Consider the following 115,343-nt stretch of genomic DNA (forward strand, 5'->3'; position numbering starts at 1 on the left):
CCCAACCGACGCCCCGGATTGTCCATCGGATTCGGACTCAACGGCACCGGCGACGACTCAGAAGAACCACCCGAACGCGGCTCCCTGGCCGGTACCGGCTTCCCGTCGCCCAGCGTCCGGCCGGGATTCGCCATCGGGTCGGAGTGCAACTGCGACTCGCCGGAACCCTGCGGCTTCGTCTCCGGCGCGGGGAACGGATTCTCACCCGGACCACCCAACCGACGCCCCGGATTGTCCATCGGATTCGGACTCAACGGCACCGGCGACGACTCAGAAGAACCACCCGAACGCGGCTCCCTGGCCGGTACCGACTTACCGTCGCCCAGCGTCCGGCCGGGATTCGCCATCGGGTCGGGGCCGGTGCCGCTCGAAGCCGGGGGTTTCGATGTCCCGCCCTGACGGTTCCCGCCCTGAGAGTTCCCGCCCTGGGAGTTTCCGCCCTGCGGATTTCCGCTCTGGTGGTTGCCTCCCTGCGTGTTGCCGCCCTGGGAATTCCCTCCCTGCGGGTTCCCGCCCTCCTTGCCGGAGGGCACCGGCGGTTTGAGCGCGGGGGCCACCGGGGTCGGCGGGGCCTCGCCCGGAGGCGGTGCGGTCTCCGTCGTCTCCTTCCGGGGCGGCGGCGCGCTCTGGCCGCTGTCGGAGTGACTGCCCTTGCCGGAACCGGAGTTCGTGCCGGAACCGGGCTCGTGCGGTGGCGGCGCGGTCTCGATCTGCGTGTGGCTGCTGTTGCCCTGGTTGGACCGCAGATTGCCGCCGCCGTCGCCCGAGCCCGCCGCGTCGCCGCCGTTCTGCCGCCCGCCCGGCTTGTCGCCGAGCGTCGCGGGCTGGTCATGGCCGGGCCCCGTACGCGCCGGGGCCTTCGGCGCGGGCGGCGCCGTCGATCCGTTGTCGCGCGGACCACCGCCGCGGTTGCCAGAACCCGGTTCCTTCCAGAGGCTGTTGGGGTCCGGCTTGCCGCCGCCGAGGCGGTGCCCCGGCCCGTCCATCGGATTCGACCCGCCCGGCCCGCCGGGCTTCCCTTCGGTGCCCGATCCGGACGATCCGTCGGAGCGGCCGTGGGAACTCGTCGCGGGATAGTCGTAACCCGGCCCGGTCGGCTGCGCCTTCGACGGACCGTTGCTGCCCGGCGCGTCCGGATTCGGTTCCTTCCAGAGGCTGTTGGGGTCCGGCTTGCCGCCGCCGAGGCGGTGGCCCGGCCCGTCCATCGGGTTGCCGGAGCCCGAACCGTCGGGACGGCCGTGGGAACTGGTCGCCGGGTAGTCGTAACCGGGCCCGGTCGGCTGCGCCTTGACCGGCCCGCCGCCCTCGGCCTTCGTGCCGGGACCGGGGAACGGATTCTCGCCGGGACCGCCCAGCCGCCTGCCCGGATTGTCCATCGGATTCGGGCTCAGCGGCTTGGCCGACCCACCGGACCCCTTGGACCCGTTGGAACCGTTGGAACCGCTCGAATCGCCGGAACTCTCGCCGTACGGGCGGTCCTTCACGCCGTGCGGGTTGCCGGGCGGAGCGCCCAGCGTCCTGCCCGGGTCCTTCGCACCTCCCGGTGAACCGTCCCCCTTGCCCGAAGAGCCCGACGACCCGTTAGAACCGCCGTCACCGTACGGGCGGGACGTCACCCCGTGCGGGTTGGCGGGCGGAGCGCCCAGCGTCCTGCCCGGATCGGACTCGCCCTTGCCCGACGAACCCGACGAACCCGATGAACCCGATGAACCGGACGACCCCGACGACCCGTTCGAACCGCCGTCACCGACCGGACGGGTCTTCACCCCGTACGGATTGGCCGGCGGAGCGCCCAGCGTCCTGCCGGGGTCCTTCGACCCCCCGGCGGAGTCGTCGCCCTTGGGGGCGGGCGCGCCGACGTCGCTGCTGTGGTGGCCGCCGCCGGGTCCGCTGTTGGTGCCGCTGAACTCGCCGCCGGAGGAGTTCTTGGTGACGATCGGTCCCGAGTCGGGGGCGGGACCGCCCTTGCCCGATCCGTCGGTGATCGGCGTCGCGTGGTCGCCGCCGCCGATCCGCGACGGGGGCGGACCGATCGGGGACTTCCCGCCGCCGCCACCGCCGCCCAGCGGTTTGCCGCCGATCGGCGTGGGAGGCGGAGGTGAGACGGGCGGTGGGGCCCCGGTCTTGGGGCCGGAGCCCGGCTTTCCCGGACGCGGGGTGTAGTGGAAGGCCCCGAGCCCGCCGCTGATGCCGCCGAAGGCACCGCCGATGCCCAGGCTCCACGCCTCCATGCTCCAGTCGACCTCGTAGTCGGTACCGGCGATGTCCGCGCCGATCTTGCCGACGGCGATGTCGAAGGCGAGGTTGGACGCGGCGCCGATGACGGCGCTGCCGGTGATCTCGATGACCGCGGTGGCCACCGAGCCGATCCGGGCGGCCATCTGGGCCATGATCGGGATCAGCCGGGCCAGCAACTGGCCGATCATGGCGAGCAGTCCGCTGAGCAGCGGGCCGAGGGCGAAGAACACGGCGCCGAGCAGGGCGCCGAGGATGTCGGCCCACATCGCGGCGTTGAGCTTCTTCGCGTACTCCGCCGCGGCCTTGTGCAGTTCGTCGGCGTAGCGGTTGATCGTCTGGCCGATGGTCCAGGCGGTCTCGGCGGCGCTGTCGATGGTCGGGGCGACGCCCTCCTGCCAGGCCAGGCGCGCTTCGTCACCGGCTTTGCCGGTCATGCCGAGCTCGGAGACGTAGCCGTTGACGGCGACTTTGCGCTCGTGGAGGTCGTCGCCCATCCGGATCCAGGCGTTGCCCAGTTCGTAGATGTCGTCGAGCTTGATGGTGTTGAGTACGGAATCCGCGTCAGCCATGGTCGGGGCCGCTTTCCTCGGGCGTACCGCTGCTACTCGGACGAGTGCTGTTCTCGGGGCCGCCGCCCAGGCGGGTCACGGGTCCCGTGACGTACCGGGCCACGTCGGGCTGCCTGGCGGCGGGTTCGGGGGAACCCGGATCGTCGCCGTGCCCCGCCACGACGCCCGCGGGCACCGGCTCGGCGGCGGGGCCCGGTACGTTCACCGGCTCGCCGCCTTCACGAAGAGCCGTTCCGCCAGGGGCCGTTACGCCACGGGCCGTTCCGCCGGGGGCCGTTCCGCCGGGGGCCGTTTCGCCAAGGCCCGGTCCGCCAGGGCCCGTTCCGCCAGGGCCCGTTTCGCCGGGGGCCTCTTCGCCCAGCTCGTCGATGGCGACCTGGACGATGGCGGGGACGGCGGAGCTGCGCCGGATCAGCGTGCCGCGGCCCGGCTGACGCCGGTAGGCGCGCTGGTCGCCGATCAGGACGCCCTCGCGGTGGTCGCCGGACAGCAGCAGCCCGTCCGTGCCGATCTCCTTGAGCTTGCTCAGCAGGGGGTCGGACAGCAGGGCGCGGCTGGCACCGCCGACACGGCGGGCGAGCACGAGGTGGAAGCCCAACTCGGCGGCCTGCGGGATGAATTCGGCCAGCGCGGCGAGCGGGCCGTGGCCCATGGTGCCCGCGGCCAGGTCGTAGTCGTCGGCGACGACGTACAGCTCGGGGCCGTGCCACCAGTCGCGCGCGGCGAGTTGGGTGGCGGTGACGTCGGCGGGGGGCATCCGGGTGCGCAGTGTCTCGGCGAGGGCCTGCGCCTGGGCCGCGACCAGGTCGGCGTTGCCGCCGCGGGCGCCGATGTACTCGTCGGGCACGGTGCCCAGCAGGCTGTGCCGGTAGTCGACGACCATGAAGCGCAGGTCGCGCGCGCTGTACCGGGCGGCCAGGCCGCGCATCCAGGCGCGCAGGAACGCGGTCTTGCCGGAGCCGGAGTCGCCGAAGACGACGAAGTGCGGGGCGTCGGCGGTCAGGTCGAGGCCGACCGGGCGCTGGTCGGACTCGCGCAGGGCGATGGGCACTTCGCGGGCGCCGAGGGCGGGGCCGTGGCCCTCCCAGCGCTCGGCGGGCGGCAGCGCGGCGGCGGCCGTCAGCTCGCGGACGGTGATCCGCGCGGGCAGCACGCGCAGCGCCGGTGCGGCGGGCCGCCGCCAGCTCTCGGCGAGCCGGGCCACCAGCGCCTGCCCGGCCTCGGCGAGCCCTTCGACGCTGTCGACGGCGTCGAGCCGGGGCAGCGCGATGTGGTGGGTCAGGCCCGCGGCGGCAAGGCCCCGGCCGGGGATGCTCTGGCCGAGCACGCGGGCGGCGGGGCGGCTGATCTCGGACTCGGTGGGGTCGTTGAGCCGCAGTTCGAGGCGGCCGGGGATGCTGTCGCGCAGGCCGATCCGTACCTCGGCCCACCGGTTGGCGGTCAGCCAGAGGTGGACGCCGACGCCGAGGCCGCGGGTGGCGATCTCGGTGAGGGTGACGACGGCGTTCTCGTCGGCGGTGTGCAGGGCGGCGAGGTTGTCGACCACCAGCACGACGTCGGCCGACCGTACTCCGTCGGGGACTTCGCCCGCGGCGCGGCGGGCGCGCAGTTCGGCCGCGGACTGGATGCCCAGGTCGCGGAACATCTGCTCGCGCGCGGTGACCAGGCCGGTGATCTCGGCCAGCACCCTGCGGACCCGCTCGTCGTCGCGGCGGCCCGCGATGCCCGCCACGTGCGGTGCGTCGCCGAGGCCGTGCAGCGAGCCGCCGCCCATGTCGATCCCGTAGAACTGGAGCTCGTCGGGGGTGTGGGTGAGCATGGCGCTGAGCATCGCGGTGCGCAGGAAGGTGGACTTGCCGCTCTGCGGGGCGCCGACCAGGGCGATGTGGCCCTGACGGCCCGCCAGGTCCAGTACGAGGGGCTGCTGTTCCTGCCGGGAGGGCACGTCCAGCACGCCGACCGGGAACTTCAGCTCGCCGGAGTACGGCCACAGGGCGCAGCGCAGGCCCAGTTCCGGGTCGGCCTCCGGTTCGCCGAGCAGCGGGTCGAGGGTGAAGCGCGGGGGCAGCGGCGGCAGCCACACCTGGTGGCCCGCGGTGTCCTTGTCGGCCAACCGCTCGACGGCGAGCTGGAGTTCGGTCGAGCCGCCCTCCGGGTCCCAGTCCCAGCCGGGCGTCTCGGCCTCGTCCGCGGCGAGCGGCGCGAGGTCGCCGTGCACGGCGAAGGGCACGGGTTCCAGGGCCGGTCCCGCGCTGTCGGCGTCGTGGTCCTGGTAGGGCGCGGAGACGTACGCGACGCGGAAGCGTTCGTAGACCGACTCGTCCACCTTGAGGTAGGCGGAGCCGGGGATGGCGGGCAGGGTGTACGCGTCGGAGGTGCCGATGACGGCGCGGGACTCGGCGGCGCTGAAGGTGCGCAGGCAGATCCGGTACGACAGGTGGGACTCCAGGCCGCGCAGCCTGCCTTCCTCCAACCGCTGGGTGGCCAGCAGCAGATGCATGCCGAGCGAGCGGCCGACCCGGCCGATCTGCACGAACAGGTCGATGAAGTCGGGGCGTTGGGAAAGGAGTTCGCCGAACTCGTCGACGATGATGAGCAGATAGGGCAGCGGCTCCAGCGGTTTGCCGTTGATGTCGGTGGCGCCCGCCGCCTGCCGCAACTGGTATTCGCGGACGGAGTCGACGTTCCCCGCCTCGCGCAGCATCCGCTGCCTGCGCTGCTGTTCGCCGCGCAGCGCGTCGCGCATCCGGTCGACGAGCGCGAGGTCGTCGGCGAGGTTGGTGATCAGGCCGGAGACGTGCGGCAGTTCGGTGACGCCCGCGAAGGTGGCGCCGCCCTTGAAGTCGACCAGGACCAGGGCCAGGTGCTCCGGCGCGTGGGCCATGGCGAGTCCGGTGACCAGGGTGCGCAGCAGTTCGCTCTTGCCGGAGCCGGTGGCGCCGACGATCAGTCCGTGCGGGCCGATGCCGCCCTGCGCGGACTCCTTGAGGTCCAGGGTCAGCGGTTCGCCGGTGCCGGTGACGCCGATGGGGACGGAGAGCAGTTCCCTGTCGTCGGGTGCGCGGCGCAGGGCGGCCGGGTCGAAGTGGGCGATGTCGGGGACGCCGAGCATGTCGGAGAGGGAGACGTGTTCCGACAGGACCTGTTCACGCTCGCCGGTCAGCCGCAGCGGGGCCAGCGAACGGGCGGTGGCCTCCAGGACGCCGGGCGCGACCTCGTCCACGACGGCCTGCTCGACCGGGGCGTGCAGCGCGGCCGTACGGCCTTCCAGCGCGAGGCCGCCGCGGGCATCCGTGCGGGCGCGTACGTCCACCCGGCCCGGCTCGGAGCCCTCTTCCTCCACCAGGCACACCACGTGCACGCCGAGGTCGGGGCCCGCTTCGGTGAGCAGGTCGGACAGCAGCGCCGAGCGGGCCCACGGCGCGTCGGGCTCGTATCCGTCGAGGAAGACCACCACGTGACCGCGGGGCCTGGTGTCGCGCTGGGAGATCAGCCGGGCGTTGCGCTCGGCGCGGGCGGCGACCGCCCGGTCGAGGGTGGCCTGGAGGTGGTCCTGGAGTCCTGCGAGGTCGTCGGCGAGCAGCGGCACGACTTCCTGTTCACGGCGCTGGGCCTGGTCGGGCTGCTGGGCGTGCGGCAGCCACTTGGCCCAGTCCCAGTCGGAGTTGCCGCCGGTGACGACGGCGATCCGCACGTCGTCGGGGGCGTGCAGCACGGAGAGCTGGAGCAGCAGGGTCTGGGCGAGCTTGCGGGTGCGGTCGCGCGGGCCCAGCAGGCTCACCACGCCCGCGGCGCGCAGGTCGAGCCAGGCGGCCTGGTCGGCGACGGTGCCGTGCGCGCGGACCAGTTCGGCCGCGGCGTGCTGGCAGGGCGTGTCGACGTCGATGGTCGGGTCGTTCTGCCCCGGCATCTGGAGCGCGTCGGCCGCCGCCACCGTGCCGGTGCCGAGCCGCAGGTGCAGGAAGTCGTCGTCGCCCGGGCGGCGTTCCCAGACCCGGCGGCGGCGGGTGGCGATCGCCCAGAGCCGGTCCGGGTGCGGGTGCCGCCAGGCGTCGGCGGCGCGCTGGCCGAGCTGGGAGCGCATGACCTGCTTGCGCACCCCGGCCAGATACTCCAGGTACCGCTCCCGCTGCCGGTACTGGTTGCGGCGGCGGTGGCTGCGCAGTTGCATCCGGACGCCGATGGTGATGCCCACGGAGACCACGACGAAGGCGATGCCCAGCAGGATCATCCACGCCTTGCCGTAGGCGATCATGTACGCGGCCATGCTCATGCTGGACAGCAGGGGCAGCAGGAGCATCAGCCAGCCCGCGGCGCCCTGCGGCTGTGGCCGCTGGGGCAGGCCGGCCAGTTTCGTCCGGCCCTCCGGCATCGGCGGGGGCGTGATGCGGACGGGGCGGTGGAAGGGGATTCGACTCACGATGGCTGCCTAGCGGGCTGTCGGGGCGGTGGGGGCGAGGTGGCGGGGGCGGTGCGCCGGCACTAGAACTCCATGGTGACCGCGGTCTTGTTGGGGTCGGTGACCGCGGCGGGCGGCTTGTCGCTGGACTTCCCGTCGTCACTGGTCAAGGCCGTGCGGAACGACTTGAAGGCGTCGGCGATGCCGTCCTCGGCGGTGGTGTAGTTGTACGCGGCCATGCCGACCCCGTCGGCCAGCGCGGACAGAACTCCCTTGTGCGGGTCGTCCTCCGTGCCGAACAGCTCGGTCATGACCGACACCCACTTCTTGTTGACCTCGTCGGCGTCCGAGGCGGCCTGGCCCTGCCAGGCGACGTGCAGTCCCTCCAACTGGCCCCGGATGGTGGTGAGGCTCGACAGGACGGTCTTGCTGAGGGTGACCAGGTCGTTGGCGTCGGACTTCAGGCCCGTCGGGGAGATGTTGAGGACGGAGGTGTCGTAGTCGGCGGTGCCGGAGTCGGCCATGACGCGCCTTTCTCGGGGAGCGGATACCGGTGCGGCACCTGCATGCTGACAATTCCTCATATAAGTGGTAAACCTGGCGGTGTCCTGCCGGGCCCATGCTTGGCGAACCGGCCGTGCGGTCGGCGCGAGAGAGACGAGGCAGACGACGTGACCGATCCGATCACCTCGAAATACGACACCACTCCGCTGCCCGATCCGCCCGCGGACGGGTCGGAGACGCCCAACCCCGACCACGACAAGAACCTCGACGGCCTCGTGCCGACCGACAAGGTCATCTGGTCCACGCCGCCGTCCTTCAACATCGACCCGAAGGACAGCCAGTCCGACCAGGGTTCCGGCCCCGACCCGAACTCGTACGAGGCCGCGGCGGACCTGAAGATCGACCTGAGCGCGGTACGCGTCGCGGAGAAGTCGATGCTCACGGAGGCCCGCGGCGCGGTCGACCGGTACGAGGAGCTGCGCAAGCGGGTCATGGCCGTCAAGGGCCATGTCTTCGGGCAGGGCGCCCAGGACAAGAACGCGGAGGGCGAGGGCCACACCTCGCTCTCGTCCGGGTACGACCCGTCGGTCGGCAAGACGCACGACAACCCGTTCGCCGAGACCGGCGTGAAATTCGGCGCGGACATGAACCCGGCCCAGGACCGCGCCCTGCTCCAGATCGGCTCGACGCTGGAGAAGCTCGGCGAGTACATCGCGCTGCTCAACCACTCGGGGCAGGTGTACGCGCACACCGACCGGGAGTCGCGCTTCCCGCCGCCGCCCGCGGGCTGAACGCGCCGCCGCGTACCGCCCACGCGGTGCGCGGCGGCGGCACTCAGCCATGGGTCCCGCCGTCGCTGAGGTTGTTCAGATTGACGTGCTCGGAGTCGTGGTAGTTGTTGTACGACGTCGTCATCCGCGAGGCGATGTCCTTGAGCAACTCGTCCAGTTCGTGCTGGACCTTGTGGAACCACGTCATCATCGCCGCGAACGACTCGTGCGACGGGCTGGACCAGTCGGCGCCGATCTGCTTCACCTTGGCGTCGATCGAGTTCATGGTGGTGGTGATCGTGCCGGACTCGCGTTTCACCACGCCGATCGCGTCGTTCAGCGCCGCGAGGTCCGCGCGCCACTCTTCCGGGGTCGGTTGGTCCGACATCCGCGGGTCACCTTCCTTTCAGCCGCTCCGAAGTCCTGTGCCGAAGTCCTGTGCCGGGCCTGCGCCGAAGTCCTGTGCCGGGCCCGCCGCCATACGGTGCGCCCGCCGGGCAGCGGGGCGTACGTCCGCCCGCGCGGTCAAGCGGCGCCTCCCGGGGGGAGGTCGGCGGGCAGCAGCGTGGTGAGCAACTCCACGTCGGCCGCCGCGAGATCGACGGCGCTCAGGTCGAGTTCGGCCACGCGGTACGCGTGCCGCTCGGTCATCCGCTGGAACACCTGCCGCGCGCTGCGCCCGTTGCCGAACTGCTCGCCGCGCGGGACGGCCGCGAAGTAGTCGTGCAGCGCGGCCGTCGTCTGCGGCGCGAAGGTGTACTCGTGGTCGACGGCCTGGTGCTCCACGATCCGCACCAGCTCCTCCGAGGTGTAGTCGTCGAAGAGCAGGGTGCGGGTGAAGCGCGAGGCCAGGCCCGCGTTGGACTCCAGCAGCCGGTTCATCTCGCTCGGGTATCCGGCGACGATGACCACCACCTCGTCGCGGTGGTCCTCCATCAGCTTCACCAGCGTCGAGATGGCCTCGGAGCCGAAGTCGGTGAACTGCCCCTGCGGCACCAGGGAGTACGCCTCGTCGATGAAGAGCACCCCGCCCAGCGCGCGCCGGAAGACCGCCGTCGTCTTGGGCGCGGTGTGGCCGACGTACTCGCCGACCAGGTCGCCCCGGTCGGCCTCGACCAGGTGTCCGCGTTCGAGCAGGCCGAGCGCGGCGAGGAAGCCGCCGTACAGGCGGGCCACCGTGGTCTTGCCGGTGCCGGGATTGCCCGCGAAGACCAGGTGCCTGCTCAGCGGCGGCGCCGCGAGCCCGGCCTCCTGGCGGACCTTGACCATCTGCATGAGCTTGGTCAGCGTGACCACGTCGCGTTTGACGCTGTCCAGGCCGACCAGGCGGTCCAGCTCCACATGGAGTTCCGCGAGCTTCGCGCGGGCCGCCTCCGCGGTCGACTCGGTCTCACCGGCGGCCTGTTCGGCCTTCTCCGCGGCCGAGCGGGGCGCTCCGGCGACGGCGGGCACCGCGACGCGCCCCTCCTCCCCCGCCGCCGGGGGCGCGAGGGTCGGCAGGAGCGGATCGGTCGCGTCCTGGACCAGGCAGTCCTCGGCCCGCACGTCGGCCTCGTCGTCCCGCAGCAGGTCGGTGTCGGTGCCGTCCACGGTGCAGCGGCGCAGCAGGAAACGCGAGCGGGCACCGGCGTAGACGGCGGGGAAGCGGCTCTTGGTGAGGTGGCAGTCCTCGTACAGGCCCTCGCCGCCCTCCTCGACGAACAGCGCGTTCTTCGCCGCGCCCTCGACGGTGAGGCCGCGTACGCGCGGCCGGGCCCCGGCGCGTACGACGACGCCGCTGCCGCGCGGCTCGCGGACCGCGCCGCCCTCCACGACGGCCGTGCTGCCCTCCTCCAGCAGCAGGCCCGCGGTGCCGCTGCCGGTGACGGTGACGTTCTCCAGCCGGGCGCCGGTGTCCCGGCCGACCCGGACGCCGGTCTCGCCGGAGGCGGTGATCTCGCACTCCGCGAGCAGCGGGCGGTGCGTGGTGTGCAGGTGTACGCCCTCCCGTCCGCCGGACACCCGGCAGCCGCGGACGGCCGCGTCGCCGCCCTGCACGTACACCCCGGCCAGGCCCGCGTCCGTCATCTCGCAGTCGTCCGCGAGGAGTTCGGACCGCTCGGTGACCCGCACGCCGTACTCGGGCGAACCGCTGACGGTGCAGCCCCTGGCATGCAGGCGGGCCCCGCCGCCGAGGTGCACTCCGGTGTACGCGGTGTCCCGTACGGTGCAGCCGGTCAGCGTCACCTCCGCCTCGGCCACCGCGTACAGGCCGTTGGCGCCGCTGCGGGCGAAGGTGGAGTCGTGCGCGGTGGCCCGGCCCGCCCCGCTGACGGCCAGCGCGGTGTCCTGGCAGTCGACGGCCCGCACGCCGGTCAACTCGGCGGTGGCCTCGGCGGTGACCAGGATCGCGGCGCCGGTGGTGTGGTGCACATGGCAGCCGTCGAGCAGGACGGAGCTGCTGCCGTCGGCCAGTACGCCGGCGCCCTCGGTGCGGAAGATCTCGCAGTCGCGCAGCCGTACGCCCGGGGTGTCGTGGCCCGGGCGGGCGGCGGATCCGGTGGCGGGCGCGGCCGGTTCGGCGTCCTCGCCGTGGGCGAGGGGCCGGTGCCCCGTGCCGGAGGCCGCGCGGGTCAGGCGGCCCGCCGTCTCGCGGACCCAGACGCCCGCGGCGCCCGTCTCGTGCAGGCGGCAGTCGCGCAGCGCCGCGGTGGCGTGTCCCTCGACCACGACGGCGGTGCCGCCGCTGCCGCGGACGTCGCAGCGGGTCAGCGTCGCGTGCGCGCCGCCCGTGAGCAGGACGCCGCGCCCGCTGGCGCCGTCCACCAGGGCGTCGGTCAGCTCGGCGCGCGCCTCGTCCTCGACCACCAGGCCGTCGCCGACGCAGCCGCCGACGGTCAGATTCTCCAGTGTGGTGCGGCTGGTGCCGGTCAGCCGGACCGCCGCGCCCTCGGCCTTCCGTACCGAACAGCCGCTCAGCAGCGGGGCGGCGGTGCCCGCGACCTCGATCCGGCCGCCGGTGATCTCGCAGTCCCGCAGCACCGGTTCGCCCGCGCGCACCAGCAGCGCGGCCTCGCGGGGCACGGCGGACACGAGGGTGAAGCCGCGGATCTCGGCGCGGCCCGCGTGCACGGTGACGGCCGGGCCGCGGACGGCGACCAGCCGTACGGCGCCCTTCGCCACCAGGGTGACATCCTTGTCAAGCAGCAGGCTCTCGCTGTACGTGCCCGCCTGCACGGTGATGACGGCGCCGGTGTCCGCGCTCCGCACGGCCGCCGCGATGGTGCGGTGGCCGCCCCAACTGCCCGGCGCCACGCGCTGGGCGGCGGCCTTCACCGGGCGCTCCCGGGGGTCGCCGGCCGGGTCACGGGGCGGGTCGAGGAGAGGGTCCCGGGCCGACCAGACGCAGGCCGACCGGACGCGGGCCGCTCGTACGGCGCCCGCTCGACAACCGGCCGCCCGGCCAACGGCCCTTCTGCCAGGGGCAGTTCCGTCACCGGCCGCCCAGTCAAGGGCCGCTCCGTCAACGGCCGCCCGGCCACCGGCCGTTCCCTCACCGGCCGCTCGGCCGCAGGTCGCTCGGTCACAGGCCGCTCCCCAGGTCGGCCAGCCAGCCGAAGAGGCCGAACACCCCGGCGGCCAGCGGTACGGCGGCCACGAACAGAACGCTGGTGACGGCCGCGGGCCAGGTCGGGCGGTCCGGCTCGATGGGCCGCAGAGCCGCGCCGAAGGCGAGGAAGAGTCCGCAGGCGACCAGGACGGCGCCCACGCCGAAGGCGGCCAGCGGGCCCGCCAGCCGCGAGTCGAACGCGTACAGCGGCACCCGTACGGTCAGCGCCACGAGCCCCAGCACCCCGGCGGCCAACTGCGGTACCACCGCGCTCAGTACGCGTACGGTCGCGGCCTGGAGCAGCAGTCCGACGCTGACGCAGCCCGCCAGCACGAGCGCGTAGACGTCGAGGGACGCGCTCAGGGTGAGCAGGGCCGCCGCGAGGAACACCCCGCTCACCACGCTGAGCAGGGTGAGCAGCGCGTTGCTGCGGTGGACGACGGTGGCCACGGTCCCGTCGTCCAGCGCGGGCGCGCTGACGTCGGGTCCCGAGGGCACGAGCACCGCGATCTGGCCCGCGGCCCTGGGCAGCAGACCCGCGGTCAGGAACAGCGCCACGGACACGACGGCGGCGGAGCCGGTGAGCCCGGCGTGCGAGGCGGTCAGCGCCACGGTGAGCAGCGCGGCCACCAGTGTGAGCAGGTTGAGCACCACGGTGGCGGGCGACGGCAGCGCGACCAGCCCGATCACCGCGCCGAGCACGGCGAAGACGGAGACGAGGACGGGGGTGGCGACCGGGCCGTGCACCGGTCCGTCCAGGCCGACGCAGGCCAGCAGCGGGACGGTGGCGAGCGCGAAGAACTGCCGTACGGCGCGCGGCAGCGGCCAGTTCTTGCGCTCCGCGTACCAGGCGAGCAGCGCCGAGCAGAGCGCGGCGAGCGCGAACAGCGCCGCCCACGGGCCGGCCGGCCGGAGCGCGCCGAGCCAGGCCGCCGCGGCCACCATGAAGATCAGGCCCGCGCCCACGACGCACTGGGCGCGGCGGCGGGAGCTCCACAGGCCGCCGTCGTCCTGGGCGCTGGCGACCTGTTCGTCGAGGTCGGTGACGGTCAACTCGCCCAGTTCCGCCGCCCGCTGGTCGCGCAGGTACAAGGTGGCGCCGTCCACGATGCCCGCCGCCGACAGCGAGTCGCCGGGGGCCATCGGAGCGCCGCCCGACTCGGCGAGCGACCAGACCGGCGGCAGCGCCTCGGACTCGGACTGCCCGCACAGGGAGGCGAGTCGGGGAACGTACTCGGCGATCGGGGCCTGCGCCGGAAGCGCGAGGTCGATCCGCCTGCGTTCGCCGACCACAGTAACCCGGCAGCGTTCATCGGGCACGGATGTTTCCTTCGGTGTCGGACCTCACGGCCGCGCGTCCGCGGGCCGCGGTGGGTCGGTGCCGCCGGGGTTCGGAGACACCGACGTCAAAGACGGCGTTCGGCGGCGCCTGGTTTCGGTGGCGTGGGGTTTTTGTGACGCGTGGTCTTCGTGGTGCCGGTCTCAGTGGCGCCAGGTGGAGATGTTGGACCACTCGGCGTCACTGTAATTGCTCCAGTTCACATGCATCGCCTGGGCGATGCGGCCGAGCACACCGTCGGGTCCGAACAGGCCGTCGGCCGCCAGGTCCCACTCGTTCTGCATGTCCTGGTAGTAGGTGGCGGCCTGGCTCTCCCGCCACGCCTCCACCATCGGCGCCAACTGCGACTTCAGCGACTGGAGTTCGCCGGAGATCTCCCCGGCCCTGGCGTTGATCACGCCGCCCGCCGCCGCCAGTCCCTCACCGACGTAGATCGGCGTGCCGTCGATATCGGCCATGAATCGCTCCTCGTTGTGCGGCCCGGATCAGTTGAAGTTGGTGCCGGACGGTGCCTTCGGCAGGTCCTCGCCGAGCGCGGCGAGGTTGTTGAGGTTCTGCTGCTCGGAGTCCTTGTAGTTCACGTAGTTGCCCTGGAGGCCCTTGGAGATTCCCTCCAGGGCGTCGTGCAGCATCCGCGCGTAGACGTCGTACTCCGCCATCAGCGTCTGGAACTGGTTGTGGGCGATGCCCTGCCAACTCGCTTCCAGACTGCTCACATACGTCTTCAGCTCCGCCAACTGCCCGGCGATCTCGCTCGCCGTGGACATCGTGTTGCTGGAGGCGGTGGCCAGGTACTCGGGTGTGACCCGGTACGTGACGCCACCGACGCTCACAGAAGGCTGGTCAGCCATGGAATCCGCCCTTCCTCGCCCGATACCCCGGCAGTCAAACACCGTTTGGGCCCGGTCCGGGCCGCACGAGCCGCAGTGAGCAGAGTCTGAGCAGGTTCTGAACGCGTCGGGAGCGGGGGCCCCGGGCCGGTGTCAGTCGGGGAGGTGGCGGGCGAAGCGGGCGTGGGTGGTCTGGCGGCTGGTGCCGAAGGCGCGGCCGATGGCCTCCCAGGAGACGAGGGAGCGGCGGGCGGCGCGGACGGCTTCGCGGCTGAGCGCGGGGGCGGTCTCTTCGACGCGGGCGACGACGCGCAGCGCGGTGAGGGGCTGGTCGCGGGAGAGTTCCTCGACGCGCCGCCGCAGGGCGGCGAGCATCTGCTCGACGTCGTGGGGGACGGCGCCTTCGGTCGCGGTGACGTGGTACTCCCAGTCGGCCATCGGGCCGGTGCGGGAGTCGTTGCCCTCGGTGGCGTCGTCGTCGCCCCGGATGATGGGGTGGGTCTCTGCGCCGCGCCAGCCGCACTCGCAGGCGCCCTTGACGCCGATCGCGCGGGGGCCGTCCGCTCCGTTGTACGACCACCAGGGCTGACGGCCCTCGGGCGGCGTCGCCGGTTCCGCGCCGTCGGCCAACACCGCTGTCACATAACCGGTGTGGCGCCGGGTCTCGTCCACCCACTCCATGGCTCAGCCCTCTCCGCACCGGGAAAAACGTTCCTCAAGGTTCCCTGACAACGCGCTCGGCTGTCAAAGAATTTTGACAGCCGCGCCGTTGGCACCTGCCCCGGAGGCCCCAGGTGGCTCACGCCTCGCGCAGGGCCTGTTCCACGGCGGTGCGGACGCGGGCGTCCTCGGCGGCTTTGCGCTTGGTGCGGGTGCGGCGGGTGTGGAGGAAGGCGGCGACGGCCAGGGCGAGGAGGACGAGGACGAGGGCGCTGAGGGTCCAGGGGAAGGCCCAGGTGTGGGCCGTGGACTGGACGGTCTTGAGCTGGGTGGTGGAGCCGGAGGCGTCGGTGAACAGCGGGGTGAGGGTCACGGTCGCGGTGAGGCGGACGGCGGGGGCCACGTCGTGGACGGGCACGCTCACCTTCCAGCTCTCGCCGGGGAGCAGTTCGGGCGGCGTGGCCGTCTTGCCGCCGGTGACCGCGAACCAGCCGAACAGGCCCTTGAGCTTCACCGACTGACGGGTCGACATGATCGCGTTGCCGGTGTTGCGGATGCGGTAGGTGACGGTGGCGTCGCCCTTGGAGAAGGGGGCGGCCGTACCGCCGTAGGAGACGTGCAGGTCCTCCACCGCGAGCGTGGGCTTGATCGCGCCGCTGACCCGCAGCTTGATCTTGATGCCGAGCCGCCGGTCGACGTTGATGCCCTGCGCGTCGTCGGGCTGGGTCAGCGAGGTGAGGATGCCGCCCACGTAGTCGCCGGGCGTCGCGTTGGCCGGGATGGCGAGGGTGAAGGGCACCTCGACGGTCTTGCCCGGCTGGACCACGACGCGCTCGCGCGCCGCGCGCGCCCACACGCCGATCGCGCGGGACTTCTTGTCGGCGGGCAGCAGGTCGAGTTGGCCCTTGTCGGTGGTGAAGCCGTCGGCGGCGTACACGCCGAGGTCGACCGGCGCCTTGCCCCGGTTGGCGACGACCATCGCGTCCTCGACCTTGCCGCCGGGGTTGACGGCGTAGCTGTAGCTGGACCGGTCGGCGCCGAAGCTGTTCGACGCGGTGCGTACGGTCCAGGCGACGTCGCCCTCGGCGGCGGCGGCCGGTCGCGCGGACAGACCGGTGACCGCGAGGGCGAGGAGCAGCGCCAGGACGGCGGTACGGACGAAGGTGGCGACGACGGTCGTCCGGCGGGTCACGGGCACATGCATGTCGGGGTCCTCGGGCGTTCTGGTCGGAGCTGTCGGAGCTGAGGAACCGGTGGGGCGGGCGCCCGCGGGCGCCTGCCCCACCGGGTGGTGCGGGGTCACTCAGGTGGAGCGGTCAAGCGGTCGGGATCAGCTACTGAGCGCGGTGATCGTGAGAGTCGCGCGGTAGTCGCCCTTGGCGACGCTGCCCGGGATCTTCAGATCCAGGTCGGCGCCGAGCTTGGCCGTGCCCTTGGTGTGGCCCTGGTCCGCCCAGCCGAGGCCGCGCGAGACGGACAGGCCGGAGCCGCCGTCGTAACCGGAGTTGACCGTGCCGCCGGCCTTGGCACCCGCGCCGGGGGCGAGGATCTTCGGCGTCCAGCCGAGGTACGCGCCGGAGAACTTCTTGGCGCCGTCCGTGAAGTCGCCCACGCTGGCCGAGATCGACCAGGGAGCGAGCGAGCGGCGGCTGTCCGACACGACGATCGGGTTGATGGTGCCCGTCGCGTCGAAGTAGTCACCGTCGTGGTCCTTGGCGGTGCCGAGGTCCACCAGGCCGTTGTAGCCGTCGATGGTCCAGCCGAACTCGCCGGGGGGCGCGGTGGGCACCTTGACCGCGAGGTCCTGGCCGGTGCCGTGGTACGGGTGCACCGTCACCTTGTCGACGACCGAGCCGATCGGCTGGCCCTCGGGGGTGTTGACGCAGGAGACCTGGCCCAGCTCGACCGCCGCGTTGGGCGCGGTGCAGGTGCCGCTGCGCAGGTTCTCGACGACGAGCTTGTCGTTGCGCACCTGGACCTTGACGTAGGAGCGCACGTGCTCCTGGTTCTGCACCGAGTTGTACCAGTAGCTGTCCGGGTTCAGCGGGTCGGGACCCTGGCCCGTGACACCGGTGCCGCTGCTGTCCGGCTTGGTGATGTCGTAGTACTTCGAGCCGGACGCCGAGTTGGCCGTCACGTAGAGCACACCGCCGGGACCGGGGTACACGTCCGCCTGGCCGGGCTGCTCGGCCGCGTCCGCCTTCTGACCGTTCTTGATCAGGTAGCTGCGGGAGTAGCTGTGGTCGTGGCCCTGGAGGACGACGTCCACGCCGAGCTGCGAGAAGGCGGTGGTGAAGTCGGTACGGCGCTGCTTGTTGTCCGAGTCCTTGGCGTGGCTGGCCGGGGAGTAGATCGCGTGGTGGTACGTGAGCACCTTCCACTTGGCCTCGGAGCCGTGCTTGTTGATGATGTCGGTGACGTACTTGACGTGCGCCTCGTCACCGCCGCCGCCCGAGGAGGCGGCGTAGCTGTTGCTGTTCAGGTCGATGAACAGCACGTCCTTGTAGATGTACCAGTAGTCACCGCCCGAGGTGTTCGAGCCCGGGTTGCCGTTGGCGTAGTACGGCGCCGAGCGGTCGGTGTTCGGGGTGTACAGGTGCTGCTCGTACGCCTTGCCGCCGACGTCGTGGTTGCCGATGGTCGCGGCCCACGGGTACTGACGGAGCTTGTCGGGGGCCAGGAAGGAGTCCCACTGCGCCTCGGTGTTCGCGGTCTCGACCTGGTCGCCGCCGGACACCAGCAGTTCGGCGTTCGGGTTGGCGGCCAGCGAGACGTCGAGCGTGTCCTTCCAGCCCGCCTGGTCCTTGGCGAGGTTGCCGGAGGAGCCGATCTGCGGGTCGCCGTAGAACAGGAAGTCGTAGTCGCCCTCGAAGTCCTGCGTCTTGAAGGCGTAGGTCTGCGACCAGTTGCCCACGGAGCCGACACGGTAGGAGTACGCCGTGTTCTCCTTCAGTCCGGTGATGGTGGCGTGCCGGTTGAAGCCGCCGCTGGTGGCGATGTTCGCCCCGCCGATGGCGTCGAACGTGGCGGCGTCCGCCGGGAATTCACCGTTGACCAGGGTCGCGGTCGGGGCGGCCTGGATGACCTGGGCCGTGTCGGCCGAGGAGTACCAGGTCACCGTGCGCTGCGTCTCGTTCGCGCCGACACCGAGGATGATGCTGGTGAGGGCGGCGGGGTCGGCGGCCACGGCGGGGGAGGTGAGTCCCGCGCCGACGGCGAGCGCCAGACCCATGGTGACCGCGGTGGCCCCGGTGACCACGCGGCGTCGTACGGACCCGTGGGTCCGTACCGATCTGATCGATCTCATCTGTGTTTGTTCCTTTTTGGACGGAACTGCATGGAGCTGAGGTCATCAAGCTCCCATCGGTTGGTAAACAGGCGGCAAATGCGATCTTCGCCTGACCTGAACTTCACCTCAGTTGAAGGCTCAGCCACCGCCCACCCGTTGCAGGAACCACACAAGTCCCATAAGCGCTACACCTGCGGAAACGGTGCCGGTCACCCAGAGCCCCGCGGTCGGCGAACGGCGGCGCAGCAGGGCCAGCAGCGGGAAGACGACGGCGATGATCGACAACTGCACGACCTCGATGCCGACGTTGAAGACCAGGAGGGAGCCGAGCAGCGTCCAGGACCACGCCTGGTCGATGCCGAGCGCGCCCGCGAAGCCGAGGCCGTGGACGAGGCCGAAGCAGAAGACCACCGCGAGCCGCAGCCAGCCCGCCCGGTCGAGGGCGACGTGGTCGCGCAGGAAGCCGCGTCCGCCGGAGCCGGGCCCCGAGCCGGAGGCGCCCCGGGCCGAAGCGCCCGGATCCAGGTCGGAGGCGTGGCTGCCGCGCTGCCGTATCCGCCACAGGTGCCAGCCCGCGACCACCGCGATCGACAGCGCGATGACCGGCTCGACCAGCCGCGACGGCACGTCGACCGCCCCGAGCGCGGCGAGCATGAAGGTCACCGAGTGCGCGAGCGTGAAGCTGGTGGCGGCGAGCACGATCTCGCGCAGCCGCCGCGACCCGGCGATCAGCGCCAGCAGGAACAGGATGTGGTCGGTGCCGGTCAGCAGGTGCTCGGCGCCCAGCCGGAAGAACTCCCAGAACCAGGCGTACCAGGGCTGGTCGATCGAGAAGGACGGGTGCGCCGCGTCGAGCGCCGCGCTGCCGGAGCGGCCGTCCAGGTCGTACGTGACGATCGTCTTCGTACCGCGGACGTATGTCTCGCTGTCGGGGAACAGGCCGCTGCGGACCCGGTGGTCACCGGCCAGCTCCTGGCAGTCCCAGTCCAGCAGCAGGACGGTGTACGGCACGCCCTCCTGCCGGTCCATCGTGAAGTCGCCGACCTGCTCCGGCGCGCACGCCTTGCCCGCGGCGGTGACCGAGAAGCGCTGGGTGACATAGGCGACGGCCGACTTCTTGTGGGCGTTGAGGGCCGCGGCCTGCGCTGTGGTGTCACCGGCGTCGAAGGCGCCGTTGCCGGTGCGGAAGAGGTCGTCGTCATGTTCGGCATCGGCAGCGGATATGACAAAAAGGTCGTATTCAAGCTTGAGGGAAGTACGGACATGGCCTTCGTCCGCCGCCGTCACATGGACGTACGCGGTGGACGAGAAGCCGTGGGCGAACGCCGGTTGGACGGCGCCGAGGAAACCGATCAGCGCCGCGGCGATGCAGATGACGGCGCGACGGACCCGCTCTGACATGGGACTCCTTGGGTAGGAGGAGCACGCTGCACGTCACGGGTGAACTGAAACCGGCGGGTCGGCGAACCCTGGGCCAACAAGGTCCGCAAAGGCGTTCGAGGTTCCCCACGGAGGCGATCGGCGTCGCAGGATGGACCCGCGGCACCCGCCCATGGCTCTCACCAGGGCGTTCTCTCGTCACACCGTTCACAGCAAGCCCTCGGCACCTCGCTCACCCCTTATCGCTCAGCGCTCAGCACCAATCGCTCAGCGCTCACCGCTCACCTCTCACCGCTCACCACTCATCTCGGAGGACGATCGACGTGCGCCCCCCGCTTCGGGCCGTTGCCATGCTGGCGGCGGTCACCGCGCTGGCCCTCGGAACCGCCGGATGCGGCTCCGACGACGACTGGTCGCAGCCGCGCGCCAAACCCTCGCCCGTCGGCACGCTCGGCCCGCGCTTCGTGGACAGCGTGTCGCCGCCCGCGCCCGAGTCGACCGTCACCCCGGCGCCCGGCTCGTGGGAGGGCGTCCACCCGCCGAAGGGCTACCGCGTGGTGCTGCTCAGCGCGGGCACCGACCGGCCGACGCGGTCGCTGGTCGACGCGGTCGAGAAGTGGGCGGACGAGGAGCACGTCAAGCTCAGGACCGTCGTCGCGGACGGTGCGGCCGACCTGCTGCCGAGCGTCACCAGGGCGCTCGACATGCACGCGGACCTCATCGTCAGCGCGGGCAACGACCTGATCGACCCGCTCGTGCCGGTCACCGCGAACCACCTGTCGCAGCAATTCCTCGTCGTGGGCGCGGAGTTGGCCGAGCCGACGCACAATGTCACCGCCGTCGACTGGTCCGGCGCGTCCTTCCGCGGCGAAGGGCTCGGCATGTCCTCGACGTACGACGCCGGTTCGTTCACCGCCGCGCGCTGCGCGGCCTCGATCAGGGCGGGGGTCGCGGCCGTGCTCAGCGACCTGACCGGGATCGTGATCTGGCTCGACAAGGTGTAGGCGGAGCCGCGGCGACCGCCCGGAACCGCGAACGGCTCCTATACTCCCTGCTCATGACCGACATCGACGAGCAGGGCCGGCCGCTTCCCCCCGAGACGGGCGGGGAGACCGAGACACTGTTGGGCTTCCTCGACTTCCAGCGGGCGACGCTGGCGTGGAAGTGCGCGGGACTCGACGCGGCCGGGCTCGCGGCGGCCCTTCCCACGTCCGCCATGACGCTGGGCGGCATGCTCAAGCACCTGGCGTACGTGGAGCAGTGGTGGTTCTCGCAGTGGCTGGCCGGGCGGTCGCCGGAGGCGCCGTGGGACACGGTCGACTGGTCGGCGGACGCCGACTGGGACTGGCACTCGGCCGCGGACGACACCCCCGAGCAGACCCGTACGCTCTGGGAGGACTGCGTCGCGCGCTCGCGTGAACTGACCGCCGCGGCGCTGGCCGAGGGCGGGCTCGACACGCTCTCGCGGCGCGCGGACTCGGCGGGCCGGGCGCCCAGCCTGCGCTGGATCCTCTTCCACATGGTCGAGGAGTACGCGCGGCACGTCGGCCACGCGGACCTGATCCGCGAGTCGGTGGACGGCCTCACCGGGGAGTAGCGGGCACGCCCCGCGCGGCGGTGAGTTGGGGAGCCACGACGGGGGATGCCTGACGCCATGTCACCACGGCGACCGGCGGGGGCGTTCGGCGACGAGGGCCAGTGCCTGACGGACCGTCACATCGGGCCACCGCGGGCGCGCTCCGGACGCGCCGCCACGCCCGCGGCCGGCGCGGTCCCGCTACGGCCTCGTCCCGTCCTCGCGCAGCGCGCGGTCGACCAGGGCGCCCGCCGCGCCCGGGTACGCGGTCGGGTCGCACAGGGCGGCCAGTTCGTCCGGGCCGAAGTGGCCCGCCAGGTCGGGGGATTGGGCGAGGACGGCGGCGAGCGGGCGGCCGGAGTCGGCGGCTTCCGCGGAGGCCGCGGTGAGCAACGCGCGGGCGGCGGCCTTGCCGAGATGCGGGGTGAGGACGGCCACGATCCGCTCGGAAACGACCTGACTGCCCGTCATGTCCAGGTTGTCACGCATACGGGCGGGGTGGACGGCGAGCCCCTCGGCCAGTTCCGCCGCGGTGTGCGAGGCCCCGCCGACCAGCCGCAGGCACTCGCGCAGGAACTGCCACTCGGCGTGCCAGACCCCGGCCGACCGTTCGTCCTCCGCGACCAGACACTGCGTCAGACCGGCCGCCAGCACCGGGACTTGGAGCGCAGCGCTGCGGATCAGCGTGGACAGCACCGGATTGCGCTTGTGCGGCATCGCCGACGACGCGCCGCGCCCCGTGACTCCCGGCTCCGCCACCTCCGCGACCTCGGTCCTGGCCAGCGACTGCACGTCGACCGCGATCTTGCCGAGGACGCCCGCGGTGAGCGCGAGCGCCGCCGCCAGGTCCGCGACGGGCGTACGCAGCGCGTGCCAGGGCAGTACGGGCCTGGCGAGGCCGGTCTCGTCGGCGAAGGCCGCGACCAGCTCGTCCAGGTACTCCCCCGGGTCACCGGCCTGCCCGTCGCCGTCGACTCCCGTACCGGCGGCGGTGTCCCCGGCACCGGCGCCGTACCCGTCGACCCGCGCGTACGCGAGGTATCCGGCCAGCGTGCCCGCGGCCCCGCCGAGCGAGACCGGCAGTCCGTGGTCGAGCAGCGCGGCCAGCCGGGCGTCCGCGTCGAGTGCGCCCTGCCGCCAGCCCGCCGCCTTGAGGCCGAAGGTGGTCGGCACGGCGTGCAGCGCGAGGGTGCGGCCCGCCATCGGGGTGTCGCGGTGCTCGGCGGCGAGCGCGGCCAGCGCGCGCTCGACCCGCGCGAGGTCGCCGCGGATCAGCCGCAGCGCCCGCGCGGCGACCAGCATCATCCCGGTGTCGAGGACGTCCTGGCTGGTCGAGCCGCGGTGGACGTACTCGGCCGCCGCCGGGTCGTGTTCGGCGACCGCCCGGGTCAGCGCCTGGACCAGGCCGACCACCGGGTTGGCGGTCTCGCGGGAGGCGAGCGCCAGCGCGCGCAGGTCCATCAGATCGGTGTGCGCCGCCGCCGCGATGGCCGTGGCCGCCGACTTCGGCAGCGTGCCGAGCCTGGCCTGCGCGCGGGCCAGCGCGGATTCGGCGTCCAGCATCGCCTGGAGCCAGGCGATGTCGGACACCGCCGCCTCGACCGGGGTGCCCGCCCGGACCGGCGAGAGCAGCCCGGCGTCGATGAGGGTGTCCTGCTCACTGGGCCGGCTGCTCATACGATCACTCCGAAGGTGTGGGTCTCGGCCAGTACGGCGGGGTCCGCGCCCGAAGCCCCGGCGACAGCGGCGGAAGCGCCGACGCCGGAACCGGCACCCGTGGCCCCCTCGCCGGAAGTCCCGTTGCCCGCGGCCCCGCCGCCGGAAACGCCGCTCCCGGAAACACCGTTGCCGGAAACCCCACTCCCGGAAGCCCCGCTGCCCGAAGCCCCGGCCCCGGCCCCGGCCCCGGCCAGTCTGGCCGCGGGGACCGCGCCCCGCGCCTCCTGGTCACCGGCGCCCCGGCCGCCCGCCGCCAGCGCGAGCAGCGCGCACGCGATGGACTCCGAGTCGCCGAGCGTCACCGAGTCGACGCCGGGCCTGATGCCCGCCGCCGTGACCCAGTGCACGGACTCGGTCGGCACACCGTAGGCGAAGCGGCGCGGATGCGCCTGCCCGCGCGGGTCGAGCAGCCGGTAGGGGCGCTCGGTGACGGCGAGGCCGCCGGACTCGTATCCGCCGCCCGAGCCGGTCGGGATGCGGTACGGCGCGCACTGCTCGGTCGCCATCAGATAGTTCAGCAGCGGCTCGGCGGTCCGGCGCAGGTCCGGCTCCGGCAGCCGCGCCTCGATCAGCGCGGAGGCCACGACCGGCGGCCCCGGCACGACATGCGACGAGGCGACGAAGGCGGGCCTGGCCGGGTCGAGGCGCACTTCGGTGCCGGGTCCCGTGACCACCAGCACCCGCGCCTCGATCAGCGCGATCATCTCCTCGATGCGGGAGGCGGGGGGCCCGATGGACAGGAAGGCGTTCATCGGGGTGTACCACCCCTCCAGCTCGTCCCGGTGCGACGTGCCGTCGAGTCCGCCGTGGTCCACGGCCAGCCGCACCTCGTTGCGCAGATCGCGCAGCACGTCGAGCGCGGCCTTCAGCGGGCCGCTGACATTGCCCGCCCTGGCCTCGCGCACATCGCGCGCCAAGTACCCGAGCAGCCAGACCCTGAACTCCTCCCGGTCGGCGAACCGCCGTCCCAGGTAGGGCGTCAGCAGCCGCTCCCAGCTCCAGCGCTCCTCCGGCTCGACGCCGTACTTGTCGAGGAGTTCGGTCTCCTCGCGCGACCCGGCCGTCTCCAGGAAGCGCACGCCCAGCTCCGCGCCCTCCGCCGCGCGGTCCTGGGCGTGCAGCAGCGCCTGGTAGTAGACGCTCTGGACCTCCTTGGAGATCAGCGGCCACAGATGGGTCCGAAAGTGCAGTCCGGGACCGCCGGTCGCCCGGTCGCGGGAGGCCGCGATGTAGGCGGGGGTGAGCAGCCGCGGGTGGTAACGGCCGTACGCGCCCTTCTGGTTCTCGCCGCGCGCGTGGTACGGGACCCCGCGCCGGGAGGTGGCGTACAGCGACGGCTCGCGCCCGGAGGGCAGATAGACCAGCCGGTCGCCCTCCCTGCGGAAGGTGCCGCCGCGGCCCGCGGTGAGCAGCGTCATGTGGTCGAAGAAGTTCAGGCCGAGGCCCCTGAGCAGCACCGTCTCGCCGGGAGCGATCCGGGACAGGTCGACGTCGGCCGGGTTGGCGGGGGTGATGTACGTCAGCCGGTGGATCGCGGCCAGCGTCGCGGTGCGCTCCTCGCGCGGGGTCGGGCGCGCGGCGACATGGCCCTGGGCGAGGACCACCGCGTCCAGCCCGTGCAGCCATGCGCCGTTGTCCAGCCGGATGCTCTGCGGGCCGTCCGGGTCGCCCATGGCGTCGGCGACGGCCACCGCGCGCGAGCGGTGTTCCTCGACGGTGACGTGCGCGGGCGCGTTGCCGGTGATCCGCAGGAAGCAGGAGCGCAGGTAGCGGCCGTAGAAGGCGCGGGTGGGGTACGAGTCGGGGTCGAGCCGCCGGGCCTCGGCCAGGTCCTCCGGGTCGTGCGCGTCGGGCATCCGTCTCCCCGGCACGGCACCGCCCGGTGCCCCGGCCCCCGGGTCGCCGTCCCCCGGCCCCAGCAGGCCCTTCGCCCACTCGTACAGGCTCGGGCCCGGCTCGATGGGGCCGTCGATGGTCACCCGGTCGTCGGTGAAGACGGTGATCTGGGAGGCGACGGTGTTCATCAGCAGATGCCGCGACTGGTCGGTGCGCCAGACGCTTCCTGCCCCCGGCTCGGCGGGGTCCACCACGTGGACCGTCAGCGAGGAGCAGGAGGGCGACTTGCGCTCGTGGGCGCAGAGCCGCTCCAGTACGGACAGGCCACGCGGGCCGGCGCCGACGAGGCAGACGGCGAGGTCCGCCGCAATGCTCATGGGTCTTCTCCATCCGGTGGCCTGGTCCCCCGACCGGGCACGGGTGCGGGCGCGATACGCCGGTGGTGACCGGCGCGGGCGGTTGCCATGAGGGGAGGCGGAGGCGAGAGGGAACCTTGTGGGCGGGTGTTTTCGGGCAGGGCAAGGCGTACGGGCGGCTCGGGGCGGTGCCCCGAACCGCCGGCGTCGGGTCGTCACGGCATGGGGAGGATCAGCTCTTGCGGGTGAACTCCCGTACCGCGGTGGCGAATTGGGCGGGCTGGTCGAGCGGGAGGAGCGAGTAGCTGTCGGCGATCTCGACGAGGCTTCCCTGCGGCAGGATCTCGGCGAGCCGGCGGCCGTGCGCGGGCGGCATGACGCGGTCCTTCTCGGCCCACACCACCAGCGCGGGCCGGTCGAAGGAGGAGAGCCCCTCGCTCACGCCGACCAGCAGCTTCTTGTCGGCGGCGATACCGCGGAGCACCCGCACCGTGTCGCGCCGCACGTCGGCCTGGGCGAGGATCGGCTTGATCCAGTTCTTGCTGACGGCGTCGCCCCGCTTGGTGAGCCAGCCGAAGGCGATCGGCTGGCGCCGTACCAGCTTCAGCCGCATCTGCTGCATGAAAAGGCCGAAGAAGGTGGGCGACAACTTGCCGGTCATCACGACGGTCTTGCCGGTCAGCCCCGGCGGAAAGTTGTCGAATGCGTCGCAGGACGCCAGCACAATTGAGCCGACGCGCGGCGCGCCTTCGTCCACGAGCAATTGCACGACGGCGCCGCCGGTGTCATTGCCGACCAGGGTGACATTGTCCAGATCCAGCCGTTCGAGGAATTCCCCGACCAGCCGGGCGAGTCCGCGCGGCGAAAGGTCGGCGTCCTCCTTGACCGGCTTGGTGTGGGCGCCCATCGGCAGCACCGGCACCACGCACCGGTGGTCGGCGCGCAGATCGGCGACCACGTCCGCCCAGAGGGTCTCGTCCATCAGGAGGCCGTGCAGCAGGACGAGCACCGGCCCGTCGCCGCCGGTGTCCTGGTAGTCGATCGTCCCGGCCGAGAGTTCGATCTGTTCCATGGTCATACGTCAAACCCGTCTGTCGGCTCGCCGTGGCGGGGTTTATTCGACGGATGCTCCGTCAGCACTCCCCGCATTGGCCTCAGTTGGTGGTCAGCGGCTTGAGCATATCGAGCGGATTGCGCCCGCTCCAATGTCCGTCGACCGCGTACGGCCTGAGCCGCACGAACAGCGTTTCGTGGTGGAAATCGCGTTCCTCGTGCTTCTTCATCGCCCTGACGTGGCCGCCGGGGTAGGAACCGACCGTGTACTGGCGCATTTCCTTGACGCTGCGCCAGAGCGAGAAGGTCGCCACCTGATTGGGCGGCCTGATCAGCGAGGTGCCCTCGAGGAAGGCGGGGTGGTGGGCGGCGTCGCGCTCGGCGTGCGAGGCGGCGGCGACGAACGGCACCACCCGGTTGAGGCGTACGCGGGCCAGGGTGAGCACCCCGATGGGGTGATCGTCCACGGGTATCTCGCGGCGCGGCAGCTCCAGCAGGCCGGGCCAGGCGCCGAGGGTGCGGACCGGCTCGAACCGGGCCCGCCAGCCGTTCTCGTACGGCTTGGCGACCGGGTGCGACAGGAAGCGGTCCAGCGCCTCGTCGTTGTCCCACGCGGCGATCATCGCGGCGCCGGTGGGTTTGACGTCGAACATCGCGCTCTGCGAGCGCAGCGGGCTCATCAGGAAGGGGCTCGCCCAGTGCAGGCCCTCGTGCGCCTCGGGCTTGGGCCCGTTGCGCAGGGCGCTCATGGCCTTGGCGGGGCCGACCTCGGCGAGGTGCAGGGACATGATCATGCCCGAGCCGATACGGGGTGTTTCCAGGTTCTCAGGCACGCTGGCAGTCGCCTTTCGTCGCGTGGGCGCTTCCGGATCTCATCGCGTGGGCTCTTCGACGGGCACGGCGGTCTTCTGGGTCACCAGCAGCCGCCCGGGGTCCTCGCCGGTCTCGCGCCCGATGATCTCGGTGGCGACGCGGCGGCCGGAGTAGATCGCCCCGGACATCGACCCGAACTCGTGGGGCACGGACTCCGCTCCGGCCCAGTGGATCCGGCCGACCGGCTGCTTGAGCGCGGGACCGTACTCGGTGTACAGACCGGGCGGGGCGTAGGCGTGGTAGCAGCCGCGGGTGTACGGCTCCGCCATCCAGTTCTGCTCCAGCAGGTCGTACGGCTTGCCCGCGCGCGGTCCGAAGAAGCGCTCCAGCTCCCGCAGGACCAGGGCGCGTCGCTCCCCCGCGGGCAGCTTGGCGACCTGCCGGGCGGGCGGCCCGGTGACGAAGCCGGTGAGGACGCCGGGCGTGCCGTCGGGCGGGCAACTGTCGACCGTGGCGCGTACCGGGCTGGAGTGGCTGATCACATGCCCGGTGAAGCCCTCGGCGCGCCAGAACGGCTCGTCGTACAGGGCCAGGTACTTGATGGCGGCGCCCATCGTCATGCGCTGGCTGACGTGGTCGCGGTGCTCGGGCAGCGGCGGGTCGTACTCGATCCGCCCGGCCAGCGGCACGGGCACGGCCATCACGACCCAGCGGCCGACCGCCTCGAATCCGGCGCCGCGCACCCGGACGTGCTCGCCGGAGTGCTGGATGCTGCGGACCTCGGCGTTGAGATACGTCTCGTCGTCGACGGTCTTCGCCAGGGTCGTCGCGAGGTTGTGCGAGCCGCCGACGAAGCGGTTCTCCAGGGTGCCGCCGGTGATCTGGGTCATGGCCCTGAACCCGCCGGTGCCGTTGGAGTAGTTGAGGACGTGCAGCAGGGAGACGTCGGCCGGTGCGGCGGCCATGCCCGCCTCGATCATCAGCCGCATCAGGGCCCGGCCGCCCTTGGTGCGGACATTGCGCTGCGTCCAGGACCACATGGTCTCGCTGTCCCACTGGGTGGCGTGCGGGGCCTCCCAGGGGGCGTCCTGCGGTACTTCGCGGCGCATCCGCTCGATGCGCAGCGCCGCCTGCCCGAAGTCCAGCAGCGTGGCCGCGCTGACCTTGGGCGCCATGCCCTTCCAGGGCTGCATCTTGCCGCCGTCGTCGATCAGCCGGTAGCCGGTGTCGTAGACCTTCGCGGTCTTGATGCCGACGGACTGGGCGGCCCGGTGGCTGATCGTCCCGGCCTGGCCGTAGAACTCACAGCCCAGTTCGGCGACCTTGCCGTCCCCGAGGGGCTTGCTCAGCGACCGGCCGCCGAGGCGGGAGCGGGCTTCGAGCAGCGCCACGCTCTTCCCGGCCATCTTCAGTTCGCGCGCGGCCGTGATCCCGGCAAAACCCGCACCGACGACGATCACATCGGCTTCTATCGATGGGTACTCGCTGATGTCGTGCAATGCCCTCTCCTACAGTTCGGGTGTCGATCCGCGCTGGGTTCCGCCGTGCACCGGCCGTGACGTGGACCGTGGTTACGCGCCGTCGCGCAGCACCACGTCCTGGCTGACCGCCTCCAGACCGCCGTTGTCGCGGTTCTTGATCATCTCGGTGAGGAGGTAGCGCCGGGCCTTGACGGTCGCGGTGCGCTGGAGGTCGTCGGGCGTGACCTCCAACGGGACGCCCAGGCCGGTGATCCCGGCGGAGGCGGACTTCCAGACCTCGGGGTCGAGGGACTTCCCGTCGCGCATGCAGACCACCGGGACCGGCTTGCCCTGCTCGTCGGGGACGACCACGATCTCCTCGGCGTTGGGAATCCGCTCCAGCAGCACGTCCTCGATCCACAGGCAGCTCTCGACGCCCTCGATCCGGTCCGCGATGCGGTCCAGGATCTCGATCTGCCCGAGCCGGCCGCGCCGCCCCCAGTCGCCGGTGTCGAACCACTTGCCGTGCCGCCGCTCGGCGAACTTCTCCGGCGTGCCCACGAACGACAGCGCGCGGGCCGGGGTCTTGACCTGGATCATGCCCGGTTCCGACTGGTCGGAGCGGCGCTTGCCGGTCTCCGGGTCGGCGATCCTGGCCCGGATGCCGGGCACCTCCCAGCCGACGCTGCGGGTGTCGCGGCCCTTGAGCCGGCCGAACGAACCACGGGTGTACGGGCGGACCGACACCACCTGCGTCTCGGTCATGCCGTAGCACTGGAGCCAGACCGGGTACTTGCGCTTGGACGCGTCCAGCAGCGCCTGGATGGTGCGCGGGTGCATCGCGTCGAAGGAGTTGAAGTACAGCCGGATGCTGGAGAACGGCTCCGACGGATCGTCGATGATCCGCTCCCAGCCCATGAAGTTGTTGGGGTGCGACTCCAGGATCGTGGGCCGGTACTGGGGCAGCAGCCGCAGCATCGTCTCCTCGTCGGGCCTGGCGATGCCCAGCAGCGGGGTGCCGCGCGAGAAGGACGCCATCTGCGTGATGGCGGCCCGCACATGGACGTGCGAGATGGCGCTGGCGAACAGCTCGTCGGGGGTGTGGAAGCCGGGGAAGATCGACTCCATCAGGGCGTTGTAGGACACGCCCTTGGCGGACGCCTCGGCGAGCTTGGACACCCCGGTGGTGCTCGACGTGTGGGTGATCAGCATCGGCTCGTCGTCCTTGAGCGGACTCGGCGCCGGAATCCGGCCGCCCCACAGGTCCGCCACCGGTATGCCGCCGTCGATGTCGGCGATGGCGGTCATGCCCAGGTGCCGCAGCCGCTCGCCGTCCAGCCGGGCGTACTTGGCGACCTCGGGGTCGGTGACCAGGAACTTCGCCTGGAGGCGCTCCAGCAGGATGTTGATGATGTCCGGGTCCAGGCGGGCCGACAGCAGCGCGGGGATCGCGCCGATCCTGGCGGTCGCCCAGGCCAGCGCCTGGATGTCGTAGTTGGGCGACTTGACGATCGCGACCCGGTCCCAGCGCTTGACGCCCGCGGACTTCAGGACGGCGGCCATCTGGTCGACCAGGGTGGCGAATTCGACGAAGTCGAGTTCGACGCGCTGCTCGGGGTCCCAGGTGAACGGCTGGTCGAGGTAGATCGGCACCCGGCCGTGCTTCTCGGCCGCGCGCTCGGCGACCAGGCCGACGTTGAGCGGCTTGACCAGGGCGACCCGGTCGGGCTTGAACTGGGCCTTGAGCATCTTGGCCGCGTCCAGACGCCGGGCGGAGAGCGGGATCTTGGACCGTGTCCGGTCGCCAGCGATCGAAACCATACGACTCATCCCTTCCTGCGGGTTGCCGTGCCGACACCCGTGCGATCGGTGGTTGCGTACTTGCGGCGCTCGTCCGCCATGAGCCGTTCGTATTCGTTGGGGTCGACCAGCAGATGGCCGGACGAGTCGTGGAACCGCTTGTCCTGGCGGCGGCGGGCGTTCCTCAGCTCCGACCACATCTGCGCGCGCGAGGGGAGGCTGACGGTCTCGGTCAGCAGGTCGCCGACCCACTCCGACTGGAACTCGGCCAGCGGCATCAGCGACATCATCGAGTGCAGCAGGCCGATGAAGTACAGGCCCTCGGTCTCCGGCGGCACCACCTGGTGGTAGAGCGCGGGCGCGTCCTCGCCGTCGCCGACGAGGGTGTCGTCGAGGAAGGGGTAGTCGATCTTGTAGCCGGTGCAGTGGATGATCACATCGGCCTCGGTCTCGGTGCCGTCCGAGAAGCGGACGGTACGGCCGTCGACCGTGTCGATCACCGGCTTGGCGGTGATCCTGCCGTGCGCGATGGCGGGCAGCAGCTCGCTGCTGGCGACCAGCGGCCCCTGCCCGACCTTGTACGGCGGGTCGGGCAGCCCGTACGCCGACATGTGGCCGTGCACCAGCTTGATCATCAACGTCACCAGCGGGCGCCGCTGTTCGACCGAGAGCTTCTTCATCATCGGCGACAGCTTGTCGATCGGGCCGCCTTCGAGGATCTTCGGGACGACGTAGTGGCCGGTGCGCACCGACAGGTACGTGGCCTCCGCGACCCGGGACACCTCGGTGGCGATGTCGGCGGAGGTGGCGCCGAGACCGATGATCACGACCTTCTTGCCCGCGAGGTCCGCCGGACCCTCGTAGTCGTAGGAGTGCATCTCGGTGCCGGTGAACTTGCCCTCGTACGAGCCGAAGAGCGGCAGCCCGTGCCGCCCGCCGGAGGCGACCATCACCGCGCGGTACAGATGCGTCGTGCCGTCGCCGAAGGTCACCGCCCAGCCGCCGCCCGCCGCCTGCTCGACCCGGCTGACCTCGGTGTCCAGTTGGATGTGCTCGCGCAGCCCGTAGTGGTCGACGTAGGAGTCGAAGTACCGCGCCACCTGGGTGTGGTGGGGGTAGTCCGGGTAGTCGTCCGGCATCGGGAAGCTCGGGAACTGCATGACGGTCTTGGAGGTGTTGGCGAACAGCGCCGGGTACGCGCAGCTCTTGCCGCCCTGCGCGGGATACCGCCACAGGCCGCCGAGTTCCGAGCGCCGCTCGTAGGCGTCGAAGGCGATGTCGCGGATCTTCAGCGAGCGGCACATCGCGATGCCCGCGGAGCCCGCGCCGATGACGCAGACCTTGTCCCTGCGGTCCTCGGGCGCGGACGCGGCATCGGCCACCGGCTCGTGCGTGGTGGTCATCAGGACTCCCCCGCGCGCTCGGTGCTCGCCAGCGCCAGCAGGCCGAGCAGGGTCGCGGTGGCCGCGGCGCTGGTGTCGACCACCGTGGACTTCTTCAGCCGGCCCTTGCGGTGGCCGAGGATTCCGGCCGCGACGTCGAGGCCGTCGCAGAGGATCCCGGCCTTGAGCAGCAGCCTGCGGGTCTCGCCCCTGCTGGCCAGGACGCCCACGATCAGGGCGATGTTGCGGGCGGCGAACAGCCGGACCAGGTACTCGCCGTCGGCGTCCTCGTTGATGTGCAGCTTCTTCGCCCCGATGGCGGGCGCCAGGAACGCCGCCGCGCCGACCGTACGCAGGGTGCTGAGCAGAACAGCCGGCGTATCGCTCTTGTTCATAGTGATGCGAGTTCCTCTCGCGCCTCGGCCATCGACATCACGTCGTGGCACTGGGAGCCGGTGTCGGTGGGAATTCCTTGGCGAAGCCGGTGAGCCGGACGACGACTCCGGCCTGCCGCAACATCTCGATGTCCGTCTCGGGTTCCGCGGACTGCTCGGGGAACGAGATCCCGGCCGGCAGGTCCCGGCTCAGCACGCGCTCGGCCGCGCGGACCGCGCCCATCGCGCTGAGGTGGCCCTGGCCGCGGGTGTCGAGCAGATCGATGGAGACCGAGCGGTTCGCGCTGTGCGCGGTGACGGTGAGCCCGCAGAAGTCGCCGGTGCCCGCGCTCTGGAAGAGCGCCGCGCGCACCCCGTGCAGCGGCGGCTTGGTCAGCGCCCGCAGCGCGCCCGACCGCTTCAGCCCGATCATCGCGTACAGCGACGGCACGCTCTGGAGCGCGATGCGGGTCTCGACCGTCGGCACGCCGAGGGTGAGCGGCACGGTGGTCTGCTCCAGCGTGCTCACATACGCGGCGGGCCGCTCGTTGCCGTCGGCGCAGCGCACCAGGCGGCGGCCGGTCAGCGGGTGCGTGGGCTGCCGCCTGCCGTCGCGCATCGCGTAGTACGGCCAGGCCAGCCGTTCGGCGAAGCCCCAGGAGTCGGGGCCGACCTTGTCGTCGGACGAGGACAGCACCGCGATCTCCACCCGCTCGGCCTGGCCGAGTTCGCGGACGGCCGCGGCGGCCATCAGCGCGTTGAGCCCGGCGTACCAGGCGCCCGACAACAGCACGGGGGACGTGGGCCGTTCACGCGAGACCGCGACGGTGACGTCGAGAATCCCGGCGTGGCCCGCGCGGTTGATGTCCGCGATCGGGATGCCCCGGCGCATGGCGTCCACGATGAGGTGGTCGCCGGGGTCGCTGACCACGGCGAGGACGGCCGCGGGCCGCTCGGGCAGCGCCCCCAGCGGGCGTTCGGCGCGTACGTCGATGACGGCGGTGCTCGCGCCGATCCGCGCGGCCAGCGCCGTCGCCCGTTCGGGGTTGCGGCCCGCCAGCACGATCGGCAGGTCGGGGTGGCGCTGCCGGATCAGCCGCGCCGCGTGCTCGCCCACCACTCCGTAACCGCCCACGATGAGCAGCGGCGGCCGGGCGGCGGCGCGTCTGGGTCTACTGGCCATGGCTCACCGCGCCGCTGATCGTGGTGTCCGGCTTGCGCTCCTCGCCGCGCTCCTCCGCCGCCCGCGCGAACAGCTCGCGGGCCACTCGGCGGCCGGAGTCGACGGCGCCGCCCATCGAACCCATCTGGTGGACACCGCTCTCGGTGCCCGCCCAGTGGATCCGGCCGATCGGCTCGCGCAGCGCCTTGCCGTACGCCGTGTACAGTCCGGGCGGGCCGAAGCCGTGGTAGCAGCCGCGGGTGAACTCCTCGTCCAGCCAGTTCTGTTCGACGAATTCGCGGGGCTTGCCCGCCTTCGCGCCGAGCCCGGCGACCAGTCCGTCGAGTACGGCGGTACGCCGCTCGGACGGCGACAGGCGGGTCAGCGCGCGGGCGGCGGAGCCGGTGACGAAGGCCGACATCACGCCGGGGCTGCCGTCGGCGGGCGAGGTGTCGAAGGCGACCCGGAACGGGCCGTCGCTGCTGGTGATCTGGCCGCTGAGCCCGGCGGCGCGCCAGAACGGCTCGTCGTAGACCGCCAGGCACTTCATGGCGGCGCCCGCGGGCATCCGCTGCGCGAACTGGTCGCGGTAGCCGGGCAGCGAGGGCGCGTAGGTGATGCGTCCGGCGAGCGTGACCGGGATGGCGACGACGACCCACCGGCCGCGGTACTCGAAGCCGGGGCCCGAGACCACGACGGAGTCGGAGCGCTGCTCGATGGTGCGGACGGCGGCGCCGACGCGTACCTCGTCGGGCATCCGCGCGGCCATCTTCTTCGGGATGCTGTGCGCGCCGCCGTCGAAGCGGTAGCGCTGGATGCCGCCGCTGACCTCCAGCAGGTAGCGGAAGCCGCCGGAGGCGTTGGCGTAGTAGAGCACGTGCATCAGCGACAGGTCGGCCGGGCGGGCGCAGAAGGCGGCCTCGATCATCATGGTGATGAAGGCCCGCGCGGTGGAGGTGGTGACGTTGCGCTGCATCCACGACCAGAGGGTCTGGCTGTCCAGCTTCTCGGCGTTCGGCGCGTTCCACGGGCCGTCGGGCGGGACCGTGCGCGCCATGCGCTCGATCTTCAGGATCGCCTGGCCGAGGTCGGCGATGGCGGCCGGGCCCATCCGCCAGGGGAACAGGCCGGAGTACGCGTGGCGGCGGCCGTTGACGAAGGTGAGGCGTTCGCCCTCGTCGTAGCTCCGAAAGCCGGTCACGCCGACGGACTTAGCGGTCTCGGCGATCATCGTGCTCTTGTCGCCGAAGTACTCGCCGCCCAGGTCGACCGCCTTGCCGCCGCCCACGTCGAGGCCCTTGAGCCGTCCGCCGACGCGCTCGCGCGCTTCGAGCGTCTTGACGGTCCACCCGGCCTCTTTCAGCTCGCGGGTCGCCGTCAGTCCCGCCAGGCCCGCGCCGACGACGATGACATCGGCTTCCGCGCTGGGCTCGTCTGTCACATGCAGCACGTTCAGACCTCCGCGTTCTTCTGATCGGCGTCTTTCACTACGGAGCCGGCGGAGCCGTTGGAGCCGGTGGTCCCGTTCGCGCCGGCGGAGCCGTTGGAGCCGTTCTGCGGGGCCGGGACAGGGAGCGGGTCGGCGGCGGCGGCGGACGGGACGGGCCGTACGCGTACCGGCGGGGCCGCGGTGACGTCGGAGGACACCAACTGCGGGTGGCGGTTGATCCACCGGCGGCGCGGCTCGCGGGCCAGCAGCTTGACGGTCTCCCGCACCAGCGGCAGCCGCTTGTGCTTGCCGGACAGCATCATCCGTCCGGTGATCACGGCCATGTCGGTCAGCGGGAAGACCTCGTAGTACTTCGAGCGGTGGTGGTAGAGGTCGAGGAAGCGGCCGATCTCGCCGCGCTCGGCCATGCCCTTGAGCGCCTCGGGGACGGCGGCGGGCAGCGCACCCGCCTCGCCGAGGATGTTCGCGAGCCAGTAGTGGCCCTCGAAGCGGCGGTCGCGCCACTGCGTCCACAGCCGCAGCGTCTCGTCCTGGCCGAGCGCCGACACACCGGGGCCCGAGCGGCCGAGGGCGGCGACGATGGCGGGCGCGAGGCGCTCCACCTGGCGGAAGGCGTCGCCGATGCCGCGGCCGGCGGAGGGGTCCTTGAAGTGGCCCGCGTCGCCGACCAGCACCCAGCCGGGTCCGGAGGACTGCCGGAAGTAGCCCTCAAATTTGACGATCCCGGAGATCTTGGTGGCGATCTTCGCGTCGGCCAGCGCCTCGGCGGTCGGTTCGCAGGACCGCATGTGGGCCAGCAGGCCCGCTTCGGTGTTGCGGCGGAAGTATTCGCGTTCGTGTCCCTCGGGAGAGACGCCGACCAGGTACAGGCCGTTGTCCGCGGGGCCCGCCCACACCATCCGGTCGCCCCAGCGGTGGAAGACGAAGGTGTCGTCGGAGGACGGGTGGGCGCCCTCGAAGAAGGTGAAGTAGTAGGAGCGTTCGTTGGGTACAACGTTGTATTTGCGCGAGCCGACCATGTACGCGACCGTCGAGTTGCGGCCGTCCGCGCCCACGACGAGCGGCGCGCGCAGCACCGTCTCCTTGCCGTCGTGCTGGGCGCGCACACCGGCCACCCGGCCGCGCTCCCAGATCATTTCGACGACCTTGGTGCCCATCCTGACGTCGGCACCGGCCTCGACCGCGGCCTCGTGGAGGATCGAGTCGAGCAGGTGCCGACGCAGGAAGGTCGCGCCGCCCACGTCGTCGAAACGCAGCGGGAACTGCGAGACGACGTGGAAGTCGTTGAGCTTGGTGTCGGCGCGGCGCATGAAACGCACACCGGTCTTCTCGACGGAGTCGAGCACACCGAGGCGTTTGAGGAACAGGAGTCCGTCGGCCTCCATGAGGTGCGAGGAGAGCACCTCACGGGGGAACGTCGCCTGCTCGACCACGACGACCTTCAGGCCCGCGCGCGAGAGCAGCGTGGCGAGCGGCGACCCGGCACAGCGGGCGCCCACGATGATGACGTCGAAGTGCTCGGCGTCCGTACGGTTTCGCCGGATTTCGCTCCCGGCCAGGCCCTTGGTCGTCATGGTCTTAGCTCCGCGCCCTTTCGCCGGCCGGGACGATCTGCGAGTCCAGCGGACGCGGATCACCGTCACCCCACGAAATGCCCTGGAGGTGCGTGGTGCGCAGTCCCGCGTAGTTCAGCTCTCCGTACGGTCCGCCGGTGAGGCCGTTGCCACCGTGGGTGGAGAGGATGGAGTTGAACCCGATGTGCGAGTCGTTGACCTTCAGCAGGCCGCCGTTGGTCACGCCGTCGGCGAACCGGTGAGCGGTCTGCTCGTCGCCGGTCCACACCGAGTTGCGCAGCCCATATTTGTTGGCGTTGAGGAAGTCGATGATGTCTTCCAGCAGCGCGTCGTCGTCCGTGGTCGCCTCGGGCACCACGACCGGCAGCAGCGGGAAGAAGGTCTCCTCGCGTACGCAGGACAGGTCCCGCGACTCGGTGAGTCCGTCGACCCTGACCACCGTCGGCAGGCAGAACATCCCGGTGCTCGATGTCTCGCCGTCGACGTCCACGCGCGTGCCGCCGCAGAGCACGGACGCGCCCTTGGTCTCGGCCTCGGACAGGAAGTCGAAGAAGCCGTCGACCTTCAGTACCGGGCTGAGCAGGATCTCCGGGTTCTCCGGGTAGCCGGGCACGATGGCCTTGGCGCGCTCCACGAACACCTCGAGGAAGCGGTCGGCGACCTCGGGGTGCACGATCGCGTACTTCGGCACCATGCAGATCTGGCTGGAGCCGTAGAACGACTCCTCCAGGGCCCGCGCGGCGGCTTCGAGATCCGCGTCCTTCCAGACCACGAAGCCGTCGTTGCCCGCGAGTTCCAGGATCGCCTTCTTGCCGTTGCGCAGACAGTCCTCGCCGAGCTTGAGGCCCGCGGCGCTGTCGCCGAAGAACAGGATGTCGTCCACCAGCGGGCTGGCGAGCCAGGTCCGCAGCACGGCCTCGGTGTGACCGCAGATCACATTGAGCGTCCCCGGAGGGGCGCCGTGCTTCTCCAGGATCGGCGCGAGGATGTCGCGGTAGACGAACATCACGCTCAGCGGCGTGGTGCGCGGCGCCTTCACCACCAGCGTGTTGCCCGCCAGGAGGGCGAGCACGCCCAGCGTGGAGTTCGAACCCGCCGCGTTCTGCGGGGGGTTGACGCACACCACGCCGTCGGGCTTGCGCACCAGTTCCAGCGTGCGGCCCTGCGGCGCGAACTCCTGGTGGAGCTGGCTCTCGTACCAGCGGACCGTCGGCTCGTCGCAGCAGCGCAGCATGCCGCTGACTTCCCACTGGGCGAGCCGGCGCGGGTGCCCCTCGGCGATCAGGATGTCGATGAGTTCCTCTGACCGTTCGGCCAGCGTCTCGTTGAACTCCAGGACGATCTGGCTGCGGGTCTCCTGCGGGAGGAGCCGGAAGGTCCGGCTCGCCCTGCGGGCCGCTTCCAGCGCCCGGTCGTTGTCCTCGGGGGCGCCCACCGCGCACCGGGCCACCACGGCCTCGGTCGACTCCACGGGCCGCCCGAGTTCCAGCGCCCGCTTGAGGTTGAACGTCGGGCGGTTCTCCTTCAGGTACGCCGAGGCGCGCAGGACGTACGTCCATCGAGCACCCTCGACGTCCTTGCCGTCGATGTACTGAGGGTAGGACCTCATGCCTGGAGGCCCTCCATGCTGGGGGCGACGAAGTCTTCCTTCTCGACGTCGCGCAGCAGGCCCTCGTTGTACCGGCCGTACGCGCCCAGGTCCAGCAGGCCGTGGCCGCTGTAGTTGAACACGATGGTGGCTTCGCGCCCGGTCCGCTTGCACTCCAGGGCCTTGTCGATGACGGCCCGGATGGCGTGCGAGGTCTCGGGGGCCGGGAGGTAGCCCTGGAGCTTCGCGAACGTGGTGCCCGCGTCGAAGACGGACACCTGCCCGTACGCCTCGGCGTCGAGCAGCCCCTCGTGCCGCATGAGACCCACGATCGGGGCGCAACCGTGGTAGCGCAGGCCGCCCGCGTGGATGGGCGGCGGCACGAACTCGTGGCCGAGGGTGTAGGTGTGCACACCGGGGCCGCGGCCGTTGGAGTCGGCGAAGTCCAGCCGGTACTCGCCGTAGGTCAGCGGCGCGCACGCCTCCGGCTCGGCGGCCAGGATGGTGATGTCGGCGCCGTTGAGCTTGTCCTCGACGAAAGGCGAGGCGAAGCCGCTGAGGTTGGACCCGCAACCGACCGAGGCGATCAGGTAGTCGGGGGTCCGGCCGATCATCCTGAGCTGTTCCTTCAGCTCCAGGCCGATCACCGAGTGGTGCAGCAGGCAGTGGTTGGAGAAGGCGCCGACCGCGAAGCGGGTGCCCTCGTCGGCGTCGACGCACTCCAGCGCCTCGCTGACCGCGGTGGCCTCGCTGCCGGGGTGGTCGGGGTACTCCGCGAGGAGCTTGCGGCCGTAGTCCGTGGTGTCGCCGGGGCTCGGCCGCACCTCGGCGCCGTAGGTCTCCATCAGATTCCGGCGGTACGGCTTGGTGTGGTAGCTCGCCCGCACCATGAAGACCGTGAGGTCGAGGCCGAAGATCTGGCAGGCGATGGCCAGGGCGCTGCCCCACTGGCCGGCGCCGGTGTCGGTGACCAGCCGGGTGTGGCCGTCGCGCTTGGCGTAGTACGCCTGCGCGAGGGCGGAGTTGAGCTTGTGGCTGCCGCTGGGCGAGGTGGCCTCGTACTTGAACCAGATCTGGGCCGGAGTGCCCAGCTCCCGCTCCAGCGCGACGGCGCGGATCAGCGGGGTCGGCCGCCAGAGCTTGTACGCCTCGCGTACCGGCTCGGGGATCGTGATCCAGCGCTCCAGCGAGGTCTCCTGCGCGGCCATCGACTTGACGAACAGCCGCTCCAGCCACTCCCGCGTGACCTTCTTGCCGGTGGAGTTGTCGATGTACTCCTCGGGCAAGCGGGGCAGATCCGGGATGACGTTGTACCAACGGGTGGGAATCTTATCGACCGGAAGATCGACACGGTCGATTAAGCCGAGCGGCTTCATACCTTGCGTCCCCTTAAGAGCGTGGTTGCTGACGAAATGCAGTGACACTCGTACGGACCTGCGCATGCCTGACCGGGCCGGCACCCTCGTGGGGAATTGATTTCCGGCATGACAAAGTCAGGCATTGGGCTTTTGGGTGCGAAAAATCTCGGCGGGAGGAACGGTGAAGCGCGGTGGAGTCGTGCCTCGGCACAACGATTACCCAGTGCCTCGGCGGCGCGTCAGGCTCCAGCCGAAGTCACGAGTTGTGCGAGATCACGGATTGCTGTTCCCGTGGATTCGCGCCCGAAGGCACGGAGGGACGGGATGTCCGGACGTCACCGGCCGTACGGCCTGGTGGTGCGGGGTCGATCAACCGTGCATGAGAGGCCGACCAGGTGTCGGACCTCGAATATTCTCGTGCCAGCACTCGCATACCCCCGTATCAGTACTGGAATTGTTTGACAGCCTAGCGTCCGGCAGTTCCGATGGCAATACCATACTGGAACGCGTCCCGATGACCGGAACTCATCCCGGTGACCAGCGCATTTCCCCTGCGGGAGTCACAATGGGCTGGTCACCGGGACGCCGTCGCATTACTGACCAGATCGGTCAAAGTGAATTCCTGTGAAGCCCGGCGACAACGACAGTGGCGGCGGGCCGCTTCCGCGGGCCCGCCGCCACTGTCACGCTCGCCGTGCGGACGCCTGTCGTACGGCGCCGCGGGCGGTCCTCCTGAGCCGGGTCAGTGCCGCCCGGCGCGGTCCTCCTGAGCCGGGTCAGTGCCGCCCGGCGGGTTCCGTCAGCGCTGTCCGGCCGGCGCCGTCTCGCGGACGGACTCCTCGCCCTCTTCGGGCAGCTCGGGCAGGATGCCGGTCAACGCGCTCTCGTGCAGGTCCTTGTGGCGCAGCGTCAGCGCGGCGATCACCGCGGCGACGAAGGCGAACACGGCGCACAGGGTCATGGCGTCGTGGAAGCCGGTGGTGAACGCGTCGCGCCCGGCGGCCAGCACCTTGTCGGCCAGGCCGGGGCCCGCCGAGTGCGCGGCCTCGTCGATGCTGCCCGCGCTGATCCCGTTGGCGATCTTGTCGCTCTGGGCGCTGGTGAGCGTGGCCGCGGCGTCGGACGCCTTGAAGGCGCTGGTGACGTGGTTCTCGAAGAACGCGCCCGCGACCGCGATGCCCAGAGCCGTTCCCACCTGCTGGAACGTCTCGCTGATACCGGAGGCGACACCGGCCTTGGCCGGCTCCGCGACACCGATGGCGAGCGCCGCGCGGGTCGGGTTGAACAGGCCGAAGGCCAGGCCGATGACCACCAGGGCGGGGATGAGCGAGGTCCAACTGTCGCCCGCGCCGCTGAGGTGGATGAGCAACAGGCCGATGCCCAGGGCGAATTGGGAGGTGGCCATGATGACCCGGAAGGGCACCTTGCCGGTGAGCCCGCCGGCCAGCGCGCCGAAGAAGAACATCGCCAGCGTCAGCGGCAGGAAGCGCAGGCCGGCGGACCAGGCGGAAGCGCCCTCGACGCTCTGCAAATACGTCGTGACCAGGAAGATCGGCGGCAGACCCGCGGCGTTGGCCAGGAAGGTCGTCGCGGACAGGCCGAGGAAGGTGCGGTTGCGGAAGAGCTGGGTGTCGAACATCGCCTGCTCGCCGCGGGAGCGCGCGACCGCGAGGAAGACCGCCAGGCACACCGCGGCCACCGCGTACAGCGCGATGTTGCTGCCGGAGAACCAGCCGTCGGTGTTGCCGCGGATGATGGCCAGCACCAGGGCGGCCAGCGAGAGCGTGAAGGAGACCATGCCGACGAAGTCGGGGGCGGCGGCGCTGGGCAGCCGCGATTCACGGACCTGGCGCATCGCGATCAGGACGGTGATCAGGCCGACCGGCACATTCAGATAGAAGATCCAGCGCCAGCCGGGGCCATTGGTCAGCGCGCCGCCGATCAGCGGTCCCGTGGCGACGGCGAGACCCACCGCGGCGCCGAACGCGCTGAACGCGGTGGCGCGCTCCTTGCCGCGGAACTCATGACCGAGCAGAGCGGGGCCCACGGCGAACATGATGGCCGCGCCGACACCCTGGACTCCGCGGCTGACATTCAATACCCCGATATCCCCGGCCAGTCCGCAGGCGAGGGAAGCCGCGGTGAAGATGATCAGGCCGATCAGGAAGAGCCGCTTGCGGCCGGTCCTGTCCGCCACCGATCCGGCGGTCACGAGGAAAGCCGCGAGTGTCAGCGCATACGCGTCGAACACCCACTGCATACCGCTGAAGCTGGCGTGCAGTGAATCATGAATGCCGGGCAGGGCGACCGAGACCACACTCAGGTCCAGCATCAGCATGAATGTGCCGACGGATACCACTGCCAGGGTCCACCACCTTAAAGCAGCGGGGGGGTGGGGCGTTTCGGTCATGCCGACTCCAGAGTGTGGAAAGTCGCCGTATCCGGCGAATCTGGCTGCTGACTATGGATGGTGACCATGCCGTGGTGGAAGCACCGCTGCCGAGGCGCCCCGCGTCGGCGGACAGGCCGATCCAGGGTGCTGGCCGATGATCGCGGTCGGTGCCGGTGCCGTCAATTGCCCCATGGGGCATGGTTGAGCATGTGTACAACGTATACCCTACACATGCTCGCGCGCACCCGCACGAAGATGTCCGTCGGGTGTCGGCATATGCGCGCGGGTTCGCAAAGACAGCGTCTTTTTTATCCGCAACTCCTTTTAGCGCGACTGTATATGCTGTATAGGCGGTAGTCGCCGGCGGACGGCGCGGTGATCCGCGTCCAGTGGCCCGCGCGGCTCACGCATCCGCCGGTCACCCGGAACCAGGGCGACCAGGCGACGCGGACGACGGTGCTCCCGGCCTTCGGCAGCCGGACCGTCACGTCGGCCTCACCCGCCCGCAGCACGCGCGCGGGCGCCGAGGCCAGCGGCACCGGGCGCTCCACCGCGAAGACCGTCCAGTACGGGTCCCGCCAGACCGGCCGCAGCCAGTCGGGGCGGGCGGCGGGCGCGAGCAGCGCGGCCTCCGCCGCGCCGGGACCGCCCACGTCGCCGTGGGGCAGCACGACATACGCCACCGCCCAGTCGTCGAGCCAGCGGCGGTAGGCGGCGGCCGGAAGCTTCCCGTCCGGCAGCGTCCCGCCGTAGAACAACCGGTCCCTCTTCACGTCGAGTTGGCGGTTCCAGCCGCGGGCGATCTGGGCGACGTCGGCGAAGAGCGTCGACTCGCGGTGATCGCGGGCCGGAACGACCTCGATACGGTGCCGCTCGGCGCGCAGTCCGCGCAGCGCGCGGGTCACCCCCTCGGTGTGCGAGGCCCAGTCGGGGACGGCGGTGGACATGCGCAGTTCCCTGCCGGTCTTGGCCGCCAGCGCGTAGCCGTTGTGACCGAGCGCGCCGGTCAGCACGACGACGAGGACCGCGCCGAGCACGGGGGCGCGGCCGGCCGTACGGGTCGGGCCCCGGTCCAGGCGCACGTACGAGCCGCCGCGCGGGGGTCGGGCCACGCGTTCCATCAGCGCGGCGGCCAGCAGCGGCAGTCCGGCGATCCCGGCCAGCCGCTCGACGTTGGTGCCGACGGGCGAGGCCACGCAGGCGGTGAGCGCCGTGCCGAGCGCGTACGCGACCGCGCCCACCCGGACCGTGCGCCAGGACCGCGGCGCGGCCAGGGCCAGCGCCAGGGAGGTCACCAGCGGGCAGACCGCCGCGTCGGCGCTCATCAACTGCTCGCCCTGGAAGGGGAAGAGCACGTACACCGCGCCCAGCACCAGCACCGGCGGCGCCGCCAGGGCGAGCGCGGCGGCGCGGCGGCCCGCCGCCAGCAGGCCCGCGCCCGCGACCCACAGGAAGAGGGCGGCGACCGGGCTGGACATCGCCGTCAGCGCCGCGAGGACCGCGGCGCCCGCCCAGCGGTCCGGCGCCCGTCGCACCCGGCACAGCGCCAGCAGCCCGAAGGCCGCGCCGACCGCGAAGGTCGTACGCCCCGAGGCCACGTCGCACCACTGGCACACGGCGCCCAGCAGCGCTGGGACCATCGGCCGCCGCACGCCGGAGCGGACGAGGAGCACGGCCATCGCCCACGTCGCCGCCAGACCGGCCGCGACCGAGACGGCCCGGACCCCGGCGTACGCCATCAGCGGCGGGGTGAGCACGCTGTAGTCCATCGTGTGCATGCCGCCGTACCAGGCGAGGTTGTACGGCGTGCCCGGATGCCGCCCCGCGAAACCGGCCCACGCGACCTGGGCCGCGAGGTCGCCGCCGCCCGTGGCCAGCAGCCACGCCCAGAGCGCGTACAGCGGCGCCGCGCAGGCGACCGCCAGCGCCGGGACCGGCCAGCGCCTGCGTCGTGGGGCCGGCCGTACCTGTCCTGTCCGCTGCGTGGGCCGCGGCAGCACCGCGGGCTGAACGACCGACACATCACTCATAGCGGACGCCTTCCCCGGAAGCGGCGGGGACAGCGGGTCGGCAGGGAAAGGCCATACTCGGTATACATACTGAGTATGTATACCGAGTATGGCCGGGTGGGCGCCACCGCCTCCCCGGCGGGGCATGGCAGCATCGGGGACGGCCGGACCGGACCAGGAAGCGAGAGGCGCACACCATGCCGTTGCAGATCACCGCCACCGACGCGGAGCACCCGTCGGCGCTGCTCGACCTGGAGTGGAACCTGCCGCTGGAGGAGTGGCCGGACACCTCACTGGTCGCGCTGCCGCGCGGCATCTCCCGGCACGTCGTGCGCTTCGCGCGGGCCGGGGACGAGGTCGTGGCGATCAAGGAGGTCAGCGAGTGGGCGGCCGTGCGCGAGTACGGGCTGCTGCGCGACCTCGACCGGCTCGCGATACCGGCCGTGGACCCGATCGCGGTGGTGACCGGCCGGGCCGCCGCCGACGGCACCCCGCTGGAGCCCGCGCTCATCACCCGGCATCTGAACGGCTCGCTGCCGTACCGCTCGATGTTCGAGACGACGATGCGCCCCGACACCGTCAACCGCCTGCTGGACGCGCTCGCCGTCCTCCTCGTACGGCTCCACCTGGTCGGTTTCGCCTGGGGCGACTGCTCGCTGTCCAACACGCTCTTCCGCCGTGACGCGGGCGCGTACGCCGCCTACCTGGTGGACGCCGAGACGGGGCAGATCCAGCCCGAACTCACGCGCGGGCAGCGGGAGTACGACATCGAGCTGGCCCGGGTGAACATCGCGGGCGAGCTGATGGACCTCGAAGCGGGCGGCTCCCTGCACCCCTCGGTCGACCCGGTCCCGTTCGGCGAGGCGATCGTCCGCCGCTACGCCGACCTGTGGCACGAGCTGACCCGCGAGTCCGTCTACCCGGCCAGCAAGCGGCACTACATCGACCGCAGAATCCGCCGCCTGAACGACCTCGGCTTCGACGTCGCCGAGATGCAGATCGAGCGCTCACCCGGGGGCGACACCGTGACCTTCCTGCCCAAGGTCGTCGACGCGGGCCACCACCAGCGCCAACTCCTGCGCCTGACCGGCCTCGACACCGAGGAGAACCAGGCCCGCAGCCTCCTCAACGACCTGGAGTCCTGGATGGCCACCCAGGACGACCACGCCCCCGCCGACGGCCTGCCCGCCGCCCGCCCCGAAGTCCTCGCCCACCGCTGGCTGCGCGACGTCTTCCGCCCCGCCGTCCGCTCCGTCCCCCAGGACCTGCGCGCCCGCGTCGACCCGGCGCAGGTCTACCACGAACTCCTCGAACACCGCTGGTACCTCTCCGAACGCGCCCAGCGCGACGTGGGCCTCGACGCCACGGTCGAGAGCTACACCACCGAAGTCCTCCCCCACCTCCCCGACCCGGCGGCGGTCCTGGCGCCCGTCGAGGCGGCGGAAGCCGAGGAACCGGCCGAGCCGGTGTCGCCCGCAGCGGGCGACTGACCGTCAGGCGCGGTCGAAGGAGTCGGTGGGGTCGCGGAGGGCGACCGTGGCGTGGCTTTCCTGGAAGCTCTGTTCGGAGACGACGGTGAGGCGGGCGGTGGCCTGGAAGTCGCGGACGGTCAGGGCGCCGCAGGAGACCATGGTGGCCTTCATCTTGGCGACGGTGACGGCGAGACCTTCGCTGAGGTCACCCGCGTAGGGGACGTAACCGTCCACGCCCTCTTCGAAGACCAGGCCCTGGCCGCCCTGTTCGTAGCGCTGCCAGTTGCGGGCGCGGCTGGAGCCCTCGCCCCAGTACTCCTTGACGAAGCCGTCGCGGGTGGGGAGCTTGGCGCCGGGTGCCTGGTCGAAGCGGGCGAAGTAGCGGCCCATCATGACGAAGTCGGCGCCCTTCGCGAGGGCCAGGGACATGTGGTAATCGTGCACCAGGCCGCCGTCGGAGCAGATCGGCACGTACTGGCCGGTCCGCTCGGCGAAGGCGTCGCGGGCGGCGGCGACGTCGAGGACGGCGCTGGCCTGGCCGCGGCCGATGCCCTTCTGGTCGCGGGTGATGCAGATGGAACCGCCGCCGACGCCGACCTTGACGAAGTCGGCGCCCGCCTCGGCGAGGAAGCGGAAGCCCTCGCCGTCCACGACGTTGCCGCCGCCGACCGGGATCCGCGGGAAGTGCTCCTTCGACCACGCGATCGCCTGGGCCTGCCAGTCGCTGAAGCCGTCGGAGGAGTCGAAGCAGAGCACGTCGGCCCCGGCCTCGGCCAGTCGCGGGACGCGCTCGCGGTAGTCGTGCGTGTTGACGCCCGCGCCGACCCGCAACCTCTTGTCCTGGTCGACCAGTTGGTGGGGGAAGCGCTTGTTGTCCGAGTAGTCGGAGCGGAAGACCAGGTAGCGCAGGAGGCCCTCGGCGTCGACCACCGGCAGGCAGTCCAGACGCTCGTCCCACAGCCGGGAGTTGGCCTGCGACAAGGTGATGTCGTCGGTCGCGCAGGCGAGGACGTCGACCGGGACCATCCGGCTGGAGACCGGCTCGTCGGACCGGTGGCGCTGCGGGTGGAAGTCGCGGGAGGTCACCAGGCCCAGCAGCCGCCCGGTGCCGGTGCCGTCGTGGGTGACGGCGGCCGTGCTGTGACCGGTGGTCCGCATCAGCTCCCGCAGCCGGCCCAGCGGGTCCTGCGGCCGTACGTTGGTGTCGCTGACCACGAATCCGGCCTTGAAGTTCTTCACCGCGCGGACGTCCGCGACCTGGTCGGCCACCGGCCGGTTGTGGTGCAGGAAGCTCAGCCCGCCGTCGCGCGCGAGCGCGATGGCCAGCTCAGGAGAGCTCACCGACTGCATGATCGCGGACGTGAACGGGGTCCGCAGCTCGATCGGCGACGGCTCGTCCCGCGCGTGCCGGACCAGGGGTGTCCGCAGGTCCACCGCCTCCGGCGAACAGTCCGTCCGCGTCCGGTTGGGCAGCAGCAGGAACTCGTTGAAGGTGCGCGAGACCCCTTCGATGATCTGAGCCATGCACCCGGACTCTACAGGCGCCGCCCGTCCGCCGCGCGGCGCCCTGCCGCAGGTCAGTCGCCTTCCGCGGGTCCCCGGCGGGCGGATGTCAGAGCGCCGCCGCTTCCGCGCGCTCCCGGCGGCGGATGTCAGAGCGCCGCCAGCTCCGGCAGCAGGTCCACCGCGAGCGACACGTCGGGGGTCAGCGCCCGGTCCTCGGTGGCCGTCGGCAGCGCGGAGTCCAGGACGGCGAAGACCGGCGCGTGCGTACCGGCGCCCGCCGACAGCACGGGAAGCGCCGGGTGCAGCCGCAACGCCCGTACGGCGGCGACGAGTTCGCAGGCGAGCACGAGCCGGTAGGCGTCCACGGCGCGCAGCGCCTGCCGGGTGGCCTGGGAGGCGAAGCTCGCGGCCTCCTCGACCCCGCGCGAGAGCACCGCGTGCCCGGCCGAGGCCGGTACGGCGCTGGCGCGTATCTCCGCGAGGGCGGAATTGGCGCTGTACTCCAGGATCATCATGCCCGAGCTGGCCGCCGAGCCCCCGGCGAGGTAGGAGCGCAGGCCGGTGATCTCGGGGTCTCCGAAGGCGGTCAGCCGCGCGGCGGACAGCTGTGCGGTCTGGAGTACGGCGAGACAGAGGTGGTCGAGCGCGAGCCCGACGGGCGTGGCCATGAAACCGCCGTGGTGGTACGCGACCGGCCCGCCGTCCGGTCCCTCCTCGCCGATCAGCGGGTTCTCCGAGGGGCAGTTGACCTCGACGTCCAGAATCCGGCGCAGTGCCCAGGCCGCCTCCAGCGCCGGGCCGTGCACCTGCGGGAAGGCCCGGAAGCCGTACGGGTCCTGGATGCGGCGGCCGGTGGCGCGCGGCCGGTCGGGGACGCCGAGCAGTCTGCGGACCTCGGCCCCGGCGTGCAGCGCGCCCGGATAGGGGCGGATGGCGAGGGCGGGCGCCGCGTACGCCTCGAGCGAGCCGGAGACGGCGGCGAGCGAGAGGGCCGTCACGGCGTGCGAGGCGCGCAGCAGGATGTCCAGGTCGTGGCAGACCAGCGCGGCCTGCCCGAGGGTGAAGGCGCTGCTGCTCATCAGCGCGAGCGCGTCGCCCTGCTGGAGGGTGACGCGGCCGGGGAAGGGCGCGGGCACCGCGGCCGGGTCGAGCGCGACGGCCGGGTCCAACCCACCGGCGGACGGCGGCACTTCACCGTCGGGCGACGGACCGGACGACGGCGAAGGCGACGGCGAAGGTGCCCGCGAGGGCGACGGCGAGGACTGCGGCGACGGCGACGGCCACGGCCCCTCGCGGAAGGCGTCCGCGGGATCCGGCTGCCGCCCCAAGTCCTCGTGCAGCCAAGGCCGTTCGCCGATCAGCGCGAGACCGGTCTCGGCGAGCGCCGTCAGATCCCCGGTGCCGACGGCCCCGTACTCGCTGACCGCCGGGTGCACACCGAGCCGCAGCGCCTCCACCAGGGCCTGCACGACGGCCGGTTGGAGCGCGGAGCCGCCCGCCAGCGCCTGGTTGGCGCGGACGGCGAGCGCGGCACGCACCTGGCGGGCCGGGAGCAGCGCCCCGACCCCGCCCGCATGGCTGCGCAGCAGCCGCAGGTCCTGTCCCGCCTGGTCCTCGTCGCTGACCGGCACGAGCCGGTTCGCGCCGACGCCGGTGTGCCGCCCGTACATCCGGCCCGCGGCGGCGGCCTGCCGCGCGGCCCGCCAGGAGCGGTCCGCGCGGGCCAGCGCCTCGGGCGGCACGGTGGGTACGGCCGTCCGGTCCGCGATCCGCGTCACGGCGTCGGCGTCCAGGCCGGCGCCGTCGAGCACCACGAAGGCTCCCTCCTCGGCGGAGGGCGCCGTCGTGCGGTGCGTCGGCGTCTCGGAATCAGAGGCTGTACCCACTGCGCTGTATCGGTCCCGCTGCCGCGGTCAGCCGAGGCCGACGGAGGTCAGCCAGGTCTTGGCGACCTCCAGCGGGTCCTTGTTGTCGCTCTGCACCTGGGTGTCCAGGCTGAGCAGGGCCGCCGTGTCGAGCTTCGCCGACACCGCGTTGAGCGCGGCGACGCCCTCCTTGGACAGACCGCTCTTGTAGACCAGCGGGATCACGTTCTCGAAGCCGAAGAGGTTCTCCGGGTCCTGGAGGACGACGAACTTCTCCTTCTCGATGGTCGGGTCCGTGGTGAAGACGTCGGCGGCCTGCACGTTGTTGTTCTTGAGCGCCGCCGCGGTCAGCGGACCGCCCGCGTCGAGCGCCTTGAACGACTTCGGCGTGAGGTTGTAGACCGACTTCAGGCCGACCAGGCCCTGCTGCCGGGTCTGGAACTCGGGCGAGGCGCCGATGGTGATCTCGGAGCCGTACTTCGCCAGGTCCGCGATGGTGGACTTCTCGGTCAGCTTGTACTTCGCCGCGGTGGCCGCGTTGACCGTCAGGGAGTCCTTGTCCTCGGCCGGTGCCATGTCGAGCAGCGTCAGCTTCGGGTCGAGCTTGGCGAGTGCCGCCTCGTTGGTGGCCTGGGCCGTCTTGGGCGTGGCCTTGGCGTCCAGGTATGCCAGAAGTGCGCCGTTGAACTCCGGCAGTACGGTCAGCGAACCGTTCTTCAGCAGGCCGTAGGTGGTCTCCCGGCTGCCGATGTTCGGCTTGTAGCTGACCTTGATCCCCTTGGCCTTCAGGGCCTCGCCGTAGATGTCGGCGATGAGGATGCTCTCGGGGAAGTTGTTGGAGCCGACGACCACGGTGTCGCCGCTCGCCTTCGACCCGGCCAGCGGGTCCTTGGCCTTGTCGGAGCCGGAGTCACCACAACCCGCGAGCAGGGGCGCCGCGACGGCGGCGACGACGGCGACCGCCGCGAGGCGGCGTATGTGGCTCGGGCTGGACCAGGTGCTCTTCACGTGAGAGGTCACGATTTCCGCTTCCGGGCTCGGGGAGTTTCGGTCTCTGATCGGGCGTACTCGTGGCGTAGGCGCACCCACACACGCGGACGTACGTCGAGTACGCACACACGTGCGGTTGCGAGTGCTACCCAGCGATCCAATCCAGCCGCTTCCGCGTCAGTCAAGAGCAGCCTGATCACCGATCGGCATCGATGTCTGAACACCGGTGGATTGGTCGGTGATTCCCGTTCCGTACGGTCGTGTCCGTAACAAATTATTGATGGTGTGGTCAGGTAGTCGTGGTCAAGAGGAGGTAGTCTCCCCGACGTTGGTCAGGTGCTCGGACAACCGCGGGGAGTATCCGGTCACTTCATTCCGGTTACGTACAGAAGCGTTCATTATGCGCCACTGTCGTCGTGTCCGGTTGTCGGCGAGCCGGTAAGCGGTTCCGGAGGAGGCTTGGTGTCCGTGCACGAGGTGGACGGGTCGGCACGTCCTGACCCGGAGCCACACGTCAGGGGCGGGGTACGGAACTTCGCCGACCGCTGGCCGTTCCGGCGCAAGCTCAACGTCCTCGTCGGCGTTCCGCTTGTCGTGGTCGCGATGCTGCTCGCCTACGTGATCACCGGCCTCGTCGGCCAGGCCCAGGACGCGGCCTCGGCCGCGCAGCTCGTCCGCGACAGCCGCCAGGTCGCCGAACTCGTCGACCTGGTCGAGACCGAGCACCAGCAGGCTCTGCTGCTGTCCGTGCGCTACGAATCGGCCACCTCGGGCAAGCGCCCGTCGCTGATCGCCTACCGGCAGGCGCGCACCGCCGTGGACGCGCAGGTGGAGAACGTACGCGCCACCTTCGGATCGCGGCTGCCCGCCGCGGAGGCCCAGGTCCTCAAGGAGATCAGCGGCCTCGGCAGCCTGCGGAGCACCATCGAGCAGAGCTATCTGCCCGCGGACAACATCGACCCGGCGTACACCGCGACCGTGGACGGCCTGATCGACGGCCTCGGCCTCGATCTGAACAAGAACCTCAGCTCGACCCGCACCGGCAGCATGCTGGACTCGCTGCTGCGTGCGGAGGCCGCGCACGCCTCCTTCGAGACCAGCGTCTTCTCCGCGCAGACCGGTGACACCAACGCGCTGATCGAGTTCAACAACGCGGTCGGCTACCAGCAGCTCTACGTCTCCCAGGCCAGCCGCTTCGGGCGGTTCGCCAGCGACGCGCAGCGCACGGAGCTGGCCGGGATCGAGATGAACCCGGTCTGGAACGGCATCGCGCTCCAGTACGCTGGCCTCCAGATCGACCCGAGCGCGCTGGAGGCCAGCGGCCCCGCGCAGGTGCGGGCGGCCTTCACCAAGGCCCTCAAGTCCTACCCGGACTACCAGAAGCAGGCGCAGACCCGGCTGAAGATCACCGGCTCGCTGATCGACCAGATCGCGCACCGCGCCGACCGGGCGTCCGACGACGCCTGGTGGCGGGCCGCGTGGCTGCTCGGCGGCGCGCTGCTGGCGTTCGTGCTGTGGCTGGCCTTCTCCGTGGCCGTACGCCGCTCGGTGATCCGGCCGGTGCAGGTGCTGACCGGGGCCGCGACGGAGGTCGCCGAGGTGGCCGGGCAGGAACTGGCCCGGGTCGCCGACGACGACGCGGACTTCGCGGGGGCGCCGCGCCTCCAGGAGGTGCCGGTCACCGCGCACGACGAGATCGGCGACCTGGCCGAGGCGTTCAACCGCGTGCAGTCCACCGCGGCGGCGCTGCTGGAACGCCAGGTGCTCAGCCGCCGCAACGTGGCCGAGATGTTCGGCAACGTCGGCCGCCGCGTCAGCAACCTGACGGCCCGTCAACTCACCCTGATCGACGCCCTGGAGCGCGGCGAGACCGACCCCGCGCTGCTCGACCGGCTGTACCGGATCGACCACCTGGCCGTACGCCTCCAGCGCAACGCCGACAGCCTGATGCTGCTCGCCGGTATCCGCGAGGCGGGCCTGGACGCCAGCCCCACCGCGCTGACCAACGTCGTACGCGCCGCGCTCGGCCAGATCGAGGGCTACCAGCGGGTCTCGCTGCTCGCGGACACCGACGTCACGGTCGCGCCCGACATCATCGCCGACCTGACGCTGATGCTGGCCGAACTCCTGGAGAACGCCGTGGCGTTCTCCCCGGCCCGCAGCCCCGTCGAGGTGTCGGTGCGCGACGGCGCCGAGGGCGCGCTGATCGAGATCACCGACCACGGCCTGGGCATGAGCGCGGAGCGGCTGGCGGAGGAGAACGCCCGGCTGATCCGCCGCGAGCGCCTCGACCTGGTGCCGACGAAGGTGCTCGGCCTCTTCGTGGTCGGCAGCCTGGCCCGGCGCTGGGGCATACGGGTCACGCTGACGCGGACGCCCGGCGGCGGTGTCACCAGCCGGGTGACGATCCCGGCGACGCTGCTGCTGCTCATGAGCCCGTTCGCGGAGCCCGTCGCAGAGGGGGCGGCTCCGGCCGCCAAGGCCGTCGGCGGCGCGCGGGAGGCCGTCGCGGCTCCCCGCCACGTCGAGGCCGAGGAGACGGTCGCGCTGCCCGAACGCCGTACCGCGCCGTCGTGGGCCGGTACGCCCGCGGCAGGCTCCCCCACGACACCCGCGACACCCGCGGGCCCCGCCCCGGTGCCCGCGCCGCGCGCGCCGGAACCGGCGGCAGGACGCGACGACGGACGCGACGGATCAGGATCAGCCGGACCGGGCGAACCCGGCGGCACCGGCGGACCGGGCGACGGCCGCGACGGCCTGACCCCGCTCCCCCGCCGCGTCCCGCAGCGCCAGGCGGCCGAGGAGACCCCGGCCGCCCCGGCGCCCGCGGCGGGCGGACCCACCGCCCCCCACTCCGAGCAGGACCGGCCCCCGAGCGACGGCGAGGACGGCGGCGCCCGTCCGCTGCGCCGCCGGGTGCGCGGTGCCACGCTCGCCACCACACTGACCGACGCGGGACGCGCGGCCGCGCGCCGGGCCCCCCGTCAGACAGACGCAGAAGAAGTCCGCTCGGAACTCGACGAGTTCGAGGCCGCAGTGGAGCGGGCCAACCGTGACGTCGCGAGCGGCACGGCACCCGGTACGACGAACAGCCAAGCAGGGCTTCCGGAAGGAGCGGACCAGTGACATCGCCGACAGGTGGGACCCCGGCCGGACAGGACCCGCCCGCCGATCTGCGCGCCGCCGCAGCCGACTTCACCTGGCTGCTGAACCGTTTCGCCACCGAGACCGCGGGCGTGGTCGACGCCATCGCCGTATCCTCCGACGGCCTGCTCATCGCCGTCTCGCAACTGCGCGACGCGGCCGACTCCGAGCGGCTTGCGGCCATCGTCTCCGGCATCACGAGCCTGGCGGCGGGCGCGGCGGGCAACTACGGTCTCGGCGGCCTCAACAAGGTGATCATCGATCTGGAGGACGGCCATGTGCTGGTCTCCGCGATCGGCAGCGGCGCGGTGCTCGGCGTCGTCACCTCCAAGGAAGCCAAGCTCGGCAACATCGCCTACGAGATGACGGTCTTCGCCAACCGCGCGGGCGCCGCCCTCAGCCCGCAGCTCGTCCTCGAACTCAAGAACAGCGTCGCCGTTCCGTCCCCGCGCGGCCGGTCCTGGGACTAGCGAAAAGCGAGGAGAGCAGAAGGAGGAGGCAGGCACATGGCGGCCGGTGACACGCCAGTCGGCGAGGGGTCCCGTACGGGCTCCGCCGACGACCCGGTCGGCCGGGCACCCGCGGTACGGCCGTTCCTGGTCACCGCGGGCCGGGTGGCCGGCACCAGGTCGGGACCGCCGATCCCGGTCGAGACCCAGGTGGTGACGACCGCGGCCGGTGTCGGGGCGCTCGACGGGCTCTCCTTCGAGGAGCACGACATCGTCGCGCTCTGCCGCGTGCCGCAGTCGCTGGCGGAGATCGCGGCCAAGCTCCGCCTGCATCTGAACGTGGTCCGCGTGCTGGCCGAGGACCTCCAGTCCGGCGGCCATCTGTCGGTCTACGTTCCCAGCTCCGACATCGCCCAGGACATCTCCGTACTGCGAAGGGTTATCGATGGGCTCCGCACCATCCCCGACTCCAGGGGGGCATTACGTGACACCGAGTGAGCCGGCGGGCCGGGGCGCCCGCAGGACCGACTCAGGGCTGCCGACCGCCGTCCGGCCGCCGCTGCCGGTGAAGATGGTGATCGCGGGCGGCTTCGGTGTCGGCAAGACCACCACCGTCGGGTCGATCTCCGAGATCAGGCCGCTGACCACGGAGGCGGCCATCACCGAGGTCGCCGCGGGCGTGGACGACCTCAGCCACACGCCGCACAAGACGACCACCACGGTCGCCATGGACTTCGGCTGCATCACGATCGACGCGTCGCTGAAGCTGTACCTGTTCGGCACGCCGGGGCAGGACCGTTTCGGCTTCATGTGGGACGACCTGGTGGAGGGCGCGCTCGGCGGGCTCGTCATCGTCGACACCCGGCGGCTCGACGACTGCTACGCCGCCGTCGATTACTTCGAGCACAAGGCGATCCCGTTCGCCGTCGCCGTCAACGCTTTCGACGGGCACGTCGAGCACGCCATGGACGAGGTGCGCTGGGCGCTGGACATCGCCGAGCAGGTGCCGGTGTTCACCTTCGACGCGCGCGAGCGCGGTTCGGTACGGGACGCGCTGCTGGTCGTCCTGGAGCTGGCGCTGGCGCGCGCGGAGGGCTGAGCGGGGGCCGTTGCCGTACGGCCCCCGACCGTTCCCCCACCGCTCCCGCGTGGCTTCCCCCTGCTCCTTCGCGCTGCCCGGCGGTCAGCCGCCGCGGCGCACTCCCGGGGACACCACGAGCCGGTTGACCAGCCAGAACAGGCCGATCGTGGCGAGGGCGAGGCCCGCCACGAGGGTCGCCCCGCCGACGACCTTCTCGTAGTTGCGCTGGTAGAGGCCGTCGATGATGTAGCGGCCGACACCGCCGAAGCTGACGTACGCGGCGATCGACGCGGTGGAGACCACCTGGATCGCCGCGGAGCGCAGGCCGCTGAGGATCAGCGGGAGCGCGACCGGCAGTTCGACCTGGAAGAGCACGCTCGTGGTGCTCATGCCCATGCCGCGGGCCGCGTCGACCGGCGAGGGGTCGACGGTGCGCACGGCCTCGTAGGTGGTGACCAGGATCGGCGGCACCGCGAGCGCGACCAGCGGGATCATCACCGGGGTCAGGCCGATGCCGACCCAGACGGTGATCAGCACCAGCAGGCCGAAGCTCGGCAGCGCCCGCGCGGCGGTCGCGATGGCCGCCAGCGCGTTCCCGCCGCGTCCGGTGTGGCCGGTGAACATGCCGATCGGCAGTCCGATGGCGGCGGCGATGGCGAGGGCCATGAGGCTGTACTGGACGTGCTCGAACAGCCGGTGCGGGATGCCGTCGGCGCCGTGCCAGTGCGAGCCGTCGCTGAAGAAGGCGTTGACGAAGTGCAGGACGTTCATCGGGCGGCGTCCTTCAGGGTGGGCGCGGTGGGCGCGGGTCGTGAGGCGGGCTCCGCCGGTTCCGACAGCGGTACGCCCTTGCGCCTGGCCTGTCCGCCGCGCGGCATCCACGGCGTGAGCAGCATGCGGATCAGGACGAGTACGCCGTCGACCGCCATGCCCAGTACGGCGATGGAGACCACGGAGGTCACCACCAGCGGTGTGCGGTGGTAGAACATGCCGTCGGTGAGCAGATTGCCGAGCGCTCCCTGGTTGCCGATCAGGGCGCCGACGCTGACCAGGCTGATGCTGGACACGGCCGCGACCCGCAGCCCGGCGAAGATCGCGGGCACCGCGATGGGCAACTGCACCTGGAGATAACGGCGTCCGGGGCCGAGGCCCATGGCGGTCGCGGCGGCCATCGTCTCCTCGGGCACCGACCGGACGCCGTCCACGATCGCCGGGACCAGCAGCACGAGGCTGTAGACGGTCAGCGGGATCATCACGGTGGTCTCGGTCGCGCCGGTGTAGTCGATGAGGACGACGAAGAAGGCGAGCGACGGGATCGCGTACAGCACGGTCGTGACCCACAGCACGGGCGAGTAGATCCACTTGAAGCGGACGCAGAGCTGGGCGACCGGCAGCGCGATGAGCGTGCCGAAGAGCACCGGGAGCAGCGCCTCGCGCAAGTGCAGGCCGATCAGGCCGAGATAGGAGTGCTGGAGGTCGCTGGGGATGGTGAAGTACTCGCTCATCGGGCGGCCTTGGCAGCGGTCTCCGGGTCGGCGTCGGCCGGGTCCGCGGCCTTCGCGCCGGACCCGCCGTGCCCGCCGGACGCGGCGGTCTTCGCGGCGCCCCTGCCCGCGCCGCGTTCCGCGTGGGCGCCGCGGATGGCCTCGGCGATCGTCGTCTGCGAGGTGACGCCGACCACCCGCCCGGTGTCGTCCACGGCGACCGCCCAGCCGGTGGGCGAGAGCACCGCGCAGTCCAGCGCGTCGCGCAGCGACTCCTCGCCGAAGACGAACGGGCGCCCGTGCGGCAGCAGATCGGCGCGGTCCAGCCGGTCGGCGCCCTTGGCCGCGGCGGCGGGCTCGGTCCAGCCGATCGGCCTGCCGTCGGTGTCGGTGACCAGGAGGTACGGGGCGTCGGACGCCGCGGTGCGCTCGGCGACCTGGGCAGAGCTCGAGTCGACGGCGATGATCGGCGCGGTGGTGAGTTCGAGTCCCGCCGAGGTGAAGAAGGACAGCCGGCGGATGCCGCGGTCGGTGCCGAGGAAGTCCTCGACGAACGCGTCGGCGGGGGCGGTCAGCAGCTCGTCCGGCGGCGCGTACTGGGCGAGTTTCCCGCCGGTCCGCAGCACCGCGACCATGTCGCCGAGCTTGATGGCCTCGTCGATGTCGTGCGTGACGAAGACGATGGTCTTGCCCAACTCGGCCTGGATACGCAGCAGTTCGGCCTGGAGCCCCTTGCGGACGATCGGGTCGACCGCGGAGAAGGGCTCGTCCATCAGCAGGACGGGCGGGTCGGCGGCCAGCGCCCTGGCCACGCCGACGCGCTGCTGCTGGCCGCCGGAGAGCTGGTACGGGTAGCGCTTGGCCATCGAGGCGTCCAGGCCGACGCGTTCCATCAGGTCCCTGGCGCGCTTCCTGGCCCGGTTGCGGTCCCAGCCCAGCATGCGCGGCACGGTCGCGATGTTGTCCACGATGGTGCGGTGCTGGAAGAGTCCGGCGTTCTGGATCACGTAACCCATCGACCGGCGCAGCGCGTTGACCGGCTGCGCGTGGATGTCGGCGCCGTCCAGCAGGATCCGGCCACCGCTGGGCTCGACCATCCGGTTGATCATCCGCAAGGTGGTGGTCTTCCCGCAGCCGGAGGGTCCGACCAGTACGGTGATCGAGCCGTCGGGTATGTCAAGGGAGAGTTCGTCGACCGCCACAGTGCCGTCGGGGTATCGCTTGGTCACCGAATCTATCTGTATCAAGTTCCTGATCCCCTTCGGGGCTGGGCTTGGGGGGACTGTTTCCGGCCGTCGCGCGGAAAGCCTATCCCGCACATGTGTCCGTTCCGGGGAACATCCGTCCCATGGGACGCAGGGCGGCCATCTTGACATGGGCAGGACATAGGGGTGTTCTGGTCTCGACCACGGCCCGGAGGACGGCACTTGGCCGGACCCCGCGGCCCGGCCCGGTCCCCGGACCCGGTCACCCCCCACCATCCGTCGCACAGGCGGCGTCCGAGCCGCCGGGAAGCGGAGCCATGCCCGCACACATGCCCGCGCACCTGTCCGCTCACCACGCGGTCCCCCACCGTCCGTCGCGCGTGCGTTCCTCGCGCGTCCTCGTCCTCGTGCTGTCCTGCCTGCTGCTGAGTCTGGTCCCCACGACCTTCAGGGCACAGGCCGCGACAGCGATCTGCAACACGTACTGCGACGCGCGCGATCCGGCCGCCGCGCCCTCGGAGCGCGTGCCCGTCAGCGCCTCGATCTACTCCCGCAGCATTCAACTTCATGTGGATGACAACGATGCCATGGGCTGGGCGTCCATCGGCAACGGCAGTCCGGGCGACGAGGTCTGGCTCGACCGGTCCTTCGACGGCGGCGCCACCTGGACAAACGGCAGCAAGCTCGGCGACACCGTCACGCCCGCGGCCAACAGCGGCTGGCGCACGCTGATGTACAACGTGGACGACTGGAACACCAACGGGGTCGGCGCGCTGCGCGCCTGCGGCAAGGCGGGCGACCGGCCCGAGATCGCCTGCACCCAGTGGGCCAGGTCCAACTGGAACGCCTGGAGCCGGAGCACGGCCGCCGCCACCGCGCTGATGATGAAGTGGGACCGCGGCACCGGGCTGTTCGGCGGCAACGGCTGGTGGACCGCGGCCAACGCGCTCACCTCGGTGATCGACAACATCCGCACCAGCGGCATGCCCAGCTACGGCTACGCGGTCTCGCGCACCTACGACCTCAACGTCAACGCGCGCGAGGGCCAGTTCAGGAACGACTACCTGGACGACACCGGCTGGTGGGGCCTGGCCTGGGTCGACGCGTACGACCTGACCGGCGACAGCCGCTACCTGAACACCGCCCGCGCCGACGCCGACCACATGTTCGGCTACTGGACGAGCAAGTGCGGCGGCGGAGTGCAGTGGAACGAGACGAACGCGTACAAGAACGCCATCACCAACGAGCTGTACCTCCAGCTCAACGCCGCGCTCCACAACCGGATCTCCGGTGACAGCGTCTATCTCGGGCGGGCGCGGAGCGAGTGGAGTTGGTTCCAGAGCAGCGGGATGATCAACTCCTCGCACCTGGTCAACGACGGGCTCAACGACTCCTGCGTCAACAACGGCCAGCCGACGTGGACGTACAACCAGGGCGTGATCCTCGGCGGTCTGAGCGAGCTGTACAAGGCGACCGGCGACAGCGGGCTGCTGACCACCGCGCGCACCCTCGGCAACGCCTCGACCACGTCCACCGCGGTCAACTCCGGCGGGGTGCTGCGCGAGCCGGGCGAGGGCGACTCGTGCGACAACGACGGCGCGTCGTTCAAGGGCGCGTACGTCCGGGGGCTGCGCGACCTCAACAAGCAGCTCTCCGACCGCCCGTACAGCGGGTATCTGCGCACGCAGGCGAACGCGGCGCACGCCAACGACCGCAACGCGCTGGACGTGTACGGGCCGCACTGGAACGGGCCGCTGGCCGGGACGGGTTACGGCTGCCAGCAGAGCGCGCTGGACGCGCTCACCGCGTCCGAGGCGAGCTGACGTCTCCGCCGTGAGCGTCACACGCCGCCGCCCGCCCCGGAGTCCGGGACGGGCGGCGGCTCTCTGTGCGCGGGCTCGGCCTCGGATTCGGCCTCGGATTCGGCCTCGGCCTCGGTATCGGCCTCAGCCGACCGACAGGGCGAACACGTGGAAGCCGCTGTCGTTCGGCAGCGTCACCGTGGCGACCGTCTTGGCCGGGTCGAGCGCGCCGCCCGTGGTGTACAGGCTGACGGCGTGGTCGCCGAGCGTGTCACCGGGCGGCCGGTTCCAGTTGGCCGTGGTGACCGCCAACTGGCTGTTGCCGCTGGCCGCGTTGCTGTACCAGTCGGGCAGGACGACCGCGAGGTCCGCGCTCGTGCCGTCGGTGTAGGTCACCTTGACCGTCCCGGCGTGCGTGGAGCTGATGCCCGTGCCGAGCAGGCCCAGGCGGGTGCCCTGCCCCCGCAACCGGATCACCTGCCCGGCCGCCGCCACGTTGTCGGGCTGGCCCGGCTGCGTGTCCGGCCAGGTGTACGGCAGTCCGCCCGCGGTCACCGTGGCGCCCGGCGTGTAGCCGACCGCCGCCAGTTGGGTGGCGGAGAAGCTGTAACCGGCGGGGTCGAGGGTGCCGGTACTCGGATCGCTGTCGGCGCTGATCCCCTTGTTGTTGTACGCGGCGGCCGTCGTCGCGTACGGGACGGTGGTCGCGGCGTCCGCGGTCCTGCTCTGCCTGCCGCTGAGGTCGTACGTCGCCTTCCCCGTCAGTGTGGCCGCGCCCGGCACCGCGTTCGCGGGCGCCGTGACGACCCAGGTGGCGCTCACCGAGGAGTGCGGCGCGACCGTACGGCCGACGGCCTTGCCGGGTGCGGGCGTCGCCGTCCAGCCGGCCGGGACCTTCAGGCTCAGCGCGAGGTCGCGCACGGTCGAGTCGCCGGTGTTGGTGAAGGTCTGCTTCACCGGGTACGAGGCACCGGCGTCGGCGGTGGCGGGCACGGAGAGCGCGGTGTACTGCGCGCCGACCGTCCTGCTCACCGTCACCGCGGACGTCAGCGGGGTGTCGGCGGACGACTGGCCGACGTACAGCGGGTAACGGCCCTTGAGGACCGTCCAGTCGTGCGCGTCGGCGTCCCACGTCCGGAACGCGTCGGCGGACAGGGTCAGCCGTACGGTCTTCGTCCGGCCCGGCTTGAGCTGGACCTTGGCGAAGGTCTTCAGGGCTTTCGGCGGCTCGCCGGACCCGGCCGGGTAGCCGATGTAGAGCTGCACCACGTCGGTGCCGGTGCGGCGGCCGGTGTTGGTGACGTCCACCGAGACCCGGACCGGCTGGGTGCCGCGGGCGGTGGCCTCGACCCGGTCGTGGTCGACCCTGAGGCGGGACTGCTTGAAGGTGGTGTACGACAGGCCGTATCCGAACGGGAAGAGCGGGGTCTGGCCCTGCTGGTCGTACCAGCGGTAGCCGACGTCCAGGCGTTCGCTGTAGTCGTACACGCCGTTGACCGCGGGGTAGCGGCCTGGCGCGGCGGCGACGGCGGTCTGCGTGTCGGACTTCGGGAAGCTGACGGGCAGCCGGCCGCCGGGCTCGGCGTCGCCGGTGAGCAGCGCGGCCAGCGCGTTGCCGTCCTCCTGGCCCGGGTACCACATGTCGAGCACGGCGGGGACGTCGGAGAGCCACGGCATGAGCACCGGCGCCCCGGCCCTGACGACCACGACGGTACGGGGGTTGGCGGCGGCGACCGCGCGGATCAGGTCGTCCTCGATGCCGGGGAGCGCCAGCGTCGTACGGTCGGAGCCCTCGCTGGAGGAGTCGCCGACCACGACGACGGCCGCGTCGGCCTTGGCGGCGGCGTCGGCCGCGGCCTGGATGGTCGGGTCGGGCAGTCCTGCCCCGGACCAGCCGATGGTCACCGAGGCGTTCTGGGCGCTGTCGTAGTACTCCACGCGCAGGCTGTGCGGCTCGCCCGCGGTGAGCTGGACGGGCGCGCTCTTGACCGTACTGGCCGCGTGGTCGGACCAGTTGTCGACGATGAGCTGTCCGTCGAGGTAGATCCGGCTGCCGTCGTCACTGGTCGCGGAGAAGGTGTACGCGGCCGTGGCGGGCGCGGTGACCGTGCCGGTCCAGCGGGCGGAGAAGTTGTCGACGGGGATGCCGTCGGCCGGGGAGCCGAGGACCCAGTCGAAGTCGATGTCCGGGTCGTCGCGGGTGACCGCGGGCGTCCCGGAGAGCGTCTTGTTCGCGAAGTACTCGCCCTTGAGGCCGGTGAGCGCGGAGGCCGGGATCGCCGGGAAGCCGCCGGCGCCGCCCGCCTTCACCGAGGTGACGTCGACTCCGCTGCCCAGCCTGGCCTTCAGCCCCGAGACCGGGTCGACCTTCTTGTACGGGGTGACCGCGGAGCTGCCTCCGCCGCCGGTGACCGCGGTCTCGGCGTTCGGGCCGATGACGGCCAGGGACTTCAGCTTCCTGGTGTCCAGCGGCAGGGTGCTGCCGCTGTTCTTCAGCAGGACGCTGCCGTCCTCGGCCGCCTTGCGCGCGAAGGCGCTGTCGGCCTCGTAGTCGACGGCGGTGGGGGTCTTGGCCTCGAACTGCCCGGTGCGGAACTCCAGTCGCAGGATGCGGCGGGCCGCGTCGTCCAGGACGGACTGCGGCACCTGGCCGGCCGCGACGGCCGCCGGGAGCTGCTGGAAGTAGGTGGTGCCGCTGAACTCCTGGTCGAGACCGGCCAGCGCGGAGGCCACGGTGCTGTGGTTGGCCGGGTAGTCGGTGTCGACGACGCCGTCGTACTTCCAGGTGTCGATCAGGATGTCGCGCAGGATCTGCGCGTTCTCGCAGGCGTAGGTGCCGTTGACCTTGTTGTAGGCGCACATCAGGGACCAGACGTGGGCGTCCTTGACGGCCTTCTCGAAGGCGGGCAGGTAGATCTCGTGCAGCGTGCGCTCGTCGATGTTCGAGCTGGTCGTCGTGCGGCCGTTCTCCTGGTTGTTGCCCGCGTAGTGCTTGACCTGCGCGGCGACGCCCTGCTTCTGGATGCCGTCGATCTCGGACGCGCCGATGTCACCGGCCAGCGCCGGGTCCTCGCCGAAGGTCTCGAAGTCGCGCCCGCCGAGCGGGGTGCGCACGATGTTCACCATGGGGCCGTAGATGACCTGGTAGCCGCGGGACTTGGCCTCCGAGCCCATCACCGTGCCGTACCGCCTGGCGAGTTCGGTGTCGAAGGACGCGGCCAGCGAGACCGGGGACGGCAGCGCGGTGGCGGGCTGCCCGTCGCGTACGCCGCCGGGGCCGTCAGTGAACTGCGTGCCGGGGATGCCGAGGCGGTCGATGCCCGGTATGTAGCCGGTGGCGTGCGACCCGCTCGGCACGCCCACCGCCGTCATGAGCGTGGCCTTCTCGGTGTTGGTCATCTGCCCGAGCAGCAGGTCGATCCGTTTCTCCAGCGGGAGCCGGGAGTTGAGCCAGGGTCGCTGCCCGGCTCCGGCGGGCCCGGTGCTGCCGGACGCGGGTCCTGCCAGCGCCAGCGGTACGGCGAGGGCGGTGACAGCGGCTGCTGCGACCGCGAGACGAGCCATGCGCATACGTTCTCCAAAGGGGCGTCATTGCCGGCGAATTCAGGAGGTGAACGCAAACGCCTCGAAGTCTGCGCTCACCCAGGAAGAGCGTCAAGAACATGAACACGACACGCTGTTCTGAACGCGCCGACCCTTCGGGTCCCGGCGTCCGTCCCGGTTCCGGCGGCCGGGACGGGGGCGGGGGCGGGGCCTTCCCTGGCGGCGGGGCCTTCCTTGGGGGCAGGGCCTTCCTTGGGGGCAGGGCCTTCCGCGGCGGCGCGGTCTTCCACGGCGGCGCGGTCTTCCACGGCGGCGGGGCCTTCTGCGGTGGCGGGGGTCACAGGGGGCAGGGTGGCTCCGGAGCGGGGCGCGGGGGATCATGGGTGCGGACGACGGGCGGGCGAGCGGAGGTACGGGCGTGACGGCGGCGTTGGTGGTGCAGCACGGGGCATCCGGAGGGCCCGGCCGATGGGAGGGCTGGCTCGGCGAGGGCGGCGTCGGCGTGGACGTGGTCGCCGCGTACGACGGCGAGAAGGTGCCCGAGCGGCTGGGGCGGCGCCCCCTGATCGTGCTCGGCGGCGGCTATCTGCCCGACGACGACGAGCGGGCCCCGTGGCTGGCGGCCACGCGCGAGCTGGTGCGGCAGGCGCTGGAGGCCGGCACACCGGTGTTCGGGATCTGCCTGGGCGGCCAGATGCTGGCGCAGGTCGCGGGCGGCGCGGTGCGCGGCGAGCACGGGCGGCCCGAATTCGGCAGCACGACCTTGACGCTGCGTCAGGAGGCGGCGGACGACCCGCTGTTCACCGGGCTGCCCGAGCATCCCACCGCGATCGAGAACCATGTGGACGCCATCGTCGAACTCCCCGACGGCGCGCGGTGGCTGGCCGAGAGCGAGCGCTGCCCGTACCAGGCGTTCCGGGTCGGCGAGAACGCCTGGGGCGTCCAGTTCCACCCGGAGACCACGGCGGACCGCATCCGCGGGTGGAACGTCGAACGCCTGCGGCGGCACGGCGTGGACCGCGACGAGCTGCACCGCGCCGCCGTGCGGGACGACGCGGCCGCGGCCGACGTATGGCGTCAGGTGGCGTTGCGCTTCGCCGCCGTCGCGTCGGCGGCGTGATCACCTCGCGCGGGTGAGCGCGGGGGAACGCGGTCACGCCGCGTACCGCACGACGGCCCCTGTGCCGTGCCGGGCGGCGGGCCTTGCCGCAGGGCGCTTCACAGGGTCCGTGCGGATGTCACTCCACGCGGCGTAGATCCTCGGCCCACTCCAGTGACACGAGCACCGTCTCGACCCTGGAGCGCAGCCCCAGCTTCCGGGTGATGCTCGTCAGATGCGCCTTCACGGTGCGCTCGGCGATACCGAGCCGGGAGGCGAGTGCCCTGTTGCCCTCGCCGAAGCCCATGACGCTCAGTACCTCGCGCTCGCGGGGGGTGAGGGTGCTGAGCGCCGAGCGCTCCAGTGGCGCGAGACCCGCGCCGCCACCCCGTCCCCTGTCGAACCGACTCAATCCTTGACGGTCAGTAAGAAGCTTGTCCCCGTACACGCTACTCCCCAACTCCCAATGAAGACCTTCAACGCAGAAGGTGCCGAATGGGCTGAACACGCCAATCGCCCGACCGAATTTGACCGTTCATATCGTCACTCCCTTCGCCGGGCTTCATGAGCTCGCGGTGATCGGCCGGATATTGACGCTCCGCCCACTCCCCGACAGTAAACAACGGGGGCTGTCCGCCGCCCGGTTCAGGCGAGGCAATCACGTGACCTACGCCACATACGTGACACCCCGATCCAGGTTTAGCAGCGGCGATGCGTCAACTCCCCAGGCCAGACGGGCAGTTGTGTGACATAGTTGAAAGCCGGGCGCAATTCGCGCGGGAGCGCTCCCGCTTCTCATTGACGCTCCGTCAGCCCGGTGGACGCGCGTGCCGGCGGCACATGTCCGGTCATTCGACACGCGGGCATTCGGCACCCGTGAATCGGCGCCGCGCGCGCTCATACGATTGCGCGTGGCACCGAAGCCGCTTCGAGGCCGCTTCGATGTCGCTTCGAAGCCGCGCGCATAGGGATATCCCTACGGATTTCCGGCGGGCCTTACTTCCTGTGAGCGCACTGTGCAGACTCCCACCCGGGGTGCCACCCACGCCACCCGCCTTCCGACCCTCCGCCGTCGGCTCATCCGCCTACCCCACAAGAGGATCCGATGAGAAACAGACTTCTGTCCCTGGTCGCCGCCGCGGGCGTCCTCGTCGCGGGCGGCGCGGTCGCCGCGGCGCCCGCGCAGGCCGCACCACCCCCACGGACCGCCCCCCACGCCGCCCCGGCCGCCTGCACCCCCACCCAGGTGATCGCCAACGGCGGCTTCGAATCCGGCAGTTCACCCTGGACGAGCTCCACCGGAGTGATCACCACCGGCGGCGGGCAGAGCGCGCACGCGGGCACCCAGTTCGCCTGGCTGAACGGGTACGGCTCCACGCACACCGAGAGCCTGTCGCAGACCGTCACGATCCCCGCCGGGTGCTCGGCCGCCAGCCTGACCTTCTGGCTGCACATCGACACCGCGGAGACCACGACCACCACCGCCTACGACAAGCTGACCGCGAAGATCGGCAGCACCACGCTGGCGACGTACTCCAACCTCGACGCGGCCACCGGCTATGTGCAGCGGACCGTCGACGTGTCCGCGTTCGTCGGGCAGAGCGTCACCCTGGCCTTCACCGGCACCGAGGACTCCGGCCTCCAGACCAGCTTCGTCCTGGACGACATCGCGCTGAACACCTCGGGCGACACCACACCGCCCCCGGCGGCCGACGCGACCCGTACGCCCGCGGCGCCCGCGTACACCGTCAGCCTGACCAGCGACACGACCGGCGGCACCTGGAACGGCCACGAGAGCGTGAACCTCACCAACGCCTCGGCCACGCCGCTCACCGAGGTGTACCTGCGGCTGTGGGACAACTACCACGGCAGTTGCCCGACGACGCCGATCACCGTCACCAACGTGACCGGCGGCACCGCGTCCGCCCTGACGGTCAACTGCACCGCGCTGAAGGTGACGCTGCCCGCGGCGCTGGCCCAGGGGCAGAGCGGCACGGTCGGGTTCGACCTGAAGATCGTGGTGCCCAGCGGGGCCGACCGGTTCGGCAAGGACGGCTCCTTCAGCTTCATCGGCAACGCGCTGCCGGTGCTGGCGATCCGGGACGCGGCGGGCTGGCACCTCGACCCGTACACCAACAACGGCGAGGCGTTCTACTCGCTGGCCGCCGACTTCTCGGTGACGCTCGACCACCCGACGGGCATCTCCGTCCCGGCGACCGGCACCTCGGTGGACACCCCCGGCGCCTCCGGCCGCACCGTCACCAAGGCGACGGCGAGCAAGGTCCGCGACTTCGCCTGGGCCGCGGGCCCGTTCAGCAAGGTCTCCGGTACGTCGCCGGGCGGCGTGAAGGTCAACGTGTACGCGGTGAGCGGCATCAGCACCGCCAACTCCAACTCCATGCTGACCGTTTCGGAGAACGCGGTGGACGCGCACGCGGGCCGCTTCGGCGCCTACCCGTACAGCGAGATCGACGCGGTGCTGGACAACAACTTCTGGTTCGGCGGGATGGAGTACCCGGGCTTCGTCCTCGACCTGGTCGACACCACCGCGCTGACCCACGAGATCGGGCACCAGTGGTGGTACGGGATCGTCGGCGACGACGAGTACAACAGCCCGTGGCTGGACGAGTCGTTCGCGGACTACTCCACCGACCTGGCGCTCGGCAAGACCGGCGCGAGCTGCTGGAACAGCGTCTCCTGGGCGTCCTCCGCCGAGAAGATCACCAACTCGATGGCGTACTGGGACGCGCACTCCTCGCGCTACGGCACGGTCGTCTACAACTACGGCAAGTGCGCCCTGCACGACCTGCGGCGCCTCATCGGTGACACCGCGATGACCCAACTCCTGCGCGGCTACGCGCAGTCGCACTGGTACGGCGTCTCCACCACCGCGGAGTTCAAGGCCGCGGCCCAGGCGGCGACCACGGTCGACCTGACGTCCTTCTGGACGCAGCACCGGATCGACGGCTAGGGCCTGTCCGGCGGATCGACGGCCAGGGCCGCGCCACGGGCCCCGGGCCGCCGGCCCTCAAGGCCGAGGGGCCGGGTCCGGGTCCAGGCCCGGCCGGGACCCGGCCCCTCACTTCTCGCCCCCGTCCGGGAGCCGCGGCGGTTCCCGGACGGGGTGCCCCACACGCGACGCCTCCGACGACCGTCACGCCTTCTTGACAGGTGCACGATCGAAGCTGATGATCGGGGCCCACGCCGTGTCGGGAGGGCCCCGGGCATGACAGAAGCGACGCGTTCCGCAGGCAGGACCGCCGCCCGCCCCACCCCCACGAGGCGGGCTGCGGTCCGCAGCCGCGCCGCGCTGATGACCGCCGCGCGGGCCGCACTCGGCGGCGGCGCCGGTGTCCTGCTCACCGGCCCCGCCGGAATCGGCCGCAGCACCCTGCTGACGGCGCTGGCCGACGAACACGCCGCGGCCGGCCACCGCGTCCTGCGCTGCGCGCCCTCCCCCGCCGAGCGGCACCTGCCGTACGTCGGCCTCATCGACCTGCTGTCCGACGTCGGGGACACCGCCTTCGCCGACCTCCCGCCGCCGGAACGCGACGCGCTGCGCGCCGCCCTGCGCCGCCCGCCCGCGGCGGCCGGGGCCGCTCCCCCCGACCCGCTCACCCTGCGCCTGGCCCTGCTCCGCCTGCTCACCGCGCTCTGCGCCCGCTCCCCCGTCCTGCTGGCCGTGGACGACGTCCAGTGGCTCGACGCACCGACCGCCGCCCTCCTCGCCTTCGCCACCCGCCGCGCCGCCCGCCTGCCGCTGACCACCGCCGTCGCCCTCCGCGCGGACGGCGCCGCGTGGACGGGAGCCGAAGGGGCCGCGGTGCTGGACGTGCCGCCGATGACCGAGCGGGAGGTGGCCGAACTGCTCGGCGGGCGCGCGGTGGCGGCCCGCGTGCACGCCGAGAGCGGCGGAAACCCCTACGTGGCGCTGGAGTTGACCCGCGCGCTCGGCGAGGGCGAGACGGCGGGGCCGCTCCCCGTACCCCGTTCGCTGCGCGAGTCGCTGCTCGGCCGGGTGTCAGGTCTCACGGCCGGGGCGCGGACCACGGTGCTCGCCGCGAGCGCCGCCGAGCGGCCCACCGTACGGCTGTTGCGCCGGGCGGGGCGGGAGAACGCGGTGGCCGAACTGGCCGAGGCGGTACGGCAGGGGGTCGTGGAGCCGGTGCCGGACGGCGGGGCGGTGCGCTTCGTACCGCCGCTGCTGGCGCGGGTGGTGTACGAGGACGCGGAGCCCGACGAGCGGCGGCGGGTGCACACGGCGCTCGCGGCGGCGGCCGGTGATCCGGTCGAACGGGCCCACCACCTGGCGTCGTTGACGCCCGGCTGGGACGCGGAGGTGGCCGCCGCGCTGTCGGCGGCGGCGACCGCGGCGCGCCGCCGGGGCTCCCCCGCGACCGCGGCGAGACTCGGGCGGCTCGCGGCCGACCGCACTCCGCCGGGGGACGCGGCGGCCGAGACCGACCGGCTGCTGACGGCGGCGGAGGACGCGGTCGCGGCGGGCGACTACCCGCTGGCCCGCCGTATCGCGCACGAGGTGCTGCACGAACCGCCGGCCGAACCGGGCAGGCCCGCGGACCGGGTCAGGGCGTGGATGGTCATCGTGGACTCGTGCGGCCAGGCGATGGCCGAAGTGGCGGACGTCTTCCCGCAGGCGCTCGAGGACGCGCGGGACGACCCGCGGCTGCTGGCCCAGTTGCACCACCGGATGAGCTGGCGGGCCTGGATGGTGGAGGGCACGGCGGTCAAGGCCCATACGCACGCGGCGCGTTCGGCCGTACTGGCCAGGAGCGCGGGCGACCGCCGCACCGAACTGTCGGCGCTCAGCCAGCAGGCGGCCGTCGAGTTCTACCTCGGCCGCCCGGAGGCCGAGGACACCCTGGCCGCCGCGCTGGCGGGGCCGCAGGACCCGCGCGTGCTCTTCGACCACAACGGCCCGGTCTTCCTCAAGCACCGCCGCCATCTGCTGCACGACCGGCTGGACGACGCGCGGACCGAACTGCGGGCGCTGGTCTACACGGTACGGCGGCGCGGCTCGGCCGAGAGCCTGTGCCAGTGCCTGTCGGGCCTCGCCCAGGTGGAGATCCTGCGGGGCCGCTGCGAAAGCGCCCTCGACCTGGCACACCAGAGCCTGCGGATCGCGGAACAGGGCGGGCTGAGCCAGGGCCCCGCCTGGTACGCGGTCGCGCTCGCGGAGGCGGCGGGCGGCAGTACGGAACGGGCGCTGGCCGCCGCCGACCGGGCCAGACGGCACAGCGAGGACGACGACGACCAGCTCTTCCTGCCCAGGGCGCTGCACGCGGAGGGCCATGTGCGGCTGCTGCGCGGCGAGACGGCCGCGGCCGTGCACGCGCTCCAGCGGGCCAGGCTGCTGGAGACGGGACAGGGGCAGGGCGATCCGGCGATGCGCCGCTGGCAAGCGGACCTCGCCGAAGCACTGGTCAGGTCGGGCGCCACCGACGAGGCCGCCGACCTGGTCGCGGCGACCCGCGCGCAGGCCGCCCGGCTCGGCCGCCGCGGGCTGCTCGCCGTGCTCGACAGGGCCGCCGCGCTGGTCACCGAGGCGCGCGGCGACTCGGACGCGGCGGTGGCCCAACTCGGCGCGGCCGTCACCACGTTGACCGCGCTGCCGTATCCGCTGGAGGAGGGCAGGGCGCGGCTGGCGCTGGGACGGCTGCACGCCAGGCGCGGCGATCCGCGGGCGGCGCGGGCCGCGCTCGACGCGGCGACGCGGGTCTTCCGCGCGGCCCGCGCGCACCCGTGGCTGGCGCTGACCGACGCCGAGGCCGACCGCGTCGACCGCGATGACCGGCTCGACCGGCTCGGCGGGTACGACCGGTTCGGCGGGTACGACGGGTTCGACCGCGTCGACCCGCCGGGCCGTGCGCACGACCGGGCCGCGCCGCTCACCGCGCTCAGCGACGCCGAGCGCCGGGTCGCCGCGCTGGCGGCGCGCGGCGCGAGCAACCGGGAGATCGCCGCGACCCTGGTGATCAGCGTCAAGACCGTCGAGGCCGCCCTCACCCGCGCCTACCGCAAGCTCAGCGTCCGCTCCCGCGTCGATCTGGCCAGGGTCGCCCTCGACCACCCGGCCGCCGACCGCCACGAGGTCTGACGGCGAGCGTGCGTACGTGACGCGAACACGGCCTCGCGGCACGTACGGAGGTACCGACGTACCGACGTACGGCCCTACGGACCCGCGGACTTGGGGGAGAACGCCGAGGGGCGCCCCGCCCGGTCGGCGGAACACCCCTTCGTACGAGCGAGTCGGCCGCCCCCGTGAACGACCGGCCCGCCTCGCCCTGTGCCTGACGCGAGGTCAGTGCATCCAGAGCAGGTAGAAGTTGTTGGTGCCCAACTCACAGATGTAGACCGGGCCGTGGATGGGCGCGTTGGCCTGTGCCTGGGCGACACACGACGCGTAGGTCGGGAAGTAGCCCATGAACATGAAGCCGCTGCCGGGCGGCGGGGAAGCCTGGGCCGCGCCGGCGAAGACGCCAAGGCCGAGCAGGGCGGTGGCCACCAGCGTTCCGGTGCGGGCCATCAGTCGCTTGGTCATGTGCACAACTCCTTTCCGGGCAGGCGGAAGCGCCTGCGGGGGGAGGGAAGGGGGCTTGCGTGTGCGGATCAGACGTCCAGATCAGAGCTGTTCGGGCCGCGCGCCGTGATCGAACGTTAGCCGTTGACTACAGGCCGCAGCAATAGGTCTAGGCCAATGTGTGACAGCAGCCGACGGATGGCCCTCGTGGGTCAGGTGAGGCGCAGTGCCGCCTCGCGGACGGCCAGCGTGTCCTGCCTGACCTCGCGCAGACCGGGCAGCGCGGCGCCACCCCCGACGCCGCCCTCGACACCCCCGCCGACCCCGATCCCGGCACCGGCCCCGACTCCGGCCCCGCCGACACCCCCGCCGCTCCCGTCCCCGCGCAGGCTCCCCGCCCACGCCACCAGCTGCCGACGGAAACCCGTACGCCCCGGCTCCGCCGTGTACGTGCGCCGCGTCCCGAGGCCCGGCCCGGCGTCCCAGGTGTCGACGTGCAAAGTGGCCGCCTCGTCGCGGGCGTACGGCGAGGGCAGGGTGAGCGTGGCCACCGAGTCCTCCGCCACGCACTCCAGCGTCTCCCGGTAGCGGCGGTGCCCGGGCAGCCGTACATGGGTGAGGTCGACCAGCAGGCCGTCGGCCGGGCGCCAGCGCGCGCTCACCGCGCTCGTACCCGCCCAGCCGGTGGCGTCGAGCAGCCGCCCGTGCAGCCGCAGGTCCCCGCCCGCCAGGATCGCGTGCACCAGATTGACCTGGTGGATCAGCGAGCCGCCGAGGCCGCGGGCGTACGCCTCACGCCGCCGCGCCGCCACCGCCGTCGCCTCCGTCGCCTCCGTCGCTTCCGCCACCGCCTCCGTCACTCCGGGGCCGAGCGCGCGGACCAGCGCCGCCTCGGCCGGCGGCGGCTGCGGGCCGAAGGGCGGCGGCGGATACGGCAGCAGGTGCTCGACCTGGTGCGGCGCGTTGGGGTCGTGGATGTCGGCGGTGATCCGGCGGACGGCGGGCAGGTGCTCCCGGCAGTGGTCGAGGAAGCGGGCCACGACCGGGTCGTGCCGCTTCATGTAACCCGCCGCCACCGGCACCCCCGAGCGCCGCTCGGCCGCCGCCAGCTCGTCGATCTCCGCGAGGTCGAGGCTGACCGGTTTCTCGCAGAGCACCGGCAGGCCCCGTTCCAGACAGCCCAGGACCACGTCCCGGTGCGTCCACCACGGCGTGCAGACCAGCGCGGCCCGCGCCCCGGCCCGTACCGCCTCGTCCAGCGTCCGGCAGACGGCGACACCGTCCGCCGGGCGCGCGCCACCGACCGGGCTCCCGGTTCCGGCCGGTGTCACCCCACCGGCCCCGTCCGCCGCACAGGACCCGGCGCCCGCCCGCGTACCGGGAAACCAGGCCCGTACGGCCGCGGTGTGCGCCGGATCGGGGTCGATGACGGCGACCGGGCGCAGCAGCTCCGGGAGGTCGCGCATCTCGCGCAGATGCGCCGCGTGCGCCACCTTGCCCGCGCCGATCAACGCCACGGGAACCGGTTGTCCCATCGGTCCGCACCCCTTTTCCGTCTCTCTCCCAGCGCATCACACGGCGGGCGGCGCGCGCCCGCCGGGGTGAGGGTCACTGGCGTGGCGACCGATGGTGCCCGACCATGTATGCGTGGAGGTGCGACGATGCGGTGGCCAGTGTCAAAAACAGGTATTGACATGCCGACGTGTGCCCAAGAGGATGTTTCCCACGTTGGCGCCCTGCGCCTCCGCACCCATTCGACGCGGGCGACGAATAGGCGATGTGCAACCGGAAAAGTCGCACTTGCGGGCTTCCGGTCGCCGGGCCGCGCCGGTAATACCCCTCACTCCTGGAAGCACTCATGGAACCGGCGGCGAACACTCGTCCGCCGGCTTAGGACAGAACCGTTGCTAGAGTCGCTTCGGGTGCTGTCGGCACGCCGCGGGCCGACCCACGGGACCGGTCCGCGGTGACGAGAGGGGGCTAGCCGTGGCGGGAGTTGTTCGCAGTGGCGGGGCGGATGCCGAGGACATCGGTCTCGCTCTGTACCAGACGCTGCGCACCAACGGATCCATAGCCCCGGAGAAGGCGGCCGCGGGCATCGGGCTGACCGACGCCGAGGCCAGGGCCGGTTGGTCGGAGCTGCGGGAGCTGGGGCTCATACGCGCCGGTCGGGTGCCGGAGGAGGTCGATTCGGTGGAGCCCGACACCGCCCTGATCGGTCTGCTGGCCCGGCAGCGCGAGGCGCTCCAGGCCCAGCGCGACGAGTTGTCCTCGATCGTGCGGGCGGCCGAGTCGCTGATGGAGCGCTACCGCCCCGCGGTGTTGCGCGACGCGGCGGAGATCGAGGTGGAACTCCTCATCGGGGAAAACCGTAAGCGGCAGTCCATCGGCGATTTCAATGCGCGCATCACGGAATCCACCGGTTCGATGCATCCGGGACCGCTGCCGCCCGCCGAAGTTCTCGTGCATTCCATCGCCGCGGACAGCGCGCTTATCGAGCGGGGCGTGAAAGTCCGCGCCGTATACGGGCAGAGCATTAATTCCGCGCCACGTCAACGTAAATACCTGACGGAACTCTCGGCGGTCGGAGTCGAGGTCAGGCTGGCGACCCAGGTCCCCTTCGACCTCCTGATAGCGGATTCGCACAGCGCGCTTGTCTCGGCCAATCCCGACAACCCTTCGGGCCCCGCCGTCATCGTCCGCGGCGCGGCTCTGGTCCGGTCGTACGTGGCGCTCTACGAGGACTGCTGGCTGCGCGCGGTGCCGTACTCGGCGAAGTCGGCGGGGAGCTTCGACTCGGGGGGCGAGCTGACCGAACAGCACCGCACGACGATGCGACTTCTGGCCAACGGGCTGACAGATGAGCGGATCGCGCGCAAACTAGGGGTGTCCCTGCGCACTGTGAGTCGCCTGGTATCAGAGATCATGCGATATCTCCAGGCGGACAGCCGGTTCCAGGCGGGAGTCCTCGCTGCGGCCCATGGGCTAATTTGACCTGCGCATTCGCGCCATTGCGCACTTACGCACAACCGGAATCTGGCCTGGCCCTGTCCGATTTTGACATCATCGGCAGGGCTACGCGTACCTATCACCCCCTTGAGCGCCTGCCCTCCCAACGAAGGATCACGATGTCGCGCATCCGGCACACGACCAAGATTTCCGCCGTCGCCGCCCTGGTGCTCGCTCTGTCGTCGGCTATCGGAACAACCGTCGCCTTCGCCGACGCCGGTTCGGATTCCGCTCCGGCGCCCAGTGCACCCGCGGACACGTCGGTGGCCCCGGACAACTGGTTCCCCGGTGCTCAGCCCGCGAACTGGTTCCCCGGCGCCAGCGCGGACACCGGCCCGGACAACTGGTTCCCGAACGCCGTACCGGCGAACTGGTTCCCCACCGCGAGCGCCGTATCCCCCGACAACTGGTTCCCGGGTGCCGTACCCGTGAACTGGTTCCCCAGCGCCGTGGCCGTCTCTCCCGACAACTGGTTCCCGAACGCCGTCCCCGCCGGGAACTGGTTCCCGAATATCGCCCCGACCGATGTGACCGTGTCATCACTGTCGGTTTAATTTCCCCGAGCTCTCCGCGCCACCAGGTCCTGGTTTCCCCGCCGGACCCCGGCGCCGCAAGACCCGCCAAGACCCGCACAGCGCTGTACGGCCCGTGAGCGATATTCACGGGCCGTACAGCGTTTCCTGCATTGTGGGGGGAATCCTGGGGGCTCAGGGAGCCGATGTCACTTCCTGACAGGGGCGGGCGATCCGCAGGGACCGCCGCACCAGTTCATCGATGTCCGTGGCCGCGTCCTCGGCTGCCGGATGTACGGCGAGCCAGCCGAGGTGGCGGCGCAGGAAGGCCGCGAGGGCCGGCACCGTCCGTAGGGGGAGACGGACGGTGCGGCCCTCGACAATCAGATCGGCCCAGGAGGCGAGTGTGCCTCGTATGGCGGCGCGCGCCTCGACAGCCGGCCCGTTCAGGGGGATGCCGGGCCGGGCAGTGCCGGTCAGTCGGTCGCCGGAGTTCGGCGCCGGTACGAGTGCCACCTCCAACTCGCCGTATACCCGGGGAAGCAAGGCGAGTTGCCGATCCAACCGCTCCTGGCAAGGAACGCACAGGGCAGGGTCCGTCTCGACACAAAGGTGTCCGCTACGGAAATCAATCTCCTGCACTGCCGCTGTCCCTTCCTCGCTTGGGGCGGTAAGAAGAGCGAACCAGGAACAGGGTGATCCGGACAATGTCCACGGACCGGCCGGATTCTGCCATGGCGCAATCGCGCATCTAAGCACGTGGCAAGGTCACGACGGAAGCTGTGCCTCAATCGCCCCAACGACCTCCGCAGCCTCGGGCTCGGTCCGCGGCCGAAAACGCCCGACGATTTCTCCCGAGGCGCTGACCAGGAACTTCTCGAAGTTCCAGGTGATGTCACCGGCTTCTCCGGCCGCGTCGGGCACATCGGTCAGCCTGGCGTAGAGCGGATGCCGGTTCGCGCCATTGACATCCGCCTTCTCCAGCAGCGGGAAGCTGACGCCGTAGGTCGTGGAGCAGAAGGTCTGGATCTCCTCGGCGGTGCCGGGCTCCTGTCCGCCGAACTGGTTGCACGGCACGCCCAGGACGGTGAAGCCGCGGTCGGCGTAGCGCTTCTGCAACCTCTCCAGGCCCTCGTACTGCGGGGTCAGGCCGCACTTGGAGGCGACGTTGACCACCAGGACGGCTTTGCCCGCGTGGGCGCCGAGGGTGGTGGGGTCGCCGTCGATGGTGTTCAGGGGGATGTCGTAGAGGCTTGCGGGGTTGCTCATGAGTGAATTCTCCTATCGGTCCGTGACCGTGATGCCCAGGGTCTGGGCGAGCGCGGGGGCGAGGTCGAGAAGCTGCGAGGAGCTGATGAGGGCGCCGCGCAGCGACTCGTATCCGTCGGCGAGGTCGATGGTGACCGCGCCGCGCAGGTCGGCCTTCTTCAGCGTCGCGCGGCCGAGCCGGGCGCGCTCGATGCTGCTGCCGGGGAAGGTCACCCCGTTCAGCTTGGCCTCGCCGAAGTCGACGTCGCGCAGGACGCAGTCCTCGAAGGCCACGTCGTGCAGGGCGGTGGCGCGCAGATTCACGGAGTCCAGTTTGCAGCGCCGGAAGGTGACCCGGCGCAGGACGGCTCCGAACGCCTCCACACCCGCCAGCGAGCAGGCGGTGAGCGAGGAGTCCAGCCAGTCGCTCTCGGCGAGCGAGACGCCCGTGAAGCGGCTGCCGGTGGCCCACAGGTCGTTGATCCGGGACCGGCGCAGGGTGGTGTCCGTGAAGGTGCAGTCGGTGACCGCGCACTCCAGGAAGCGGGAGCCGTTGGCCGCCTCGTCCTCGAAGGCGAGGCGGTCGAAGTGGACGGTGTCGTAGTCCCCTTCGACGGCCAGCGGGCCGGTGTGAGGACGCAGCAGATCGGCGTACGGAAGGTCGGCGAGTTCGTCCGGGGGTGTCACTCGGCCAGCGTACGCGGCACCTCCGACAGCGCCCCGTGAGGCATCGGCGGCCCACCGGGAAGCCGACTTAAGGGACATACACCCCACCCCTTGCTAGGTTGCAGCCCATGAGCGCAACCAGCGCCGCGGCGGCGGACGCTCCCCCGGCCGCCCTGCGGATGCCCCGCCGCCGCGGTGTGGAGCTGTCGCTGATCGTCGCCGCGGTACTGATCTCGGTGTACGGCTACGCCGAGGTCGGCCTGGCCAGGAACGGCGCGGTGCCGCCCGACGCCGCGGCCTACGGGGCGGGCCTCGGCGTGCTCGCGCTCCTGGCCCACCTCGCGGTCCGGGCCCGCGCCCCCTACGCCGATCCGCTGCTGCTGCCGATCGCCGTGCTGCTCAACGGCTTCGGCCTGGTGCTGATCTACCGCCTCGACCTGGAGCCGGTGCTCGGCGGCCGGGCGGCGCCCACCCAGCTGATCTGGTCCACGCTCGGGGTGGCGCTGTTCATCGCGGTGGTGCTGGCGCTGCGCGACCACAGGACACCGGCCCGCTACGCGTACATCAGCGTGACCGCCGCGCTGCTGCTCATGGTGCTGCCGATCTTCTTCCCCGCGATCAACGGCGCGAAGATCTGGATCAGGGTCGCCGGATTCTCCTTCCAGCCGGGCGAGTTCGCCAAGGTGCTGCTCGCGGTCTTCTTCGCCGCCTACCTGTCGGCCAACCGCGCGGCGCTGGCGTACGCGGGCCGCCGGGTGTGGCGGCTGCAACTGCCCACCGGCCGCGTGCTGGGCCCGGTGGTGGCGATCTGGCTGCTCAGCGTCGGCGTCCTGGTGGTCGAGCGCGACCTGGGCACCTCGCTGCTCTTCTTCGGCCTGTTCGTGATCATGCTGTACGTGGCGACCGGGCGCACCGGGTGGATCGCCGTGGGGCTGCTGCTCGCCGGGGTGGGCGCGTGCGCGGTCGGCGCGCTGGAGCCGCACGTGCACAGCAGGGTGCAGGACTGGCTGCACCCCTTCGCGACCATCGACGCGGGCATCGGCCCCAACCAGATCTCGCAGTCGCTGTTCGCCTTCGCCAACGGCGGGGTGCTCGGCACCGGGCTCGGCCAGGGCCACTCCGCGCTGATCGGCTTCGCCGCGAAGTCGGACTTCATCCTGGCCACCGCGGGCGAGGAGCTGGGCCTGTTCGGACTGACCGCGCTGCTCCTGCTGTACGCGCTGCTGGTGGCGCGCGGCTTCCGGGCCGGGCTCGCGCTGCGCGACCCCTTCGGGCGGCTGCTCGCGGTCGGCCTGGCCTCGATCCTGGCGCTCCAGGTCTTCGTGATCACCGGCGGGGTGATGGACCTGATCCCGATGACGGGCATGGCGATGCCGTTCCTCGCGCAGGGCGGCTCGTCCGTCGTGACCAACTGGATCATCGTGGCGCTGCTGATCCGGCTCAGCGACAGCGCCCGCCGCCCGGCGCCCGATCTGCCCGAGGGGCCGCCGGACCAGCTCGCGCCGCTGGAGCGGACCCGGTGATCCGCTGTGTGCGGCACGCCGCCGCCTTCTGCTTCCTGCTGCTGGTCGCGCTGCTGCTCAACGCGGCGCGGGTGCAGGTCGTCAAGGCGTCCGCGTACGACGGCAACCCGGCCAACCGGCGGATCGCGATCACCCGTTACCACCAGCCGCGCGGCGACATCCTCGTCGGCGGCTCCCCGGTGACCGGATCACGCGACGCGGGCGGCCAGTTGAGGTACCAGCGGACGTACGCCGACGGGCCGCTGTACGCGCCGGTGACCGGCTTCGCCTCGCAGACGTACGGCACGACGCTGCTGGAGGGCACCGAGGACGGGGTGCTGTCGGGCACGGCCTCGCAGTTGGCGTCGGTGCCGCTGTGGAACGAGATCACCCGGGCGCGGCAGCGCGGCGGCGATGTGCACACCACGATCGACGCGGCGGCGCAGCGGGCGGCGTACACCGGCCTCGCGGGCCGCAGGGGCGCGGTGGCCGCGGTGGATCCGGCGACCGGGCGGATTCTGGCGCTGGTGTCGTCGCCGTCCTACGACCCGGCGGCGCTGTCGGGCACCGGCGCGGCGGTGAACGACGCGTGGACGCGGATGAACACGGACACAAGTCAGCCGATGCTGGACCGGGCGATCCGGCAGACGTATCCGCCGGGTTCGACGTTCAAGGTCGTCACGGCCGCCGCCGCGCTCCAGAGCGGCAAGGTCACCGATCTGCTGGCGCCGACGCGCTCGCCCGATCCGTACCGGCTGCCGGGTTCGACGGCCACGCTCACCAACGAGGGCGGCGGCTGCGCCGACGCCAGCATGTACGACGCCTTCCGGGTGTCGTGCAACACCGTCTTCGCCAAGCTGGGCGCCGACGTGGGGCTGGCCGGGATGCGGGCGCAGGCGCAGGCGTTCGGCTTCAACGACACGCGGCTGCGGATTCCGCCGTCCGTCGCGAAGAGCAACTTCGACACGCGGATGAGCCCCGACCAGGTGGCGCTCTCCTCGATCGGGCAGTTCGACACGACCGCGACGCCGTTGCAGATGGCGATGGTGGCGGCGGCGGTCGGCAACGGCGGGGTGCTGATGGCGCCGTACCTGGTGGACTCGGTGACCAACCACAGCGGGGCGACGGTCTCCGCCGACGGGCCCCGGACGCTGCACCGGGCGATGAGCGAGGGCACCGCGCGGCAGCTCCAGCAGCTGATGGAGGCGGTGGTCACCGACGGCACCGGCACCAACGCGGCGATCCCCGGTGTCGTCGTCGGCGGCAAGACCGGCACCGCGCAGCACGGTGTGGACAACACCGGGACGCCGTACGCCTGGTTCATCTCCTACGCGAAGCCGCCGGGCGGTACGCAGGCGTCGGTGGCGGTGGCGGTGGTCGTCGAGGACGCGGAGGCGGTGCGGGCGGACATCTCCGGCGGCGGGAACGCGGCGCCCGTCGCGCGGGCGGTCATGCAGGCGGTGCTGAACGCGCGCTGACGTGCCGTCGGGGACAAGTACCGTGCGACGGCGGTCACTTCACCTTGGGGAAGCTGAAGGCGTAGCCCTGCCCCTTGAGCCAGGGCAGGATCTGCTCCAGCGCGTCCACGGTCTGCTCGCGGTCGCCGCCGCCGTCGTGGAAGAGGATCGTCGGGCCGTTGCTCAGCTCGTACTTGATGGTCTGCACGATCGTGCCGACGCCGGGCTTGGTGTAGTCCTTGGTGTCGACGTTCCAGCCGAGCGGGCGCATGCCGTGCTGGGCGGCGAGCGCGCGGCTGGCCGGGGTGAAGGCGCCGCCGGGGGCGCGGTAGTACTGCACGGGCGCGCCGCCCGAGGCTTCCTCGATCATGGCGTAGGCGTCCATGATCTCCTTCTGCTGGTACGCGAAGGGCTTGTGGTCCATCGACTCGTCGTGGGTCACGGTGTGGTCGCACAGCCGGTGTCCCGCGGCGACGACGGCGCGTACGAGATCGGGGTGGGCCTTGGCCTGCGGGCCGATCATGCAGAAGGTGGCGTGGACGCCGTGCTGCTTGAGGACGTCGAGCACCTTGGGCGTCCAGACCGGGTCGGGTCCGTCGTCGATGGTGATGTTGACGGCCTTGCCCGCGGCTTCCGGCGCGTGCACGATCGTGTCGGGCACCGCGGCCACGGTGGGTATGTGGCTGGTGGGCGTACTGGACGGGCCGGTCGAACCCGCGCCCGTACCGCCGCCGTCGCTCCCGTTGCCGCCGCCCTTGCCGCCGCCGTTCACCCCGCCGATGACGCCGGTGCCGTTGTTCGCCGACGCCTTGCCGTGCCCGTGTGCCAGGACCGCGGTGGCCACCGACGCGATCACCACCACCAGGACCGCCATCGTGATGGCCGCCGCCTGCGGCATCGTCCTCAGTCGCCCCACCGAGAATCGCCCTCCGGTCATCGTCTGTACCCGCCCGCCTCGTTGATTCCATCGACCCGGTCCGCGCCGTGTTCCACGCGCTGTCCGCACGGCCGGCCGTCCCCCCGGCTCCGCGACCGAATAGATGCTGCTGCCTCCGCGTCGGTTCCGCCATGGGCACGTCGGCGACACTGCCGTTACAGAACCCGGACGTCCGGCTAACTCCCTGGTGGCGACGTCAGCCCGGTGCACCGGCGCAACTGCTCGTACCGGTCGGTGATCCGCTGCCCCGCCGCGCCGGTCCGCGGCTGCGGTACGCCCGCGCCGTCGACGAGGGCGGGCGCGAAGACGGCGCGGGTGACCTTGCCGCGGCGGACGGTCAGTGTGGTGACGCCGGTCTCGTCGGAGTGCGGGTACGGCGAGGAGCCGTACCAGAGGAAGTTGCCGAACCCGTAGGCCACATAGGTCGGGCCCAGCATGCCGGAGCCGAGCATCACATGGGCGTGGGTGCCGACCACCGCGGTGGCCCCGGCCGCCGACAGGTCGGCCGCGATCGACTTCTGCTCGGGCCCCGGGCAGCTCTGGCCCTCGGTGCCCCAGTGCAGATAGACCACCACGACGTCGGCGTGCGCCTTGGCGTCCCTGACCGCCTTCAGCAGCCGGGGGCGGTCGAGCGCGGAGGCGATGCCGGGGGCGGTGGCGGTGGCCCGGAAGTTCTCGTTGGTGATGTCGTAGACCTGGCTGGCGGCGACGACCGCGAGGCGTACGCCGTTGACCGTCTCGGTGTACGGGCGGTACGCCTGCGCCGCGTCGGCGCCGATGCCGACCACGGGGACCGGCGCCACGCGCTTGGCCGCGAGGCTGTCGGCCAGGCCCTGGGCGCCGTAGTCCACGGCGTGGTTGTTGGCCATGGTGACGGCGTCGACGCCGGACCGCTGGAGCGCGGCGAGCGCGTCGGGGCCGGTCCTGAAGTGGTACTTCTTCGGCTGCGGGGTGCCGCGCGTGGTGATCGCGGACTCCAGGTTGACCATCGAGAAGTCGGCGGCGGCCAGCGCCGTCGACATCGGCCCGAGCGCCGGGTCGATGCCGAGCCGGTTCGCCGTCCGCTCGGTGAAGTGCACGTCCCCGGCGAAGGCGAGGGTCACGGTGCCGACGGGCTCGGCCGGACGCGCGGCGGCGGCCGCCGTCGGCGTCGAGGAGGGCGCGGCGCCGCCGGTCGTGGCGGTGCGCGAGTCCGGTGCGGGTCCGGCCTCGGTGGAGCCGCCGCGGCCGTAGGCCACGTACAGGGAACCGGCGGCGACGAGCAGCAGCGCCGTACCGCCGACGACGGTGTTTCTGCGTCGGCGGCGTGCTCTGGCCCGGCGGGTCTCGCGCCGCGATTCCGGTCCGGCTCCCTCGTTCATCGGACAAGCGTACGATCCGCTCGCCGTAGGTCAGTGCGGGGCCGCCCCCTGCGCGATGGCGTCGGTGACCTCGGCCACGCGGGCCTGCTCCTCGGCGGCGAAGCGTTCCGCGTCGAGTTTCTCCGCGATCTCCTCGTCCTCGTCCATGAGCTGGTCGAGGTTGGAGTCACCGAGGTCGAAGACGCCCATGTCGAGGTACGCCTTCTGGAGCCGGGGTCCCCACAGGCCGATGTCCTTCACGCACGGCACGATGCGGCTGAAGAGCAGCTTGCGGAACAGGTGCAGGAATTCGGAGCGTTCGGTCATCTCGGCGGCCTCGGCGGTGGGGATGCCGAAGTTCTCCAGGACTTCGAGGCCGCGCAGCCGGTCGCGCATCAGGTAGCAGCCCTCGATGACGAAGTCCTCGCGCTCGCGCAGTTCCGCGTCGGTGAGCTGCTTGTAGTAGTCGCGCAGCGCCATCCGTCCGAAGGCGACGTGCCGGGCCTCGTCCTGCATGACGTAGGCCAGGATCTGCTTGGGCAGCGGCTTGGTGGTGGTGTCGCGGATCATGCCGAAGGCGGCGAGCGCCAGGCCCTCGATGAGCACCTGCATGCCGAGGTAGGGCATGTCCCAGCGCGCGTCGCGCAGGGTGTCGCCGAGCAGCGCCTGGAGGTTGTCGTTGATCGGGTAGACCATCCCGACCTTGTCCTGGAGGAAGCGGCCGTAGATCTCGGCGTGCCGGGCCTCGTCCATGGTCTGGGTGGCGGAGTAGAACTTCGCGTCGAGGTCGGGGACGGACTCCACGATCCGGGCGGCGCAGATCATCGCGCCCTGCTCGCCGTGGAGGAACTGGCTGAACTGCCAGGAGGTGTAGTGCTGCCGCAGCAGCCCGCGGTCGCGGGCGTTCATCGCATCCCAGTAGCGGCTGCCGTAGATGGACATGGCCTCGTCGGGGGTGCCGAGCGGGTCGTACGGGTCGACCTCCAGGTCCCAGGCGATGCGCTTGGCCGCGTCCCACTGCTTGTCCTTGCCCTTCTGGTAGAGGGCGAGCAGGCGTTCGCGGCCGTCGCCGTACTCCCAGGAGAAGCGGGCGGCGCCCTGGGCCGGGACCTGCCAGATCCACTCGGTGGGCGGTTGCGTGTACAGGGCTTCCGTCGACATCGGCGGCTCCATTCCACGTGCGCGGGGTCTTGACGGGCTTGTTGACACAGAGTCTCATAAGAGTCGTACCGCAGGTAACCCTCATGCGCCGGAGGCCACTTCACGATGGACACCAGCCTGATCGACCGCGAGAAGACCGCGGAGCGGCTGCTGGCCGCGTCCGCCAAGCACTCGTTCGACCCGGACACCGAGCTGGACTGGGACGCGCCCTTCGAGGAAGGCAAGTGGTTCTGGCCGCCGGAGCTGGTGTCGCTGTACGACACCCCGCTGTGGAAGCGGATGTCGCAGGAGCAGCGTGTCGAGCTGAGCCGCCACGAGGCGGCGTCGCTGTGCTCGATCGGCGTGTGGTTCGAGACGATCCTGATGCAGCTCCTGCTGCGGCACACCTACGACCTGGACCCGACCAGCAACCATGTGCGGTACGCGCTGACGGAGATCGCCGACGAGTGCCGGCACTCGAAGATGTTCGCGCGGGCCGTGACGAAGATGGGCACGCCCACCTACCGCCCCAGCAGGCTCGACCACAATCTCGGCCGGCTGATCAAGACGGTGTCCACCACGCCCGGCGCCTTCACCGGCACGCTGCTGGCCGAGGAGATCCTGGACTGGATGCAGCGGCTGACCTTCCCCGACGACCGCGTGCAGCCCTTCGTCCAGGGCGTGACCCGGATTCACGTGGTCGAGGAGGCCCGGCACATCCGCTACGCCCGCGAGGAGCTGCGCCGCCAGATGGTGACGGCGCCGCGCTGGGAGGTCGAATTCACCCGGCTGACCTCCGCGCAGGCCGCCAGGACCATCGCCCGTTCGCTGATCAGCCCGCAGGTCTACGCGTCGGTGGGCCTCGACCCCGTCCAGGCGGCCGAGGCGGCCCGCACCAGCCCGCACCGCCGCGAGGTGATGCGGCAGTCGGCGAAGCGGCTGATGGACTTCCTGGACGAGATCGGGCTGATCAAGGGCCCGAGCCGCAAGCTGTGGCGCTCGTCCGGACTGCTCGGCTGACCCGGCCGCGCCCGCGGACCCGGACACCCGTGCGAAGCCCCGCGCCCGGGCGGACCCGTTCACGTGTGCGGGCGGATAGTCTGCTGGACATGACCAGCAGCGCGGCGCCCGCATACCGCCGGATGAGCGTCGAGCAGCGCCGTACGCAGTTGCTGGCCGCCGCCGTCGACCTGTTCGGCCACCGGCGGCCGGAGGACGTGTCGGTCGACGACGTCGCGGCGGCGGCCGGGGTCTCCCGGCCGCTGGTCTACCGCTACTTCCCCGGCGGCAAGCAGCAGTTGTACGAGGCCGCGGTGCACGACGCGGCGCAGGAGCTGATCGGCCGCTTCGGCGTCCCCTCGCAGGGGCCGCCCACCGAACGGCTCGCGGACGCGCTGGACCGCTACCTGGCGTATGTGGACGAGCACGACGCGGCGTACGGGGCGCTGCTGCGCGGCGGCAGCGTCGCCGAGACCAGCCGTACGGACGCGATCGTGGACGACGTACGGCGCAGGGCCGCGGAGCAGGTGCTGCACCACCTCGGGGTGACGGCGCCGGGGCCGCGGCTGGCGATGATGGTCAGGTCGTGGATCGCCTGCGTGGAGGCGATATCGCTGATCTGGCTGGACGAGGGCAAGCAGCCGCCGGTCGCGGAGCTGCGGGCGTGGCTGGTGGACCACTTCATCGGGCTGCTGCTGGTGACCGCGACGACCGACCCGGAGGCCGCGGAGGCCGCCGCCCGCGCGCTGGCGCTGGAGACCCCGAGCAGCCCGGCTGGCGGGCTGGCGCGGCGGCTCGCGCCGATCGCGGACGCGGTCGCACATCTGCTCCCCGACCCCTCCTGACCCCGACCGGGGAACCCCGCGCCGCCCGCCGTGCCATCCTGAGCGGGTGAGACACGAGGACACGGAATTCGTCGGGGGCCCGCTGGACGGGCGGGTGCTCGGCGTGCTCGCCGGGATGACCGGGCAGCCGCCGCGCGTCTACACCGTGCCCGTACCCACGCCCGAGGGCGGTCCGCCGGTGGTGCACGTCTACCACCGCGAGCCCAGCCCCGGCCCGCGCGGCTCCCGCCGTACCCGCTGGGTCTTCGTGTACGACCCGGAGGGCAACCGCCCGGACGGCCCCAAGTGGCCCTGGCGCAAAGGCGCCTGACGCCCCGCCGGACGGGCCCGCGCGGCCACGCGGGACATCGCGTCGGACCGGGCCGCGCGGCGTGCGGCGCAAAGGCGGCAGAACCGGACGGTTCCACAGGTCAAAGGGCCGGGTATTGGTCCGGACCATTGACACGCATTGGTCTGGACCTGTTTGCTGCGCGGTGACATGCGCCGTCCTCACCGAAGGAGCATCCCCCCATGCTCTCCACCGCACCGCGCAACAGACGCAGAACCTTCATCGCCGCCTCCGCCACCCTCGCGGGCGCCGTCGCGCTCGGCGGGCTCGTGGCGCTCGCCCCGTCCGCCAGCGCGGGCGAGTTCCTGACCAACGGCGGCTTCGAGACCGGCGGCCTGTCCGGCTGGAGCTGCGACGCGGGCACCGCCGCCGTCGTCAGCGGCCAGGCGCACAGCGGCACTTACGCCCTCCAGGGCACCCCGAGCGCGAGCGGCACCGCGCAGTGCAAGCAGAACGTGTCCGTCGCGCCGAACACCACGTACACCCTGACCGCCCAGGTCAAGGGCGCGTACGTCTACCTCGGCGTGGACGGCGGCACCAGTACGTGGACGCCCGGCACGGGCAGCGGCTACGCGGCGCTGAGCGTGTCCTTCACCACCGGCGCGAGCCAGACCAGCGCGGCGGTCTACGTGCACGGCTGGTACGGCCAGCCCGCGTACCTCGCCGACGACGTCTCGCTCCAGGGCCCCGGCAGCGGCACGACCACGCCGCCCACGACCCCGCCGACCACGCCGCCCACGACTCCGCCGACGACGCCCCCGACCACTCCCCCCACCACCCCGCCGACGACGCCTCCCACGACGCCGCCGACCACTCCCCCGACCTCGCCCCCGCCCTCCGGCGGACTGCCCACCCACGCGCTGGTCGGCTATCTGCACGAGACGTTCGCCAACGGCTCCGGCTACACCAAGCTGGCGGACGTGCCGGACAGTTGGAACATCATCGACCTGGCGTTCGGCGAGACCAGCTCGCCGACCTCGGGCAGCATCCACTTCACCCGCTGCTCGGCCAGCGAGTGCCCGGGAGTGGAGTCCGACGCGGACTTCAAGGCCGCGATCAAGGCCAAGCAGGCCAAGGGCAAGAAGGTGCTGCTGTCCATCGGCGGCGCGAACGGCGAGGTGCAGCTCACCACGACGGCCGCCCGCGACGCCTTCGTCTCCTCGGTGAGCGGCATCATCGACACCTGGGGCCTGAACGGCATCGACATCGACTTCGAGGGCCACTCGCTGTCCCTGAACACCGGTGACACCGACTTCAAGAACCCGACCACCCCGGTGATCGTCAACCTGATCTCGGCGCTGAAGACGCTCAAGGCCAAGTACGGCAGCGGCTTCGTGCTGACGATGGCGCCCGAGACGTTCTTCGTCCAGATGGGCTACCAGTACTACGGCTCGGGCCCGTGGGGCGGCCAGGACCCGCGCTGCGGCGCGTACCTGCCGGTGATCTACGCGATGCGCAACGACCTGACGCTGCTGCACGTCCAGGACTACAACTCCGGCTCGATCATGGGCCTGGACAACCAGTACCACTCCATGGGCGGCGCGGACTTCCACATCGCGATGACCGACATGCTCCTCACCGGCTTCCCGGTGGCGGGCAACACCGCCAACATGTTCCCGGCGCTCGCCCCCTCGCAGGTCGCGATCGGCCTGCCCGCCTCGGTCAACGCGGGCAACGGCTACACCGCCCCGGCCGCCGTCGACCAGGCGCTCGACTGCCTGACCAAGAAGACCAACTGCGGCGGCTACACCACCCACGGCACCTGGCCCGCGCTGCGCGGCCTGATGACGTGGTCGGTGAACTGGGACAAGTTCAGCAACTGGGAATTCCAGAAGAACTTCACCAGCTACTTCGGCTGAACCGCCCGCAGATCCCCCGCCGATCCGTCGGCTGACCCCTCGGCCGATCCGTCGGCCGGCCTTCGACCGAGCCGGTGACGGCTCCTGAAACGCGTACGGCCCGGCCGCCGAGGGCGGTGACCGGGCCGTACGCTTTTTATGTCCGGAAGGTGATCGCACGGCGAAGATCACCTGTGAGAGTGACCGGGTTGCGCGGAATCGCCTATTCCCTCTGTCGAACATATGACAATTCGTGGCAGGATGCGGATCGCGTAGCGTGTTACCGACCGGTTACGGGAGATGAGGGGTAGTCAGTGGCCCGAGGTACCAGGAGGTGGCTGCGTTCGGCCGCGGTCTGCGGCACTCTGCTCGCCGCCGCGGCACTCGCTCTGCCGGCCCAGCAGGCGGCGGCGCGACCCTACGACCCACCGCCCGCGGCGGAGGTCTCGCTGCCCGATCTGCTGACCAGGCTCCAGACCCTCTACGCGCAGACGGAGACGGCGACCGAGTCGTTCAACAAGGCCAAGGAGACCGCCGACCGGCAGCGCGCCCAGGCCGACCAGGTCGACGCACAACTCGCCGACCAGCGGGTCTCGGTCGCGGACAAGCGCGACGAGGTGGGTCTGATGGCCCGCCAGATGTACAAGGACGGCAGCGTGTCGCCGTACCTGTCGATGCTGACCGGCCAGACCCCGCAGGACTTCTTCGGGCAGCGGCACGTCCTGGACCGGGCCGCCGATCACCAGCAGGACGTGCTGGCCGAGCTGACCAGCGGCGAGCAGCGGCTGAACGAGCTGAACACCCAGGCGCAGCAGGCGCTGGACAAGGCGCAGTCCGCGCTGGCCGTCCAGCAGGCGCAGAAGAACACGGTGGAAAAGCGCCTCCAGGAGGTCGAGTCGATACTGGCCGGGCTCACCGGCGTGCAGATCAGCGAATTGCAGTCGCTGGAGGAAAAGGGCGTCAACAAGGCGCAGCAGGAGTTCCTCGACTCCAAGGCGCTGGGTTCCGACGCCGACAGCCGCCTGCCGTCCGACGCGGGGAAGCGGGCCATCAGCTACGCCTTCATGCAGCTCGGCAAGCCGTATGTGTGGGGCGCGCAGGGTCCGGACTCCTTCGACTGCTCGGGGCTGACCTCGCAGGCGTGGTCGCACGCCGGGGTGACCATCCCGCGCACCAGCCAGGAGCAGTGGGCGCGGCTCCCGCACGTGCCGCTCGAACTGCTGCGCCCCGGCGACCTGGTGATCTACTTCTCCGGCGCCACCCATGTGGCGATCTACATCGGCGACGGACTGGTGGTCCAGGCGCCGCGCCCCGGCTCGGTGGTGAAGGTCTCGCCGATCGCCGCCAACCCGATACTGGGCGCCGTCCGCCCCGACCTCGGCAGCGCCCCGGCCGGGGACTACACCCTGCCGAAGATCCCCAAGCAGGCCGAGCAGCCGACGCCGTTCAGCCCGCAGGTGACGCCCCCGGCGCCCAAGCCCAGGACCTCCGGCGGGTCGACCGGCACCGCGCCGGCCACGCCGCCGCCGCACTCCACGGGTCCCGTCACCCGGCCGACCCCGGGCGAGAGCACGCCGCCGCCGAGGATCACCCCGACGCCGACGCCCTCGGACACCCCGTCCGGCGGCCCGACGCCCACGCCCTCCGCCACCGGGAGCGGGGGCGCGAGCTAGGGCCTGTCCGGCGGATCGTGGGAGCCGGGTCCGACGCCTAGGCGGAGGGCCCGGCGCCCGCCGCGGCCTGCGCCTCGGCGAGATACGCCCCGGCGCGCTCCGGGTCGAAGAACCACTCCTCGTAGTCGGCCGGGTCGTCGAAGCCGTTGGCGAAGCGGTCGGCGACCGGCTGGAGCCCGCCCGCCGCGCCGATCAGGCCGAGGACGTGCTCCGGCGGCGGCGCGAGCATCGCGTTGGTCCACTTGGTGACCGGCGCCGCGTGGTCCCAGTAGCGGTCGAAGGCGCTCTGCATCCACGCGCGGTCGAAGGGCAGCTCGCCGCGCTCGACGATGCTCGCCAAGTACGAGGCCGCGCACTTGGCGGCGTTGTTGGAACCCTGGCCGGTGATCGGGTCGTTGGCCACCACGACGTCCGCGACGCCCAGAACCAGCCCGCCCGAGGGCAGTTCACCGACCGGCTCGCGCACGGTCGGCGCGTACCGCCCGGCGAGCGTGCCGCCCGCGTCGGTCAGCTCGACCGAGCCCGCCCGGTCGTACTCCCACGGCGTGAAGCGGCGCATCAGGTCAAGTGTGAGGCGGAGCTGCTCCGCGGGGTCCTTGACGCCCTGGAAGACGTCGACCGGGCCGCCGGGCACGCCCTCCCAGAAGAGTATGTCGGCCGGGCCCGAGGTGGTCAGTGTCGGCATCACGAACAACTCGCCGACGCCCGGCACCAGATTGCAGCGCACCGCGAAGAAGTCGGGGTGCTCGGGGCGCGGCCCGAGTCCGTGCACATACGACACCGCGAGCGCCCGCTGGGGGGCGTCGTAGGGCGAACGGGCGGCGTCCCGGCGGAACATGGAGACGATCTCGCCCTTGCCCGCGGCCACCAGCACCAGGTCGTAGGCGCGGGAGAAGTAGTCCAGATCCGATACGGCCACACCGTGGATGACGAGCTTGCCGCCGCGCTCGGCGAAGGTCTCCATCCAGCCGGCCATCTTCACCCGCTGGTCGACGGACTGCGCGTGACCGCGCAGCCTGCCCACCCAGTCGATCGGCCGTGAGGCGTCGGGCGCGGAGACGGAGACGCCCAGTCCCTCGATGCGCGGCGCCTGGTCCTCCCAGAAGTTCAGCCCGAGGTCGCGTTCGTGCTGGAGCGCGGTGGCGAACATGCACTGGGTGGACATCACCCGGCCGCCGCGTATCTCGTCGGCGGTCCGGTTGGACATCACGGTGACGTCATAGCCCTGGGACTGGAGGCCCAGGGCGAGTTGGAGCCCGGCCTGCCCGGCTCCGACGATGAGTATCTTGCGCACAACGGCTCGCTTCAGGTCGATGGACTTCGTAACGCGGCGGCAACCGCGGCCACTACATGGGCTGTTCGGACAGCGCGTGCCCGACCAGCGCCAGCAGCGCCTCCACCACTGAATACCGCTTGCGAGCGTCGATCACCAATACGGGGATGTGGGCGGGTACGGCCAGTGCCTCACGGACGTCGTCCGGGGTGTACTGCGCCGTGCCCTCGAACTGGTTGACGGCCACCGTGTAGGGCAGACCGGTGCCCTCGAAGTAGTCCAACGCCGGGAAGCAGTCGGCCAGTCGGCGGGTGTCGGCGAGCACGACCGCGCCTATCGCGCCGCGCACGAGGTCGTCCCACATGAACCAGAAGCGCTGCTGTCCCGGCGTGCCGAAGACGTACAGCACCAGGTCCTGGTCCAGGGTGATCCGGCCGAAGTCCATGGCCACCGTGGTGGTGGTCTTGTCGGGAGTGGCGGCGAGGTCGTCGACGGCCTCGCTGGCCTGGGTCATCACCGCCTCGGTGGTGAGCGGTGCGATCTCGGAGACGGCGCCGACGAAGGTGGTCTTGCCCACGCCGAAGCCGCCCGCCACCACGATCTTCGTGGAGACCGGCGCCCTGCCGCGTTCCTTCTGCCACTCTTGCAGGCCGTCCTGCTGGTCAGAGCCTGCGAAGTCCACTGAGCACCCTTTCGAGCAGCGCGCGGTCGGGGCTGCCGGGCCCGTGCCCGGTTCCGTACACGCGGATCCTTCCCTGGTCCGCCAGGTCACTGATCAGGACACGGACGACGCCGAGCGGCATCCGCAGGAGTGCGGAGATCTCGGCCACCGACCGCATTCTGCGGCACAGTTCGACGATCGCCCGCAGCTCGGGCATCACGCGCTCGGCCCAGTCGCCCCTGGTGAGGGCGAGTTGTTCGCCCGGACCGTCAACGGTGGCCACGAACGTCTCGACCATGAGCACATGGCCGAACCGCGTGCGACCGCCGGTCAAAGCGTACGGGCGTACGCGCGCGGTGCGCCGGTCGGCTCCGCGTTGGGGCAGCGACGGCATCAGCGGGCACTCTCCAGGGCGTGGCGCAGCTCACTGCGCAGTGCGGGGGTCAGGACGTGTCCGGCCCGTCCGACGAACAGGGCCATGTGGTAGGCGATGACGCTCATGTCGCAGTCGGCGCCCGCGTGCACGCCCAGCAGCGAGCCGTCGCTGATCGACATGACGAACAACGCGCCGTCGCTCATCGCGACGGTGGTCTGCCGGACCTTGCCGCCGTCCATCAGCTTCGCCGCGCCGACGGTGAGGGAGGCCAGGCCCGACACGACGGCGGCGAGGTCGCCGCGGTCCCCCGCGGGGTTCTTCCGCGGGGCGGGGACCGCCGGGTCCTCGTCGGCCGGCGGCGCGGGGGGCGGCGACGCGTCGGCCTCGGCGTGCGAGGTGATCAGCAGCAGGCCGTCGGAGGAGACCACGGCGACCGAGCGGACGCCGTGCACCTCCTCGACGAAGCTCTGCAACAGCCACTGGAGATTGCGCGCCTCATGACTCAAGTCCTTCGTTTGCGTGCCGACCGCGTTCAACGGGTCGCCTCCTCAACGGTTTCGGCTGGGCCTGCGTCCCCCTGGTCGTCCCCTCGCACGTCCGTGGTCGTGACCGCGGTGCCCTCCACCGCTCCCGGTCCCGCTCCGGCTCCCTGCTCCGGTATCACCACTCCTGCCCCGGCGACCGGTCCTGATCCGCTGGTGATCTCCTCCTCGACGTCCCGCCGTCCGGCCTGCAATCCCCTTTGCAGACCGCCCAGTTTGCGCCGCAGCGCCTCGGCGTCGACCGGTCCCCCGCGCTGCGGCTCGCGCGTCGCGGGCTCTCCGGTCAGACCTGTGCTGCGCGGGGTCCGCTGCGGCAGCCCCTTGCCGGTGAGGCTGCCGCCGACGGGCGCGGCAGGCGTGTCGGCTGCGGACACCCTACGGTGCCGGGGCCGGGAGGCGCCCTGTCCTGGCGCGGTCCCGCCGTCGGGAGCCGGGCGGGTGTGCTCGGTCTGGCGCGGTACGGCCGGGTCGGCGGCGGGCGCGGGCGCCCGGCCGAACTCCGGTGCGGCGATGGCGGTTTCGGCGGCCGGGTCCGTGGCTGACGGGGCGTCGGCCCCGGCGCCGGGCGGCGTCGTGGCCGCGGGCATCGGCTCGCCCGCCAGCGCGGCCTCCACCGGCGTGGCGGGCTGCTCGTCGGGCTGCGCGGCCGGGAGCAGGACCCGCGGCAGCACGACGACGGCGGCGGTGCCGCCGAGCTTCTGCGGGCGCAACTGCACCCGGACGCCGTGCCGGTGGGCGAGCCGGGAGACCACGTACAGGCCCATGCCGGAGACCGTGCCGGGCGGGGCCGGGTCGGGGTCGGCGAGTACCGCGTTGAGCTCGCCGAGGCGTTCCGGCGGTACGCCGATGCCCGCGTCCTCGACCGACAGCATGACCTCGCCGCTCTCCAGCAGCCAGCCGGACAGGTGCACTTCGGCGTGCGGGGCGGAGAAGGAGGTGGCGTTGTCGAGGAGTTCGGCCAGCAGGTGGCTGATGTCGTCGGCGGCGCGGCCCGCGATCCGGGCGACGGCGAGCACCTGGATGCGTACCCGGTCGTACCGCTCGATCTCGGAGATCGCGGCGCGTGCCACGTCGACCAGCGGGACCGGGCGGGCGGCGGCGCCGTGGCTGTGCTCGGTGCCGGTGAGGACCAGCAGATTCTCGCTGTTGCGCCGCATGCGGGTGGCGAGGTGGTCCAGCTTGAACAGGGTCTCCAGCCGGTCCGGCTCCTGCTCCTGGTCCTCCAGGCCCTCGATCAGGGTGAGTTGACGCTCCACCAGGCCGAGGGTGCGCAGGCTGAGGTTGACGTAGGTGAGCTGCGCGGCGCCCTGCGTGGTGGCGGCGGCGAGCTGCCGGGTCAGCTCGTCCTGGCGGCGCAGCAGCGTGTCCCGCTCGGCGGAGAGCGCGCCGTGCACGCCGAGCGCGCGGATGCGGTCGGCGGCCAGGTCGGCGGAGCGCGAGCGCAGCGCCTGGGCCTCCTGCGTCAGCGCGTTGGCCCGGCGGGCGACGGCGGCGAATTCGTCGGTGCCGGTCACCTCGGCGCCCTGGCCGCTCTCGGCGTCGGCGCGGGACCAGCGGTGCAGCGCGGCCAGCGGGCGGGTGAGGCTGCGGAAGACGGTGACGAGGACGCCCACCACGAGCAGCAGGCAGAGCGCGGCGAGCGCGGCCCGCAGCTCCAGCGCGGTGACGTCGTCGTCGCGGTCGTGGGCGGCGGCGCGGGCCTCGTCGGTGGCGGCGGACGCCTCGACCGTACGCATCAGGCCGATCCTGGCGGTCAGCGCCGCGTTGACCGGCTTCGCGCCCAGCGCCCGGTCTGAGCGGGTGAGTTGCCCGCCGTCGAGGAGCTGGGCGAGGTCGCGGTCGGCCTGCGCGGTGTCGGCGCCGGTGACGGTCTGGTCGTACTGGCCGCGCAGGTCGGCGGGGGCCGTGGCGCGGAATTCGGCGAGCGCGGCCTGTTCCTGGACGTGGGCGACCTGGGCCGCGGCGGTCAGCTCCGGCTGGGTGCCGCCCGCGGTGAGCGCGGCGACCAGCAGGCCGCGCTGGACGGCGGCGGCGGTGACGGCGCGGGTCAGCGGCGCGGTGACCGGGCCCGCGGTCCTGCCGAGGGCGTCGAGCAGCGGCTGGTAGGCGCTGATGACGCTCTGCGGGCCGCCGTCGCCGCCGAGGGCGCCCTGCCGGACGCGGGGCAGCGCGGCGAGCGCGGTCCGCAGGCCGGCGGGGGCGTCGGCGGCGACGTCCTGGACCTGGCGGTCGACGCGGGAGCGGCTGTCCTCCGGCAGGCCGTCGCCGCTGGCCGCGTCACGGCCGTCGGCGGCGAAGGCGGCGAGGTCGTCGCGCTCGTCGGCGAGGGAGTGGGCGAGCACGGTGGCGCGGGTGGTGAGCTGGGCCGCGTCCGCCCGGTCCTGGGCCCGCGACAGGTCGCGGACCGCGAGGGCGACGCCTGGAGCGGCGGCGGCCAGGACGGTCACGGCGCAGACGAGCAGGGCGGCGAGCAGACGCTGCCGGACCCTCCGCTCTCGCGGTTGACGTCGTTCACGCAACTTCGGTGCTCGCAATCACGTATCGCCGGCGGGCCCGGGAGTGTCCCCGGGGAATATGCAGAAGTCCCTCCGACCCTTGCAGCCCCGCCCGGAGAGGTGCCACGCGTCGCTCCCCCGGACACTCGAACGAGTGAATCGCAACGAGGAGTTGACCGACAAGTCCGGCGTGCGCGGGGACACTTCGCCCGGCGTGGACGGCACTGGCGCGGTGCTGCGACCTTTGGCAGGATGCCCGCGCGCATAGGCCCGCGCGCCCCGGTCCGTACCAATGGGGCCGTCCGCGGGGGGGGCGCGGTTTCGAACGCCGGGCCGCCGCGCGGGGTGCCGGGGAGCCGCCGTCCGGCCACCGCCGGGACACCCGCGGGCCGCCGTCCGTACCCGCGGGTCCCGCACACTGGTCCCATGCGCATCGAGACGGCCACCGCGCCCGGCACCCCCGACCGTCCGAACGAGGACTTCGTCTCCGTGGCCCTGCCCGCTTCCGGGCAGGGCGGCGCCGTGGTCCTGCTGGACGGGGTGACGCCGCCGCCGGACAACGGAGATTGCGTGCACTCGGTGCCGTGGTTCACCGCCCGGGTCGGCGGCGCGCTGCTCGAACTGTCCGTTTCCCGGCCGGAGATGACGCTTCCCGACGCTCTGTCCGCCGCGATCGGCAGGACGGCCGCGGCACACCGTGACACCTGTGATCTTTCTCACCCGCTCACCCCGCAGGCCACGGTGGTCGCCGTCCGCTGGGACGAGGAGTACGTCGAGCACCTGGTGCTGTCGGACTCGGCGCTGCTGCTGGAGTCGGCGGACGGCGAGGTGACCGCGGTGCTGGACGACCGGATCGACCGGCTGCGCGCCGCGGGCGTACGGGTCGGGCCGCTGCGCAATCTGGAGGGCGGTTTCTTCACCGCCGCCGCCGATCCCGCGGTCGTCTCGCGGGCCGTCACCGGCCGCACCCCGCGCTCCCGGGTCCGCGCGCTGGCCGCGCTCACCGACGGCGCCGCCCGTACCGTCGAGGTCTTCGGCGACGACGCCTGGCCCGATGTCCTCACCCTGCTCCGCAAGGCGGGCCCCGAGGCCCTGATCGCCCGCGTGCGCGCCCGCGAGGCCGCCGAGGAGTCCCCCGACGGAAAGCGCCACGACGACGCGACAGCGGTCCTGGTGGAGCTGTAGCCGCGCGGGGGCGGGCTACTCCTCGTTGTTCAGGCGCTGGAGCAGGCGGGCCAGCTCCGCGACGTCCGTGCGGTCCCAGGCCATGAGCTGGCGCAGGTAGCGCTCGCGGCGGGCGGTGCGGACGCGGGAGAAGCGCTCGCGGCCCTCGGCGGTCAGGCGCATCAGGAAGGCGCGGCCGTCGGCGGGGTCGGGCTCGCGGGTGACCAGGCCCAGTTCCTCCATGGCCCGCAACTGGCGGCTCATGGTGGCCTTTCCGACCCCGAAGTACGCCGCGAGTTCGGTGGCGCGCTCGGGTTCCGTCTCCTCCAGCCGGACCAGCAGGCCGTACGCGGCGGGTTCCAGTTCCGGGTGGACGGCGCGGGCGAGGTCGCCCGAGGTGGCGCGGGCGCGCCGGAACAGCACGGTCAGTTCGCGCTCCAGCGCGTCCATGTCGCTGTCGTCGGATCCGGCCGCTTCCGCCGCCTGTCTCGCCTCGTTCACACCGTTCCCGCTTTCAACGCCTGAAAGTTTCCTTCACTCACGGTTGTTTCCGCAGCACGTCAAGTATTTCGCAGGAGTAGACCATCGGCGGTTTCCTGACCCCCTTTCACGCCCGGAGTCGCGCCTCTACCTTCAAATCTGTCATGGCCACTGCAAGGCCATGCCGAGTCCCCACCATGGAGGCACGAATGTCCCACGGAGATCTCTCCGTCGTGCACGGCCCCGGCTCGGTCCGGAAGAGGCTCGGCCTGCTGGCCGGTCTGTTCGTCACCATGCTCGCGATGGTGTTCGTCCTGCCCGGCTCCGCCAGCGCGGCGAGCGGCACGGGGCACCTCACGCACCCCGAACTCGACTGGATGGGCTCCACCATCAAGGCGCACGAGGGCTCCAGCGCCTCCTCGTCGTCGTCCGCCGGGACCGTCACCCCGATGGCGACGCAGACGCTCGGCATGGACGTCTCCGGCTACCAGGGGAACGTCAACTGGGCCACCGCGTGGGCGAACGGCGGCAAGTTCGCCTACGTCAAGGCGACCGAGAGCACGTCGTACACCAACCCGTACTTCACGCAGCAGTACAACGGGTCGTACAACGTGGGCATGATCCGCGGCTCGTACCACTTCGCCACCCCCGACACCTCCGGCGGCGCCGCGCAGGCCGACTACTTCATCGCCCACGGCGGCGGCTGGTCCGGCGACGGCAAGACGCTGCCGGGCGCGCTGGACATCGAGTACAACCCCTACGGCGCGACCTGCTACGGCCTGAGCCAGGCCAGCATGGTGAGCTGGATCCACGCCTTCGCCAACCAGTACCACGCGCGTGAGGGTGTCTACCCGGTCATCTACACCACCTTCGACTGGTGGAACACCTGCACCGGGAACAACAGCGGCTTCGCCACCACCAGCCCGATCTGGATCGCGAAGTACACCAGCACGGTCGGCACCCTGCCCGCGGGCTACGGCTTCTACACCTTCTGGCAGTACGGCGACGCCGGCACCTTCCCCGGTGACCAGGACCGCTTCAACGGAGACCTGTCCCGTCTCCAGGCCCTCGCCCTGGGCTAGTCACCTCGCGGCGGCTCCCGCACGCACGAGTTCCCCGCACCCTCGTCCCAAGGGTGCGGGGAACTCGCGTGTTCAGGGCCGGACCACGGCCTTCACGGCCGGACCACGGTCTTCGACCGGACCCGCGGCCGGAGGCCGTCAGGCGGCCAGCGGCACCTCCGCCTCGGCGGCCTCGGCGGAGGCCGACTCCAGCGCCAGCGCCAGGACTTGGCGGACGTCGCTGACCGGGTGGACGTCGAGGGCCGACAGGATCTCGGCCGGGACGTCGTCCAGGTCCGCCTCGTTCCGCTTCGGGATGACGATGGTCGTGATCCCGGCGCGGTGCGCGGCGAGCAGCTTCTGCTTGACGCCGCCGATCGGCAGCACCCGTCCGGTCAGGGACACTTCGCCGGTCATGGCGACGTCGGTACGGACCCGGCGCCCGCTGAGCAGCGACGCCAGCGCGGTGGTCATGGTGACACCGGCGCTCGGCCCGTCCTTCGGCACCGCGCCCGCGGGCACGTGCAGGTGGACGCCGCGCTCCTTGAGGTCGCCGACCGGCAGTTCCAGCTCCGCGCCGTGCGACCGCAGGAAGGACAGCGCGATCTGCGCCGACTCCTTCATGACGTCGCCCAGTTGGCCGGTGAGCTGGAGTCCCGATCCGCCGGTCTCCGGGTCGGCCAGCGACGCCTCGATGTAGAGGACGTCACCGCCCGCGCCGGTCACCGCGAGCCCGGTGGCCACGCCCGGCACCGCCGTGCGCCGCTCCTCCGGGTCCTGCGCGGACTCCGGTACGTGGTGCGGCCGTCCGATCAGCGCCCGCAGGTCGTCGGGGCCGACGGTGAACGGCAGTTCCTGGTCGCCCAGTTCGTGCCGCGCCGCGATCTTGCGCAATATCCGGGCGACGGTGCGCTCCAGATTGCGGACGCCCGCCTCGCGGGTGTACTCGCCCGCCAGCCTGCGCAGCGTCTCCTCCTCCAGCGCCACCTCGTCCTCGGCCAGGCCCGCCCGCTCCAACTGGCGCGGGAGCAGGTGGTCTCGGGCGATGACGACCTTCTCGTCCTCGGTGTAGCCGTCGAGCCTGACCAGCTCCATCCGGTCGAGCAGTGGCTCGGGGATGGTCTCCAGGACGTTGGCGGTGGCCAGGAACACCACGTCGGACAGGTCGAGTTCGACCTCCAGGTAGTGGTCCCTGAACGTGTGGTTCTGCGCCGGGTCGAGGACTTCGAGCAGCGCCGCCGCCGGGTCGCCCCGGTAGTCGGAGCCGACCTTGTCGATCTCGTCGAGCAGCACCACCGGGTTCATCGACCCGGCCTCCTTGATGGCCCGCACGATCCGGCCGGGCAGCGCGCCGACGTACGTACGCCGGTGGCCGCGGATCTCCGCCTCGTCGCGGACGCCGCCCAGCGACACCCGGACGAAGGTACGGCCCATGGCGCGCGCGACGGATTCGCCGAGCGAGGTCTTGCCGACTCCGGGCGGCCCGACCAGGGCCAGCACCGCGCCGCCCGCCCGCCGTCCGCCGCCGCTCTTGCCGGAAGCAGCGTCCGCCTGGCCGCCGACGACACCGAGGCCGCGGTCCGCGCGCCGCTTGCGCACGGCCAGGTACTCGGTGATGCGTTCCTTGACGTCGTCCAGGCCCGAGTGGTCGGCGTCCAGCACCGCGCGGGCGCCCGGGACGTCGTAGGTGTCCTCGGTCGTGGTGTTCCACGGCAGTTCCAGGACGGTGTCCAGCCAGGTGCGGATCCAGGAGCCCTCGGGGGAGGCGTCCGAGGAGCGCTCCAGCTTCTCGACCTCCTTCAGGGCGGCCTCGCGGACCTTCTCCGGCAGTTCGGCGGCCTCGACGCGGGCGCGGTAGTCCTCGCTCTCGTTCTCCGGGTCGCCGTTCAGCTCCGCCAGTTCCTTGCGGACCGCTTCGAGCTGCTGGCGCAGCAGGAACTCGCGCTGCTGCTTCTCCATGCCCTCCTGCACGTCCTTGCGCAGGCTCTCGGCCACGTCCTGCTCGGCGAGGTGGTCGCGCAGCCACTGGACGGCCAGCTTGAGCCGGGCCATCGGGTCGAGGGTCTCCAGCAGCTCCACGCGCTGCTCGGTGGTGAGGTAAGGGGAGTAGCCGGAATTGTCGGCGAGCTGGGACAGGTCGTCGATCTGCTGGACCCGGTCCACCACCTGCCAGGCGCCGCGCTTGCGCAGCCAGCTCGTGGCCAGCGCCTTGTACTCCTTCATCAGCTCGGCGACCGTGCCGGGCGACTCCGCGGGCGCCGGTTCCTCCACCGGCGTGCCCTCCACCCACAAAGCGGCGCCGGGCCCGGTCGTACCGGCCCCGATCCGCACGCGTGAGCGGCCCCGGATCACGGCGCCGGGGTCGCCGTCGGACAGCCGGCCGACCTGCTCGACGGTGCCGAGCACCCCGATCCCCGCGTAGGTCCCGTCCACGCGGGGAACGAGCAGCACCTTCGGCTTGTTGTCGCCGCTGTCACCGGCGAGGCCGCCGGATCCGGCGGCGGCGTGCGCGGCTTCCACCGCGGCCCGCGCCTCCGTGTCCGACAGGTCGACCGGCACGACCATGCCGGGCAGGACGACCTCGTCGGACAGGGGCAGCACGGGCAGAGTGAGCGTTGTGGGCGTCGAAGCCATGATCTCCCCTTCGGCAATCAAGTTGAGCTATGTCGACTCAATGCCTGGGGCACTTCGAATGTTCCCCGGGGCGCGTTCGCTCTCAGCGATCCCCGGCCTCGGCGGTCCTGACCTGCGCGATCCAACTCCCGGCGATCCCCGACCCGGGGCGGTCCCGACCTCGGCGGTCCCTGACCTGGGCGACCCCGACCTGGGCGACCCCGACCTCGGCGATCCCGCTCCCGGCGGTCCCCCGCAGCTCCCCCGGTCAGCTCCTGGCGCGCAGGAAGGCCGAGGTGGAGACCCGGCCCAGCATCTCGAACCGGGACTCCCCGGTCTCCAGGTACGTGTCCGCCGCCTCCTGGACACCGGTCCATGCGGCGTCCCCGTAGTCGTCGAGCACCACGATGCCGCCGGGCGCCGCGATCTTCTCTGCCCACTCCAGGTCGGCCATGACGCCCTCGGCCGAGTGGTCGCCGTCGACGATGATCACGCCGTACTTCCGGTCGGAGACCGCGGCCCGGGTGTCCGGGTCGCCGGAGAAGCCCTGCTCGATCCTGGCCCGCTCCCCTGCGTTGCCGCCGAGCGCCAGATTCGCGCGCACCACGTCCATCCGCACCGGCGTGCCGGTGGGCTCGCCGACCGGCCGGGCGCCGGGCTGGAGCTGCGTCCCGGCCAGCGGGTCGACGATGGTCAGCCGCGCCTCGACACCGGCCCGGTGCAGCATCCGCATCAGCGCGGCGGAGAACAGGCCGTGCAACGTGCCGATCTCCAGCACGTCCTCGTTGGGCGGGTCGAGCAGCGGGACCGTGGCCAGCTTCCCGCAGATGTTGTAGGTGGAACCGGCCAGGCGGCCGACGGCCAGGGCTTCGAGCGCGATCACGTTGCGGAAGGCGATCGTCACATTGCGCCGCGCGTCGGCCTCGTCGCGGCCCGAGACGGCGACCATCTCCCGCACCAGGGTGTCGATCCGGTCCGGGGTGGGCAGCCGGGGACCGCTGCGTCCGGTCTTGTCGAAGAGCAGACCGATCGCGAACTGCTGGTCGCCCAGCTCCGCGACCTTCTTGCGCATCGAGTCGAGATCGGCGACCTGCGACCTGCGGTCGCTCTCGATCTCCTTGCGGAGCTTGGAGGCGGAGCTCTGCACGCGACGGTCGACCAGTGCGGCAGCGGGGGCGAGCACCCGCCTGGTCAGTCGATTCTTCAGTAGGGAGGACATGCGCGGAATTTACGCCGCCGGTTCGCCGCCCAGGTCATGCCCCGATGCAGAGGAAATGAAGTTCTCACGACCGAGCAGTTAACGCCCGATGGAAAGGTGGCCGACATAAGGTCATGACCTCGTGCGGCATACGCCAAACTGGCCGTATGACCCTCCAACACCCATCCTCCTACAGCGGAACCCGCGCCTTCGACCACACCGCCCCCGTGGTGCTCGACCGGCAGGAAGGCCCGTACGGGGAGGTGGTGCTGCGACGGCACGGCGACCTGCTCCAGATCATCGCGAACGGGTGTTTCCTCATGGACACCTCCGACGGGCGGTCCGAACGCCTTCTGGTCGACGCGGCACTGGAATACCTGGACGAAGAACCGGCGGACAGCGCGGACCGGCCCGGCCGCTCGGTGCTCATCGGCGGTCTCGGCGTCGGCTTCTCCCTCGCGCGCGCCGCCGCGCGGCCGGGCTGGTCCCGGATCACCGTCGTCGAACGCGAGTCCGCGGTCGTCGGCTGGCACCGCGACGGGCGGCTCGCGCCGTTCTCCGCGGGCGCGCTGGACGACCCGCGGGTGACGGTGGTCGAGCGGGACCTGGTGGCGTACGTGGCGGAGCCCGGCGAGCGGTACGACGCGCTCTGCCTGGACATCGACAACGGCCCGGACTGGACGGTCACCGACGACAACGGCGGTCTGTACGGCCCCGCGGGCCTCGCGGCCTGCCGGAACCGGCTGACGGCCGGCGGCGTCCTTGCCGTGTGGTCGGCGAGCCCGTCGGCCGGTTTCGAGGACGCGCTGCGGGCCGCGGGCTTCTCCGGAGTACGCACTCTGGAGGTGGAAGTGACGCGTGGGGTTCCGGATGTCGTGCACCTGGCGATCAACGCCGCGTAGTCAGGGCGCCCACCTGCCCCGTAGGCTCCCCCGTAACCAGGACGACCTTGTGGGGCGGAATTGGACAGCGCGCAGACGACGGGCACGCAGCGCCGGGTGCTGGTGGTCGAGGACGACCAGACCATCACGGAGGCCATCGCGGCCAGGCTGCAGGCCGAGGGATTCCAGGTGCGGACGGCGGGGGACGGTCCCTCCGCGGTGGAGTCCGCGCACACCTGGCAGCCCGACCTGCTGGTTCTCGATGTCATGCTGCCCGGCTACGACGGCCTCGAGGTCTGCCGCCGGGTGCAGGCCGACCGGCCGGTGCCGGTGCTGATGCTCACCGCGCGCGACGACGAGACGGACATGCTGGTCGGGCTCGGCGTCGGCGCCGACGACTACATGACCAAGCCGTTCTCGATGCGCGAGCTGGCCGCCCGCGTGCACGTCCTGCTGCGCCGGGTCGAGCGGGCCTCGATCGCCGCGCACGACCCGCGCGGCGCCAGCATGCAGCTCGGCGACCTGGAGATCGACCACGCGCAGCGCCGGGTCCGGGTCAGGGGCGCCGACGTGCACCTGACCCCGACCGAGTTCGAGCTGCTGGTCTGCCTGGCGCAGCAACCGCGCGCCGTGCTCTCCCGCGAGCAGTTGCTCGCCGAGGTGTGGGACTGGGCCGACGCGTCGGGCACCAGGACCGTCGACAGCCACGTCAAGGCGCTGCGCCGCAAGATCGGCGCCGAGCGCATCCGTACCGTGCACGGCGTCGGGTACGCGCTGGAGACCCCGGCGCCATGACCCGGTGGTGGCGCCGGCTGTGGCGGCGCGTGTGGGACGCGCTGCGGCCCTGGGACCCGTACCGCTCCATCAAGGCCGCGCTCCAGCTCCTGGTGATCATCTCGGTGCTGATCACCACCCTGCTGGTGATCGTCGCCATCCACTCGGCGACCGAGCTGCGGGTCATCACGATCTTCTCGATCATCGCCTCGCTGCTGCTGACCCAGATCGTCGCCAACGGCCTGACCGCGCCGCTGCGCGAGATGACGGCCGTCGCCAAGGCGATGGCGGGCGGCGACTACAGCCGCCGGGTGGCGCGGGTGCGCAGGGACGAGGTCGGCGAGCTGGCCGAGACCTTCAACCAGATGGCGGCCGATCTGGCCGCCGTCGACCGGCACCGCAAGGAACTCGTGGCGAATGTCTCGCACGAGCTGCGCACCCCCATCGCCGCGCTGCGGGCCGTGCTGGAGAACGTGGTGGACGGGGTGTCGGCCGCCGACCCCGAGACCATGCGGCTGGCGCTCCAGCAGACCGAACGGCTCGGCAAGCTGGTCACCCAGCTGCTGGACCTCTCGCGGCTGGACAGCGGCGCGGTCCGGCTGGAGGCCAAGCGCTTCGAGGTGTGGCCGTACCTGTCGGCGGTGCTGCGCACCGCGAGCCTGGGCATGGAGGGCTCCTCCGCGACCGGCTCCCGCTCCCGGCCGCGCGCCGACGTCCACCTGCACCTGGACGTGTCACCCCCGGAACTGACGGCCTACGCCGACGGCGAGCGGCTGCACCAGGTGGTGGCCAACCTGGTCGACAACGCGGTCAAGCACAGCCCGCCGGGCGGCCGGGTGACGGTACGGGCCAGGCGCGGCGGCGCACCCGGCAGCCTCGACCTGGACGTGCGCGACGAGGGGCCCGGCATCCCCGAGGCCGACCGCACCCGCGTCTTCGACCGCTTCCACCGCGGCGCGCATCCGGGCGGCGACGGCGGGACGGGGCTCGGTCTGGCCATCGCGCGCTGGGCGGTGGACCTGCACGGCGGGCGGATAGAAGTGGCCGAATCCCCTCGCGGCTGCCGCATCCACGTCACCCTTCCGGGTGTCTCCACGGCGCAACCTTGACCTAAAGTTGGGGCGAGCCGCTCGCGGCCGCCCCCCAGCCGCCCTCCGCCGCACCGACGCCGTGCGAGCGCGGCTGATCGAACGACCCCCAAGAGGGATCAATTTCCCGCCAGGAACAGCACTGAAACCAGTCTTCGGGTGTGACATGCGCGACGTAAGGGCCCCGGGCCTGCATCGACCCCTCCAGTAGGCGTAGCCTTTATTTCCGCTGTCCACCATCTTGTGAAGCGGAAGAGGGCGGTTGCCGCCGTGTCGTCACAGTCCCCCAATAGCTCTAGTGTCTCGACCGACCACGAAGCGCAGGGCGAAGGCCCCGCAGCGGGCTTCGGCCCCAATGAGTGGCTGGTCGATGAGATCTACCAGCAGTACCTCCAGGATCGGGACTCGGTAGACCGAGCCTGGTGGGACTTCTTCGCCGACTACAAGCCGGACGGCTCCGCCGATTCGGCGGCCGCCCCCGGCCAGGGCGGCGCCTCCGGCGCCGCCGCTCGCGCGACGTCCCCCGACGAGGGCAGCGCCGTAGGCGCCGCGCAGCCGGTCCCCGCGGGCGCGACGGACGCCCCGGCGCCCGCCGCCCCTCCCGCTCCCGCGCAGCCGGTCGCCAACGGCACCCCCGTGGCCTCCCCCGCCGCGCCTGCCGCCCCCGTGGCGCCCGCGGCGGCCCCCGCGCCCGTCCCGGCGCCCGCGGCCCAGGCACCGGCGGCTCCCGCCGCTCCCGCGCCCGCGCCCGCCCCGAAGCAGGCGGCGCCCCGGCAGGCCGCCCCCGCGCCGGAGCCCCAGGGCACCGAGTACGTGACGCTGCGCGGCCCGGCCGCCGCGGTCGCCAAGAACATGAACGCCTCGCTGGAGCTGCCGACCGCCACCTCGGTCCGCGCCATCCCGGTGAAGCTGCTGTTCGACAACCGCATCGTCATCAACAACCACCTCAAGCGCGCCCGCGGCGGCAAGGTCTCCTTCACGCACCTGATCGGGTACGCGATGGTGCAGGCGCTCAAGGCGATGCCGGCGATGAACCACTCCTTCGCGGAGAAGGACGGCAAGCCGACGCTGGTCAAGCCCGACCACGTCAACCTGGGTCTGGCCATCGACCTGGTGAAGCCCAACGGCGACCGCCAGCTCGTCGTCGCGGCCATCAAGAAGGCCGAGACGCTGAACTTCTTCGAGTTCTGGCAGGCCTACGAGGACATCGTCCGCCGCGCCCGCAACGGCAAGCTGACGATGGACGACTTCACCGGCGTCACCGCCTCGCTGACCAACCCCGGCGGCCTGGGCACCGTGCACTCCGTGCCGCGGCTGATGCCCGGCCAGAGCATGATCCTCGGCGTCGGCTCGATGGACTACCCGGCCGAGTTCCAGGGCACCTCGCAGGACACCCTGAACAAGCTGGGCATCTCCAAGGTCATGACGCTGACCAGCACGTACGACCACCGGGTGATCCAGGGCGCCGCCTCCGGCGAGTTCCTGCGGATCATGAACCAGCTCCTGCTCGGCGAGAACGACTTCTTCGACGACATCTTCGCCGCGCTGCGCATCCCGTACGAGCCGGTCCGCTGGCGCACCGACATCGACACCGCGCACGACGACGACGTCACCAAGGCCGCGCGGGTCTTCGAGCTGATCCACTCCTACCGGGTCCGGGGCCACGTCATGGCCGACACCGACCCGCTGGAGTACCGCCAGCGCAAGCACCCCGACCTGGACGTGCTGGAGCACGGACTGACCCTGTGGGACCTGGAGCGCGAGTTCGCGGTCGGTGGCTTCGCGGGGAAGTCACTGATGAAGCTGCGCGACATCCTCGGGGTGCTGCGCGACTCGTACTGCCGCACCGTCGGCGTCGAGTTCATGCACATCCAGGACCCCAAGCAGCGCAAGTGGATCCAGGACCGGATCGAGCGCCCGCACGCCAAGCCCGAGCGCGAGGAGCAGCTCCGCATCCTGCGCAGGCTCAACGCGGCCGAGGCGTTCGAGACCTTCCTCCAGACGAAGTACGTCGGCCAGAAGCGCTTCTCGCTGGAGGGCGGCGAGTCCGTCATCCCGCTGCTCGACGCGGTCATCGACGCGGCGGCCGAGTCGCGGCTGGACGAGGCCGTGATCGGCATGGCCCACCGCGGGCGGCTCAATGTGCTGGCGAACATCGTCGGCAAGTCGTACGCGCAGATCTTCCGCGAGTTCGAGGGCAACCTCGACCCGAAGTCGATGCACGGCTCCGGCGACGTGAAGTACCACCTGGGCGCCGAGGGCACCTTCACCGGTCTCGACGGCGAGCAGATCACCGTCTCGCTGGCCGCGAACCCCTCGCACCTGGAGACGGTCGACCCGGTCATCGAGGGCATCGCCCGCGCCAAGCAGGACATCATCAACAAGGCGGGCACCGACTTCACGGTGCTGCCGATCGCGCTGCACGGCGACGCGGCCTTCGCGGGCCAGGGCGTCGTCGCGGAGACGCTCAACATGTCGCAACTGCGCGGCTACCGCACCGGCGGCACCGTGCACGTGGTGATCAACAACCAGGTCGGCTTCACCGCCGCCCCGGAGTCCGCGCGCTCGTCGATGTACTGCACCGACGTGGCCCGGATGATCGAGGCGCCGATCTTCCACGTCAACGGCGACGACCCGGAGGCCGTGGTCCGCGTGGCGCGGCTGGCCTTCGAGTTCCGGCAGGCGTTCAACAAGGACGTCGTGATCGACCTGATCTGCTACCGCCGCCGCGGGCACAACGAGTCGGACAACCCGGCGTTCACCCAGCCGCTGATGTACGACCTGATCGACAAGAAGCGCTCGGTGCGCAAGCTCTACACCGAGTCGCTGATCGGCCGCGGCGACATCACCCTGGAAGAGGCGGAGCAGGCGCTCCAGGACTACCAGGGGCAGTTGGAGAAGGTCTTCACCGAGGTCCGCGAGGCGGCGTCCGCGCCGCCCGCGAGCCACGAGACGTCCGTGCAGCCGGAGTTCCCGGTCGCGATGCCCACGGCGGTCTCCGCCGAGGTCGTCAAGCGGATCGCCGAGTCGCAGGTCAACATCCCCGAGCACGTCACCGTCCACCCGCGGCTGCTGCCGCAGCTCCAGCGCCGCGCGGCGATGGTCGAGGACGGCACGATCGACTGGGGCATGGGCGAGACGCTGGCGATCGGTTCGCTGCTCCTGGAGGGCACGCCGGTCCGGCTCGCGGGCCAGGACTCGCGGCGCGGCACCTTCGGCCAGCGGCACGCGGTGCTGATCGACCGGGAGACCGGCGAGGACTTCACCCCGCTGCTGTACCTGTCCGAGGACCAGGCCCGTTACAACGTCTACGACTCGCTGCTCAGCGAGTACGCGGCGATGGGCTTCGAGTACGGCTACTCGCTGGCCAGGCCCGAGGCGCTGGTGCTGTGGGAGGCGCAGTTCGGCGACTTCGTCAACGGCGCCCAGACCGTGGTGGACGAGTACATCACCGCGGCCGAGCAGAAGTGGGGCCAGACCTCCGGCGTCACCCTGCTGCTGCCGCACGGCTACGAGGGCCAGGGCCCGGACCACTCCTCGGCCCGGATCGAGCGCTTCCTCCAGCTCTGCGCGCAGAACAACATGACGGTCGCCACCCCGACCACCCCGGCCAACTACTTCCACCTGCTGCGCTGGCAGGTGCACAACCCGCACCACAAGCCGCTGATCGTCTTCACCCCGAAGTCGATGCTCCGGCTGAAGGCGGCGGCGTCGAAGGCCGAGGACTTCACCACCGGGCAGTTCCAGCCGGTGATGGGCGACACCTCGGTGCAGCCCGAGGCGGTCCGCAAGGTCGTCTTCTGCTCCGGCAAGGTCTACTACGACCTGATCGCCGAGCGGGAGCGGCGCGGGGCGACCGACGTGGCCTTCATCCGCATCGAGCGGCTGTACCCGCTGCCGGGTGTGGAGATCCAGGCGGCCATCGCGCCGTACACCAAGGCGCAGAAGTTCGTGTGGGCGCAGGACGAGCCCGCGAACCAGGGCGCGTGGCCGTTCATCGCGCTCAATCTGATCGACCACCTGGACCTGCTGCTCGGCGCGGCCCCGGACAACGCGGACCGGCTCCGCCGGGTGTCCCGCCCGGCGTCGTCCTCGCCCGCGGTGGGCTCCGCCAAGCGGCACCAGGAGCAGCAGCAGCAGTTGATCGAAGAGGTCTTCTCGATCTGACCTCCCGCCCGTCGCGAACGGCCGCCGGCCCCGCACCCTCTCAAGGGGTACGGGGCCGGCGGCCGTTCGCGCGGGGCGCGTGCCAGGCGCCGCCAGCCAGACGAGACTTTCCGGACACGCCCTAGGAGCTGATGGGCTCGAAGTCCCAGTAGGGGCGGGTGCGGGAGCGGGCGGTCACCGTGTGCGGGTGCTGCGGGCCGAGGGTGGCCGAGAGCGCGGCCAGCGCCTCCTCCTCGATCTTGTCGGCCTCCTGCCGCTTGCGCATGTTGCGCAGGTCGGTGGCGAGCGCGATCCGGCAGGACAGCGTCAGCGGGTGGTCCTTGCCGAGCCGGGCGGTGGCCCGCTCGGCGGTGGCGCGGGAGAGTTCGGCCGCGCTCTCCGGGTCGCCCGCGAAGTTGCGGGCGCCGCTGGCGTTGAGCGCGCAGCCCAGCGTCCACGGGTGGTCGTCGCCGACCGCGCGGGACATGCCGGTCAGCGCGTCCTCGATCTCGATCTGCGACTGCTGCCGCTCTCCGGCCGCCCGCAGCAGCAGGCCGTGGTTGGCGAGCGCGCCGGCGACGAACGCGTGCCGGGCGTTGAACTGCCAGCGGTAGTGCCGCAGTACGAACTCCGACAGCTCCCTGGCCCGGTCGAGGTCGCCGTGCTCCCGCTCGAAACTGGAGTACGTGACCGCGACCCGCAGCGACAGCGGGTCGGTGCTGCCCAGCACCCGCTCGCAGCGCTCCAGCAGCCGGCCCATCAGATGGGCGGCACGCGGCCGGTCGCCCGCCCGGTAGTAGCACTGCGCCAGATTGTGCTCGGCGCGCAGCGTCTGGGGGTTGTCGGCGCCCAGCACGGTGCGGTGGGTCTCGGCGTTGCGCTCCTGCACCGAGGTGGCCTGGTCGTAGCGGCCGAGCAGCCGCAGGTCGTACGCGTAGGAGTTCTCCGAGGAGAGCGTGACGATGTTGCGGGCGCGCAGCAGTTCGCGGCGCGCCTCCAGGATCTCGCCGTCGAGGTCGAGGGCTTCCTGGTAGCGGCCGAGCAGCCGGTAGGTGACGGCCAGGTTGTTCTTGGCGAGCAGGGTGCGGGGGTCCTGCTCCCCGACGAGTCGGGCGTAGCCGCGCTCGACGAACCGGGCCGTCTCCAGGCCCTCGTCGTAGCGGCCGAGGTTGCGCAGGTCCGCGGCGAGACCGTTGGCGGCGCGCAGGGTCAGCAGGTCCTGTTCGCCGCGGTCGGCGCGCAGGGTCTCGAAGGCGTCGCGGTCCAGGGCCTCGGTGGCGACGTAGTCGCCCATGGCGCGCATCATGTTGGCCCGGTTGTTCACCAGGTCCCACAGCCGCGGGTGACCGGGCTCCAGCAGCTCGGGCCAGTGCTTGGCCGTGGCCTCGGCGAGCCGCAGTCCGGCCCGGTACTCGCCCGACAGGTGCAGGTAGCGCAGGCAGTTGACGATCGTGAGCTGGATGTCGGGGTTGGTGCTGCGCAGCGCGCCGGACGCCTCCAGGTGCGGGACGATCTCGGCGTAGCGCGGCCACAGCCGGGTGTCGGTGGGGCGGCCGGGGTCGGCGGCGGCCAGGATCTTGCGGACCACCTGGGAGTACAGGTTCTGCTCGGCGGCGGGCATGTCGGCCCGCACCGCCTGGTAGACCAGCCGGTGCATCTGGACGACCTCGGCGCTGCCCGCGGCCTCGTCGTCCTCGGCCTCCGGCGGGTCGGACTGCACGACGGCCCACTGGGCGAGCTTGCTGATCGCCGAGTTCCACAGCAGCGGGTCTTCCATCAGCCCGGTGAGCTGTTCCGGCAGGTCGCGCACGGGCAGGTCGCGCAGCAGCCGGACCGGGATCGGCCCCGGCGCGAAGAAGACGCACAGCCGCAGCAGGTCGACGGCCTCCGGCTTGTCCTCGCGGAGCCGGTTGAGCAGTATCGAGAAGGCGGTGTAGTACGTCATCTGGAAGTCGGCGGCGACCTTGAGGCCGGGTTCGACGTCCGCGCCGTGCCGCAGCAGCTCGATGTAGTCGTCCACCGGCATGGACGAGTCGTTGAGCGCGCCCGCGTTCTGGTCCAGGGCCAGCGCGAGGTCGCCGAGGGCGTCGGCCAGCTTGTCGGCGTCGGCGTCGTCCAGCCGCGGCGCGCGCCGCCGTACGAAGGCGACGCTCTCCGCCCTGCTGTAGACGGGCACTTCGATCAGGGCGCTGTTGTGCTCGGCCCACTCGCGGTTCTGGGAGGTGATCAGTACGTGGCCGGGCCCGGTGGGCACCAGGTCGTGGATGTCCTCGGGCTGGTCGGCGCCGTCGAGGACCACCAGCCAGCGGAAGTAGGGCTCGCCGCGGCGCAGCGCGTCGCGTACCGCGCGCAGCCGTTCGCCGTACTCACGGCCGGTGACCAGGCCGAGCGCGGGCGCCAGGCCCGCCAGCTTCTCGCGCAGGGTGCCGCGCTCGCTGGCGCGCACCCACCACACGACGTCGTACTCCGGGCCGAAGCGGTAGACGTACTCGGTCGCGATGTGGGTCTTGCCGACCCCGGACAGGCCGTGCAGGGTGGCGACGCCCGCGCCGGGCTCGGCCTGGGTGAAGTGGTTGTGCAGGTCGCCGAGGAGCTCCTCGCGGCCGGTGAAGCGGGTGTTGCGGCGCGGGACACCGCCCCAGACGTCGGGCTGTTCCAGCGGGAAGCGCGGGCCGCCGGAGCCGCTGAGGGTGTCGCTCGAGGAGGCGCGGGAGGGGGTGATGCCGAGCCTGCCGAGCAGTCGCCGCTCGGCCTCCGCCGCGCCCAGGCCCCACAGGTCGGCGGCGCCGAGGGAGGCGACGGCGCTGGGCAGCGCGGCCGGGGTGACGGAGACCGCGGCGAAGCGCTCGCTGTGGTCGGGGACGACCGCGCGCAGCGCCACGTTCCACTCCTCGTGGGTGCGCGGGCCGAGCCGGAAGTACCACTCGCTGAGCACGATCAGCACGCGGCCCTCGGACAGCAGCAGGTCACGTAACATCCGCTCGATGGAGTCCGTGGGGTCGGCGTCCCAGCGTTGCAGCGCCACCTGCTGGCCGTGCCGTTCGAGTCTGCTCGCGATCCACGCCGCCCAGGCCCTGTTGTAGCCCGCGTAACTGATCGTGACGATTCCCGGCCCCCGTGCTGCTGAGGCGGCGTTACGCCCTCCGGCCATGCGTGCGACTCCCTCGTGATACGCGCGTAGTGCTCTGGCGGGTCAGTGGATCGACAGTGAGCCAGGTGCGCCCGACGGCACAGGTGACTTTCGCCAGAAACTACACTGCTTTACTCCCCCGTTGACGTACGGTCATGCCGTTTCGCGCGCCCAAAGACGCCCGTTCAGACCCGCTTTCGCCGCCAGATGACCCGGGCCGTCTCGACGTACGCCGTGGCGCGCGCCAGGTGGCCTTCCGGCGGCGTGTGCCGTCCCAGCCGAGTGTGGTGCGCCGCCATGGAGTTGACCAGGGTGCGGCCCTGCGGGGTCAGCCGGTTGGAGCCGAGCAGCTGCGGCAGGACGGCCTCGACCTGGAGGCGGCAGCGGCAGTGCGCGGCCCACGCGGCGTCGCGCTGCGCGGGGTCCACGGCGGCCAGTGCGACGCCGAGGTGGAAGTCGGCGAGCGCGAGGTGGGCGTACGCGCCCTGGAAGACGCCGTCGAAGGGGCGCGGGTCCTGCCGCCAGGGGGCCCAGTAGCGGGCGGTGTCGTCCGCGGTGTGCAGCGCGGTGACGCCGGCCAGGGCGAGCAGCTTGGTGTGCTGCAACTCGTGGACGAGCGCGGCGGCCATCTTCAGGCCGCCCATCGGCGTACTGCTGAGCAGCGCGCCGAAGGCGTCGCCCAGGGTGGCGCTGTACTGGGCGGACGCGGCGCCGTCCAGCGGCACGAAGCAGTCGAGCAGCGCGGCCACTTCGCGGGCCCGGGTGCCGTCGCCGAGCCGCAGCCAGGGCTGGGCCTCGCGCCAGGCGGTACGCCATCTGGCCCGGTCCTCGTCGGCGAGCCGGTCGGCGGCGGACAGCCCGTACGGATTGGCGCGGCGGCCCTCCGCGCGGTACGGGTCGGCGTCGTCGATCAGCACCGGGTGGCCGTCGGGGCGGTCCTCCTGCGGCCACAGCGCCTGGATCGGGCGCCAGCCGGGGGCGGCCGAGCGCCACACGCCGTCGGTTCCCCTGCGCACCTCGACCGCGTGGCGGGTGCGCTCCTCGGGGCGCAGCCAGAGCCGGTTGCCGTCGCCGTCCACCCGCATCCGGGGCGCGGCGGCGCCGGGCTTGCGCGGGGGGCCCGCGGCCGGCAGCCGGTAGCCGCCGAGCGTCGGCAGCGTCAACAGGCCGTCGCGTACCGGTACGTCGGCGCTGAAGCGCAGGCCCGCGCGGGCGGCGGCGGACGCGGCGAGCGCGCCCAGGTGCGGCAGCGCCTCCGCGGCCCGCGGCGCCTGGCCCGCCACGGTGAGCGCCCGCAGGCTGCGTTCGGCCCACGCGCCGGTCAGCGGGTAGTGCACGACGCGGCGGGCGGCGGCCGGGTCCGCGCGCTCGGCCCGCTCCAGCAGCCGCCAGTCGCCCAGCACGCGCTCGGCGGTCCCCTCGGGCAGCGACCCGGCGGGCGCGGTCCGCACAGCGTCGAGCAGCGCGCGCAGCACCAGCAGCCGCCGCCCGCGCTGGTGGCTGACCAGCAGCTCCAGCGAGTCCGGCCCGCTGCCGGTGCTGCCGAGCACCGGCAGCACCGCGTCGAGCACGGGCGCAGCGGCGGCGGTCACGGCGTCTCCCGCCGTACGCGGGACGCGGCGGGCGCCGGGGCCGCCGCCGCCTCGGCGAGGCGGCGCGCGATGTGCCGGATGAGCAGCGCCATGTCGGCGCAGTAGACCGACGGGTTGCGGAAGCCGGAGCCCTCCCGGTAGCGGTGGACGTAGTGGCCGCCGCCGCAGACGGTGACCAGCGGGCAGGCGCGGCAGGTGGCGGCGAGGGCGGCGAGCCCGGCCTGGCGGGCGGCGACGCCGGGGTGGGCGAGCGCGTCGTCGAAGCTGTTGCGGAAGACGTCGAGCCCGGTGGCGGCGGCCCCCTCGTACGCGGACTTGAGCGAGTCGACCTGCTCGATGCTGCCGTCGGTCTCGATCACGACGGCGGTGAAGGGCTGGAGCCCGAGCCGTTCGACGGGCGACCGGAGGCCGAGCAGCAGCGCCACGCACTCCTCGAACAGCCGAATCCTGGTCTCCCGGCGCTCCGCGCCCCACCAGCGGTCGAAGACGGCGGAGAGCCAACTCCCGTACGGCGCGGGGTCGTCGGCGGACGCGGGCAGTCCCGGCGGCGGCGCGGTCCAGTTGCCGTGCGGCAGCAGCAGGTCCATCCGCGGCGGCCGGAAGGCCAGCAGCGACTCGTACACCTCGACCGGGTCGTGGGCGAGGTCGACGACGCACAGCAGTCCGCCGTACGCCTCGGGCGCGGTCTCGGCGAGCAGCCGCACCCCGGCGGAGGCGGCGGCCCAGGACGGGCGGCCCGCGTGGTCGACCCGCGCGGCGTTGTGGGCGGGCAGGCCGCCGTCGAGGCTGACGCCGACGCGTATACGCGCGTCACGCAGGACGCGCAGCCGGTCGGCGGTGAGCAGGGTGCCGTTGGTCTGCACACTGGCGTGCACGGCGCAGTCGGCGGGGACGGTGCGGCGGATCAGGTCGACGTCGGCGGCGAGCGCGTCGGCGCCGTTGAGCAGCGGTTCGCCGCCGTGCAGCACCACGGCGACATGGCGCAGACGGTGGGTCGCGGCGTGTTCCGCGATGCGTTCTGCGGTGCGCCGGGTCACCGCGTCGGGGGCGGCGCGGGGGCGGTCCCGCCAGCCGTGGTCGGGGCCCGCGTAGAGGTAGCAGTAGGTGCAGGCCAGATTGCAGCGGCTGTGCGTCTTGAGGATGAACTGCCGCAGGGGGAAGGCCCCTTCGGCCGCCGTACTGCCGGTCCGCGGCCTGTCGTCGGCCGGATGACGCACCACATCACCTCCCCCGTGTACCTCAGGCCGCCCCGTCGGCCCCAGCGGTTGTTCCCGCTGGGCGGCCGGAAGTAAACACCTCGGCAAGGAATTGGCCGTATTCGCCCTGGAGCACGGCCAAAAGCGGCGTTCCGTCAGGAGTTCACGCGATACGGGGGTACGTGGGCGGTGGTCGCGCGCGCCGGTGCCCGGTGCGCCGGGCGGCGTCAGCCGGTGGCCTCCGGCGCGCTGGGGTCGCTCTCGAAGCCCCACAGCGCCTCGCCGCCGGGACCGGCCGCGCGCGCCCGCAGATCGCTCACCAGGGCGGACAGCACCGGGTGTTCGACGGTGCGCAGCGATTCCAGGTCGAGGCCGAGCAGGTCGATGTCGGCGTCCGCCGGAATCCGGTAGGCGGGGGCGTGCTCGGGCGACGCCGCCTCGGGAAGGTCCCGGCCGGAAGGTGCCCGCTCGGGGACCGCCCGGTCGGGGGCTGGCCGTTCGGGGACCGCGCGCTCGGGGACTGGCCGCTCGGGGACCGCCCTCTCGTCAACAGCCCTTTCGTGAACGGCGCGTTCGGGTAACGCCTCGTCGTGGTGAGCGGGTTCGTCCGGGGGCCGCTCGGCCCCGCCGTACGCTCGGTCGTCCATCGTCGGCCTCAGCTCTCGTCCCGTGGTGGCTCGTGGGGGGATGCAGTTGTCGCGGCCCGGATTCGCGCGGGGTCCTGGCCGGTCGGTCCGAGGCGGCCGGACCGGGGCCGGTCGCCCCGGGCTCAGTTCGTCCGTGTCAGCGCCGCCAGCCGTTCGGCGGTCCGCTGCCGTGCCTCCTCGTCCGCGGCGCCGTCCCCTCCGTCGTCCGGCAGCCGCCGCCATTCGGCCTGCGCGGCCCGGTAGGCGTCGGCGGCGGCCCGCGGGCGCCGGGCGAATTCGTAGACCACGCCACGCCAATGATGCGCCAGCGCCGACAGCCGCACCATGGGGCCGGGTTCCGCCGACCGGTCGGCCGCCGTGCCCGCGGCCTCCGCGGCGCGGCGGTAGGCGTCGGCCGCCTGGTCGAGGCGCTCACCGCGCTGGGTGTGCGCGTAGCCCAGCCGGTGCGACTCTCCCAACTCGTACCAGATCCGCGCCACTTGCGCCGGGTCCACGGCGGGCTGCACGGCCAGGCCCAGGACGTGCTCGGCCTCGCGCAGGTCCACCAGGTCCTGTTCCGCCCGGTAGCGCAGCACCAGGGCCCGGCCGAGCATCAGCAGCCTGCCGGACAGCCGCGGATCGCTCTCCGGGGTCTCCATCCGGCAGTCCCGCAGGACCTGCACGGCCCGGTTGACGAAGAGTTCGCCGCCGGGGAGCGCGGAGCGGCCGAGCAGCGCGTCGCCCCATTCGGCGACGATCTCGCTGTACTCGGGGCGGTCGCGCGGGGTCAGACGGCACGCCTCGGCGAACCGCCCCGCCGCCGCTTCCAGTTCACCGGCCGGGCCGCCCTCGGTGTGCCGGGCGACCCTGATCCGGCCCGCACGCAGCAGGATCGAGGCCCGCGCCAGCCGGTCGCGGGTCTCGCCGAGCGCCCGGTCGACCAGCCGCTGTGCCTCCGGCAGCCGTCCGCCGACCAGCAGATGGGCGTCGACCAGCGGCAGCAGCGCGGCGGTCCGCGCTTCGAGGGCCGCCTCCTCGCGCTCCAGCGCGTCCAGTCCCGCGGCGAAGTACTCGGCGGCCTGGAGCGCGTAGACCTGCTCGCGCTCCCGCTCCCCCGCCGTGCCCGCCAGCCGCAGCAGGGCGCGGCCGTGGGCGAGCGACAGCGCGCTGGGGCGGCCGTCGGACAGCGGCCAGGAGTCCGCGAACGCCTCCAGCATCCCCACGGTCTCCTGGAGCAGCCCGGCGTCGCCGCTGAGCTGCCACTGGTCCTCCAGCACCCTGACCCGCTCCAGGGTGGCGCCGAGCACGTCCTGCGGGTCGAGTCCCGGGGCGGCGCAGACCGCGCTGAACTCCCGGTCCGCGCGCCGCAGAAGCTCCAACGCGCCCCGCGTGTCCCCGTTCGCCGCCCGCTCGTCCGCGGCGGCCTGGAACACGCGGGCGCGCACCGCGCGGGCCGGTACCGAGCCCGGGTGCGCCGCGGCCGTCGCCGCCGCGTCCTGGGCCTCGCGCAGCAGCGCGGCCCCGCCGCGCAGCCGCCACAGCGTGATGAGATTCTGCGCCAGCTCGCTCCACAGGTCGGGGTCCGAGCCGCGCACCCGCTCCTCGTCCGCCGCGCGGCGCAGCAACTGCACCGCGTCCAGCAGATTCTGGACCATGCCCTCCTCGGTGAAGCGCGCCACCAACTGCCGGGCCCGCTGCACCGCGGACGACGGCTGTCCCGTACCGGCTCCCACGGCCAGCCGGTCGTGGCCGGTGTTCCCCGGCAGCGGCATGAAGCGCTCCAGCACCCGGGCGGCGACCTCCGCGAAGGGCTGCGGGGACTCGGCGACGACGGTCGACGCCTGCTCGGCGAGCGCGGTGGCGCGGGCCGCGGTGGCGACGGCGGCGTCCGCGAGCCGGTCCCCCGGCCCCTCGGTGAGCTGCGTGATGGCCAGCGCGGGGAAGTTGGGGCCGCTCTTGCCGAAACGCTGCTCGACGTACTCCGAGCAGTGCTTGAGCACCAGCAGCGCCTCGTCCCTGCCGAGCGGGCCGAGCAGCACGTCCCGTACGCCGTCGGCGAATTCGTACCAGCGGTGGTCGCGCGCGTCGTCGCCCGATATCCGCTTGAGCAGGCCGCTGAGCAGCACCTCGGACAATTCGGCGGGCCCCGAGTCGGGCAGCATCGTGCGCTGGACGAGCTGCATGACGGGCAGGAAGAGCGGGGCGGCGGCGAGGTAGACGGCGAGCTGGGCGGCGGCGGGCGAGGCGGCCGAGCGGAACCGGCCGACCAGGGCGACCGGCGGCACCGGGGACTGCCGTACGGGCGCCGGGGTCGCGGGCTGGTCGGAGCGCACCCAGCCGACGGCGGCGGGCACGCGGGCCGCGCCCGTGCCCGCCAGCAGCCGCGCCCACGCGCCCAACGCCTCGGCGGTGGGCGGCAGTACGGGCACCGGCAGCGCGTCGCCCGCGGGTGCGGCCGGCACGTAGTGGGAGGAGCCGCCGGTGCCCGAGGAGAAGCGCGGCGGCGAGGCGGGCAGCAGCCCTTCGCCGCGGTGCAGCACGCCGTACGAGACGGGCAGCCGGGTCCTGGCCCACAACCGGGCCGGGAGCGGCTGGAGTACGGCGACCGGGCCGTGTCTGGCCAGCCGGTGCAGCAGCCGGTGCGCCTGCCCCGACCGCCACAGCGGCCCCGCGCAGTCGCTGACCAGCAGGGTCACCCGGCGGCCCGTGGGGTCGCTCAACTGCTCGGCGGAGCGCATCCCGACCGCCTCGGGGTCGAAACGTCCGCTGACCGCGGGGTCGCCGTCCGGGGTGGCGTGCAGATAGCGGACCTGCACCTCGTGGAAGGCGCCGAGCCGTTCGAAGACCTGGCTCAGCTCGCGGAGCATCCGCTCCCACACGTACATCGAGGACGAGGCGTCCATGAG

General features: G+C 72.1%; 83 protein-coding genes (1 of these 83 running past the window's edge). 27 read left to right on the forward strand and 56 right to left on the reverse strand.

Annotated features, from left to right (window positions below):
• The 3 genes from ACIO6U_RS29330 to ACIO6U_RS29340 form a co-directional block, all read right to left on the reverse strand.
• The coding region (locus ACIO6U_RS29330; protein WP_401723662.1) for a hypothetical protein at positions 1-2,807 on the reverse strand (2,807 nt) is incomplete at its 3' end.
• The gene (gene eccCa, locus ACIO6U_RS29335) at positions 2,800-7,227 is read right to left on the reverse strand and encodes a type VII secretion protein EccCa (protein WP_401723665.1); all 4,428 of its coding nucleotides are present in this window, start codon (positions 7,225-7,227) and stop codon (positions 2,800-2,802) included. The genes eccCa and ACIO6U_RS29330, both read right to left, overlap by 8 nt.
• A gap of 62 nt (positions 7,228-7,289) precedes the next feature.
• The gene (locus ACIO6U_RS29340; RefSeq protein WP_355344251.1) at positions 7,290-7,730 is read right to left on the reverse strand and encodes a hypothetical protein; all 441 of its coding nucleotides are present in this window, start codon (positions 7,728-7,730) and stop codon (positions 7,290-7,292) included.
• Between the two features lie 147 nt (positions 7,731-7,877).
• Between ACIO6U_RS29340 and ACIO6U_RS29345 the strand changes: the two genes are divergently transcribed.
• The gene (locus ACIO6U_RS29345; protein WP_355344254.1) at positions 7,878-8,501 is read left to right on the forward strand and encodes a hypothetical protein; all 624 of its coding nucleotides are present in this window, start codon (positions 7,878-7,880) and stop codon (positions 8,499-8,501) included.
• Between the two features lie 43 nt (positions 8,502-8,544).
• Here ACIO6U_RS29345 and ACIO6U_RS29350 read toward each other — a convergent pair whose 3' ends face one another.
• The 9 genes from ACIO6U_RS29350 to ACIO6U_RS29390 form a co-directional block, all read right to left on the reverse strand.
• On the reverse strand, positions 8,545-8,868 hold the full coding sequence (locus ACIO6U_RS29350) for a WXG100 family type VII secretion target (RefSeq protein ID WP_355344257.1): 324 nt from the start codon (positions 8,866-8,868) through the stop codon (positions 8,545-8,547).
• Positions 8,869-9,005: 137 nt separating this feature from the next.
• Positions 9,006-11,795 carry a right-handed parallel beta-helix repeat-containing protein gene (locus ACIO6U_RS29355; protein WP_391161557.1) on the reverse strand — a complete coding sequence of 930 codons (2,790 nt, stop codon included), beginning with the start codon at positions 11,793-11,795 and terminating at the stop codon, positions 9,006-9,008.
• 247 nt (positions 11,796-12,042) lie between these two features.
• Entirely contained in the window at positions 12,043-13,389 is a 1,347-nt protein-coding gene (locus tag ACIO6U_RS29360; RefSeq protein ID WP_401723669.1) for an EsaB/YukD family protein, read from the reverse strand.
• Positions 13,390-13,551: 162 nt separating this feature from the next.
• Positions 13,552-13,866, reverse strand: coding sequence for a WXG100 family type VII secretion target (locus ACIO6U_RS29365; RefSeq protein ID WP_188281815.1), 315 nt, complete (start codon positions 13,864-13,866; stop codon positions 13,552-13,554).
• A 27-nt stretch (positions 13,867-13,893) separates the two neighbouring features.
• A complete protein-coding gene (locus ACIO6U_RS29370) occupies positions 13,894-14,259 on the reverse strand; it encodes a WXG100 family type VII secretion target (protein ID WP_223186817.1) in 366 nt (121 codons plus the stop codon).
• A 132-nt stretch (positions 14,260-14,391) separates the two neighbouring features.
• On the reverse strand, positions 14,392-14,919 hold the full coding sequence (locus ACIO6U_RS29375; RefSeq protein ID WP_355344267.1) for a hypothetical protein: 528 nt from the start codon (positions 14,917-14,919) through the stop codon (positions 14,392-14,394).
• 118 nt (positions 14,920-15,037) lie between these two features.
• Complete coding sequence (locus ACIO6U_RS29380) at positions 15,038-16,102, reverse strand: WxL protein peptidoglycan domain-containing protein (protein ID WP_391161559.1); 1,065 nt, start codon at positions 16,100-16,102, stop codon at positions 15,038-15,040.
• 126 nt (positions 16,103-16,228) lie between these two features.
• Complete coding sequence (locus ACIO6U_RS29385; RefSeq protein WP_401723674.1) at positions 16,229-18,205, reverse strand: fibronectin type III domain-containing protein; 1,977 nt, start codon at positions 18,203-18,205, stop codon at positions 16,229-16,231.
• 120 nt (positions 18,206-18,325) lie between these two features.
• The gene (locus ACIO6U_RS29390; RefSeq protein WP_355344276.1) at positions 18,326-19,588 is read right to left on the reverse strand and encodes a HupE/UreJ family protein; all 1,263 of its coding nucleotides are present in this window, start codon (positions 19,586-19,588) and stop codon (positions 18,326-18,328) included.
• Between the two features lie 302 nt (positions 19,589-19,890).
• Between ACIO6U_RS29390 and ACIO6U_RS29395 the strand changes: the two genes are divergently transcribed.
• Both ACIO6U_RS29395 and ACIO6U_RS29400 read left to right on the forward strand, forming a co-directional pair.
• Entirely contained in the window at positions 19,891-20,571 is a 681-nt protein-coding gene (locus ACIO6U_RS29395) for a hypothetical protein (RefSeq protein WP_391161561.1), read from the forward strand.
• 53 nt (positions 20,572-20,624) lie between these two features.
• The gene (locus tag ACIO6U_RS29400; RefSeq protein ID WP_401723677.1) at positions 20,625-21,164 is read left to right on the forward strand and encodes a DinB family protein; all 540 of its coding nucleotides are present in this window, start codon (positions 20,625-20,627) and stop codon (positions 21,162-21,164) included.
• Positions 21,165-21,344: 180 nt separating this feature from the next.
• On the opposite strand, the gene ACIO6U_RS29405 is transcribed toward ACIO6U_RS29400, so the two are convergent.
• From ACIO6U_RS29405 to ACIO6U_RS29475, 15 genes are all read right to left on the reverse strand, one after another.
• Positions 21,345-22,820 carry a lyase family protein gene (locus tag ACIO6U_RS29405; RefSeq protein ID WP_401723680.1) on the reverse strand — a complete coding sequence of 492 codons (1,476 nt, stop codon included), beginning with the start codon at positions 22,818-22,820 and terminating at the stop codon, positions 21,345-21,347.
• The gene (locus ACIO6U_RS29410) at positions 22,817-25,075 is read right to left on the reverse strand and encodes an FAD/NAD(P)-binding protein (protein WP_401723682.1); all 2,259 of its coding nucleotides are present in this window, start codon (positions 25,073-25,075) and stop codon (positions 22,817-22,819) included. The genes ACIO6U_RS29405 and ACIO6U_RS29410 overlap by 4 nt, the downstream gene beginning before the upstream one ends.
• A gap of 211 nt (positions 25,076-25,286) precedes the next feature.
• Positions 25,287-26,132, reverse strand: coding sequence for an alpha/beta fold hydrolase (locus ACIO6U_RS29415; RefSeq protein WP_391044487.1), 846 nt, complete (start codon positions 26,130-26,132; stop codon positions 25,287-25,289).
• A 76-nt stretch (positions 26,133-26,208) separates the two neighbouring features.
• Complete coding sequence (locus ACIO6U_RS29420; RefSeq protein WP_355344294.1) at positions 26,209-26,940, reverse strand: spheroidene monooxygenase; 732 nt, start codon at positions 26,938-26,940, stop codon at positions 26,209-26,211.
• A gap of 39 nt (positions 26,941-26,979) precedes the next feature.
• On the reverse strand, positions 26,980-28,419 hold the full coding sequence (locus tag ACIO6U_RS29425) for an FAD-dependent oxidoreductase (protein WP_391044485.1): 1,440 nt from the start codon (positions 28,417-28,419) through the stop codon (positions 26,980-26,982).
• A gap of 72 nt (positions 28,420-28,491) precedes the next feature.
• Entirely contained in the window at positions 28,492-30,201 is a 1,710-nt protein-coding gene (locus ACIO6U_RS29430) for a class I adenylate-forming enzyme family protein (protein WP_355344300.1), read from the reverse strand.
• A 5-nt stretch (positions 30,202-30,206) separates the two neighbouring features.
• A complete protein-coding gene (locus tag ACIO6U_RS29435; RefSeq protein ID WP_391044484.1) occupies positions 30,207-31,583 on the reverse strand; it encodes an NAD(P)-binding domain-containing protein in 1,377 nt (458 codons plus the stop codon).
• Positions 31,583-31,957, reverse strand: coding sequence for a hypothetical protein (locus ACIO6U_RS29440; RefSeq protein WP_188281828.1), 375 nt, complete (start codon positions 31,955-31,957; stop codon positions 31,583-31,585). Before ACIO6U_RS29440 ends, ACIO6U_RS29435 begins: the two co-directional genes overlap by 1 nt.
• A gap of 37 nt (positions 31,958-31,994) precedes the next feature.
• Complete coding sequence (locus ACIO6U_RS29445) at positions 31,995-33,119, reverse strand: hypothetical protein (RefSeq protein ID WP_355344312.1); 1,125 nt, start codon at positions 33,117-33,119, stop codon at positions 31,995-31,997.
• Positions 33,109-34,548, reverse strand: a complete 1,440-nt coding sequence (locus tag ACIO6U_RS29450) for an FAD-dependent oxidoreductase (protein ID WP_355344315.1) — start codon at positions 34,546-34,548, stop codon at positions 33,109-33,111. The genes ACIO6U_RS29445 and ACIO6U_RS29450 overlap by 11 nt, the downstream gene beginning before the upstream one ends.
• Positions 34,549-34,550: 2 nt before the next feature.
• Complete coding sequence (locus ACIO6U_RS29455; protein ID WP_401723688.1) at positions 34,551-36,122, reverse strand: NAD(P)/FAD-dependent oxidoreductase; 1,572 nt, start codon at positions 36,120-36,122, stop codon at positions 34,551-34,553.
• A gap of 4 nt (positions 36,123-36,126) precedes the next feature.
• Complete coding sequence (locus ACIO6U_RS29460; RefSeq protein WP_355344320.1) at positions 36,127-37,731, reverse strand: aldehyde dehydrogenase family protein; 1,605 nt, start codon at positions 37,729-37,731, stop codon at positions 36,127-36,129.
• Complete coding sequence (locus ACIO6U_RS29465; RefSeq protein WP_188281833.1) at positions 37,728-39,086, reverse strand: TrpB-like pyridoxal phosphate-dependent enzyme; 1,359 nt, start codon at positions 39,084-39,086, stop codon at positions 37,728-37,730. The genes ACIO6U_RS29460 and ACIO6U_RS29465 overlap by 4 nt, the downstream gene beginning before the upstream one ends.
• Positions 39,087-39,867: 781 nt before the next feature.
• Complete coding sequence (locus ACIO6U_RS29470; protein WP_391044479.1) at positions 39,868-41,400, reverse strand: DHA2 family efflux MFS transporter permease subunit; 1,533 nt, start codon at positions 41,398-41,400, stop codon at positions 39,868-39,870.
• A gap of 368 nt (positions 41,401-41,768) precedes the next feature.
• Entirely contained in the window at positions 41,769-43,490 is a 1,722-nt protein-coding gene (locus ACIO6U_RS29475) for a hypothetical protein (RefSeq protein ID WP_401723693.1), read from the reverse strand.
• A gap of 176 nt (positions 43,491-43,666) precedes the next feature.
• On the opposite strand from ACIO6U_RS29475, the gene ACIO6U_RS29480 reads away from it, so the two are divergent.
• A complete protein-coding gene (locus tag ACIO6U_RS29480; protein WP_391161568.1) occupies positions 43,667-44,959 on the forward strand; it encodes a DUF4032 domain-containing protein in 1,293 nt (430 codons plus the stop codon).
• Positions 44,960-44,962: 3 nt separating this feature from the next.
• Here ACIO6U_RS29480 and ACIO6U_RS29485 read toward each other — a convergent pair whose 3' ends face one another.
• From ACIO6U_RS29485 to ACIO6U_RS29495, 3 genes are all read right to left on the reverse strand, one after another.
• Positions 44,963-46,465, reverse strand: a complete 1,503-nt coding sequence (locus tag ACIO6U_RS29485) for an IMP dehydrogenase (protein WP_401723697.1) — start codon at positions 46,463-46,465, stop codon at positions 44,963-44,965.
• Between the two features lie 128 nt (positions 46,466-46,593).
• Positions 46,594-48,261, reverse strand: a complete 1,668-nt coding sequence (locus ACIO6U_RS29490) for an aromatic amino acid ammonia-lyase (RefSeq protein ID WP_401723700.1) — start codon at positions 48,259-48,261, stop codon at positions 46,594-46,596.
• 99 nt (positions 48,262-48,360) lie between these two features.
• Entirely contained in the window at positions 48,361-49,332 is a 972-nt protein-coding gene (locus ACIO6U_RS29495) for a glycine betaine ABC transporter substrate-binding protein (RefSeq protein WP_391044472.1), read from the reverse strand.
• A gap of 432 nt (positions 49,333-49,764) precedes the next feature.
• Between ACIO6U_RS29495 and ACIO6U_RS29500 the strand changes: the two genes are divergently transcribed.
• Genes ACIO6U_RS29500 through ACIO6U_RS29515 form a run of 4 tightly spaced genes read left to right on the forward strand, consistent with a single transcriptional unit; the run spans position 49,765 to position 53,994 of the window.
• Positions 49,765-52,428, forward strand: coding sequence for an ATP-binding protein (locus ACIO6U_RS29500; protein WP_401723703.1), 2,664 nt, complete (start codon positions 49,765-49,767; stop codon positions 52,426-52,428).
• Positions 52,425-52,916 carry a roadblock/LC7 domain-containing protein gene (locus tag ACIO6U_RS29505; protein WP_355344344.1) on the forward strand — a complete coding sequence of 164 codons (492 nt, stop codon included), beginning with the start codon at positions 52,425-52,427 and terminating at the stop codon, positions 52,914-52,916. The genes ACIO6U_RS29500 and ACIO6U_RS29505 overlap by 4 nt, the downstream gene beginning before the upstream one ends.
• 36 nt (positions 52,917-52,952) lie before the next feature.
• Complete coding sequence (locus tag ACIO6U_RS29510; RefSeq protein WP_188280651.1) at positions 52,953-53,393, forward strand: DUF742 domain-containing protein; 441 nt, start codon at positions 52,953-52,955, stop codon at positions 53,391-53,393.
• On the forward strand, positions 53,380-53,994 hold the full coding sequence (locus tag ACIO6U_RS29515) for a GTP-binding protein (protein ID WP_401723706.1): 615 nt from the start codon (positions 53,380-53,382) through the stop codon (positions 53,992-53,994). The genes ACIO6U_RS29510 and ACIO6U_RS29515 overlap by 14 nt, the downstream gene beginning before the upstream one ends.
• Positions 53,995-54,078: 84 nt before the next feature.
• Here the strand turns inward: ACIO6U_RS29515 and ACIO6U_RS29520 are convergent, their stop codons facing one another.
• The 3 genes from ACIO6U_RS29520 to ACIO6U_RS29530 are packed head-to-tail and all read right to left on the reverse strand — an operon-like array spanning position 54,079 to position 56,707.
• On the reverse strand, positions 54,079-54,747 hold the full coding sequence (locus tag ACIO6U_RS29520; RefSeq protein WP_391122545.1) for an ABC transporter permease subunit: 669 nt from the start codon (positions 54,745-54,747) through the stop codon (positions 54,079-54,081).
• Positions 54,744-55,481 (reverse strand): ABC transporter permease, encoded by a 738-nt coding sequence (locus tag ACIO6U_RS29525; protein WP_355344354.1) that lies wholly within the window; start codon positions 55,479-55,481, stop codon positions 54,744-54,746. Before ACIO6U_RS29525 ends, ACIO6U_RS29520 begins: the two co-directional genes overlap by 4 nt.
• Positions 55,478-56,707: an ABC transporter ATP-binding protein gene (locus ACIO6U_RS29530; RefSeq protein WP_355344357.1), complete on the reverse strand. Its 1,230-nt coding sequence runs from the start codon at positions 56,705-56,707 to the stop codon at positions 55,478-55,480. The genes ACIO6U_RS29525 and ACIO6U_RS29530 overlap by 4 nt, the downstream gene beginning before the upstream one ends.
• Positions 56,708-56,994: 287 nt before the next feature.
• Between ACIO6U_RS29530 and ACIO6U_RS29535 the strand changes: the two genes are divergently transcribed.
• Entirely contained in the window at positions 56,995-58,488 is a 1,494-nt protein-coding gene (locus ACIO6U_RS29535; protein WP_401723786.1) for a glycoside hydrolase family 76 protein, read from the forward strand.
• A 123-nt stretch (positions 58,489-58,611) separates the two neighbouring features.
• Here ACIO6U_RS29535 and ACIO6U_RS29540 read toward each other — a convergent pair whose 3' ends face one another.
• Positions 58,612-62,031: a glycoside hydrolase family 3 C-terminal domain-containing protein gene (locus ACIO6U_RS29540; protein ID WP_401723711.1), complete on the reverse strand. Its 3,420-nt coding sequence runs from the start codon at positions 62,029-62,031 to the stop codon at positions 58,612-58,614.
• 358 nt (positions 62,032-62,389) lie between these two features.
• On the opposite strand from ACIO6U_RS29540, the gene ACIO6U_RS29545 reads away from it, so the two are divergent.
• The gene (locus tag ACIO6U_RS29545; protein WP_391161574.1) at positions 62,390-63,130 is read left to right on the forward strand and encodes a glutamine amidotransferase-related protein; all 741 of its coding nucleotides are present in this window, start codon (positions 62,390-62,392) and stop codon (positions 63,128-63,130) included.
• A gap of 118 nt (positions 63,131-63,248) precedes the next feature.
• On the opposite strand, the gene ACIO6U_RS29550 is transcribed toward ACIO6U_RS29545, so the two are convergent.
• Positions 63,249-63,521 carry a LuxR C-terminal-related transcriptional regulator gene (locus ACIO6U_RS29550; protein WP_355344366.1) on the reverse strand — a complete coding sequence of 91 codons (273 nt, stop codon included), beginning with the start codon at positions 63,519-63,521 and terminating at the stop codon, positions 63,249-63,251.
• 693 nt (positions 63,522-64,214) lie between these two features.
• Here ACIO6U_RS29550 and ACIO6U_RS29555 point away from each other — a divergent pair.
• Complete coding sequence (locus tag ACIO6U_RS29555; RefSeq protein ID WP_401723715.1) at positions 64,215-66,080, forward strand: M1 family aminopeptidase; 1,866 nt, start codon at positions 64,215-64,217, stop codon at positions 66,078-66,080.
• A 255-nt stretch (positions 66,081-66,335) separates the two neighbouring features.
• Entirely contained in the window at positions 66,336-69,224 is a 2,889-nt protein-coding gene (locus ACIO6U_RS29560; RefSeq protein ID WP_401723718.1) for an AAA family ATPase, read from the forward strand.
• A 204-nt stretch (positions 69,225-69,428) separates the two neighbouring features.
• On the opposite strand, the gene ACIO6U_RS29565 is transcribed toward ACIO6U_RS29560, so the two are convergent.
• Positions 69,429-69,668, reverse strand: coding sequence for a hypothetical protein (locus ACIO6U_RS29565; RefSeq protein ID WP_355344375.1), 240 nt, complete (start codon positions 69,666-69,668; stop codon positions 69,429-69,431).
• A 191-nt stretch (positions 69,669-69,859) separates the two neighbouring features.
• The gene (locus ACIO6U_RS29570) at positions 69,860-71,182 is read right to left on the reverse strand and encodes a Gfo/Idh/MocA family protein (protein ID WP_401723721.1); all 1,323 of its coding nucleotides are present in this window, start codon (positions 71,180-71,182) and stop codon (positions 69,860-69,862) included.
• A gap of 451 nt (positions 71,183-71,633) precedes the next feature.
• Here ACIO6U_RS29570 and ACIO6U_RS29575 point away from each other — a divergent pair, with 451 nt between their 5' ends.
• Both ACIO6U_RS29575 and ACIO6U_RS29580 read left to right on the forward strand, forming a co-directional pair.
• Entirely contained in the window at positions 71,634-72,641 is a 1,008-nt protein-coding gene (locus ACIO6U_RS29575) for a LuxR C-terminal-related transcriptional regulator (RefSeq protein ID WP_188281775.1), read from the forward strand.
• Positions 72,642-72,775: 134 nt separating this feature from the next.
• On the forward strand, positions 72,776-73,210 hold the full coding sequence (locus ACIO6U_RS29580; RefSeq protein ID WP_391044452.1) for a hypothetical protein: 435 nt from the start codon (positions 72,776-72,778) through the stop codon (positions 73,208-73,210).
• Between the two features lie 153 nt (positions 73,211-73,363).
• On the opposite strand, the gene ACIO6U_RS29585 is transcribed toward ACIO6U_RS29580, so the two are convergent.
• The 3 genes from ACIO6U_RS29585 to ACIO6U_RS29595 form a co-directional block, all read right to left on the reverse strand.
• Complete coding sequence (locus ACIO6U_RS29585; RefSeq protein ID WP_188281773.1) at positions 73,364-73,810, reverse strand: hypothetical protein; 447 nt, start codon at positions 73,808-73,810, stop codon at positions 73,364-73,366.
• Positions 73,811-73,936: 126 nt separating this feature from the next.
• Positions 73,937-74,437 (reverse strand): glutathione peroxidase, encoded by a 501-nt coding sequence (locus ACIO6U_RS29590; RefSeq protein ID WP_391044449.1) that lies wholly within the window; start codon positions 74,435-74,437, stop codon positions 73,937-73,939.
• Between the two features lie 12 nt (positions 74,438-74,449).
• Positions 74,450-75,103, reverse strand: coding sequence for a pentapeptide repeat-containing protein (locus tag ACIO6U_RS29595; RefSeq protein WP_401723726.1), 654 nt, complete (start codon positions 75,101-75,103; stop codon positions 74,450-74,452).
• A 107-nt stretch (positions 75,104-75,210) separates the two neighbouring features.
• Here ACIO6U_RS29595 and ACIO6U_RS29600 point away from each other — a divergent pair, with 107 nt between their 5' ends.
• Both ACIO6U_RS29600 and ACIO6U_RS29605 read left to right on the forward strand, forming a co-directional pair.
• On the forward strand, positions 75,211-76,605 hold the full coding sequence (locus ACIO6U_RS29600) for an FtsW/RodA/SpoVE family cell cycle protein (protein ID WP_355344391.1): 1,395 nt from the start codon (positions 75,211-75,213) through the stop codon (positions 76,603-76,605).
• Entirely contained in the window at positions 76,602-78,062 is a 1,461-nt protein-coding gene (locus ACIO6U_RS29605; RefSeq protein ID WP_401306412.1) for a peptidoglycan D,D-transpeptidase FtsI family protein, read from the forward strand. The genes ACIO6U_RS29600 and ACIO6U_RS29605 overlap by 4 nt, the downstream gene beginning before the upstream one ends.
• A gap of 34 nt (positions 78,063-78,096) precedes the next feature.
• On the opposite strand, the gene ACIO6U_RS29610 is transcribed toward ACIO6U_RS29605, so the two are convergent.
• The 3 genes from ACIO6U_RS29610 to ACIO6U_RS29620 form a co-directional block, all read right to left on the reverse strand.
• Positions 78,097-78,939 carry a polysaccharide deacetylase family protein gene (locus ACIO6U_RS29610; protein ID WP_401723731.1) on the reverse strand — a complete coding sequence of 281 codons (843 nt, stop codon included), beginning with the start codon at positions 78,937-78,939 and terminating at the stop codon, positions 78,097-78,099.
• A gap of 215 nt (positions 78,940-79,154) precedes the next feature.
• Positions 79,155-80,339, reverse strand: a complete 1,185-nt coding sequence (locus ACIO6U_RS29615; protein ID WP_401723734.1) for a CapA family protein — start codon at positions 80,337-80,339, stop codon at positions 79,155-79,157.
• Positions 80,340-80,369: 30 nt separating this feature from the next.
• A complete protein-coding gene (locus ACIO6U_RS29620; protein ID WP_355344403.1) occupies positions 80,370-81,479 on the reverse strand; it encodes a ferritin-like domain-containing protein in 1,110 nt (369 codons plus the stop codon).
• 105 nt (positions 81,480-81,584) lie between these two features.
• Here ACIO6U_RS29620 and ACIO6U_RS29625 point away from each other — a divergent pair, with 105 nt between their 5' ends.
• From ACIO6U_RS29625 to ACIO6U_RS29645, 5 genes are all read left to right on the forward strand, one after another.
• The gene (locus ACIO6U_RS29625) at positions 81,585-82,478 is read left to right on the forward strand and encodes a diiron oxygenase (RefSeq protein WP_391161583.1); all 894 of its coding nucleotides are present in this window, start codon (positions 81,585-81,587) and stop codon (positions 82,476-82,478) included.
• Between the two features lie 89 nt (positions 82,479-82,567).
• A complete protein-coding gene (locus ACIO6U_RS29630; protein WP_355344409.1) occupies positions 82,568-83,302 on the forward strand; it encodes a TetR/AcrR family transcriptional regulator in 735 nt (244 codons plus the stop codon).
• 46 nt (positions 83,303-83,348) lie between these two features.
• Positions 83,349-83,612, forward strand: coding sequence for a hypothetical protein (locus ACIO6U_RS29635; protein ID WP_355344412.1), 264 nt, complete (start codon positions 83,349-83,351; stop codon positions 83,610-83,612).
• A gap of 200 nt (positions 83,613-83,812) precedes the next feature.
• Entirely contained in the window at positions 83,813-85,489 is a 1,677-nt protein-coding gene (locus tag ACIO6U_RS29640) for a carbohydrate binding domain-containing protein (protein ID WP_355344415.1), read from the forward strand.
• 293 nt (positions 85,490-85,782) lie between these two features.
• The gene (locus ACIO6U_RS29645) at positions 85,783-87,141 is read left to right on the forward strand and encodes an NlpC/P60 family protein (RefSeq protein WP_401723740.1); all 1,359 of its coding nucleotides are present in this window, start codon (positions 85,783-85,785) and stop codon (positions 87,139-87,141) included.
• A 37-nt stretch (positions 87,142-87,178) separates the two neighbouring features.
• Here the strand turns inward: ACIO6U_RS29645 and ACIO6U_RS29650 are convergent, their stop codons facing one another.
• From ACIO6U_RS29650 to ACIO6U_RS29670, 5 genes are read right to left on the reverse strand one after another with little or no spacing between them, the layout of a single operon-like run.
• Positions 87,179-88,435, reverse strand: coding sequence for a styrene monooxygenase/indole monooxygenase family protein (locus tag ACIO6U_RS29650; RefSeq protein WP_401723743.1), 1,257 nt, complete (start codon positions 88,433-88,435; stop codon positions 87,179-87,181).
• Positions 88,436-88,487: 52 nt separating this feature from the next.
• A complete protein-coding gene (locus tag ACIO6U_RS29655) occupies positions 88,488-89,096 on the reverse strand; it encodes an ATP/GTP-binding protein (protein WP_355344424.1) in 609 nt (202 codons plus the stop codon).
• Positions 89,077-89,469, reverse strand: coding sequence for a DUF742 domain-containing protein (locus tag ACIO6U_RS29660; RefSeq protein WP_188281760.1), 393 nt, complete (start codon positions 89,467-89,469; stop codon positions 89,077-89,079). The genes ACIO6U_RS29655 and ACIO6U_RS29660 overlap by 20 nt, the downstream gene beginning before the upstream one ends.
• Positions 89,469-89,957, reverse strand: a complete 489-nt coding sequence (locus tag ACIO6U_RS29665; RefSeq protein ID WP_355344428.1) for a roadblock/LC7 domain-containing protein — start codon at positions 89,955-89,957, stop codon at positions 89,469-89,471. The genes ACIO6U_RS29660 and ACIO6U_RS29665 overlap by 1 nt, the downstream gene beginning before the upstream one ends.
• Before the next feature lie 26 nt (positions 89,958-89,983).
• Positions 89,984-92,440 (reverse strand): nitrate- and nitrite sensing domain-containing protein, encoded by a 2,457-nt coding sequence (locus ACIO6U_RS29670; protein WP_401723747.1) that lies wholly within the window; start codon positions 92,438-92,440, stop codon positions 89,984-89,986.
• Positions 92,441-92,914: 474 nt separating this feature from the next.
• On the opposite strand from ACIO6U_RS29670, the gene ACIO6U_RS29675 reads away from it, so the two are divergent.
• Positions 92,915-93,673: a hypothetical protein gene (locus tag ACIO6U_RS29675; RefSeq protein WP_401723750.1), complete on the forward strand. Its 759-nt coding sequence runs from the start codon at positions 92,915-92,917 to the stop codon at positions 93,671-93,673.
• A gap of 15 nt (positions 93,674-93,688) precedes the next feature.
• Here the strand turns inward: ACIO6U_RS29675 and ACIO6U_RS29680 are convergent, their stop codons facing one another.
• Entirely contained in the window at positions 93,689-94,102 is a 414-nt protein-coding gene (locus tag ACIO6U_RS29680; protein ID WP_355344462.1) for a MarR family transcriptional regulator, read from the reverse strand.
• A gap of 239 nt (positions 94,103-94,341) precedes the next feature.
• Between ACIO6U_RS29680 and ACIO6U_RS29685 the strand changes: the two genes are divergently transcribed.
• On the forward strand, positions 94,342-95,214 hold the full coding sequence (locus tag ACIO6U_RS29685; protein ID WP_355344437.1) for a lysozyme: 873 nt from the start codon (positions 94,342-94,344) through the stop codon (positions 95,212-95,214).
• A 138-nt stretch (positions 95,215-95,352) separates the two neighbouring features.
• On the opposite strand, the gene lon is transcribed toward ACIO6U_RS29685, so the two are convergent.
• Together lon and ACIO6U_RS29695 are read right to left on the reverse strand one after the other, a co-directional pair.
• The gene (lon, locus tag ACIO6U_RS29690; protein ID WP_401723753.1) at positions 95,353-97,827 is read right to left on the reverse strand and encodes an endopeptidase La; all 2,475 of its coding nucleotides are present in this window, start codon (positions 97,825-97,827) and stop codon (positions 95,353-95,355) included.
• Positions 97,828-98,074: 247 nt separating this feature from the next.
• On the reverse strand, positions 98,075-99,025 hold the full coding sequence (locus tag ACIO6U_RS29695) for a class I SAM-dependent methyltransferase (RefSeq protein WP_401723756.1): 951 nt from the start codon (positions 99,023-99,025) through the stop codon (positions 98,075-98,077).
• Between the two features lie 146 nt (positions 99,026-99,171).
• Between ACIO6U_RS29695 and ACIO6U_RS29700 the strand changes: the two genes are divergently transcribed.
• The 4 genes from ACIO6U_RS29700 to ACIO6U_RS29715 all read left to right on the forward strand — a co-directional run bounded on the left by ACIO6U_RS29700 (position 99,172) and on the right by ACIO6U_RS29715 (position 105,914).
• On the forward strand, positions 99,172-99,906 hold the full coding sequence (locus ACIO6U_RS29700) for a spermidine synthase (RefSeq protein ID WP_355344446.1): 735 nt from the start codon (positions 99,172-99,174) through the stop codon (positions 99,904-99,906).
• 60 nt (positions 99,907-99,966) lie between these two features.
• On the forward strand, positions 99,967-100,680 hold the full coding sequence (locus tag ACIO6U_RS29705; RefSeq protein WP_188281597.1) for a response regulator transcription factor: 714 nt from the start codon (positions 99,967-99,969) through the stop codon (positions 100,678-100,680).
• Complete coding sequence (locus ACIO6U_RS29710; RefSeq protein ID WP_355344450.1) at positions 100,677-101,768, forward strand: ATP-binding protein; 1,092 nt, start codon at positions 100,677-100,679, stop codon at positions 101,766-101,768. Before ACIO6U_RS29705 ends, ACIO6U_RS29710 begins: the two co-directional genes overlap by 4 nt.
• Before the next feature lie 249 nt (positions 101,769-102,017).
• On the forward strand, positions 102,018-105,914 hold the full coding sequence (locus tag ACIO6U_RS29715) for a multifunctional oxoglutarate decarboxylase/oxoglutarate dehydrogenase thiamine pyrophosphate-binding subunit/dihydrolipoyllysine-residue succinyltransferase subunit (protein WP_401723761.1): 3,897 nt from the start codon (positions 102,018-102,020) through the stop codon (positions 105,912-105,914).
• 121 nt (positions 105,915-106,035) lie between these two features.
• Here ACIO6U_RS29715 and fxsT read toward each other — a convergent pair whose 3' ends face one another.
• The 5 genes from fxsT to ACIO6U_RS29740 form a co-directional block, all read right to left on the reverse strand.
• A complete protein-coding gene (gene fxsT, locus ACIO6U_RS29720; protein WP_401723764.1) occupies positions 106,036-109,044 on the reverse strand; it encodes an FxSxx-COOH system tetratricopeptide repeat protein in 3,009 nt (1,002 codons plus the stop codon).
• A gap of 164 nt (positions 109,045-109,208) precedes the next feature.
• The gene (locus ACIO6U_RS29725; RefSeq protein ID WP_401723767.1) at positions 109,209-110,615 is read right to left on the reverse strand and encodes an aKG-HExxH-type peptide beta-hydroxylase; all 1,407 of its coding nucleotides are present in this window, start codon (positions 110,613-110,615) and stop codon (positions 109,209-109,211) included.
• Entirely contained in the window at positions 110,612-111,832 is a 1,221-nt protein-coding gene (locus ACIO6U_RS29730) for an FxsB family cyclophane-forming radical SAM/SPASM peptide maturase (protein WP_401723790.1), read from the reverse strand. Before ACIO6U_RS29730 ends, ACIO6U_RS29725 begins: the two co-directional genes overlap by 4 nt.
• 206 nt (positions 111,833-112,038) lie before the next feature.
• Positions 112,039-112,458 (reverse strand): FxSxx-COOH cyclophane-containing RiPP peptide, encoded by a 420-nt coding sequence (fxsA, locus tag ACIO6U_RS29735; RefSeq protein WP_401723770.1) that lies wholly within the window; start codon positions 112,456-112,458, stop codon positions 112,039-112,041.
• Positions 112,459-112,580: 122 nt separating this feature from the next.
• On the reverse strand, positions 112,581-115,343 hold the 3' portion of the coding sequence (locus ACIO6U_RS29740) for an SAV_2336 N-terminal domain-related protein (RefSeq protein ID WP_401723773.1). It continues 639 nt past the right edge of the window; only the last 2,763 of its 3,402 coding nucleotides appear in the window; the start codon falls outside the window, past its right edge; it ends in the stop codon at positions 112,581-112,583.

This window comes from Streptomyces sp. NPDC087422 (assembly GCF_044744145.1).
Lineage (GTDB): Bacteria > Actinomycetota > Actinomycetes > Streptomycetales > Streptomycetaceae > Actinacidiphila.

Coding starts and splice junctions, on each gene's coding strand:
- fxsT (WP_401723764.1), bottom strand. CDS start 109,044: ATGGCCGGAGGGCGTAACGCCGCCTCAGCAGCACGGGGGCCGGGAATC.
- ACIO6U_RS29350 (WP_355344257.1), bottom strand. CDS start 8,868: ATGTCGGACCAACCGACCCCGGAAGAGTGGCGCGCGGACCTCGCGGCG.
- ACIO6U_RS29710 (WP_355344450.1), top strand. CDS start 100,677: ATGACCCGGTGGTGGCGCCGGCTGTGGCGGCGCGTGTGGGACGCGCTG.
- ACIO6U_RS29460 (WP_355344320.1), bottom strand. CDS start 37,731: ATGAGGTCCTACCCTCAGTACATCGACGGCAAGGACGTCGAGGGTGCT.
- ACIO6U_RS29630 (WP_355344409.1), top strand. CDS start 82,568: ATGACCAGCAGCGCGGCGCCCGCATACCGCCGGATGAGCGTCGAGCAG.
- ACIO6U_RS29640 (WP_355344415.1), top strand. CDS start 83,813: ATGCTCTCCACCGCACCGCGCAACAGACGCAGAACCTTCATCGCCGCC.
- ACIO6U_RS29675 (WP_401723750.1), top strand. CDS start 92,915: ATGCGCATCGAGACGGCCACCGCGCCCGGCACCCCCGACCGTCCGAAC.
- ACIO6U_RS29615 (WP_401723734.1), bottom strand. CDS start 80,339: ATGAACGAGGGAGCCGGACCGGAATCGCGGCGCGAGACCCGCCGGGCC.
- ACIO6U_RS29340 (WP_355344251.1), bottom strand. CDS start 7,730: ATGGCCGACTCCGGCACCGCCGACTACGACACCTCCGTCCTCAACATC.
- ACIO6U_RS29680 (WP_355344462.1), bottom strand. CDS start 94,102: ATGGACGCGCTGGAGCGCGAACTGACCGTGCTGTTCCGGCGCGCCCGC.
- ACIO6U_RS29435 (WP_391044484.1), bottom strand. CDS start 31,583: ATGACCACCACGCACGAGCCGGTGGCCGATGCCGCGTCCGCGCCCGAG.
- ACIO6U_RS29370 (WP_223186817.1), bottom strand. CDS start 14,259: ATGGCTGACCAGCCTTCTGTGAGCGTCGGTGGCGTCACGTACCGGGTC.
- ACIO6U_RS29580 (WP_391044452.1), top strand. CDS start 72,776: ATGTCGCGCATCCGGCACACGACCAAGATTTCCGCCGTCGCCGCCCTG.
- ACIO6U_RS29590 (WP_391044449.1), bottom strand. CDS start 74,437: ATGAGCAACCCCGCAAGCCTCTACGACATCCCCCTGAACACCATCGAC.
- ACIO6U_RS29465 (WP_188281833.1), bottom strand. CDS start 39,086: ATGAAGCCGCTCGGCTTAATCGACCGTGTCGATCTTCCGGTCGATAAG.
- ACIO6U_RS29570 (WP_401723721.1), bottom strand. CDS start 71,182: ATGGGACAACCGGTTCCCGTGGCGTTGATCGGCGCGGGCAAGGTGGCG.
- ACIO6U_RS29545 (WP_391161574.1), top strand. CDS start 62,390: ATGGGTGCGGACGACGGGCGGGCGAGCGGAGGTACGGGCGTGACGGCG.
- ACIO6U_RS29600 (WP_355344391.1), top strand. CDS start 75,211: ATGAGCGCAACCAGCGCCGCGGCGGCGGACGCTCCCCCGGCCGCCCTG.
- ACIO6U_RS29380 (WP_391161559.1), bottom strand. CDS start 16,102: ATGCATGTGCCCGTGACCCGCCGGACGACCGTCGTCGCCACCTTCGTC.
- ACIO6U_RS29445 (WP_355344312.1), bottom strand. CDS start 33,119: ATGGCCAGTAGACCCAGACGCGCCGCCGCCCGGCCGCCGCTGCTCATC.
- ACIO6U_RS29405 (WP_401723680.1), bottom strand. CDS start 22,820: ATGAGCAGCCGGCCCAGTGAGCAGGACACCCTCATCGACGCCGGGCTG.
- ACIO6U_RS29700 (WP_355344446.1), top strand. CDS start 99,172: ATGACCCTCCAACACCCATCCTCCTACAGCGGAACCCGCGCCTTCGAC.
- ACIO6U_RS29535 (WP_401723786.1), top strand. CDS start 56,995: ATGCCCGCGCACCTGTCCGCTCACCACGCGGTCCCCCACCGTCCGTCG.
- lon (WP_401723753.1), bottom strand. CDS start 97,827: ATGGCTTCGACGCCCACAACGCTCACTCTGCCCGTGCTGCCCCTGTCC.
- ACIO6U_RS29475 (WP_401723693.1), bottom strand. CDS start 43,490: ATGAGTGATGTGTCGGTCGTTCAGCCCGCGGTGCTGCCGCGGCCCACG.
- ACIO6U_RS29625 (WP_391161583.1), top strand. CDS start 81,585: ATGGACACCAGCCTGATCGACCGCGAGAAGACCGCGGAGCGGCTGCTG.
- ACIO6U_RS29565 (WP_355344375.1), bottom strand. CDS start 69,668: ATGACCAAGCGACTGATGGCCCGCACCGGAACGCTGGTGGCCACCGCC.
- ACIO6U_RS29610 (WP_401723731.1), bottom strand. CDS start 78,939: ATGCCGCAGGCGGCGGCCATCACGATGGCGGTCCTGGTGGTGGTGATC.
- ACIO6U_RS29485 (WP_401723697.1), bottom strand. CDS start 46,465: ATGGCTCAGATCATCGAAGGGGTCTCGCGCACCTTCAACGAGTTCCTG.
- ACIO6U_RS29525 (WP_355344354.1), bottom strand. CDS start 55,481: ATGAGCGAGTACTTCACCATCCCCAGCGACCTCCAGCACTCCTATCTC.
- ACIO6U_RS29430 (WP_355344300.1), bottom strand. CDS start 30,201: ATGGTTTCGATCGCTGGCGACCGGACACGGTCCAAGATCCCGCTCTCC.
- ACIO6U_RS29415 (WP_391044487.1), bottom strand. CDS start 26,132: ATGACCATGGAACAGATCGAACTCTCGGCCGGGACGATCGACTACCAG.
- ACIO6U_RS29385 (WP_401723674.1), bottom strand. CDS start 18,205: ATGAGATCGATCAGATCGGTACGGACCCACGGGTCCGTACGACGCCGC.
- ACIO6U_RS29440 (WP_188281828.1), bottom strand. CDS start 31,957: ATGAACAAGAGCGATACGCCGGCTGTTCTGCTCAGCACCCTGCGTACG.
- ACIO6U_RS29660 (WP_188281760.1), bottom strand. CDS start 89,469: ATGCCGTCGCTGCCCCAACGCGGAGCCGACCGGCGCACCGCGCGCGTA.
- ACIO6U_RS29695 (WP_401723756.1), bottom strand. CDS start 99,025: ATGTCCTCCCTACTGAAGAATCGACTGACCAGGCGGGTGCTCGCCCCC.
- fxsA (WP_401723770.1), bottom strand. CDS start 112,458: ATGGACGACCGAGCGTACGGCGGGGCCGAGCGGCCCCCGGACGAACCC.
- ACIO6U_RS29455 (WP_401723688.1), bottom strand. CDS start 36,122: ATGACGACCAAGGGCCTGGCCGGGAGCGAAATCCGGCGAAACCGTACG.
- ACIO6U_RS29685 (WP_355344437.1), top strand. CDS start 94,342: ATGTCCCACGGAGATCTCTCCGTCGTGCACGGCCCCGGCTCGGTCCGG.
- ACIO6U_RS29365 (WP_188281815.1), bottom strand. CDS start 13,866: ATGGCCGATATCGACGGCACGCCGATCTACGTCGGTGAGGGACTGGCG.
- ACIO6U_RS29480 (WP_391161568.1), top strand. CDS start 43,667: ATGCCGTTGCAGATCACCGCCACCGACGCGGAGCACCCGTCGGCGCTG.
- ACIO6U_RS29520 (WP_391122545.1), bottom strand. CDS start 54,747: ATGAACGTCCTGCACTTCGTCAACGCCTTCTTCAGCGACGGCTCGCAC.
- ACIO6U_RS29400 (WP_401723677.1), top strand. CDS start 20,625: ATGACCGACATCGACGAGCAGGGCCGGCCGCTTCCCCCCGAGACGGGC.
- ACIO6U_RS29540 (WP_401723711.1), bottom strand. CDS start 62,031: ATGGCTCGTCTCGCGGTCGCAGCAGCCGCTGTCACCGCCCTCGCCGTA.
- ACIO6U_RS29555 (WP_401723715.1), top strand. CDS start 64,215: ATGAGAAACAGACTTCTGTCCCTGGTCGCCGCCGCGGGCGTCCTCGTC.
- ACIO6U_RS29470 (WP_391044479.1), bottom strand. CDS start 41,400: ATGCTGGACCTGAGTGTGGTCTCGGTCGCCCTGCCCGGCATTCATGAT.
- ACIO6U_RS29560 (WP_401723718.1), top strand. CDS start 66,336: ATGACAGAAGCGACGCGTTCCGCAGGCAGGACCGCCGCCCGCCCCACC.
- ACIO6U_RS29375 (WP_355344267.1), bottom strand. CDS start 14,919: ATGGAGTGGGTGGACGAGACCCGGCGCCACACCGGTTATGTGACAGCG.
- ACIO6U_RS29390 (WP_355344276.1), bottom strand. CDS start 19,588: ATGTCAGAGCGGGTCCGTCGCGCCGTCATCTGCATCGCCGCGGCGCTG.
- ACIO6U_RS29510 (WP_188280651.1), top strand. CDS start 52,953: ATGGCGGCCGGTGACACGCCAGTCGGCGAGGGGTCCCGTACGGGCTCC.
- ACIO6U_RS29410 (WP_401723682.1), bottom strand. CDS start 25,075: ATGAGCATTGCGGCGGACCTCGCCGTCTGCCTCGTCGGCGCCGGCCCG.
- ACIO6U_RS29620 (WP_355344403.1), bottom strand. CDS start 81,479: ATGTCGACGGAAGCCCTGTACACGCAACCGCCCACCGAGTGGATCTGG.